This window comes from Streptomyces sp. NBC_01264 (assembly GCF_026340675.1).
In the GTDB taxonomy this organism is placed as follows: domain Bacteria; phylum Actinomycetota; class Actinomycetes; order Streptomycetales; family Streptomycetaceae; genus Streptomyces.
Genome location: NZ_JAPEOX010000001.1, coordinates 2,794,943 through 2,906,662 on the forward strand (window position 1 = coordinate 2,794,943; position 111,720 = coordinate 2,906,662).

The 111,720-nt window shown below is 72.1% G+C and carries 106 protein-coding genes and 2 tRNA genes (2 of these 108 only partly in view); 47 read left to right on the forward strand and 61 right to left on the reverse strand.

The genetic code is table 11. The features are described from left to right. Nucleotides 1-51: the beginning of a DEAD/DEAH box helicase gene (locus OG435_RS12775; protein WP_266876939.1), read on the reverse strand. 2,871 nt of this gene lie to the left of the window's left edge; the window shows 51 of its 2,922 coding nt (coding positions 1-51); its start codon is at nt 49-51; its stop codon lies beyond the left edge, outside the window. Between the two features lie 477 nt (nt 52-528). Continuing rightward, nucleotides 529-1,869 carry a helix-turn-helix domain-containing protein gene (locus OG435_RS12780; protein WP_266876940.1) on the reverse strand — a complete coding sequence of 447 codons (1,341 nt, stop codon included), beginning with the start codon at nt 1,867-1,869 and terminating at the stop codon, nt 529-531. Between the two features lie 171 nt (nt 1,870-2,040). Here OG435_RS12780 and OG435_RS12785 point away from each other — a divergent pair, with 171 nt between their 5' ends. Both OG435_RS12785 and OG435_RS12790 read left to right on the forward strand, forming a co-directional pair. Continuing rightward, entirely contained in the window at nt 2,041-2,661 is a 621-nt protein-coding gene (locus OG435_RS12785) for a hypothetical protein (protein ID WP_266876941.1), read from the forward strand. An 80-nt stretch (nt 2,662-2,741) separates the two neighbouring features. Next, nucleotides 2,742-2,999 (forward strand): DUF6343 family protein, encoded by a 258-nt coding sequence (locus tag OG435_RS12790; protein WP_266881686.1) that lies wholly within the window; start codon nt 2,742-2,744, stop codon nt 2,997-2,999. A 36-nt stretch (nt 3,000-3,035) separates the two neighbouring features. Here the strand turns inward: OG435_RS12790 and OG435_RS12795 are convergent, their stop codons facing one another. From OG435_RS12795 to rpsA, 5 genes are all read right to left on the reverse strand, one after another. Next, nucleotides 3,036-3,431, reverse strand: coding sequence for a tetratricopeptide repeat protein (locus tag OG435_RS12795; protein ID WP_266876942.1), 396 nt, complete (start codon nt 3,429-3,431; stop codon nt 3,036-3,038). A 71-nt stretch (nt 3,432-3,502) separates the two neighbouring features. Further along, the gene (locus tag OG435_RS12800; protein ID WP_266876943.1) at nt 3,503-4,438 is read right to left on the reverse strand and encodes an alpha/beta hydrolase; all 936 of its coding nucleotides are present in this window, start codon (nt 4,436-4,438) and stop codon (nt 3,503-3,505) included. 212 nt (nt 4,439-4,650) lie between these two features. Next, nucleotides 4,651-5,262, reverse strand: a complete 612-nt coding sequence (gene coaE, locus OG435_RS12805; RefSeq protein ID WP_266876944.1) for a dephospho-CoA kinase — start codon at nt 5,260-5,262, stop codon at nt 4,651-4,653. Between the two features lie 61 nt (nt 5,263-5,323). Continuing rightward, complete coding sequence (locus OG435_RS12810; protein WP_266876945.1) at nt 5,324-6,262, reverse strand: PAC2 family protein; 939 nt, start codon at nt 6,260-6,262, stop codon at nt 5,324-5,326. A gap of 182 nt (nt 6,263-6,444) precedes the next feature. Further along, complete coding sequence (gene rpsA, locus OG435_RS12815) at nt 6,445-7,962, reverse strand: 30S ribosomal protein S1 (protein ID WP_266876946.1); 1,518 nt, start codon at nt 7,960-7,962, stop codon at nt 6,445-6,447. Between the two features lie 358 nt (nt 7,963-8,320). Here rpsA and OG435_RS12820 point away from each other — a divergent pair, with 358 nt between their 5' ends. Both OG435_RS12820 and OG435_RS12825 read left to right on the forward strand, forming a co-directional pair. After that, nucleotides 8,321-9,169, forward strand: a complete 849-nt coding sequence (locus tag OG435_RS12820) for a class I SAM-dependent methyltransferase (RefSeq protein ID WP_266876947.1) — start codon at nt 8,321-8,323, stop codon at nt 9,167-9,169. A 4-nt stretch (nt 9,170-9,173) separates the two neighbouring features. Beyond that, nucleotides 9,174-11,846, forward strand: a complete 2,673-nt coding sequence (locus OG435_RS12825) for an ATP-dependent RNA helicase (RefSeq protein ID WP_266876948.1) — start codon at nt 9,174-9,176, stop codon at nt 11,844-11,846. Here the strand turns inward: OG435_RS12825 and OG435_RS12830 are convergent. The 3 genes from OG435_RS12830 to OG435_RS12840 all read right to left on the reverse strand — a co-directional run bounded on the left by OG435_RS12830 (nt 11,836) and on the right by OG435_RS12840 (nt 14,499). Further along, nucleotides 11,836-12,813, reverse strand: coding sequence for a DUF3068 domain-containing protein (locus OG435_RS12830; RefSeq protein ID WP_266876949.1), 978 nt, complete (start codon nt 12,811-12,813; stop codon nt 11,836-11,838). The two genes, OG435_RS12825 and OG435_RS12830, sit on opposite strands and share 11 nt — an antisense overlap. 14 nt (nt 12,814-12,827) lie before the next feature. After that, on the reverse strand, nt 12,828-12,968 hold the full coding sequence (locus tag OG435_RS12835; RefSeq protein WP_254383742.1) for an SPW_0924 family protein: 141 nt from the start codon (nt 12,966-12,968) through the stop codon (nt 12,828-12,830). A 181-nt stretch (nt 12,969-13,149) separates the two neighbouring features. After that, a complete protein-coding gene (locus OG435_RS12840) occupies nt 13,150-14,499 on the reverse strand; it encodes a lytic transglycosylase domain-containing protein (protein ID WP_430625623.1) in 1,350 nt (449 codons plus the stop codon). Between the two features lie 194 nt (nt 14,500-14,693). Between OG435_RS12840 and OG435_RS12845 the strand changes: the two genes are divergently transcribed. Next, nucleotides 14,694-15,584, forward strand: a complete 891-nt coding sequence (locus tag OG435_RS12845) for a DUF4184 family protein (protein ID WP_266876950.1) — start codon at nt 14,694-14,696, stop codon at nt 15,582-15,584. Between the two features lie 46 nt (nt 15,585-15,630). Here OG435_RS12845 and polA read toward each other — a convergent pair whose 3' ends face one another. Then, entirely contained in the window at nt 15,631-18,354 is a 2,724-nt protein-coding gene (gene polA / locus OG435_RS12850; RefSeq protein ID WP_266876951.1) for a DNA polymerase I, read from the reverse strand. 146 nt (nt 18,355-18,500) lie between these two features. Here polA and OG435_RS12855 point away from each other — a divergent pair, with 146 nt between their 5' ends. The 8 genes from OG435_RS12855 (at nt 18,501) to OG435_RS12890 (ending at nt 28,111) form a co-directional block, all read left to right on the forward strand. Beyond that, nucleotides 18,501-20,771, forward strand: a complete 2,271-nt coding sequence (locus tag OG435_RS12855) for an FdhF/YdeP family oxidoreductase (protein ID WP_266876952.1) — start codon at nt 18,501-18,503, stop codon at nt 20,769-20,771. Nucleotides 20,772-20,825: 54 nt separating this feature from the next. After that, on the forward strand, nt 20,826-21,299 hold the full coding sequence (locus OG435_RS12860; protein WP_266876953.1) for a PaaI family thioesterase: 474 nt from the start codon (nt 20,826-20,828) through the stop codon (nt 21,297-21,299). A gap of 235 nt (nt 21,300-21,534) precedes the next feature. Then, on the forward strand, nt 21,535-21,933 hold the full coding sequence (locus OG435_RS12865) for a hypothetical protein (RefSeq protein ID WP_266876954.1): 399 nt from the start codon (nt 21,535-21,537) through the stop codon (nt 21,931-21,933). Between the two features lie 542 nt (nt 21,934-22,475). Beyond that, the gene (locus OG435_RS12870; protein WP_266876955.1) at nt 22,476-23,714 is read left to right on the forward strand and encodes a branched-chain amino acid ABC transporter substrate-binding protein; all 1,239 of its coding nucleotides are present in this window, start codon (nt 22,476-22,478) and stop codon (nt 23,712-23,714) included. A 122-nt stretch (nt 23,715-23,836) separates the two neighbouring features. Next, entirely contained in the window at nt 23,837-24,769 is a 933-nt protein-coding gene (locus tag OG435_RS12875) for a branched-chain amino acid ABC transporter permease (RefSeq protein WP_266876956.1), read from the forward strand. A 5-nt stretch (nt 24,770-24,774) separates the two neighbouring features. Next, nucleotides 24,775-26,499, forward strand: a complete 1,725-nt coding sequence (locus tag OG435_RS12880; protein ID WP_266876957.1) for a branched-chain amino acid ABC transporter permease — start codon at nt 24,775-24,777, stop codon at nt 26,497-26,499. Between the two features lie 5 nt (nt 26,500-26,504). Further along, entirely contained in the window at nt 26,505-27,398 is an 894-nt protein-coding gene (locus tag OG435_RS12885) for an ABC transporter ATP-binding protein (protein WP_266881690.1), read from the forward strand. Then, nucleotides 27,395-28,111, forward strand: coding sequence for an ABC transporter ATP-binding protein (locus OG435_RS12890; RefSeq protein WP_266876958.1), 717 nt, complete (start codon nt 27,395-27,397; stop codon nt 28,109-28,111). The genes OG435_RS12885 and OG435_RS12890 overlap by 4 nt, the downstream gene beginning before the upstream one ends. An 82-nt stretch (nt 28,112-28,193) precedes the next feature. Here OG435_RS12890 and OG435_RS12895 read toward each other — a convergent pair whose 3' ends face one another. Further along, the gene (locus tag OG435_RS12895) at nt 28,194-28,853 is read right to left on the reverse strand and encodes an ANTAR domain-containing response regulator (RefSeq protein ID WP_250744985.1); all 660 of its coding nucleotides are present in this window, start codon (nt 28,851-28,853) and stop codon (nt 28,194-28,196) included. Between the two features lie 100 nt (nt 28,854-28,953). Between OG435_RS12895 and OG435_RS12900 the strand changes: the two genes are divergently transcribed. Beyond that, nucleotides 28,954-29,026, forward strand: a tRNA-Leu gene (locus OG435_RS12900). A 152-nt stretch (nt 29,027-29,178) separates the two neighbouring features. Continuing rightward, nucleotides 29,179-29,901 (forward strand): helix-turn-helix domain-containing protein, encoded by a 723-nt coding sequence (locus OG435_RS12905; RefSeq protein WP_266881692.1) that lies wholly within the window; start codon nt 29,179-29,181, stop codon nt 29,899-29,901. Here the strand turns inward: OG435_RS12905 and OG435_RS12910 are convergent. Together OG435_RS12910 and OG435_RS12915 are read right to left on the reverse strand one after the other, a co-directional pair. Beyond that, nucleotides 29,898-30,356, reverse strand: coding sequence for a MarR family transcriptional regulator (locus OG435_RS12910; protein WP_266876959.1), 459 nt, complete (start codon nt 30,354-30,356; stop codon nt 29,898-29,900). The two genes, OG435_RS12905 and OG435_RS12910, sit on opposite strands and share 4 nt — an antisense overlap. 39 nt (nt 30,357-30,395) lie before the next feature. After that, complete coding sequence (locus tag OG435_RS12915; protein WP_266876960.1) at nt 30,396-31,013, reverse strand: TetR/AcrR family transcriptional regulator; 618 nt, start codon at nt 31,011-31,013, stop codon at nt 30,396-30,398. 76 nt (nt 31,014-31,089) lie between these two features. On the opposite strand from OG435_RS12915, the gene OG435_RS12920 reads away from it, so the two are divergent. Next, on the forward strand, nt 31,090-31,650 hold the full coding sequence (locus OG435_RS12920; RefSeq protein ID WP_266876961.1) for a hypothetical protein: 561 nt from the start codon (nt 31,090-31,092) through the stop codon (nt 31,648-31,650). A gap of 25 nt (nt 31,651-31,675) precedes the next feature. On the opposite strand, the gene pyk is transcribed toward OG435_RS12920, so the two are convergent. Together pyk and OG435_RS12930 are read right to left on the reverse strand one after the other, a co-directional pair. Continuing rightward, nucleotides 31,676-33,103, reverse strand: coding sequence for a pyruvate kinase (pyk, locus tag OG435_RS12925; RefSeq protein ID WP_266876962.1), 1,428 nt, complete (start codon nt 33,101-33,103; stop codon nt 31,676-31,678). A gap of 146 nt (nt 33,104-33,249) precedes the next feature. Next, entirely contained in the window at nt 33,250-33,951 is a 702-nt protein-coding gene (locus tag OG435_RS12930; RefSeq protein ID WP_266876963.1) for an SIMPL domain-containing protein, read from the reverse strand. 140 nt (nt 33,952-34,091) lie between these two features. Between OG435_RS12930 and OG435_RS12935 the strand changes: the two genes are divergently transcribed. Next, nucleotides 34,092-35,903, forward strand: a complete 1,812-nt coding sequence (locus tag OG435_RS12935; protein WP_266876964.1) for a bifunctional metallophosphatase/5'-nucleotidase — start codon at nt 34,092-34,094, stop codon at nt 35,901-35,903. Between the two features lie 25 nt (nt 35,904-35,928). On the opposite strand, the gene OG435_RS12940 is transcribed toward OG435_RS12935, so the two are convergent. The 9 genes from OG435_RS12940 to OG435_RS12980 all read right to left on the reverse strand — a co-directional run bounded on the left by OG435_RS12940 (nt 35,929) and on the right by OG435_RS12980 (nt 47,236). Beyond that, nucleotides 35,929-37,338, reverse strand: a complete 1,410-nt coding sequence (locus OG435_RS12940) for a lysine N(6)-hydroxylase/L-ornithine N(5)-oxygenase family protein (protein ID WP_266876965.1) — start codon at nt 37,336-37,338, stop codon at nt 35,929-35,931. After that, nucleotides 37,335-38,735 carry a pyridoxal phosphate-dependent decarboxylase family protein gene (locus OG435_RS12945; RefSeq protein ID WP_266876966.1) on the reverse strand — a complete coding sequence of 467 codons (1,401 nt, stop codon included), beginning with the start codon at nt 38,733-38,735 and terminating at the stop codon, nt 37,335-37,337. The genes OG435_RS12940 and OG435_RS12945 overlap by 4 nt, the downstream gene beginning before the upstream one ends. 854 nt (nt 38,736-39,589) lie before the next feature. Beyond that, entirely contained in the window at nt 39,590-42,121 is a 2,532-nt protein-coding gene (gene pepN / locus OG435_RS12950; protein WP_266876967.1) for an aminopeptidase N, read from the reverse strand. A 40-nt stretch (nt 42,122-42,161) separates the two neighbouring features. Continuing rightward, complete coding sequence (locus OG435_RS12955) at nt 42,162-42,503, reverse strand: chorismate mutase (protein WP_266876968.1); 342 nt, start codon at nt 42,501-42,503, stop codon at nt 42,162-42,164. A gap of 75 nt (nt 42,504-42,578) precedes the next feature. After that, nucleotides 42,579-42,815: a helix-turn-helix domain-containing protein gene (locus OG435_RS12960; RefSeq protein ID WP_266876969.1), complete on the reverse strand. Its 237-nt coding sequence runs from the start codon at nt 42,813-42,815 to the stop codon at nt 42,579-42,581. Further along, nucleotides 42,816-43,400, reverse strand: coding sequence for a DUF2975 domain-containing protein (locus tag OG435_RS12965; protein WP_266876970.1), 585 nt, complete (start codon nt 43,398-43,400; stop codon nt 42,816-42,818). A gap of 78 nt (nt 43,401-43,478) precedes the next feature. After that, nucleotides 43,479-44,636, reverse strand: coding sequence for a sensor histidine kinase (locus tag OG435_RS12970; RefSeq protein ID WP_323187821.1), 1,158 nt, complete (start codon nt 44,634-44,636; stop codon nt 43,479-43,481). Nucleotides 44,637-45,534: 898 nt separating this feature from the next. After that, nucleotides 45,535-46,194: a response regulator gene (locus tag OG435_RS12975; RefSeq protein ID WP_266876971.1), complete on the reverse strand. Its 660-nt coding sequence runs from the start codon at nt 46,192-46,194 to the stop codon at nt 45,535-45,537. A gap of 259 nt (nt 46,195-46,453) precedes the next feature. Next, nucleotides 46,454-47,236, reverse strand: coding sequence for a serine protease (locus OG435_RS12980; RefSeq protein ID WP_430625624.1), 783 nt, complete (start codon nt 47,234-47,236; stop codon nt 46,454-46,456). A gap of 143 nt (nt 47,237-47,379) precedes the next feature. On the opposite strand from OG435_RS12980, the gene OG435_RS12985 reads away from it, so the two are divergent. Then, a complete protein-coding gene (locus tag OG435_RS12985; RefSeq protein ID WP_266876972.1) occupies nt 47,380-48,273 on the forward strand; it encodes a hypothetical protein in 894 nt (297 codons plus the stop codon). A 124-nt stretch (nt 48,274-48,397) separates the two neighbouring features. Then, complete coding sequence (locus tag OG435_RS12990; protein WP_266876973.1) at nt 48,398-49,057, forward strand: HAD family acid phosphatase; 660 nt, start codon at nt 48,398-48,400, stop codon at nt 49,055-49,057. 5 nt (nt 49,058-49,062) lie between these two features. On the opposite strand, the gene OG435_RS12995 is transcribed toward OG435_RS12990, so the two are convergent. From OG435_RS12995 to hsaA, 5 genes are all read right to left on the reverse strand, one after another. Then, entirely contained in the window at nt 49,063-50,802 is a 1,740-nt protein-coding gene (locus OG435_RS12995; protein WP_266876974.1) for an FAD-dependent oxidoreductase, read from the reverse strand. Next, nucleotides 50,799-51,347 carry a flavin reductase family protein gene (locus tag OG435_RS13000; protein ID WP_266876975.1) on the reverse strand — a complete coding sequence of 183 codons (549 nt, stop codon included), beginning with the start codon at nt 51,345-51,347 and terminating at the stop codon, nt 50,799-50,801. The genes OG435_RS12995 and OG435_RS13000 overlap by 4 nt, the downstream gene beginning before the upstream one ends. Next, the gene (locus OG435_RS13005) at nt 51,335-52,240 is read right to left on the reverse strand and encodes a VOC family protein (RefSeq protein ID WP_266876976.1); all 906 of its coding nucleotides are present in this window, start codon (nt 52,238-52,240) and stop codon (nt 51,335-51,337) included. The genes OG435_RS13000 and OG435_RS13005 overlap by 13 nt, the downstream gene beginning before the upstream one ends. Nucleotides 52,241-52,308: 68 nt before the next feature. Continuing rightward, nucleotides 52,309-53,169: a 4,5:9,10-diseco-3-hydroxy-5,9,17-trioxoandrosta-1(10),2-diene-4-oate hydrolase gene (gene hsaD / locus OG435_RS13010; protein ID WP_266876977.1), complete on the reverse strand. Its 861-nt coding sequence runs from the start codon at nt 53,167-53,169 to the stop codon at nt 52,309-52,311. Next, complete coding sequence (gene hsaA / locus OG435_RS13015; RefSeq protein ID WP_266876978.1) at nt 53,166-54,335, reverse strand: 3-hydroxy-9,10-secoandrosta-1,3,5(10)-triene-9,17-dione monooxygenase oxygenase subunit; 1,170 nt, start codon at nt 54,333-54,335, stop codon at nt 53,166-53,168. The genes hsaD and hsaA overlap by 4 nt, the downstream gene beginning before the upstream one ends. Before the next feature lie 256 nt (nt 54,336-54,591). Here hsaA and OG435_RS13020 point away from each other — a divergent pair, with 256 nt between their 5' ends. Next, nucleotides 54,592-55,473 (forward strand): IclR family transcriptional regulator, encoded by an 882-nt coding sequence (locus OG435_RS13020; RefSeq protein WP_266876979.1) that lies wholly within the window; start codon nt 54,592-54,594, stop codon nt 55,471-55,473. A 107-nt stretch (nt 55,474-55,580) separates the two neighbouring features. Here OG435_RS13020 and OG435_RS13025 read toward each other — a convergent pair whose 3' ends face one another. The 7 genes from OG435_RS13025 to OG435_RS13055 all read right to left on the reverse strand — a co-directional run bounded on the left by OG435_RS13025 (nt 55,581) and on the right by OG435_RS13055 (nt 61,315). Continuing rightward, nucleotides 55,581-56,753: a ferredoxin--NADP reductase gene (locus tag OG435_RS13025; protein ID WP_266876980.1), complete on the reverse strand. Its 1,173-nt coding sequence runs from the start codon at nt 56,751-56,753 to the stop codon at nt 55,581-55,583. Next, entirely contained in the window at nt 56,746-56,976 is a 231-nt protein-coding gene (locus tag OG435_RS13030; RefSeq protein WP_266876981.1) for a hypothetical protein, read from the reverse strand. The genes OG435_RS13025 and OG435_RS13030 overlap by 8 nt, the downstream gene beginning before the upstream one ends. Continuing rightward, nucleotides 56,976-58,154: a Rieske 2Fe-2S domain-containing protein gene (locus OG435_RS13035; RefSeq protein ID WP_266876982.1), complete on the reverse strand. Its 1,179-nt coding sequence runs from the start codon at nt 58,152-58,154 to the stop codon at nt 56,976-56,978. Before OG435_RS13035 ends, OG435_RS13030 begins: the two co-directional genes overlap by 1 nt. A 131-nt stretch (nt 58,155-58,285) precedes the next feature. Next, nucleotides 58,286-59,320, reverse strand: coding sequence for a 4-hydroxy-2-oxovalerate aldolase (gene dmpG, locus OG435_RS13040; protein WP_266876983.1), 1,035 nt, complete (start codon nt 59,318-59,320; stop codon nt 58,286-58,288). Continuing rightward, nucleotides 59,317-60,219, reverse strand: a complete 903-nt coding sequence (locus OG435_RS13045) for an acetaldehyde dehydrogenase (acetylating) (RefSeq protein ID WP_266876984.1) — start codon at nt 60,217-60,219, stop codon at nt 59,317-59,319. The genes dmpG and OG435_RS13045 overlap by 4 nt, the downstream gene beginning before the upstream one ends. A gap of 15 nt (nt 60,220-60,234) precedes the next feature. Next, nucleotides 60,235-61,017: a 2-keto-4-pentenoate hydratase gene (locus OG435_RS13050; protein ID WP_266876985.1), complete on the reverse strand. Its 783-nt coding sequence runs from the start codon at nt 61,015-61,017 to the stop codon at nt 60,235-60,237. A gap of 136 nt (nt 61,018-61,153) precedes the next feature. Continuing rightward, nucleotides 61,154-61,315, reverse strand: coding sequence for a hypothetical protein (locus OG435_RS13055; RefSeq protein ID WP_266876986.1), 162 nt, complete (start codon nt 61,313-61,315; stop codon nt 61,154-61,156). Between the two features lie 264 nt (nt 61,316-61,579). Between OG435_RS13055 and OG435_RS13060 the strand changes: the two genes are divergently transcribed. Further along, nucleotides 61,580-62,698: a hypothetical protein gene (locus tag OG435_RS13060; RefSeq protein WP_266876987.1), complete on the forward strand. Its 1,119-nt coding sequence runs from the start codon at nt 61,580-61,582 to the stop codon at nt 62,696-62,698. Nucleotides 62,699-62,727: 29 nt separating this feature from the next. On the opposite strand, the gene OG435_RS13065 is transcribed toward OG435_RS13060, so the two are convergent. Both OG435_RS13065 and OG435_RS13070 read right to left on the reverse strand, forming a co-directional pair. After that, a complete protein-coding gene (locus OG435_RS13065) occupies nt 62,728-63,636 on the reverse strand; it encodes an SDR family oxidoreductase (RefSeq protein ID WP_266876988.1) in 909 nt (302 codons plus the stop codon). A 1-nt stretch (nt 63,637) separates the two neighbouring features. Beyond that, a complete protein-coding gene (locus tag OG435_RS13070; RefSeq protein WP_266876989.1) occupies nt 63,638-64,402 on the reverse strand; it encodes an SDR family oxidoreductase in 765 nt (254 codons plus the stop codon). Between the two features lie 56 nt (nt 64,403-64,458). Here OG435_RS13070 and OG435_RS13075 point away from each other — a divergent pair, with 56 nt between their 5' ends. Genes OG435_RS13075 through OG435_RS13095 form a run of 5 tightly spaced genes read left to right on the forward strand, consistent with a single transcriptional unit; the run spans nt 64,459 to nt 68,901 of the window. Beyond that, nucleotides 64,459-65,229, forward strand: a complete 771-nt coding sequence (locus OG435_RS13075) for an enoyl-CoA hydratase family protein (protein ID WP_266876990.1) — start codon at nt 64,459-64,461, stop codon at nt 65,227-65,229. After that, on the forward strand, nt 65,226-66,077 hold the full coding sequence (locus tag OG435_RS13080; protein WP_266876991.1) for a CoA transferase subunit A: 852 nt from the start codon (nt 65,226-65,228) through the stop codon (nt 66,075-66,077). Before OG435_RS13075 ends, OG435_RS13080 begins: the two co-directional genes overlap by 4 nt. Continuing rightward, nucleotides 66,074-66,826 carry a CoA-transferase subunit beta gene (locus OG435_RS13085; RefSeq protein WP_266876992.1) on the forward strand — a complete coding sequence of 251 codons (753 nt, stop codon included), beginning with the start codon at nt 66,074-66,076 and terminating at the stop codon, nt 66,824-66,826. The genes OG435_RS13080 and OG435_RS13085 overlap by 4 nt, the downstream gene beginning before the upstream one ends. A gap of 4 nt (nt 66,827-66,830) precedes the next feature. Beyond that, on the forward strand, nt 66,831-67,937 hold the full coding sequence (locus tag OG435_RS13090; protein ID WP_266876993.1) for an NAD(P)H-dependent flavin oxidoreductase: 1,107 nt from the start codon (nt 66,831-66,833) through the stop codon (nt 67,935-67,937). 31 nt (nt 67,938-67,968) lie between these two features. Then, nucleotides 67,969-68,901 carry a tyrosine-protein phosphatase gene (locus OG435_RS13095; protein ID WP_266876994.1) on the forward strand — a complete coding sequence of 311 codons (933 nt, stop codon included), beginning with the start codon at nt 67,969-67,971 and terminating at the stop codon, nt 68,899-68,901. A gap of 71 nt (nt 68,902-68,972) precedes the next feature. On the opposite strand, the gene OG435_RS13100 is transcribed toward OG435_RS13095, so the two are convergent. From OG435_RS13100 to OG435_RS13115, 4 genes are all read right to left on the reverse strand, one after another. Further along, nucleotides 68,973-70,664, reverse strand: a complete 1,692-nt coding sequence (locus OG435_RS13100) for a DEAD/DEAH box helicase (protein ID WP_266876995.1) — start codon at nt 70,662-70,664, stop codon at nt 68,973-68,975. A gap of 120 nt (nt 70,665-70,784) precedes the next feature. Then, on the reverse strand, nt 70,785-70,988 hold the full coding sequence (locus OG435_RS13105) for a cold-shock protein (RefSeq protein WP_112447913.1): 204 nt from the start codon (nt 70,986-70,988) through the stop codon (nt 70,785-70,787). Between the two features lie 127 nt (nt 70,989-71,115). Continuing rightward, nucleotides 71,116-72,321: a sensor histidine kinase gene (locus OG435_RS13110; RefSeq protein ID WP_266876996.1), complete on the reverse strand. Its 1,206-nt coding sequence runs from the start codon at nt 72,319-72,321 to the stop codon at nt 71,116-71,118. 140 nt (nt 72,322-72,461) lie between these two features. Next, entirely contained in the window at nt 72,462-73,586 is a 1,125-nt protein-coding gene (locus OG435_RS13115) for a peptidoglycan DD-metalloendopeptidase family protein (protein WP_266876997.1), read from the reverse strand. Between the two features lie 238 nt (nt 73,587-73,824). Here OG435_RS13115 and OG435_RS13120 point away from each other — a divergent pair, with 238 nt between their 5' ends. Genes OG435_RS13120 through OG435_RS13130 form a run of 3 tightly spaced genes read left to right on the forward strand, consistent with a single transcriptional unit; the run spans nt 73,825 to nt 75,755 of the window. Continuing rightward, entirely contained in the window at nt 73,825-74,478 is a 654-nt protein-coding gene (locus OG435_RS13120; protein ID WP_266876998.1) for a response regulator transcription factor, read from the forward strand. Nucleotides 74,479-74,531: 53 nt separating this feature from the next. Next, a complete protein-coding gene (locus tag OG435_RS13125) occupies nt 74,532-75,326 on the forward strand; it encodes a class I SAM-dependent methyltransferase (protein WP_266876999.1) in 795 nt (264 codons plus the stop codon). A 54-nt stretch (nt 75,327-75,380) separates the two neighbouring features. Beyond that, the gene (locus OG435_RS13130; protein ID WP_266877000.1) at nt 75,381-75,755 is read left to right on the forward strand and encodes a YrdB family protein; all 375 of its coding nucleotides are present in this window, start codon (nt 75,381-75,383) and stop codon (nt 75,753-75,755) included. Here the strand turns inward: OG435_RS13130 and OG435_RS13135 are convergent. From OG435_RS13135 to OG435_RS13145, 3 genes are read right to left on the reverse strand one after another with little or no spacing between them, the layout of a single operon-like run. Further along, entirely contained in the window at nt 75,737-76,720 is a 984-nt protein-coding gene (locus OG435_RS13135; RefSeq protein ID WP_266877001.1) for an acyl-CoA dehydrogenase family protein, read from the reverse strand. The genes OG435_RS13130 and OG435_RS13135 overlap by 19 nt on opposite strands. Next, a complete protein-coding gene (locus tag OG435_RS13140; protein WP_266877002.1) occupies nt 76,720-77,865 on the reverse strand; it encodes an acyl-CoA dehydrogenase family protein in 1,146 nt (381 codons plus the stop codon). Before OG435_RS13140 ends, OG435_RS13135 begins: the two co-directional genes overlap by 1 nt. Next, entirely contained in the window at nt 77,865-78,722 is an 858-nt protein-coding gene (locus OG435_RS13145) for an enoyl-CoA hydratase (protein WP_430625753.1), read from the reverse strand. Before OG435_RS13145 ends, OG435_RS13140 begins: the two co-directional genes overlap by 1 nt. Nucleotides 78,723-78,774: 52 nt before the next feature. Between OG435_RS13145 and OG435_RS13150 the strand changes: the two genes are divergently transcribed. From OG435_RS13150 to OG435_RS13165, 4 genes are read left to right on the forward strand one after another with little or no spacing between them, the layout of a single operon-like run. Continuing rightward, the gene (locus tag OG435_RS13150) at nt 78,775-79,923 is read left to right on the forward strand and encodes an acyl-CoA dehydrogenase family protein (RefSeq protein WP_266877004.1); all 1,149 of its coding nucleotides are present in this window, start codon (nt 78,775-78,777) and stop codon (nt 79,921-79,923) included. Continuing rightward, nucleotides 79,920-80,714 (forward strand): SDR family oxidoreductase, encoded by a 795-nt coding sequence (locus OG435_RS13155; protein WP_266877005.1) that lies wholly within the window; start codon nt 79,920-79,922, stop codon nt 80,712-80,714. The genes OG435_RS13150 and OG435_RS13155 overlap by 4 nt, the downstream gene beginning before the upstream one ends. 25 nt (nt 80,715-80,739) lie before the next feature. Further along, nucleotides 80,740-81,375, forward strand: coding sequence for a TetR/AcrR family transcriptional regulator (locus OG435_RS13160; RefSeq protein WP_266877006.1), 636 nt, complete (start codon nt 80,740-80,742; stop codon nt 81,373-81,375). Nucleotides 81,376-81,390: 15 nt separating this feature from the next. Next, nucleotides 81,391-82,548, forward strand: a complete 1,158-nt coding sequence (locus tag OG435_RS13165; RefSeq protein WP_266877007.1) for an acetyl-CoA C-acetyltransferase — start codon at nt 81,391-81,393, stop codon at nt 82,546-82,548. Between the two features lie 205 nt (nt 82,549-82,753). Here OG435_RS13165 and OG435_RS13170 read toward each other — a convergent pair whose 3' ends face one another. Next, complete coding sequence (locus tag OG435_RS13170) at nt 82,754-83,083, reverse strand: hypothetical protein (protein ID WP_266877008.1); 330 nt, start codon at nt 83,081-83,083, stop codon at nt 82,754-82,756. A 68-nt stretch (nt 83,084-83,151) separates the two neighbouring features. On the opposite strand from OG435_RS13170, the gene OG435_RS13175 reads away from it, so the two are divergent. Continuing rightward, a tRNA-Ala gene (locus tag OG435_RS13175) sits at nt 83,152-83,224 on the forward strand. Nucleotides 83,225-83,236: 12 nt separating this feature from the next. On the opposite strand, the gene OG435_RS13180 is transcribed toward OG435_RS13175, so the two are convergent. The 3 genes from OG435_RS13180 to OG435_RS13190 are packed head-to-tail and all read right to left on the reverse strand — an operon-like array spanning nt 83,237 to nt 85,992. Then, nucleotides 83,237-84,130: an alpha/beta hydrolase gene (locus OG435_RS13180; protein ID WP_266877009.1), complete on the reverse strand. Its 894-nt coding sequence runs from the start codon at nt 84,128-84,130 to the stop codon at nt 83,237-83,239. After that, nucleotides 84,127-84,858 (reverse strand): SDR family NAD(P)-dependent oxidoreductase, encoded by a 732-nt coding sequence (locus OG435_RS13185; protein ID WP_266877010.1) that lies wholly within the window; start codon nt 84,856-84,858, stop codon nt 84,127-84,129. The genes OG435_RS13180 and OG435_RS13185 overlap by 4 nt, the downstream gene beginning before the upstream one ends. Before the next feature lie 3 nt (nt 84,859-84,861). Next, the gene (locus OG435_RS13190) at nt 84,862-85,992 is read right to left on the reverse strand and encodes an LLM class flavin-dependent oxidoreductase (RefSeq protein ID WP_266877011.1); all 1,131 of its coding nucleotides are present in this window, start codon (nt 85,990-85,992) and stop codon (nt 84,862-84,864) included. A 128-nt stretch (nt 85,993-86,120) separates the two neighbouring features. On the opposite strand from OG435_RS13190, the gene OG435_RS13195 reads away from it, so the two are divergent. Next, complete coding sequence (locus tag OG435_RS13195; protein WP_430625754.1) at nt 86,121-86,756, forward strand: PadR family transcriptional regulator; 636 nt, start codon at nt 86,121-86,123, stop codon at nt 86,754-86,756. On the opposite strand, the gene OG435_RS13200 is transcribed toward OG435_RS13195, so the two are convergent. Further along, nucleotides 86,648-87,202: a flavin reductase family protein gene (locus tag OG435_RS13200; protein ID WP_266877013.1), complete on the reverse strand. Its 555-nt coding sequence runs from the start codon at nt 87,200-87,202 to the stop codon at nt 86,648-86,650. The genes OG435_RS13195 and OG435_RS13200 overlap by 109 nt on opposite strands. Nucleotides 87,203-87,315: 113 nt before the next feature. Here OG435_RS13200 and OG435_RS13205 point away from each other — a divergent pair, with 113 nt between their 5' ends. Genes OG435_RS13205 through OG435_RS13220 form a run of 4 tightly spaced genes read left to right on the forward strand, consistent with a single transcriptional unit; the run spans nt 87,316 to nt 91,431 of the window. Continuing rightward, entirely contained in the window at nt 87,316-88,917 is a 1,602-nt protein-coding gene (locus OG435_RS13205) for a FadD3 family acyl-CoA ligase (protein ID WP_266877014.1), read from the forward strand. After that, complete coding sequence (locus OG435_RS13210; protein ID WP_323187823.1) at nt 88,914-90,092, forward strand: acyl-CoA dehydrogenase family protein; 1,179 nt, start codon at nt 88,914-88,916, stop codon at nt 90,090-90,092. Before OG435_RS13205 ends, OG435_RS13210 begins: the two co-directional genes overlap by 4 nt. A gap of 52 nt (nt 90,093-90,144) precedes the next feature. Further along, entirely contained in the window at nt 90,145-90,873 is a 729-nt protein-coding gene (locus OG435_RS13215; protein WP_266877015.1) for a VWA domain-containing protein, read from the forward strand. Between the two features lie 36 nt (nt 90,874-90,909). After that, nucleotides 90,910-91,431: a pyridoxamine 5'-phosphate oxidase family protein gene (locus OG435_RS13220; protein ID WP_266877016.1), complete on the forward strand. Its 522-nt coding sequence runs from the start codon at nt 90,910-90,912 to the stop codon at nt 91,429-91,431. Between the two features lie 7 nt (nt 91,432-91,438). Here the strand turns inward: OG435_RS13220 and OG435_RS13225 are convergent, their stop codons facing one another. Together OG435_RS13225 and OG435_RS13230 are read right to left on the reverse strand one after the other, a co-directional pair. Then, nucleotides 91,439-92,890, reverse strand: coding sequence for a DUF1906 domain-containing protein (locus tag OG435_RS13225; RefSeq protein ID WP_266877017.1), 1,452 nt, complete (start codon nt 92,888-92,890; stop codon nt 91,439-91,441). 109 nt (nt 92,891-92,999) lie between these two features. Beyond that, nucleotides 93,000-93,494 (reverse strand): MarR family winged helix-turn-helix transcriptional regulator, encoded by a 495-nt coding sequence (locus OG435_RS13230; RefSeq protein ID WP_266877018.1) that lies wholly within the window; start codon nt 93,492-93,494, stop codon nt 93,000-93,002. A 96-nt stretch (nt 93,495-93,590) separates the two neighbouring features. Here OG435_RS13230 and OG435_RS13235 point away from each other — a divergent pair, with 96 nt between their 5' ends. The 3 genes from OG435_RS13235 to OG435_RS13245 are packed head-to-tail and all read left to right on the forward strand — an operon-like array spanning nt 93,591 to nt 95,592. Then, entirely contained in the window at nt 93,591-94,058 is a 468-nt protein-coding gene (locus OG435_RS13235; protein ID WP_266877019.1) for an SgcJ/EcaC family oxidoreductase, read from the forward strand. A 56-nt stretch (nt 94,059-94,114) separates the two neighbouring features. Continuing rightward, nucleotides 94,115-94,810 carry an SgcJ/EcaC family oxidoreductase gene (locus OG435_RS13240; protein ID WP_266877020.1) on the forward strand — a complete coding sequence of 232 codons (696 nt, stop codon included), beginning with the start codon at nt 94,115-94,117 and terminating at the stop codon, nt 94,808-94,810. Continuing rightward, nucleotides 94,807-95,592 (forward strand): SDR family NAD(P)-dependent oxidoreductase, encoded by a 786-nt coding sequence (locus OG435_RS13245; RefSeq protein WP_266877021.1) that lies wholly within the window; start codon nt 94,807-94,809, stop codon nt 95,590-95,592. The genes OG435_RS13240 and OG435_RS13245 overlap by 4 nt, the downstream gene beginning before the upstream one ends. Before the next feature lie 22 nt (nt 95,593-95,614). Here OG435_RS13245 and OG435_RS13250 read toward each other — a convergent pair whose 3' ends face one another. From OG435_RS13250 to OG435_RS13260, 3 genes are all read right to left on the reverse strand, one after another. Then, on the reverse strand, nt 95,615-96,703 hold the full coding sequence (locus OG435_RS13250; RefSeq protein ID WP_266877022.1) for a hypothetical protein: 1,089 nt from the start codon (nt 96,701-96,703) through the stop codon (nt 95,615-95,617). Beyond that, nucleotides 96,700-96,906 (reverse strand): hypothetical protein, encoded by a 207-nt coding sequence (locus OG435_RS13255; RefSeq protein WP_266877023.1) that lies wholly within the window; start codon nt 96,904-96,906, stop codon nt 96,700-96,702. The genes OG435_RS13250 and OG435_RS13255 overlap by 4 nt, the downstream gene beginning before the upstream one ends. Before the next feature lie 118 nt (nt 96,907-97,024). After that, entirely contained in the window at nt 97,025-97,942 is a 918-nt protein-coding gene (locus OG435_RS13260) for an NAD-dependent epimerase/dehydratase family protein (protein WP_266877024.1), read from the reverse strand. A gap of 111 nt (nt 97,943-98,053) precedes the next feature. Here OG435_RS13260 and OG435_RS13265 point away from each other — a divergent pair, with 111 nt between their 5' ends. Continuing rightward, the gene (locus OG435_RS13265) at nt 98,054-99,124 is read left to right on the forward strand and encodes a GlxA family transcriptional regulator (protein ID WP_266877025.1); all 1,071 of its coding nucleotides are present in this window, start codon (nt 98,054-98,056) and stop codon (nt 99,122-99,124) included. Here the strand turns inward: OG435_RS13265 and OG435_RS13270 are convergent. Together OG435_RS13270 and OG435_RS13275 are read right to left on the reverse strand one after the other, a co-directional pair. Next, nucleotides 99,052-100,011 carry an FAD binding domain-containing protein gene (locus OG435_RS13270; protein WP_266877026.1) on the reverse strand — a complete coding sequence of 320 codons (960 nt, stop codon included), beginning with the start codon at nt 100,009-100,011 and terminating at the stop codon, nt 99,052-99,054. The two genes, OG435_RS13265 and OG435_RS13270, sit on opposite strands and share 73 nt — an antisense overlap. Then, entirely contained in the window at nt 100,008-102,569 is a 2,562-nt protein-coding gene (locus OG435_RS13275; RefSeq protein ID WP_266877027.1) for a molybdopterin-dependent oxidoreductase, read from the reverse strand. The genes OG435_RS13270 and OG435_RS13275 overlap by 4 nt, the downstream gene beginning before the upstream one ends. Before the next feature lie 244 nt (nt 102,570-102,813). Between OG435_RS13275 and OG435_RS13280 the strand changes: the two genes are divergently transcribed. Continuing rightward, a complete protein-coding gene (locus tag OG435_RS13280) occupies nt 102,814-103,155 on the forward strand; it encodes a DUF1330 domain-containing protein (RefSeq protein WP_266877028.1) in 342 nt (113 codons plus the stop codon). Between the two features lie 88 nt (nt 103,156-103,243). Here OG435_RS13280 and OG435_RS13285 read toward each other — a convergent pair whose 3' ends face one another. Beyond that, complete coding sequence (locus OG435_RS13285) at nt 103,244-103,633, reverse strand: ATP-binding protein (RefSeq protein ID WP_266877029.1); 390 nt, start codon at nt 103,631-103,633, stop codon at nt 103,244-103,246. Between the two features lie 148 nt (nt 103,634-103,781). On the opposite strand from OG435_RS13285, the gene OG435_RS13290 reads away from it, so the two are divergent. The 3 genes from OG435_RS13290 to OG435_RS13300 all read left to right on the forward strand — a co-directional run bounded on the left by OG435_RS13290 (nt 103,782) and on the right by OG435_RS13300 (nt 106,578). After that, on the forward strand, nt 103,782-104,330 hold the full coding sequence (locus OG435_RS13290; RefSeq protein ID WP_266877030.1) for a GntR family transcriptional regulator: 549 nt from the start codon (nt 103,782-103,784) through the stop codon (nt 104,328-104,330). Beyond that, nucleotides 104,327-105,109: a GntR family transcriptional regulator gene (locus tag OG435_RS13295; RefSeq protein WP_266877031.1), complete on the forward strand. Its 783-nt coding sequence runs from the start codon at nt 104,327-104,329 to the stop codon at nt 105,107-105,109. Before OG435_RS13290 ends, OG435_RS13295 begins: the two co-directional genes overlap by 4 nt. Nucleotides 105,110-105,351: 242 nt before the next feature. Next, nucleotides 105,352-106,578: an IS110 family transposase gene (locus OG435_RS13300; protein ID WP_266875563.1), complete on the forward strand. Its 1,227-nt coding sequence runs from the start codon at nt 105,352-105,354 to the stop codon at nt 106,576-106,578. A gap of 353 nt (nt 106,579-106,931) precedes the next feature. Here OG435_RS13300 and OG435_RS13305 read toward each other — a convergent pair whose 3' ends face one another. Further along, the gene (locus OG435_RS13305; protein ID WP_266877032.1) at nt 106,932-108,392 is read right to left on the reverse strand and encodes a glutamate synthase subunit beta; all 1,461 of its coding nucleotides are present in this window, start codon (nt 108,390-108,392) and stop codon (nt 106,932-106,934) included. Next, nucleotides 108,385-111,720: the 3' portion of a glutamate synthase large subunit gene (gltB, locus tag OG435_RS13310; protein ID WP_266881700.1), read on the reverse strand. 1,206 nt of this gene lie beyond the right edge of the window; only the last 3,336 of its 4,542 coding nucleotides appear in the window; its start codon lies off the right edge, out of view — the gene reads right to left on this strand; the stop codon is at nt 108,385-108,387. Before gltB ends, OG435_RS13305 begins: the two co-directional genes overlap by 8 nt.

A 111,720-nucleotide genomic window follows, 5' to 3' on the forward strand; every position in this document is an offset into this window, starting at 1 on the left:
CCCGGCGTCGGCGCCGGCCGGCTGCCCCGGCGCGCGCGACGTCGTCGGCATGCCCATCCCGTTCCCGCCACCTTCACAGCCGCCGAATCCCCTCTGCCCCGAGTCTAGGCGGCCCCACTGACAATCCCGCTGAGCTGCACGTTTCCCGAGGCTCGGGAGCTCCGCGGCTCCGGCTGGGCGGTGGCCCGGCGGCGCGGTGGTCGGGTGCGGGTGGCCGGCCCTGCGGGGCGGAGTCCCCTACCCACACTTCCACCGTTCCCCGGGCGCTGCCCGGATCCCCTGGGGCTCCGCCCCCTACCCCGCTCCTCAAACGCCGGAGGGGCTGGGTGTATCCAGCCCCTCCGGCGTTTGAGGAGCGGGGTAGGGGGGGCTGGCCCCCGGCAACGGGTCCGGGCGGAGCCCGGGGAACGGGCGAAGGGCGGGTAGGGGACCTCGCCCCGCAGGGCCGAACCACCCGCACCGGGACGGCGGTGGCGGCAGCCCCGCCCCGCCACCGGCGGTCGGAGTCCGGTGGCCCGGCGGAGCCGTTCAGCGGCTCCAGCGGCCCCGCTCGTGGGCATAGCCGTAGACCGGACGGTCCGAGGAGACCGCGGAGACCCGCCACGGCCGCCCGCCCTCGTCGAGCCGCAGGGTGCCGGACCCCTTGGGTCCGCTCCAGCGAAGGTCCAGGTACCAGTCGCAGTCGCAGCCGGTGCTGCTCGCCACCACCCGCAGGACGGCCGGTTCCGCGGCCGAGACCCGGAGCGGGAAGGCGGGCGCCTCGATCTTCTCCCCCTCGTCGTTCCCGGCCACCGGCCGGGCCAGTGGGCGGGGCGCGTCCAGGTTGACCGTGAATCCGGCCGGGGTGAGCCCTCCCCCGCAGCCCTGCGACATCTGGTAGACGTTCCACGGCAGCGGGGCCCGTCGCCCGGCCACCCGTACCTCCAGGTCCTCCAGGACCACCGGGTCCGGCCCCGTCCCCAGCAGGGTCACCTCCACGATCTGCGTCCCCGCGTGGACGGCCCTGCGGCCCGCCGCCCACGCCGGGGCGTCCGCCTCCACCGGTGGCGGGGGCACCGCCGCGGGTGCGGTCTCGGCGAGGTAGGCATGGTCACAGCCCGCCGCCCACACGTGCGACCGTACGGCCGCCCGCAGGGGTGGGACCGCGGGCGAGGGGCCGCCCGTCGCCGAGGGCGGTCCGGTCGACGCTCCCGTCGCGCCGGTCGACGCACCCGCCGCCGGGCCGGTCCCCGACGGTGGTGGCGGCCCGGTCGCTCCCGGCTCCGTGGGCGCGGCCTCCGACGCCGGCGGCGCCGTGGCCGTCCCGCTCCCCGTGGCCCCCGCCGGACCCGCATCCGTACCCGAAACGGCCCCCGTCGGTCCCGCCTGCGGTGCCCGGCGGTCCGCACCCGCGGGCGGAAGCCATCCGACGCCCACGGCGAGGGCCACGACCGCGGCCGCAGCCACCCCGGCCAGCAACAGGCTGCGGCGTCTGGGCCTACGCGCCACCGGTACCGGCACCGCCGCCGTCCCCGGCACTGCCGCCTCAGGAGGCGGATCCGCCTCCGCCCGCTCCCCCTCGCCCGCGGGCTCCGCCTCCACCACCACCACCGTGACCGCCCGCCGCCGCGCATCCGCCAGCAGCCAGGCCCGGTGCAGTTCCAGCAGATCCGCCGGCGTCGCCTCGCAGGCCCGCGCGAAGCGGTCGACCACCACGAACTCCGCGGGCAGCGCCTCACCGCTGCAGTACCTGTGCAGGGTCGACGTGCTCGTGTGGAGGACGCGTGCCAGAGCCCCGAAGCTCCGACCGCTGCGCTCCTTCAGTTCCCTCATCGACCGCGCGAACGCCTGCGCCTCGGCCGATCTCCCCGTCCCGGAGTTCCGTTCCATGTCAAGGATGTTCCCGCAGCTGAGGGTGCGTACGGCCGTTCCATTGTCCCGAGTTCGTCCCGAACCGTAGGCCCGGGCCCGGGCCGGGGTACAGCCTTCATCAGAAGCACCACCGCACCAACACGAGCCTCACGAACTCACGACCTCACGACCTCACGGGGAGAACCGACCATGTTCCGACGCACCGCCCGGGCCACCGCCGTCCTCGCGGCCACCGCGGCCGCCGCCACCGCCCTCGTCCTCACCGCCTCCACCACCTCCTCGGCCGCCGTCACCGCGCCCGGGTTCCTGTCCGGCACCGACCTGCCCCCTCACCCCGGCTCCGCCTGGTACGCCGGGAAGGTCACCAAGGGGCTGCCCGAGTTCGCTCCGCTCTGCCTGGACGGCGTGCTCCCCGCCACCGGAAGCTGGCACCGCAACTTCAGCACCGAGTTCGACACGGGCGCGGTGCAGCTGTCCGTGCGTACGTCCTCCAGCGCCGCGGCCGTCAAGCTGGCGGCGGCCCTGGAGCGCAAGGTGGCGGCCTGCGCCGCCGACTGGCTGCGCGAGACCCCGGGCGGTACGGCCTCCTGGCAGGACTACGGGAAGGTCAGCGTCGAGGAGGGCGCGCACGTCTACGGGGTGCACACCTCCATCCCGGAGTCCGAGCCCGGCGTGCACCTGTACGGCATCGGGCGCGACGGCTCCACCGTGACGGTCGTGCAGTGGGGGCAGATGGGCAACCTGAGCCACGCCCCCGTCCCGGCCTTCAAGAAGACGACCGTCAAGGCGGTGAACAAGCTCAACCCCTGACGCGTCACGCCCCCGGTGGGACCATGGAAGTGACGGAGAAGCCGGGGAGGGTGGGCAACGGCGTGGAGGCGGCGATGGCCATGCGCACCGGAAACGAACCGGTGACCGCCCGCAGTGCGCTGCGGCTGCGGTTCTGGCTGAGTCTGTGGGGGATGATCTGGTCCGGCGCCGGGGCGGCGGCGTTCGCGCTCGCCGCCCGGCCCGGATGGGCGGCGGCCTGCGCCGCCGTCACCGTCCTCGCGGCCGTGGACCTGGCCGTGGTGCTCCGCCGCATCCACCAGGGCCCGCACTACCAGCCGGGCCGCGACGTCCCGCCGTACGAGCCCCCTGGCCACTAGACGTCCGGCCCCCGGCTGCCCGCCCCGGTCATCCGGCTACTTCTCGAAGCGGGCCGCCGCCAGGTAGTCCGGCTGGGGGTCGAGGGCAGCCGCGAGGCGGAAGTGCTTGCGGGCCTGCTCCGGCCGGCCCGCGCGCTCGTGGGTCCGGGCCAGTGCGAAGTGGGCGAACGCGTTGTCCGGCTCCCGCTCCAGCACGATCTCGAACTCCAGCTCCGCCGGCCGCAATTGGGCGGCGGCGAAGAAGGCCCGGGCACGGAGCAGCCGGGCCGCCGTGTTCTCCGGGTGCGCGGCTATGACCGAGTCGAGCAGCTTCACCGCACCGCGCGGGTCGCGCGCGGCGAGGAGCTGCTCGGCGGCCCGGTAGTCGATGACGTGCGTCTCGGGCGACGAGGACCGAGGGGGCGGCGGGAGCTGCGGCGTGGTGTCGGACACGGTCTGTTCCTTCCCTCTACAGGCGCCTTCAACGCCCCTCGCACCGCCCACTATTCCGTCAGCCTGTTCCGTCAGCCGAGTCGCTCCTCGAGTCGGGCGTACAGCTCGGTGACGGCGGCGTCGGCGGCCGGGGAGACGGGGAAGAGGTTGAGGAAGGCGTGGACCAGCCCGTCGTAGGTACGGGCGAAGACGTCCACACCGGCGTCGGTGAGGGCTGCGGCGTAGGCCTTGCCCTCGTCGCGCAGCGGGTCGTACTGGGCGGTGCCGATGACCGCGGGGGCGAGGCCGGTGAAGTTCCCGGCGCGCAGCGGGGAGACCTGGAAGGAGCCGCGGACGGCGGGGTCGTCTCCCGCGTAGAGATGCTGGAAATCCAGGACGTCCTGGGTTCCCAGACCGTATCCGGTGGCGTTCTCGGTACGTGAGGGGTGGTCGCCGACGAAGTCGGTGGCGGGGTAGACCAGCAGTTGCGCGGCGAGCGGCCGGCCTTCGTCGCGGAAGGTCAGGGCGACGGCGGCGGCCAGATTGCCTCCGGCGCTGTCACCGGCGACGGCGAGGCGGTCGCGGCGGCCGCCGTATTCGTCGATGCGGTCGGCCACGTGGTGGGCGGCGGCGAGGCAGTCGTCGTAGGCGGCGGGGAAGGGGTGCTCGGGGGCCAGGCGGTAGTCGACGGCCACGACCACGGCGTTCACGTCGCGGCACATCCGCCGGGTGACGTCGTCATGGGTGTCGAGGTCGCCGGAGAGCCAGCCGCCGCCGTGGAAGAAGACCACCGTGGGAACGGGCCCTGCGCGTTCGGGCCGGTAGACGCGGAGGGGGATCCGCCCGGCAGGCCCGGGGACGGCGGTGTCCTGGACCGAGCCGACCTCGATCGGCTCCGGCAGTGCCAGGACGGCGCCCATCTTGCGGTTCCCCGCGCGCAGCACCTCGGGATCGGTGTCGATGATCCGGGGGGCGGGTCCGGCGTTGACCTGGTCGAGCAGGGCGGCGAGGGACGGGTCGACGGGCATGCACGGCGCCTTTCTCCGGTAGGACGCACCCGGGGCACACGGCAGAGCGGCGGCACGGGTCCGTGTCTCGCATCGTGCGGTCGATGTGCGGATGCCGCTACCGGAGACGCCCGCGCGGGACCCGAAGCGGCCGATCAGCGCCCCACGGCACCCCCCGCGCGCGCCACCCGTCGTGCCCCGCCGCGGCACCCCTCACGCCCCGCGCGGCTCCCTCATGCCCCGCCGACGCCCGCCGCCCGCGCCGTGAGCTCTTCCCACACCTTGCGTACCTGGGGCTCCAGCGCCTCCAGTGGCCCGTCGTTGTCGATCACGAGCGTGGCCACGGCCAGCCGCTGTTCCCGCGTGGCCTGCGCGGCCATCCGGGCCCGGGCCTCCGACTCCTCCATGCCCCGCAGCCCCGTGAGCCGGGACAGCTGCGTGGCGGGCGCCGCGTCCACGACGACGACCAGGTCGTACAGCGGCGCGAGCCCGTTCTCCGCGAGCAGCGGTACGTCGTGCACCACGATCGCCTCGGGCCCCGCAGCGGCTTCCAGCTCGGCGGACCGGGCCCCGACCAGCGGGTGCACGATCCCGTTGAGGGTGCGCAGCTTCTCGGGGTCCGCGAACACGATCGACCCCAGTTTCGGCCGGTCCAGCGCGCCCTCGGGAGTCAGTACGGACTCCCCGAAGGCGGCCACCACCGCCGCGAGCCCGGACGTACCCGCCTCCACGACCTCCCGCGCGATCCGGTCGGCGTCCACGACGACCGCCCCGTACCCCGCCAGCAGCCGCGAGACCTCGCTCTTGCCGGCGCCGATTCCGCCTGTCAGACCAACTTTCAGCATGCCCGGCAGACTAACCCCCGCGCCCTGGGATCCGTACAGCCCCCCGAGCACGGAGGGAGCCTCAGCCCTCGCCCTCGCGCTCCGCCAGGAACCGCTCGAATTCGAGGCCGATCTCGTCCGCCGACGGGATCTCCGCGGGCTCCGCGATCATGTTGCCCCGCGTCTCGGCGCCGGCCGCCGCGTCGTACTGGTGCTCCAGCCCCTGCACGAGACTGACCAGCTCCTCGTCGCCCTCCCGGATCTGCCGGTCGATCTCCGTCTGCGTGCGGTGCGCCTCGGTGCGCAGCGCGTGCGCGACCGACGGCAGGACCAGGCCCGTGGCGGCGGTGATCGCCTCGAGGGCGGTCAGCGCGGCATCGGGGTACGGGGAGCGCGCCACGTAGTGCGGTACGTGGGCGGCGACGCCCAGGACGTCGTGCCCGGCCTGACCGAGGCGGAACTCGACCAGCGACTCGGCGCTGCCGGGGACCTGGGCCTCGTCGAAGGGGCTGCGGTGTCCGGGCATCAGGTCGGTCCGGTTGCCGTGCGGGGTGATGCCGACGGGCCGGGTGTGCGGGACGCCCATGGGGATGCCGTGGAAGTTGACGGAGAGCCGCACGCCCAGGCGCTCGACGATCTGCCGGACGGCGACGGAGAAGCGCTCCCACTCCACGTCCGGCTCGGGGCCGGAGAGCAGCAGGAAGGGCGCGCCCGTGGCGTCCTGGACGAGGCGCACTTCCAGCAGGGGCTCCTCGAACTCCGTCCAGTGGTCGCGCTGGAAGGTCAGGAGCGGACGGCGTGCCCGGTAGTCCACCAGGCGGTCCGCGTCGAACCGGGCCACGACCTGGTGGGGCAGCGTGCCGAGCAGCCGCTCGACGATCTGCTCGCCGGTCTCGCCCGCGTCTATGTACCCCTCGAAGTGGTAGAGCATGACCAGCCCGGCCGAGTCCTGGGCGAGCGCCAGGTCGGCCACCGCCAGGCCCTTGGCGTCCCATTCGTACAAACCCTGTGGATCAAGCACTGCCACCACTCCTCCTCCGCCGCGTTCTCTGGCAAGAACGTCCAAGGAGCCGTGACCATTCCCCAGTTGGCGCGGCGTTCACAGAACATGCGGCTCCGCCCCACAACGCGGTAAGGCCCGCCCCCCTGAGGGGACGGGCCTTACCGGTGAAGATCAGCTCGGCTCACACCGTGCTGCTGCGATCAGCTCTGGCCGCCGGCCAGCTTCTCGCGGAGCGCGGCGAGGGCCTCGTCGGACGCCAGGGCGCCAGAGGTCTCGTCAGCACCCTCGGAGGAGTACGAACCACCCGAGATGCCCGCACCGGCGCTGCTGCTGCTGCCCGCGGCCGGAGCGGCCGCACCCTCGGCAGCGGCGGCCTCGTCGGCCTCGCGGCTCTTGATGACCTGGGCCTGGTGCTGCTCGAAGCGCTGCTGCGCCTCGGCGTACTGGCCCTCCCAGGCTTCGCGCTGCTTGTCGAAGCCCTCGAGCCAGTCGTTGGTCTCGGGGTCGAAGCCCTCGGGGTAGATGTAGTTCCCCTGGTCGTCGTAAGACGCGGCCATGCCGTACAGGGTCGGGTCGAACTCGACCGACGCCGGGTCGGCACCGAAGGACTCGTTGGCCTGCTTCAGGGACAGCGAGATCCGGCGACGCTCGAGGTCGATGTCGATGACCTTGACGAAGATCTCGTCGTTGACCTGGACGACCTGCTCCGGGATCTCCACGTGGCGCTCGGCCAGCTCGGAGATGTGGACCAGACCCTCGATGCCCTCGTCCACGCGGACGAACGCACCGAACGGAACCAGCTTGGTGACCTTACCCGGGACGACCTGACCGATCTGGTGCGTCCGGGCGAACTGCTGCCACGGGTCTTCCTGCGTCGCCTTCAGCGACAGGGAGACACGCTCGCGGTCCATGTCGACGTCGAGGACCTCGACGGTGACTTCCTGGCCGACCTCGACAACCTCGGACGGGTGGTCGATGTGCTTCCAGGACAGCTCGGAGACGTGGACGAGACCGTCGACGCCACCCAGGTCCACGAAGGCACCGAAGTTGACGATCGAGGAAACGACGCCGGAGCGGACCTGACCCTTCTGCAGGGTGGTGAGGAACGTCTGGCGAACCTCGGACTGGGTCTGCTCGAGCCAGGCGCGGCGGGACAGGACCACGTTATTGCGGTTCTTGTCCAGCTCGATGATCTTCGCCTCGAGCTCCTTGCCCACGTAGGGCTGGAGGTCGCGGACGCGACGCATCTCGACGAGGGAGGCCGGCAGGAAGCCGCGGAGGCCGATGTCGAGGATGAGTCCACCCTTGACGACCTCGATGACGGTACCGGTGACGATGCCGTCTTCTTCCTTGATCTTCTCGATCGTGCCCCAGGCGCGCTCGTACTGCGCACGCTTCTTGGACAGGATCAGACGGCCTTCCTTGTCCTCCTTCTGGAGAACCAGGGCCTCGATCTCGTCGCCGACCTTGACGACCTCGTTCGGGTCGACATCGTGCTTGATCGAGAGTTCGCGGCTCGGAATGACGCCCTCGGTCTTGTAACCGATGTCGAGGAGAACCTCGTCACGGTCGACCTTCACGATGACGCCGTCGACGATGTCGCCGTCGTTGAAGTACTTGATCGTCTCGTCGATCGCGGCGAGGAACGCTGCCTCGTCACCGATGTCGTTGACCGCAACCTGCGGGGTGGTGGCGGTGGTCTCGGTGCTGCTCGTCATGTGGGTAAGGGCTCCGGTTACGGACAGAAAGTCGTAGGTACTGCTACGCCGGGAGCCCTTATCGGCATCTGCCGAAGAAGCCGGACAGCCAAGGAAGCCCCAGTTCCGCGAAGTGCGGGGCGGGGGCCTCGAAAACCGAGGGGTCATCAACAGATACAAGCGCAGCCTGCTAGGTCTGAGGAGCACAGGCTCGCAGCGCAACTTGTAGCATACGGGGGCAGCCGGACAGGGTCAATGCGCGAAGGCGCACACCCCGGGCAGATCACCGCACAACCGGCACAATTAGCAGGCAGGCAGGCGCCGATGGCCCTTCCGGCCCGCTTTCCCCAGACATTCGCAGACTACGACGACGGGCACCATGAGCCAAGAGGACTGCGCCCCCGAAGAGGCGTACGAAGCCGGATCGGCCGCCGAGGACGATTCCGAGGCCACACGGCGTGACGCCGGGGAAGCGGAGAGCAGCCGGGCCAGCCGTGGCTGGTGGGACCGCAACGCCGACGACTACCAGAGCGAGCACGGAGCGTTCCTGGGCGACGACCGCTTCGTCTGGGGCCCCGAGGGCCTGGACGAGGCGGAGGCCGCCCTGCTCGGGCCCGCCGCCTCCCTCAAGGGCAAGGACGTCCTGGAGATCGGCGCCGGCGCCGCCCAGTGCTCGCGCTGGCTGGCCGCCCAGGGCGCCCGCCCCGTCGCCCTGGACCTCTCCCACCGCCAGCTCCAGCACGCCCTGCGCATCGGCGAGGACGTTCCGCTGGTCGAGGCCGACGCCGGGCGCCTGCCCTTCCGCGACGGCTCCTTCGACCTCGCCTGCTCCGCCTACGGGGCCGTCCCCTTCGTCGCCGACCCCGTCAACGTCATGCGCGAGGTGCGCCGCGTCCTGCGCCCCGGCGGCCGCTGGGTCTTCTCCGTCACCCATCCCGTCCGCTGGGCCTTCCCCGACGAGCCGGGCCCCGAGGGGCTGTCCGTCGCGGCCTCCTACTTCGACCGCACCCCGTACGTCGAGCAGGACGAGCAGGGCCGCGCCGTATATGTGGAGCACCACCGCACGATCGGCGACCGGGTACGCGACGTGGTCGCGGGCGGTTTCCGCCTCGTCGACCTGGTCGAGCCGGAATGGCCCGCGTGGAACAGCCAGGAGTGGGGCGGCTGGTCCCCGCTGCGCGGCAACCTCATCCCCGGTACGGCGATCTTCGTCTGCGAGCGGGACTGAGCCGGTGACGGGACAGCGCGCGATCCGCACGGCCGACCTCGACGCCCTTCCCGTACGGGAAGCCCTGCCCGCGCTCGTCTCGGCGCTCGACGCCCACGGCGCCGCCGTGCTCTGCGCCCCACCGGGCACCGGCAAGACCACGCTGGTGCCCCTGGTGCTCGCGGGGCTGGTGGGGAACGGCCCGCGCCGCCGGGTCGTGGTCGCCGAACCCCGCCGGATCGCCGCCCGCGCGGCGGCCCGGCGGATGGCCTGGCTGCTCGGCGAGCAGGTCGGCGCCTCCGTCGGCTTCACCGTGCGCGGGGAGCGGGTGGTCGGGCCGTCCACCGTGGTCGAGGTGGTCACCACCGGGGTGCTGCTCCAGCGGCTCCAGCGGGACCAGGAACTCTCCGGGACCGACCTGGTGATCCTGGACGAGTGCCACGAGCGGCACCTGGACGCCGACGCGGTCGCCGCCTTCCTCCTGGACGTACGGGAAACCCTGCGCCCGGAGCTGCGGCTCCTCGCTGCCTCGGCGACCACCGACGCCGCGGGCTGGGCCCGCCTCCTGGGGGACGCCCCCGTCGTGGAGGCAGCCGGGGTCTCCTACCCGGTGGAGACCGTGTGGGCCCCGCCGGCCCGCCCGGTGCGGCCGCCGCACGGGATGCGGGTGGATCCGGCGCAGCTGACGCACGTGGCCTCGGTGGTGCGGCGGGCGCTGGCGGAACGTTCCGGCGACCTACTGTGCTTCCTGCCCGGCGTCGGTGAGATCGCCCGGGTCGCCGGGCAGCTCGGCGGCCTCGACGCGGAGCTCCTCCAGATACACGGCCGCGCTCCGGCCTCCGTCCAGGACGCGGCGCTCTCCCCCGCGCCGCACCGCCGGGTCATCCTGTCCACCGCCGTCGCGGAGTCCAGCCTCACCGTGCCCGGCGTACGGATCGTCGTGGACTCGGGGCTGGCCCGCGAACCCCGGGTCGACCACGCCCGGGGCCTGGGAGCGCTGGCCACCGTACGGGCGTCCCGCGCGGCCGGCCGCCAGCGCGCGGGCCGCGCCGGGCGCGAGGCCCCGGGCACGGTGTACCGCTGCTGGGCCGAGGCGGAGGACGGGCGGCTGTCCGCGTACCCCTCCCCCGAGATCCGGATCGCGGACCTCGCGCAGTTCGCCCTCCAGGCCGCCTGCTGGGGCGACCCGGACGCGACCGGCCTGGCCCTGCTGGATCCACCGCCGGCCGGGGCCATGGCCGCGGCACGCGAGGTGCTGCTCGCGGTGGGAGCGGTGTCCCCGGCGGGCCGGCCGACCCCGCGGGGGCTGCGGATGGCCCGGCTGGGCCTGCACCCGCGCCTCGCCCGGGCCCTCCTCGACGGCTCCGCTGCCCTGGGCCCCCGGCGGGCGGCGGAACTGGTGGCCCTGCTGAGCGAGGAGCCGCCCCGGGAGTACGGGGACGACCTGGCCGCGTCCTGGCGCCGGGCCCGTGCGGGCGGCGACCCGTACGCATCGCGCTGGCGCGCGGAGGCCCGCCGCCTGGAGCGCGCCGCGGCCGGAGGGGACCCTGCGGGGCCATCCCCCACCCCGCCCCTTCCCGCTGTGCCGGACGACGCGGCTCCGCCGCGGGGCGGGGCCGCGCCCCGGACCCCTTCGGGCGGCATCAGCCGAAATCCAGCCCCTCCGGCGTTTGAGGAGCGGGGTCCGGGGCGGAGCCCCGGCAGCGGCGCTGCACCCGACGACGCCGCCGCCGGGCTCGTGGCCGCGCTGGCCTTCCCCGAGCGGGTCGCCAGGGCCAAGGGCCAGGGAGCCTTCCTCATGGCCTCCGGGACCGGGGCCGAACTCGGCGAAGGGTCAGGGCTGCGCAGCGCGCCCTGGCTGGCCGTCGCAGTCGCCGACAGGCCCCCTCACTCCGCGTCCGCCCGCGTCCGGCTCGGAGCCCTCATCGACGAGGAGACCGCCCGCGCCGCCGCAGGCCACCTGTTCCGCTCCGGTGAGGAGGTCCACTGGGAGGACGGCGACCTCGTCGCGCGCTCCGTGGAACGACTCGGCGCCATCGAGCTCGCCGAGCGCCCCCTGCGCAACCCCGACCGCGCCCTCGTCCGGGCCGCGCTGCTCGACGGGCTCCGGACCGAGGGGCTCGGCCTGCTGCGCTGGAGCCCGGACTCGCAGGCGCTGCGGGCCCGGCTCGGATTCCTGCACCGCACGCTCGGCCCGCCCTGGCCCGACGTGGCGGACGACGGGGACCTGCTGGAGCGTGCCGACGACTGGCTGGAGCCGGAGCTGTCGCGGGCCCGCCGCCGCGGCGACCTCGCGCGGATCGACGCGGGGCAGGCGCTGAACCGGCTGCTGCCCTGGGCCACGGGTGAGGCCGCCCGGCTCGACGAGCTGGCCCCGGAGCGGATCGAGGTGCCGAGCGGCTCCCGGATCCGCGTCGACTACGCCGCCGAGCACGGTCAGCCCGTGCTGGCGGTCAAGCTCCAGGAACTGTTCGGGCTGGCCGAGACCCCCCGGGTCGCGGGGGTTCCCGTACTCGTCCATCTCCTGTCGCCCGCCGGCCGGCCCGCCGCGGTCACCGCCGATCTGGCGTCCTTCTGGCAGGGCGGCTACCGCGCCGTCCGCGCCGAGCTCCGCGGCCGCTACCCCAAGCACCCGTGGCCCGAGGACCCGGCGACCGCCGAGCCCACCCGGCACACCAACGCCCGGCTCAAGCGCTGAGCGGCCCCTCCCGCTCGGGGCGCCGGCCGCGCGCCTCCAGCAGCAGGGCGAACCCGAGGAGCGCGAGCCCGCCGGCCGCCAGCCCGATCGGGGCATACGTGTGCAGCGCGAGGACCATGACCCGGTTCGACTTGACCAGGTCGACGGTGTAGTCGCTGTAGTCCTCGCGGATCTTCACGTGCCCGGCGAAGACGGTGAGCTTCCCGTCGGGCGCGCTGCCCGCGATGCTCCCGCCGCGCATCTCCTGCCGGATCTCCTGCTCGGCGTTGACGGGCGCCCCGGTCACCGGGTCGACCCAGAACATCGCCTTGGTCGTGTACCAGAGGCTGGTCCCGGTGTCCTGCTCGAACGTCGCCGGGTTGATGCCTTCGATCGGCATCTTCTTCGGCAGCCCGACCTTCGTCCACGGCACGGTCTGCTCGAAGTAGTAGACGTCCAGGCCCTTGAACTTGCGCGGACCCACGTAGTGGATCGGTGAGGAGCTGCGGGTCTGCGCGTCGAAGTAGAGGTAGTCGCGCGGCTCGGTGAAGAACGGCCACTTGAACTCGATGCCCTCGCGCTTGACCGCGTCCCCGTCCACGGCCTCGCCGGTGGCGTGCACCGGGTCTTGGCTGTGGGCGTCGAAGATGTAGCGCTCGGGGATCTGGGAGACCATCTTCCCGTCCGGATCCATGATGTGGGTCAAGGTGTCCCAGACTACGACGTCCTTGCCGGCGCTGGCCTCGATCTCCTTCGACGCCTCGACGTTGCCCTTGAGGGTCTGGACGATGGTGACCTTGTCGACCTTCTTCGGCTGCAGGGTGGAGTAGTCGACGAGGGTCGCGTCCTTCGCCTCCAGCACCATCTCCTGGTACTGGTTCGGCGGGATCTTCGCGAGCCTGGGGTACGCGTACCAGCGCAGCAGCGGCGCGAGGGCTGCACAGAACACGGCTACGGCTAGCAGGACGAGGCTTGCTCTGCGTCGCATGGCCGGGCCCTCCTCTACTTTCCGGGCGCGGCGGGCGCGGTGGTGAGCAGGGGCTTCGGTGAGGTCTTGCCTTCCGGCGCCCCGGTCGCCGTGATGGCGAAGACGAGGAGCACCGCGAGGACGAGACCGCTGGCGGCGGCGACGATTGCGCGCATGCCGGGGCCTCCGGAATCTGATGGGGTGTCAGGGCGGTGGCACCGTAGCAATGCGGATGACAGATGAGAACCGTTTGCGCCACTGCTAGCGCGGGGACCTCGCGGCGACCCGGGCACCGGAGCGGTGTACGGGGACATGCCGCGGCCCGCCCCCTGGTCAGGGAGCGGGCCGCGGTGGGTGTCAGGGGGTCTTCGTGGGCGCCGGAGTGCCGGCGGACGCGGAAGGCGAGGGCTTCGGCGACGGGGAGACCGACGCGGTGGGCTTCGGGGTGGGCTTCGGCGACGGAGCCGGGGTGGGCTTCGGACTCGGCGTGGGGCTCGGGGCCGGAGTCGGCGTGGGCTTGGGTGAAGGCGTCGGGCTCGGAGTTGGCGTGGGAGTCGGCGTCGGGCTCGGGCTCGGCGTGGGCGTCGGACTCGGGGTGGGCGTCGGACTCGGAGTCGGCGTCGGCGTCGGCGTCGGCGTCGGCGTCGGGCTCGGGGTGGGCGTCGGGCTCGGGGTGGGCGTGGGCGTCGGCTTCGGCGAAGGCGTGGGACTCGGGGTCGGCTTCGGCGAAGGCGTCGGCTTCGGCGTAGGGCTCGGGCTCGGCTTCGGGGGCGTGGCCCCCTGATTGCCCCCGGTACCGGTACCGGTACCGGTACCGGCGCCACCACCGCTGCCGCCGCCCCGCCCGTCCGGGACTTCCCGTACGCCCTTCAGGTAGTACGTGAACCACGACCGCACCGTCCGCAGGTACGCGGAGGACTGGTTGTACGACAGCACGGCCCGGTCCAGATCCGCGTCCACCCGCAGGTCACGCGTACCGGCGCAGAGGTAACGCCCCGCCGCGAGCGCGGCATCGTGCACGTTGTGGGGGTCGCGGCGGCCGTCGCCGTTGGCGTCCTGGCCCCACGAGGCCCAGGTGGACGGGATGAACTGCATCGGCCCGATCGCGCGGTCGTAGCGCGAATCCCCGTCGTAGGCCCCGCCGTCGGTGTCCGAGATGTTCGCGAAGCCGTTGCCGTCGAGCACCGGCCCCAGGATCGGCCGCAGCGTCCTGCCCGTGGTGTCGACCTGGCCGCCGCGCGCCTGCCCGGATTCGACCTTGCCGATCGCCGCGAGGAGCTGCCAGCGCAGCCCGCATCCGGGGTCGCTCCCGCCGACCACCCGCTCCGCGCCCCGGTACGCGGCGAGCACGCTCGCCGGTATGCCCTGTGCGCCCTCGGCCCCGCCCGCAGCGGCGGACCCGCTGCCCGGACCCGGATCCACGGCGGCCGGCACCACGGTCGGCGCCGGGGTCGGAGCCGCCCCGCCCTCGGGCAGCAGCACGGCCGGCGGCTCGGGGCTCACCAGGGGTGGCAGGGCGGTGAAGTAGGAGCCGTCCCCCGCGGAGCCGTCGGGTACCGGTGCGGGCTCCGCGACCGTCGACACCTCGGTGACGGCCGCGACCGGCCCCTGAGAGGCGGTCAGCGCGGCGGCCACGAAGGCGGAGACGACCACGGCGGCCCCGCCCTTGCGCGCCACCCGGCCGAACCGGGTCGATATCCCCCACACCGCGGACCCGCGTCCTGGTATCCGTGTCCGATCCGTCATGAGCCGGACCCCCCTCCCCCTCGACGTCCGCGTGACCCTACGTCAACTCGCTGGATAGGGCACGCATCGCGAGCCGGAATTCACGATTTCCTCATGAGTTCCGCAGGCCACCCATACTGGTCGCATCAACGAGTCGACCCCCGGAGACAGCTCCCATGCCGTTCACCCTCAGCCATGCGGCCGCCGTGCTTCCGGCCGTCCGCCGCTCCGGTCGTGCGCGCGGCCCCCTCGTCGGTTCGGCCCTGATTCTCGGGTCGTTCGCTCCGGACAGCTTCTACTTCGCCGACACGGTCGTCTCGGGTCTCAGGCCGTACGGCACCTTCACGCACTCGCTGCCCGGCGTCCTGACCGCCGACGCTGTCCTGACCGCCGTCCTCGCGGCGTGCTGGCTGCTGCTGCGCGAGCCGCTGATCGCGCTGCTGCCCCGCGGCCGGCAGGGCAGGGTGCACTCCTTCGTCCGGGGCGAGGAGTGGCGAGGACGCCGACTGCCCGCGCTGGCCCTCTGGTTCTACCTCTCGGCGGTCATCGGCTCCCTCACCCACGTGGTGTGGGACGCCTTCACGCACGTCGACCGCTTCGGGACGCGCACCCTGCCGGAGCTGGGCGAGCCGCTCGCCTTCGGTCTGCCCCTCTACTCGTACCTGCAGTACGGGACTTCGGCGCTCTCGGCCTGCTTCCTGGTCTGGTTCACGGCGACCGCGCTGCGCCGGCTGGCGGACTCGCCGGCCCCCGCGTCCGTCCCGGTGCTCGGCCGGGCCGAGGTGTGGGGAGCGCTCGCGCTGGTCCTCGTCTGCGTGGCGGTCGGGGTCACCCTGCGCGTGCTGCGCTTCTTCACCTTCTTCGACCGGATCCGCACCCCGCTCGACATCATCCCGACCATCTGCTTCGGCGCCGGCGGCGGTCTCGCCGTGGGGCTGCTGCTGTACGGGGCCCTCGTGCGGCTGCGCCACCGTGGACTCCGTGACCGCCCGGCCGCCGACGCGGACGCCGGGCCGAGGGCGTCGGACGAGGACGAGAACACAAAAGCGCCCGTCCCCACCGCGTAGGCGGGGACGGGCGCCGTCCGGACCACGGACCACGGATCCGGGGTGATCAGTGCGCGGCGGACTCCCAGTCGGGGCCGACGCCCACGGACACGTCCAGCGGGGCCCGCAGGTCGACGGCGGCGGCCATCTCGCGGCGCACCAGCTCCTCCACCTGCTTGCGCTCCCCGGGCGCGATCTCCAGCACGATTTCGTCGTGGACCTGGAGCAGCATCCGCGACTTCAGCCCCGCCCCGGTGATCGCCTTGTCCACGCGCAGCATCGCGACCTTGACGATGTCGGCGGCGGTGCCCTGGATCGGGGCGTTCAGCGCCATCCGCTCGGCGGCCTCGCGGCGCTGGCGGTTGTCGCTGTTGAGGTCCGGGAGGTAGCGGCGGCGGCCGAAGACGGTGGCCGTGTAGCCGGTGGCGCGGGCCTCCTCGACGACGCGGCCCAGGTAGTCCCGGACCCCGCCGAAGCGCTCGAAGAAGGTCTCCATCAGGCCGCGGGCCTCGCCGGGCTCGATGTTCAGCTGCTGGGCGAGGCCGAACGCGGAGAGCCCGTACGCCAGACCGTAGGACATGGCCTTGATCTTGCGCCGCATCTCGGCGTCGACCTCGGAGCGCTCGACGCCGAACACCTGGGAGGCGACGGTGGTGTGCAGGTCCTCGCCCGACTGGAAGGCCTCGAGCAGGCCCTCGTCCTCCGAGAGGTGGGCCATGACGCGCAGCTCGATCTGGCTGTAGTCGGCGGTCATGAGGGATTCGTAGCCCTCGCCGACGACGAAGCCGCGGCGGATGGCCCGGCCCTCGTCGGTGCGCACCGGCACGTTCTGCAGGTTGGGGTCGGTGGAGGACAGCCGGCCGGTCGCGGCGACGGTCTGGCTGAAGCTGGTGTGCACCCGGCCGTCGGCGGCGATCATCTTGACCAGGCCCTCGACGGTGACGCGCAGCTTGGCCTGCTCCCGGTGGCGGAGCATGAGCACGGGCAGTTCGTGGTCGGTCTGGGTGGCCAGCCAGGCGAGCGCGTCGGCGTCCGTGGTGTAGCCGGTCTTGGTCTTCTTCGTCTTCGGCAGGTCCAGCTCGCCGAAGAACACCTCCTGGAGCTGCTTGGGCGAGCCGAGGTTGAACTCGTGGCCCACCGCCGCGTGCGCCTCCTTCACCGCCTGCTGCACGGCCGCGGCGAACTGCTGCTCCATCGCCTCGAGGTGGCTCTGGTCGACGGCGATGCCCGCCCGCTCCAGGCGGGCCAGCAGCTCGGAGGTGGGCAGCTCCATGTCGTGGAGCAGCTCGGCGGCGCCCACCTCGGGGAGCTTGACCGCGAAGGCGTCGCCGAGGTCCAGGACGGCACGGGCCTGCGCCATCAGGGCCTCGGCCTCGGCGGTGTCGTCGGCGCCGAAGGCGAGCTGCCCGTCGGCGGCGGCGGGCGCCAGCTCCCGGTGCAGGTACTCCTGGGAGAGCACGTCCAGCGCGAAGGAGCGGCGGCCGGGCTTGACCAGGTAGGCCGCGAGCGCGGTGTCCATGGCGACCCCGGCCAGGGTCCAGCCGTGCTCGGGGAAGACCCGCATCAGGGCCTTGGCGTTGTGCACGGCCTTCGGCTTGGCGGCGTCGGCGGCCCAGGCGGCGAAGGCGCGCTCATCGGCCTCGTCCAGCGCGGACGGCTCGAACCAGGCGGCCGCTCCCCCGGCCGAGGCCAGCGCGATCTCGGAGACGTTGCCGGTGCCCAGCGCCCAGGTGTCGACGGTGGAGATGCCGAGCGGGGCGCCCGCGTGGCTCTCCAGCCACGGCGCGAGCTCGCCGGCGCCGAGGACCGAGCCGTCCAGCTCCACCGCGGCGGCCGCCGGGGCCGGGGCCTCCTGCTCGGCGGCGCCCGGGTCGACGGCGAGCAGCCGCTCGCGCAGGGAGGCGTTGCGGATCTCCAGTACGTCCAGGACTCCGGTGACGGCCGTCCGGTCGTAGGGGGCGCGGGCCAGGTCGGCGGGGGTCTTGGGCAGGGCGACGTCCTTGACCATCTCGGTCAGGACCCGGTTGAGCTTCACGGCGTCCAGGTGGTCGCGGAAGTTCTGCCCGGCCTTGCCCTTGACCTCCTCGGCGCGCTCGACGAGCTCCGCGAACGACCCGAACTGGGTGATCCACTTGGCGGCGGTCTTCTCGCCGACGCCCGGGATGCCGGGGAGGTTGTCGGACGGGTCGCCGCGCAGCGCCGCGAAGTCCGGGTACTGCTGGGGGGTGAGCCCGTACTTCTCCTCGACCTTCTCGGGGGTGAAGCGGGTCAGCTCGGAGACGCCCTTGGTCGGGTAGAGCACGGTGGTGTGCTCGGAGACGAGCTGGAAGGAGTCCCGGTCACCGGTGACGATCAGCACGTCGAAGCCGAGGGCCTCGGCCTGCGTGGCGAGCGTCGCGATCACGTCGTCGGCCTCGAAGCCGTCGACCGCGAAGCGCGGCACGCTCATCGCGTCGAGGAGCTCGCCGATCAGCTCCACCTGCCCCTTGAACTCGTCGGGGGTCTTGGAGCGGTTCGCCTTGTACTCGGGGAACTCCGCCGAGCGCCACGTCTTGCGGGACACGTCGAACGCCACCGCGAAGTGCGTGGGCGCCTCGTCGCGCAGCGTGTTCGCCAGCATCGACGCGAACCCGTAGATGGCGTTGGTCGGCTGCCCCGTCTCGGTGGTGAAGTTCTCCGCGGGCAGCGCGAAGAACGCCCTGTACGCCAGGGAGTGCCCGTCCATGAGCATCAGGCGGGGGCGGTCCGCTGCGGTCGGCTGGTCGGTCTTCTTCGATGCTGAATCTGCCACGCCCCCGATCCTAGGCGCCGCCACTGACAAATCCGGACGGGCTGCGCGGCGGGGCAGGAAGGCCCGGGTGAATCCGGAGTCGGCGCCGCCGACGGAGCGTGACAGGATCGGATGTGTACGCAGCAGACTGCTCAAAGGGGAGCGACATGGCCACCAAGCCGCCCACAGGTGATCCCGTACAGGACGCACCGCAGGTGACGCCCCCCAAGCACGCGGCCGCCGGCCTGCCCGCGATCGGGCACACCCTGAGGATCGCGCAGGAGCAGATGGGCCTCGCCCGTACCGCCCGCACCCTCCTCAAGGTCAACCAGAAGAACGGCTTCGACTGTCCCGGCTGCGCCTGGCCCGAGGGCGACAAGCGGCACACCGCCGAGTTCTGCGAGAACGGCGCCAAGGCCGTCGCGGAGGAAGCCACCCTGCGCCGGGTCACCCCCGCGTTCTTCGCCGAGCACCCCCTGGCCGACCTGGAGACCCGGTCCGGCTACTGGCTGGGCCAGCAGGGCCGGATCACCCAGCCGATGCTCATGGAGGCCGGCGGCGACCGCTACGAGCCGGTCACCTGGGAGCGGGCCTTCGCGGTGATCGCGGAGGAACTGCGCGCCCTCGACTCCCCCGACGAGGCCCTCTTCTACACCTCGGGCCGCACCAGCAACGAAGCGGCCTTCCTCTTCCAGCTGTTCGTCCGCGAGTTCGGCACCAACAACCTCCCCGACTGCTCCAACATGTGCCACGAGTCCTCGGGCTCCGCACTGAACGAGACGATCGGCATCGGCAAGGGCAGCGTCTCTCTCGAAGACCTCCACCAGGCCGACCTGATCATCGTCGCGGGGCAGAACCCCGGCACCAACCACCCGCGCATGCTCTCCGCCCTGGAGAAGGCCAAGTCCGCCGGCGCGAAGATCATCTCGGTGAATCCGCTGCCCGAGGCCGGCCTGGAGCGGTTCAAGAACCCGCAGACCCCCCTCGGCATGTTCAAGGGCGTCGCCCTGAACGACCTGTTCCTCCAGATCCGCATCGGCGGCGACCAGGCCCTCTTCCGCCTGCTCAACAAGCTCGTCATCGAGGCGGGCGGCGCCACCGACGAGGAGTTCATCCGCGAGCACACCCACGGCTACGAGGAGTTCGCGGCCACCGCCGAGGACACCGACTGGGACGCCACCCTCACCGCCACCGGCCTGACCCGCCCCGACATCGAGCGCGCCCTGGCCATGATCCTGGCCTCGAAGCGCACCATCGTCTGCTGGGCCATGGGCCTCACCCAGCACAAGCACTCCGTCGCCACCATCCGCGAGGTCGTCAACCTGCTCCTGCTGCGCGGCAACATCGGACGCCCCGGCGCCGGCGTCTGCCCCGTCCGCGGCCACTCCAACGTCCAGGGCGACCGCACCATGGGGATCTTCGAGCGCCCCGCGCCGGCCTTCCTCGACGCCCTCGACCGCGAATTCCAGATCACCTCGCCCCGCGAGCACGGCTTCGACGTGGTCCGCTCCATCCAGGCCCTGCGCGACGGCGAGGCCAAGGTCCTCTTCGCCATGGGCGGCAACTTCGTCGGCGCCACCCCCGACACCGAGGTCACCGAGGCCGCGATCCGCCGCGCCTCCCTGACCGTGCACGTCTCCACCAAGCTCAACCGCTCCCACGCCGTCACCGGCCGGCGCGCCCTGATCCTGCCCACCCTCGGCCGCACCGACAAGGACGTCCAGGCGGCAGGCAAGCAGTTCGTGACCGTCGAGGACTCCATGGGCATGGTCCACTCCTCCCGCGGCAACCTCGCCCCCGCCTCCCCGCACCTGCTCTCCGAGCCCGCGATCGTGGCCCGCATGGCCCGCGCCGTCCTCGGCGAGACCTCCCGGACCCCCTGGGAGGAGTTCGAGCAGGACTACGCGGCCATCCGCGACCGGATCTCCCGCGTCGTCCCAGGCTTCGAGGACTTCAACACCCGCATCGCCCGCCCCGGCGGCTTCCAGCTCCCGCACGCCCCCCGCGACGAGCGCCGCTTCCCCACGAAGACCGGAAAGGCGAACTTCACCGCCGCACCCGTGGAGTACCCGCACCTCCCGCCGGGACGCCTGCTCCTGCAGACCCTGCGCAGCCACGACCAGTACAACACCACCATCTACGGCCTCGACGACCGCTACCGCGGGATCACCGGCGGCCGCCGCGTGGTCATGGTCAACCCCGAGGACGCCGCCGAGCTCGGGCTCGCCGAAGGCTCGTACACCGACCTCGTCGGCGAATGGCGCGACGGCGTGGAACGCCGCGCCCCCGGCTTCCGCGTCGTGCACTACCCGACCGCCCGCGGCTGCGCCGCCGCCTACTACCCCGAGACCAACGTGCTCGTGCCCCTCGACTCCACCGCGGACACCAGCAATACCCCGGCGAGCAAGTCCGTCGTCGTGCGCTTCGAGCCGTCCTGATAGAACGCTCCCAGGACAAGATGGTTAACGAACGTTGACGAACGGAGTAGGCCCATGGGTGAGCAGCAGCACGCGGTGAAGTTCCCGCAGGAGGTCCTCGACGAGTACACGGCCCTGGGCATCGACCTGCCCGCGCTGTTCTCGGCGGGCGACCTCGGCAAGCGGATGGACATCCGCATCCTCGAAGCCTCCGCCGAGCGCGTCGTCGCCACCATGCCCGTCGAGGGCAACACCCAGCCCTACGGACTCCTCCACGGCGGAGCCTCCGCCGTCCTCGCGGAGACCATCGGCTCGGTCGGCGCGATGATGCACGGCGGCATCACCAAGGTCGCCGTCGGCGTCGACCTGAACTGCACCCACCACCGCGGCGCCCGCTCCGGCCTGGTCACCGGCGTCGCGACCCCCGTGCACCGGGGCCGCTCCACCGCCACCTACGAGGTGGTCATCACCGACGAGCAGGACCGCCGGGTCTGCACCGCCCGCCTGACCTGCCTGCTGCGCGACGTCGAGGCGGCCCCCGGGGCCTGAACCCGACGAGGCACGGCCACGTCCGCCCGGCCCCGGTCCCCGCGAGGGGCCGGGCCCGTGTCGCGCCCACGGCGTCGGGGCCGCCCCCACCGGGCCGGCACCACGCACGGCACGCACCGCGCGCACGGCGCCCCCGACACCCCCGACCCACCGCCACCCGCCCGGAATCCGCCAGTCCGCGCACGCCCCGCCACGGGCTGTTGTGTCACCGATGGTGACGGCCTACCGTCCCCCCATGGGGACCACGCCGCGCTCCGCCCTCCCGTACGCCGCCGCCGCCCTCGCGGCGCTGCTCCTGCCCGGATGCTCCAACTCCGCCCCGCACACCGCCCCGACCTCGTCCGCCGCCGAGCCCAGCCCCTCCTCACCTGCCCAGATCTGCACCGCCCTGGTCTCGTACTGGGCGAAGGAGACCCTCAAGGGCAGCAAGTGGTCCGGGCTGGACTGGGAGCAGAAGGGCCTGTCCAACGATCAGTACGCGATCCACGAGGAAGCCGTCGAGGCCGGCCGGGCCGAGGCGCGAACCCATGGGCAGGACAAGGGACTTGAGCTCATCGACCGGCTCGTGGCGCAGCGCTGCGCCGAGCGGAACGGAGCCACCTGGAGCTCAGAGAACTGGCGCCCTCCCCAGTGAGCCGGATGACCGGAATAGGGCGTGCCATGTCCGCCTTCCGGTCACCTGTCGGCGTACGGCCCCTTCGCAGGTCGAGAGGCTTTTCGCCGCCCAGCGCAAGATCGTCGGGCCAAAATGGATCACGCCATTCCATTACCCTGCGTCATGACCATACCTTGCAGAATCAGGCCTTTACGCTCCTGAATGCCACCCGATGGATTGTTTCGGCCACACGCTGCAACATTCGGCACGTTTTGATCTATGACAGGACCATGAGCCCCTCAAGCCCCTTAGGGGAACAGGGATTTCTCAGCATGTGGTCAATCCCCGAGGTCGCTAAACGCCCGATCTGTCCGCACTCCCGCCGCACATTCTTGGCCTTGGCATAACAAGAGCGTCACATCCTCCTTTCCCGGCTCCCCGCATTCGCCACCTCGGGCCTAGAGTCACGGCCAGTCACCGCGCCGAAAGGTGCGACTCAGCACGGCCGTGGACCTCCCAGTGCGGCCCGGCGAACATTCGGCACCTCACCAGAGGCGGCCGCGCCAGGGAAAGGAAGAAACGTGCGACACCGTTCTTTGCTCGTCCTCACCACCGTCCTCACCACGGGTGCACTGACCCTCACCGCCTGCGGATCCCGCGACGAGGGCAAGACCACGGACAAGTCCGACGGAGCCAAGACCGTCGTCGTCATCGGTGTGGACGCCCCGCTCACCGGCTCGCTCTCCGCGCTCGGCCAGGGCATCAAGAACTCTGTCGACCTCGCGGCCAAGACGGCCAACAAGAACAACGAGGTCCCGGGCATCGAGTTCAAGGTCGAGGCCCTCGACGACCAGGCGGTCCCCGCCTCCGGTCAGGCCAACGCCACCAAGCTCGTCGGCAACAAGGAGGTCATCGGTGTCGTCGGCCCGCTGAACTCCGGCGTCGCCCAGCAGATGCAGGGCGTCTTCGCCTCCGCGAACCTGGCGCAGGTCTCGCCCGCCAACACCAACCCCTCGCTCAGCCAGGGCGACAACTGGGGCAAGGGCGAGTTCAAGCGCCCCTTCAAGACCTACTTCCGTACCGCCGCCACCGACGTGGTCCAGGGCAAGTTCGCCGCCCAGTACCTCTTCAAGGACGCCGGCAAGAAGAAGGTCTTCGTCGTCGACGACAAGCAGACCTACGGCGCCGGTCTCGCCACGATCTTCTCCGACGAGTTCAAGAAGCTCGGCGGCGAGGTCATCGGCACCGACCACGTCACCGTGAAGGAGACCGACTTCTCCTCCACCGCCGACAAGGTCAAGTCCTCCGGCGCCGACTCCGTCTACTTCGGCGGCCAGTACCCCGAGGGCGGCCTGCTCGCCGACCAGATCAAGAAGGCCGGCGCCTCCATCCCGCTCATGGGCGGCGACGGAATCCAGGACCCCGCCTTCATCACCGCTTCCGGTGAGGCCAACGAGGGCGACCTGTCCACCTCCATCGGCTACCCGGTCGAGAAGCTGGACACCGCCAAGAAGTTCATCGCCGACTACGCGGCCGGCGGCTACAAGGACCCCTACGCGGCCTACGGCGGTTACTCCTACGACGCCGGCTGGTCCATCGTCCAGGCCGTCAAGGCCGTCGTCGCCGCCAACAACGGCAAGCTCCCCGCCGACGGTGGCCGCGCCGCCGTCGTCGAGGCCCTCGGCAAGGTCTCCTTCGAAGGCGTGACCGGCAAGGTCGCCTTCGACGAGTACGGCGACACCACCAACAAGCAGCTCACGGTCTACAAGGTCGAGGGCGGCAAGTGGGTCGACGTCAAGAGCGCCACCTTCAACCAGTAAGCCCGTAGCACCGGGCCCGGTCCGTCCGACCAGGCCCACCCTCAGCACAGAACCAGCCGCGCGAGGGCGCAACAGCGCCCTCGCGCGGAGTCTTATCCGACACGCTCATCGGAGGCCCTGCGGTGCACGAACTGCCGCAACAGCTGGCCAACGGCCTGGCCCTCGGTGCTCTCTATGGCCTCATCGCCATCGGGTACACCATGGTCTACGGCATCGTCCAGCTCATCAACTTCGCCCACGGCGAGATATTCATGATCGGCGGCTTCGGCGCACTCACCGCCTACACCGCACTCCCGACCGGCACCTCCCTGCTGATCGCGATACCCGTCATGATCGTCGGAGGCGCACTCGCCTCCGTCGCCGTGGCCACCGCAGCCGAACGCTTCGCGTACCGTCCCCTGCGCAGCGCACCCCGGCTCGCCCCGCTCATCACCGCAATCGGCCTCTCGATCGCGCTCCAGCAGCTCGTCTGGCAGTTCTACCCGGACGCCAAGAAGGCAGTCAGCTTCCCCGAGTTCAAGGGCGCGGCCTTCAAGATCACCGACAGCCTCTCCATCCAGCGCGCGGACCTCTTCGTCCTCATCCTCGCCCCGGCATGCATGCTCGCCCTCGGCATCTTCGTCTCGAAGAGCCGCAGCGGCCGCGCCATGCAGGCCACCGCGCAGGACCCCGACACCGCCAAGCTGATGGGCATCAACACCGACCGCATCATCGTCATGGCCTTCGCCATCGGTGCCGCGTTCGCCGCCGTCGCAGCCGTCGCCTACGGTCTCGACAAGGGCCAGATCAACTTCGAGATGGGCTTCATCCTCGGACTGAAGGCCTTCACCGCAGCCGTCCTCGGCGGCATCGGCAACATCTACGGCGCCATGGTCGGCGGCGTGGTCCTCGGCCTCGCCGAAGCCCTCTCGATCGCATACATCGAAGAGATCCCCGGCATGCAGCAGCTCGGCGGTGGAGCCTGGTCCAACGTCTGGGCCTTCGTACTCCTCATCGTCGTCCTCCTCGTGCGGCCACAAGGCCTGCTCGGTGAGCGCGTCGCGGATCGGGCGTGAGAACCATGACCACCAACACCACCCCGCAGACCGCCCCGGCCAAGCAGGGCCCCGCCCCCGCCGCACTGCTCTACGCGGTCATCGCCGGCAGCCTCGTCACCATCGTCAGCGCCTTCCTGGCCTGGACATGGACCCCCGAATTCCCCGGTGACCTGACCTACTACGGCAGCCCCGCCAGCCTCCAGTACGTCACCCTCGTCGGAGCGGCCCTCACCCTCGCCTTCGCGCTCTCCGCGCTCGGCGTCAAGGGCCTCCGCTGGCTGACCCCGGCCGGCTCCCACAAGGCCGTCCGGTTCCTGGCCCTCGGAAACTTCGCGGCCACCGGATTCACGGTCGTCTCCATCGTCGTCGTCCTCGGCAAGATCGCCGACCTCGACCCCGGCGCCTACGTGGCCTTCGTCGGCTCCCTCATCGCGGCCCTCGCCGCGTTCAAGCTCCCCGACGACAGCCACAAGGCGGCCCCCGCCAAGAAGCTGCCCTCCTGGGCCGAGATCCTCATCATCACCGGCGCCTTCGCCCTCGGCCTCTACGTCGTCACCTTCGGCATCGACACCGACGACAAGGAACCGCAGCTCTTCGTCGCCTACCTGATCACCGTCGGCTTCGCCGCCTCCGGACTGCTCAAGTCAGGCCTGCTGGACCGGTTCAGCACCATCACGGCCAACAACCGCCAGGTCACCCTCCTCGGGACCGCGGCCGCCGCGATCGCCTTCCCCTTCATCCAGCAGAGCGGCGACACCTACACGCTCATCGCGGTCAACATCCTGATCTTCGCGACCGTCGCCCTCGGCCTCAACGTCGTCGTCGGCCTCGCCGGCCTCCTCGACCTCGGCTACGTCGCCTTCCTCGGCGTCGGCGCCTACGCCGCCGCCCTGGTCTCCGGATCCACCGCCTCCGCCTTCGGCATCCAGCTGCCCTTCTGGGCAGCTGTCATCGTCGGCGCCCTCGCCTCCCTCATCTTCGGCGTGGTCATCGGCGCACCGACCCTGCGACTGCGCGGCGACTACCTCGCCATCGTCACCCTCGGCTTCGGAGAAATCTTCCGCATCGCCATGGGCAACCTCGACGGCCAGTCCGGCCCCGACATCACCAACGGCCCCAACGGCATCCCCAACATCCCCCACCTCGAACTCTTCGGGTGGAACTTCGGGGAGTCCCACGACGTCGGCGGCATCGTCCTCGGCGCCTACGCCAACTACTACTTCCTGATGCTGCTCGTGATGGCCCTGGTCATCGTGATCTTCGCCCGCGCCGGCAACAGCCGCATCGGCCGCGCCTGGGTCGCCATCCGCGAGGACGAGACCGCCGCCGAAGCCATGGGCATCAACGGCTTCAAGGTCAAGCTCATCGCCTTCGCCCTCGGCGCCACCCTCGCCGGCCTCGCCGGCACCGTCCAGGCACACGTCAACAGCACGGTCGTCCCCGAGAACTACGTCTTCGCCGGGCCCGTCCCGCCGAACTCCGCGTTCCTCCTCGCCGCCGTCATCCTCGGCGGCATGGGCACCATCCGCGGCCCCATCCTCGGCGCCGCACTGCTCTTCCTGATCCCGGCGAAGCTGGCCTTCCTCCAGGACTACCAGCTCCTCGCCTTCGGCATCGCCCTCATCCTGCTCATGCGCTTCCGCCCCGAAGGCCTCATCGCCAACAAGCGCGCGAAGCTCGAGTTCCACGACGACGAGACGACTGACCAGGCCCCCACGGACCTGGCCACCGCCAAGGCGGGGGCGTGAACGACATGACCACCACGGACACCACCACGAAGACCACGGTCCTCGAAGCCAGCGGCGTCACCATGCGCTTCGGCGGCCTCACCGCCGTCAAGGGCGTCGACCTCAAGGTCAACGCCGGCGAGATCGTCGGCCTGATCGGCCCCAACGGCGCCGGCAAGACCACCTTCTTCAACTGCCTCACCGGGCTGTACGTCCCCACCGAGGGCACCGTCAGCTACAAGGGCACCGTCCTGCCGCCCACGCCCCACAAGGTCACCGCAGCAGGCGTCGCCCGCACCTTCCAGAACATCCGGCTCTTCCACAACATGACCGTGCTGGAGAACGTCCTCGTCGGACGCCACACCCGCACCAAGGAAGGCCTCTGGTCCGCCCTCCTGCGCGGCCCCGGCTTCAAGAAGGCCGAAGCCGCCAGCGAAGCGCGCGCCATGGAACTCCTGGAGTTCATCGGCCTCCAGCACAAGGCCGGACACCTCGCCAAGAACCTCCCCTACGGCGAACAGCGCAAGCTGGAAATCGCCCGCGCGCTCGCCAGCGACCCCGGCCTCATCCTCCTGGACGAGCCCACCGCCGGCATGAACCCGCAGGAGACCCGCGCCGCCGAAGAACTGATCTTCGCGATCCGGGACATGGGCATCGCCGTCCTCGTCATCGAGCACGACATGCGCTTCATCTTCAACCTCTGCGACCGCGTGGCCTGCCTCGTCCAGGGCGAGAAGCTCATCGAAGGCACCGCCTCCGAAGTGCAGGGCGACGAACGCGTCATCGCCGCCTACCTCGGCGAACCCTTCGAAGGCGCCCCCGGCGAGGAAGAGGTGGCCGAAGTCGAGGCCGCCGAAGCCGCCGCCCCCGCCGCCGCCGACAGCACCACCAGCACGGACACGGAAGGAGAGGCCAAGTGACCGCACTGCTCAAGGTCGAAGACCTCAAGGTCGCCTACGGCAAGATCGAAGCCGTCAAGGGCATCTCCTTCGAAGTCAACGAAGGCGAAATCGTCTGCCTCGTCGGCACCAACGGCGCCGGCAAGACGACCACCCTGCGCACCCTCTCCGGGCTCCTCAAGCCCACCGCGGGCAGCATCACCTTCGACGGCAAGCCCCTGGCCGGCGTACCCGCCCACAAGATCGTCTCCATGAAGCTGGCGCACTCCCCCGAGGGACGCCACATCTTCCCCCGGCTGACGATCACCGAGAACCTCCAGCTCGGCGCCTTCCTCCGCACGGACAAAGAAGGCATCGAGAAGGACATCCAGCGCGCCTACGACCTCTTCCCCATCCTGGGAGAGCGCCGCAAGCAGGCCGCCGGAACCCTCTCGGGCGGCGAGCAGCAGATGCTCGCCATGGGCCGCGCCCTCATGTGCCAGCCCAAGCTGCTCATGCTGGACGAGCCCTCCATGGGCCTCTCCCCGCTGATGATGCAGAAGATCATGGCCACCATCGCCGAACTCAAGGCGACCGGCACCACGATCCTCCTGGTGGAGCAGAACGCCCAGGCCGCCCTCTCGCTGGCCGACACGGCCCACGTGATGGAGATCGGCAAGATCGTCCTCTCCGGCACCGGCCAGGAGCTCCTCCACAACGAGGACGTCCGCAAGGCGTACCTCGGCGAGGACTGAGCCCCACCCCTTCCATACGAGTGAGGCCCGCCTCCGGATCCAGGATCCGGAGGCGGGCCTCACTCCTTGCGTACGGGGGCTGCTACTCGCCCTTGCCCGCGGCGGCCTTCTTCTCCTCGGCGTCCTCGATGACGGCCTCGGCGACCTGCTGCATGGACATCCGGCGGTCCATGGAAGTCTTCTGGATCCACCGGAAGGCGGCCGGCTCGGAGAGCCCGTACTGCGTCTGCAGGATGCTCTTGGCGCGGTCCACGAGCTTGCGGGTCTCCAGGCGGAGGGAAAGGTCGGCGACCTCCTTCTCCAGCGCACGGAGCTCGGCGAAGCGCGACACGGCCATCTCGATGGCGGGGACGACGTCGCTCTTGCTGAAGGGCTTCACGAGATAAGCCATGGCGCCGGCGTCCCGCGCCCGCTCCACGAGATCCCGCTGCGAGAACGCGGTGAGCATCAGCACGGGGGCGATGGACTCCTCCGCGATCTTCTCGGCGGCGGAGATGCCGTCCAGGACGGGCATCTTCACATCAAGAATGACCAGGTCGGGACGGTGCTCCCGGGCCAGCTCAACGGCGGTCTGCCCGTCTCCGGCCTCACCGACGACGGCGTAGCCTTCCTCTTCGAGCATTTCCTTGAGGTCGAGACGGATGAGCGCCTCGTCCTCGGCGATGACGACGCGCGTCGTCAGCGGCGGAACGTGCGACTGGTCGGCGTCGGGCGTGGGCGTCGACTCGTGCTCGGCGGTCACGGGGGGCTCCTTGGTGCAAGGCGATTCAGCTGCCCCGAGCCTACCTAGCTCCTGTATGTTTGTGACACGGAGGGTATTAGGTATCCTTCGTTTCAAAGGGGCCCCGGTAGCCCAGCGGTAGAGGCAATGGATTCAAAACCCATTCAGCGTCGGTTCGAATCCGACTCGGGGCACTTCTCCTTCATTTCCAAGGTCGCCAAGCGATTTCAGGATCTTCACTCGTCACAGTGAACGCAGCTTCGAATTGCGACCAACTGGACGAACAGCGACGAAGCTGCCACGCGTGGAGCACAATCCTTCGATACGCGAAGAAGCAGTCCTACTGATGCGCCGGGGCGTGACCAATCGGGCGGTCGCCGAACATCTGGGCATACCCCGCGGCACCATCGGCTGGTGGCGGTCCGAAGACCGAAGACACCGCGGCGAGGCGTACGTCCGCCCGACGGACTGCCCGAGATGCACCGGCCGCGAAGTCGACCAGGCCGCGTACGCCTATCTCCTGGGGCTTTACCTCGGCGACGGCCACGTCATCTCCAAGCACAAACAGCACCACCTGTCCGTCTACTGCGACGCCTCCTGGCCCGGCCTCATCGACGCCGCCGAAGCAGCTATGCCCCTCGTCATGGCCTTGCCCACAGTGGGACGGGTCCAGCGGCAGGGCTGCGTGGAGGTCAAGTCCTATACCCACCACTGGACGTGCCTGTTCCCGCAGCACGGGCCTGGCAAGAAACATGATCGGCGCATCGTCCTCGAAGGCTGGCAGCAGGCCATCGTCGACGCCCACCCGTGGGAGTTCGTCCGGGGGCTGATCCACTCCGACGGGTGCCGGGTCACCAACTGGACCGTCCGCAACGGCAAGCGCTACGAGTACCCCCGGTACTTCTTCACCAACAAGTCCGACGACATCCGGAAGCTCTGCACGGACACCATCGCCAAGGTCGGCGTCCAGTGGACGATCCTGACCCGGGGCAGCGACCCCTTCAACGTGTCCATCGCGAGGAAGGCGTCCGTCGCGCTGATGGACGAGCACATCGGGCCGAAGTACTAGCCCGGCAGGTCGCCGCTGCCACCCAGGTTGGCGACCATGCGGCGCAGGCCGTCGACGGTCGCCGCGTAGGCGGCATCGTCCACACCCTCCCTCAGTCGCGCGTGCACCTTCGCGTTGCGGTCGCGCGCGCGGATCCGGCCGGCCTCGCCCGCTTCTGTGAGGGTCAGGGCCCCGTCCGTCTGTGTGAGCCAACCCCGTGCCGCCAGGTCGTCGTAGACCGCGTCGAAGTCGGTGTCCTGGTCGTCGTACGGCGTGAGCTTCTCCGTGAGGTTCGCCCGCTTCCAGTGGGCCGGGGCGGCGGCCACGTGGTTGAGGGTCCACCAGTGGGGCTGGGTGAGGTTCTCCTCGGCGAGGGCGGCCCGGAGGCCGCCGATGACGAGGTTGCCGGCCTCGCGGGCCCAGTAGCCGATGGGCTGGGCCGCGAGCTGGTCCTGGGAGTACTCCTTGATCGTCATGCTGCGAGCATATGACCTCAAGTCAGCTTGAGGTCAAGGCTACTTGGCACCGGAGAGGCCGTGCAGGACGGTCGCCACATGAGCCTCCGCATCGGCGGGGTCGAGGAGTGCGTGGGCGGTGAGGAGCCGGTACCAGAACGGGCCGAAGACCAAGTCGACCGCATGGTCGAGGTCCGTGGTGTCGGGGAGTTCCTCCCGGGTGACCGCCCTCGTCAGCAAGGTGACTACGACCTCCCGGCGGCCGGCGACCCAGGCGCGGAAGGGTTCGGCGAAGGCGGGGTCGAGCTGGGCTTCGGCCATGAGGCCCGTGAGGGCTTTGGCGCGGACGGGGTCGCGGCCGGTGCCGTAGAGGTCGGTGACGAAGGCGGCGAGGTCGCCGGCGAGGGTGCCGGTGTCCGGTTCGGGGGCGCGGGTGGCGGTTTCGTGGGCGTAGGCGTCCACGACGAGGGCGGGCTTGGACTTCCACCAGCGGTAGACGGTGCTCTTGGCGACGTTGGCGCGCTTGGCGACGCCTTCGATGGTGAGGGCGCCGTAGCCGTTCTCGACGAGGAGTGCGGCGGTGGCTTCGAGGACGGAGTGGTGGGCGTCTTCGTTGCGGAGGCGGCCGCCGGTGCGGGGCGGGTTGCTCGAAGAAGTGCTCGAAGGAGTGATTGACACGGCTTCAAGATAAGCCCTACCGTTTTATCGAAACGCTACGTAGCGTTTCGATTGATGGAGCGACGGGGGCGGAGCCATGGGCGGGATCGTGATCGAGCACGGGCACGGGCACGGGATGGGCGCCGGAGAGCACTGGTACGAGGCCACGGGTGAGGAGTTCGCGGCCGAGGGGCATGAGGTGCGGATTCCGAACTTCCCCGAGCCCTTCGCCCCGGACGCCGATGGGTGGCTGAGGGAGCTGGAGGAGTTGGACATGGAGACGGCGGGGGCTCCGGCCGGTGAGGCCCTCCCGCGCCTGTGGTTGCGGCTGCTTCAGGGGCGCGGCACGGGGGCCGAGGGGGCGTTCTCGGGGGTGGCGCCCTTGGCGTCCGGCGAGGTGGGGTCTGGCGCGTTGGCGCCGATCTTCTCGCCGGAGTTCGACTGGCAGCGGAATCGCAGGGCTGCGCGGGAGCTCCGTGTGCTGCGGGCGGCGGGTGCCCCGGTGAGCGGGGAGCCGGTGGGCGAGCACGTGGTGCGGTGTGTGCGGGGGCTGGGCGCGGGGGCGCGGGTGACCGCGTCGGGCGGGCCTGTCCCGAGTACGGGTGGGAGCCGTTTGGTGTTGCCCGACGCGGTGCGTCTTATAGGTGAGGTGCTGTAGTCGCTGCAGTTGCCTGCGGGCGGTGTCAGCGGACTGCGTCGCCGATGTGGTGGATGCGGACGAGGTTGGTGGATCCGCTGACGCCGGGGGGTGAGCCGGCGGTGATGACGACGACGTCGCCGGGTACACAGCGGCCGATGCGCAGGAGTTCTTCTTCGACCTGGGCGACCATGGCGTCGGTGGAGTCGACGTGGGGGCCGAGGAAGGTTTCGACGCCCCAGGTGAGGTTGAGCTGGGAGCGGGTGGCGGGGTCGGGGGTGAAGGCGAGGAGGGGGATGGGTGAGCGGTAGCGGGAGAGCCGGCGGACGGTGTCTCCGCTCTGGGTGAAGGCGACGAGGAATTTGGCGCCGAGGAAGTCGCCCATTTCGGCGGCGGCGCGGGCGACTGCTCCGCCTTGGGTGCGGGGCTTGTTGCGCTCGGTGAGCGGGGGGAGGCCCTTGGCGAGGATGTCTTCTTCGGCGGCTTCGACGATGCGGGCCATGGTGCGGACGGTTTCGATGGCGTACTTACCGACGCTGGTTTCGCCGGAGAGCATGACGGCGTCGGTGCCGTCGATGACGGCGTTGGCGACGTCGGATGCTTCGGCGCGGGTGGGCCGGGAGTTGTCGATCATCGAGTCGAGCATCTGGGTGGCGACGATGACGGGCTTGGCGTTGCGCTTGGCGAGCTTGACGGCTCGCTTCTGGACGATGGGGACCTGTTCCAGGGGCATTTCGACGCCGAGGTCTCCGCGGGCGACCATGATGCCGTCGAAGGCGGCGACGATGTCGTCGATGTTTTCGACTGCCTGGGGCTTTTCGACCTTGGCGATGACGGGGAGGCGTCGGCCTTCTTCGTCCATGATGCGGTGGACGTCTTCGATGTCGCTGCCGCTGCGGACGAAGGAGAGGGCGATGATGTCGGCGCCGATGCGCAGGGCCCAGCGGAGGTCGTCGATGTCTTTTTCGGAGAGTGCGGGTACGGAGACTGCGACGCCGGGGAGGTTGAGTCCCTTGTTGTCGGAGACCATGCCGCCTTCGATGACGCGGGTGTGGACGCGGGGGCCGTCGACGGCGGTGACTTCGAGGGTGACGCGGCCGTCGTCTACGAGGATGCGTTCGCCGGTGGTGACGTCTCCGGCGAGGCCTTTGTAGGTGGTGCCGCAGGTGTGGCGGTCGCCTTCGTGGTCTTCGACGGTGATGGTGAATTCGTCGCCGCGTTCAAGGAGTACGGGGCCTTCGCGGAAGCGGCCCAGGCGGATCTTCGGGCCTTGAAGGTCCGCGAGGATGCCGACGCTGCGGCCGGTTTCGTCGGCAGCCTTGCGGACGCGCTGGTAGCGGTCCTCGTGTTCGGCGTAGGTGCCGTGGCTGAGGTTGAAGCGGGCGATGTCCATTCCGGCTTCGACCAGGGCTTTGATCTGGTCGTATGAGTCGGTGGCGGGGCCCAGGGTACATACGATTTTCGCTCGGCGCATGAGGCGAGCGTATGCCCCTACCAGGGAGTAGGAAATTGGTTCCGGGTGTCCACTCAACAACCTTTGAGCAAAAGCTTGTTGACAATTGTTGAATGTGCATGGGGGTGCTCTGATGAGCACCCCCGGGGCATCGGTGGTGTGTGTTTTCAGAGGCGGGGAGGGGTCATTGTGAAGCGTGCGTTCACCTGTGCGTAGACGGTCTGGCGCTGGGGTTCGAGGTCGAGGGCGGGGGCGCCGGCGTCTTCGGAGGCGCTGAAGGCCATGGTGCGCATGGCGCCGCCGGCGGCCTGGAAGGGGGTGGGGGCGTTCTCGGCTCCGAGGTCGGCGAGTTCGACGAGGGCGGCGAGTTCGGCTCCGAGGGCGGCGGCGTATTCGCGGGCGCGTTGGACGGCTTCGAGTACGGCTTGGCGGCGGGCTTCGCCGTGGGCGGGTGAGGCGGGGCGCAGGGCCCACCAGGGTCCGTCGACCTGGGTGAGTTCGAGGTCGGCGAGGCGGGTGGTGAGTTCGCCGAGGGTGGTGAAGTCGTTGAGTTCTGCGGTGAGGTGGACGCGTCCGTGGTAGGCGCGGATGCGTTCGCCGCGGCCGTGGCGGGTGAGTTCGGGGGTGATGGAGAAGGCGCCGGTCTCGAGTTTTTCGACGGGGTCGCCGTAGCTTTTGACGAGGTCGAGGACGGCGTTGTTGCGGCGGGTGAGGTCTTCGAGGGCGGTGCGCCGGTCGGTGCCGCGGGCGCTGACGGTGATGCCGATGCGGGCGATTTCGGGGTCGACTTCGAGGGTGGCTTCGCCGCGGACTGCGACGCGGGGGACTTCGGGGGTTCCGTAGGGCTGGTGCGATGCGTCCTGGGTCATGGATTCACTGTCGCACTGCTGCTCGTACGGGGGTGGTCATCGGATTGAAACCTGTTGGGGGTGTTGCGGCTTGTTACTGCTGGGTCAGAATCTACGCGCGTTGCCTGTCTGTACACACGTACCTCACAAGGGGAGATGGCATGGCGTTGGACCGTAGGACATTTCTGGGCACTTCGGCTGCTACGGGTGCGGCTGTGGCGTTGGCGGGGGCCACGAGCACCCCGGCCGCCGCGGCCGGGCCGGCGGCCGGCGGCGCTTCGGCCGCGGGGCCGAGGACGTACGCGTTCACGGTGATGGGGACGACGGACCTGCACGGGAACGTTTTCAACTGGGACTACTTCACGGACAAGGAGTTCGACGACAAGGCGCACAACGACGTCGGTCTGGCAAAGATCTCGACGCTGGTGAACCAGGTGCGGGCGGAGAAGGGGCGGCGCAACACGCTGCTGATCGATGCCGGGGACACCATTCAGGGGACGCAGCTTTCGTACTACTACGCGAAGGTGGATCCGATCACGGCGCGGCGTGGTCCGGTGCATCCGATGGCGCAGGCGATGAACGCGATCGGTTATGACGCGGCGGCGCTGGGGAACCACGAGTTCAATTACGGCATTCCGGTGCTGCGGAAGTTCGAGGAGCAGTGCGATTTCCCGCTGCTGGGGGCGAACGCGCTGGATGCGAAGACGCTGCGGCCTGCGTTCCCGCCGTACAGCATGCACCGGCTGCGGACGCCGTGCGGGCGGGATGTGAAGGTGGCGGTGCTGGGTCTGACGAATCCGGGGATCGCGATCTGGGACAAGGCGAACGTGCAGGGGAAGATGACGTTCCCGGGTCTTGAGGAGCAGGCTGCGAAGTACGTGCCGCGGCTGCGGTCGCTGGGTGCGGATGTGGTGATCGTGTCGGCGCATTCGGGTTCGAGCGGTACGTCGAGTTACGGGGACCAGCTGCCGCACATCGAGAACGCGGCGGGTCTGGTGGCGGAGCAGGTGCCGGGGATCGACGCGATCCTGGTGGGGCACGCGCACACGGAGATCCCGGAGTACCGGGTGCGGAACAAGGCGACGGGCAAGGACGTGGTGCTGTCCGAGCCGCTGAAGTGGGGGCAGCGGCTGACGCTGTTCGACTTCGAGCTGACGTGGGCGAAGGGCTGCTGGTCGGTGTCGAAGGTGTCGGCCCGGGTGCTGAATTCGAATACGGCGGTGGAGGACCCGAAGATCGTCGGGCTGCTGTCGGACGAGCACCGCAAGGTCGTGGCGTATGTGAACCAGGTGATCGGAACGTCGACGCAGGCGATGTCCTCGGCGGACGGTCCGGTCAAGGACGTGGCGATCATCGATCTGATCAACCACGTGCAGGCGGAGACGGTGAAGGGCGCGCTGGCGGGTACGGAGTGGGCCGCGCTGCCGGTGCTGTCGCAGGCTTCGTGTTTCTCACGGACGGCGGCGATTCCGGCCGGGCAGGTGACGATCCGGGATGCGGCGGGTCTGTATCCGTTCGAGAACACGCTGGAGGCGCGGCTGCTGACGGGTGCGCAGGTCAAGGACTATCTGGAGTATTCGGCGCGGTATTACGTGCGGACGGCTCCGGGTGAGGTGGTGGATCCGGCGAAGCTGACGAACGCGGAGGGCATTCCGGACTACAACTACGACGCGGTGTACGGGCTGACGTACGACATCGATGTGTCCGAGCCGGTGGGTTCGCGGATCTCGGGGCTGTCGTTCCAGGGGAAGCCGGTGGATCCGGCGGCGCAGTTCGTGCTGGCGGTGAACAACTACCGGGCTTCGGGCGGCGGGAACTTCCCGCACGTGCCGCAGTCGAAGCAGTTGTGGGCGAACTCGGATGAAATACGCAACACGATCATCCAGTGGGTGAAGGCGAAGGGGACGGTGGACCCGGCGCAGTTCGCGTCCGTGGACTGGCGGCTGACCCGAGCCGGGGCACCTGTCTTCTAGCCGATGGTGTTCTGAACGTTTCTCCTTACAGGTGCTCGACCAGCGGGAGCAGTTCGCCGGCGGGTTGGGGGCGGGTGTGCTCCCGCTGTTCGAGGCCGAAGGTGGTGAAGGCCGTGCGGTTGGGCTGGGGGTAGGGCTCTTTGCCCGTGAGGGTGTTCAGGATGGCAGCGCTGCGCCAGGCGGCGAGGCCGAGGTCGGGGGCTCCGACGCCGTGGGTGTGGCGTTCGCCGTTCTGGACGAAGACGCTGCCGGTGACGGCGGGGTCGGTGATCATCCGGTAGCGGTCGTCGATGCGGGGGCGGCTGGAGGAGTCCTTGCGCAGGTAGGGGTCGAGTCCGGCGAGGAGGCGGGCGAGGGGGCGTTCGCGGTAGCCGGTGGCGAGGACGACGGCGTCGGTGGTGAGGCGGGAGCGGGCGCCCTGGTCGGCGTGTTCGAGGTGGAGTTCGACCTTGGTGGTGGCGACGCGGCCGGCGGTGCGGACGCTGACTCCGGGGGTGAGGACGGCGTCGGGCCAGCCTCCGTCGAGGGTGCGCCGGTAGAGCTCCTCGTGGATGGCGGCGATGGTGGCGGCGTCGATGCCCTTGTGGAGTTGCCATTGGGCGGGGACGAGGCGGTCGCGGACCGGTTCGGGGAGGGAGTGGAAGTAGCGGGTGTAGTCGGGGGTGAAGTGTTCCAGGCCGAGCTTGGAGTACTCCATGGGGGCGAAGGAGGGGGTGCGGGCGAGCCAGGTGAGGCGTTCGCGGGAGGCGGGGCGGGAGCGGAGCAGGTCGAGGAAGACCTCGGCTCCGGACTGGCCCGATCCGATGACGGTGACGTGTTCGGCGCCGAGGATGCGCTGCCGGTTGTCGAGGTACTCGGAGGAGTGGATCACCGGGACGGTGGGGGCTTCTGCGAGGGGGCGCAGGGGTTCGGGGACGTAGGGGGCGGTGCCGATGCCCAGGGCGAGGTTGCGGGTGTAGGTGCGGCCGAGGGCTTCGGCTTCTCCGTCGGCGTCGACTTGGGTGAAGTCGACTTCGAAGAGGTCGCGTTCGGGGTTCCAGCGGACGGCGTCGACCTGGTGGCCGAAGTGGAGTCCGGGGAGGCGTCCGGCGACCCAGCGGCAGTAGGCGTCGTATTCGGCGCGCTGGATGTGGAAGCTCTCGGCGAAGTAGAAGGGGAAGAGGCGTTCCTTGTGCTTGAGGTAGCTGAGGAACGACCAGGGGCTGGTGGGGTCGGCGAGGGTGACGAGGTCGGCGAGGAAGGGGACTTGGAGGGTGGCTCCGTCGATGAGGAGTCCGGGGTGCCAGCGGAAGTCGCGGCGCTGGTCGTAGAAGGCGGTGGCGAGTTCTGGGGCGCCTTGTTGGGGCAGGCCGTGGGCGAGGGCGGCGAGGGAGAGGTTGAAGGGGCCGATGCCGATTCCGACGAGGTCGTGGGGTGCATCGAGCTGGGCGGTCATCGGTGGGTGCTGCCTTCCAGGAGGTTCACGAGGGCGTCCAGGTCCCCCGCCGTGGTGTGGGGGTTGAGCAGGGTGGCCTTGAGCCACAGGCGGCCGTCGGCGGTGGCCCGGCCCAGTACGGCGGTGCCGCCCTGGAGGAGGGTGCGGCGCAGGGTGGCCAGTGCGGTGTCGTCGGCGTGGGTGGGCCGGAACAGGACGGTGCTGATGGTGGGCGCCGCGTGGAGTTCGAAGGCGGGGTGTGCTTCGAGGAGCCGGGCGAGTCGGTTGGCGCGGGCGCAGGTGCGGTCGATGAGGTGGGTGAGGCCGTCTCGGCCGAGGGAGCGCAGGGTGGCGGCGATCTTGAGGGCGTCTGCGCGGCGGGTGGTGCGCAGGGAGCGGCCGAGGAGGTCGGGGAGCCCGGCGTGGGTGTCGTCGGGGGCGTTGAGGTAGGCGGCCTGGTGGGCGAGGGGGGCGAGCAGGGTGGTGTCGGGGACGGTGAGGAGTCCGGCGGCGATGGGTTGCCAGCCGAGTTTGTGCAGGTCGAGGGTGATGGACCGGGCGCGGTGGAGGCCGGCGAGTTTGGGGCGGTGGCGGGGGCTGAGGTGGAGGAGTCCGCCGTAGGCGGCGTCGATGTGGAGGTCGGCGCCGTGGTGGTCGCAGAGGTCGGCGAGGGCGTCGAGGGGGTCGATGAGGCCGGCGTCGGTGGTTCCGGCGGTGGCGGTGACGAGGACGGGGCCGGTGGTGGCGGCGAGGGCCTCGGCGAGGGTGGCGGGGGTGAGGGTGCCGGTGGGGGTGGGGAGGCTGCGGGCGGGGGGCAGGCCCAGGAGCCAGGCGGCGCGCGGGATGGAGTGGTGGGCGTTGGCGCCGTGCAGGACGGTGAGGTGGGGGCCGTGGCGTTCGCGGGCGAGGAGGAGGGCGAGGTGGTTGGCCTCGGTGCCGCCGGTGGTGAGGACGGCGTCGGGGTGGGGGGTGTCGTGGAACTCGGCGGCGAGGGTGCGGGTGAGGAGGGTTTCGAGGGCGGAGGCGGCGGGGGCCTGGTCCCAGGAGTCGAGGGAGGCGTTGAGGGCGCTGGCGGCGAGGTCTGCGGCGGCCGCGACGGCGAGGGGCGGGCAGTGCAGGTGGGCTGCGCAGAGGGGGTCGGCGGGGTCGGCCGCTCCTGCGGTGAGGGTGTGGACGAGGGTCCGTAGTGCTTCGTGGTCGCCGTGTCCGTGGTCGGGGAACACCTCGCCGAGTGCGGCGGTGACGCGTGCGGTGACGGCCTCGGGTCCGCCGACGGGGAGCGGTCCGCCGCGGGCCCGGGCTCCGGTGCGCATGGCGTCGAGGACGGTGGCGAGGAGTGGCTGCAGGGCGTCGGGGCCGTGGGGTCCGCCGGCGAGCGGGGCGGTGCGCCGTCTGCCTGTACCGGGGGGCGCTGTCATGCGGTTGTCCTCACGGGAACGGTTCGGCGGCGGGTGGTGCCGCTCGCTGGGTCGGGGACCCGGGGGGTACAACGATCCGACCCGAATGGGGTAACCGCCCGGGTTTATGGGTGGTTGATTTCAAGCCGCCGGGTGGCCGGGAGAGGGGAGTCCGCGTGCTGCCGCTGCCTCCGGCCGGGGAGGTGTGGATCCTTCGGCGCGATGCTTGCGCGCTGCGGTGCGGTGTGCTCTCGTGTCTCGCGCTGCTGATCGGCGCGTTGGTCGACGCTGCGGCGTTCTGGTGGATTGCGCGGCGCCCTCGGGGCGGGGGCGGTGGCCGGTGGGCGAGTGCGGCTGGTCCGGCCCTGCGGGGCTAGGTCCCCTAACCGCCCTTCCCCCGTTCCCCGGGGCTCCGCCCCGGACCCGTAGCCGGGGCGGAGCCCCGGGGACCAGTCCGGGGCGGAGCCCCAGGAAGGGTCCGGGCTGAGCCCGGGGAACGGGCGAAGGGTGGGTAGGGGACTTCCGCCCCGCAGGGCCAACCCAGCCGCCCCCGCCCACGGGGCCCACGAACAGGCGGCCGTGGCCGCACCGCTCGCGAGTGGCACGTCAAGCGGGCGGGCTCACGCAAAGGCCAGCTAGGCAGGCCAGGGAGGCGGGGCGGGGCGGGGCGGGGCAGGGCGGGGCAGGCAAGCCGGAGCGGCGGGTGGGGCAGGCCGCGGCGGGACCACCCCATCCGGGCGTTCGCAGCCCGAGGCCGGGCGGCCGGGAGCCGGGGGCCCGGGAGCCGGGCAGGCGGGAGCCAGGGGTCAGGGAGCCGGGCAGGCGGGAGCCGGCCCTGGGCGGGTTGGGGGCCGGGGGTTTGGTGGGGCCGGGGGTTAGCCGCGGGCTTGTTGGGCTCGGGTCAGGTCGGCGAGGTGGTCTGTGAGTTTGCGGTGGAGGAGGGGGGTGATGTCGGGGGAGGTCAGGGCGGCGCGGCCGGCCTGGAGGTTGGCTTCGGTGATTTCGTGGCCGGGGAGGGCCCAGCGGCCCGCGGCGTCGGCGATGGCGGGGCCTCGGCGGGCTGCGAGGGTGACGGCTTCGGGGTAGGCGCGGGGGACATAGTCCCGTACCAGGTCGGCCTGTTCGGGCTGCCAGAAGCCTTGGGCGGTGGACGTGAAGAGGTAGTTGGACAGGGAGTCGTCGTGGAAGAGGCGCGCCCAGGCGGCGGCCTTGGCTTCGGCCGTCGGGAGGGCGGCCCGGCAGTGGGCGGCGCCTTCCTGGCCGGTGGCGCTGGGGTCGGCGGCGAGGGCTGCGTCGATCTCGGGTTCGCCGGCCGCGCCGAGGACACAGAGGCGGGCGAGGATGCGCCAGCGCAGTTCGGGGTCGAGTTGCGGGCCGCCGGGGACGGTGCCGTCGGCGAGCCAGCCCGCGATGGTGTCGGGCTGGGTGGCGCTGTCGACGAGGAAGCGGACGGCGACGAGCCGCAGGCCGGGGTCGGAGCCGTCCTCGGTGCGTCGCAGCAGGTCGCGGGCGATGGTGGTGAGGGTGGTGAGGGCGTCGCCGCGGCGGTCGGGGGTGATGTAGCGGTCGGCGATCTGGGCGCGGGTGAAGGACAGGACGCCCTGGACGATCGCGAGGTCGGTTTCGTCGGGGATGTGGGCTTCGGCGGTGGCCAGGTAGTCGGCGGCGGCCAGTTCGCCGTCGCGGACCATGTCGCGCAGGGAGTTCCAGACGACGGCGCGGGTGAGCGGGTCGGGGATGCGGGAGATGCCCCGCAGGGCGGTTTCGAGTGAGGTCTCGTCGAGGCGGACCTTGGCGTAGGTGAGGTCGCCGTCGTTGAGGACGAGGAGGGCGGGGCGCGGGCCGCTCACGGAGAGGACTTCGTCGGAGGGGACGTCGAGGGCGAGGACGTCGCGGGGTTCGATGACTCCGTCGGGGGCGCGGTCGTAGAGGCCGGCGGCGATGTGGTGGGGGCGGTTGCCGGTGCGGTCGACGGTGAGGGTCCAGCCTCCGTGGCTCTCTTCGAGGCGGGGGGTGAGGGTGTCGACGCCGGTGGTGCGCAGCCAGGTCTCGGCCCAGGTGTGGACGTCGCGGTCGGTGTGGGCGGCGAGGGAGTCGACGAAGTCGGCGAGGGAGGCGTTGGCGAACTTGTGGCGGGTGAAGTGGGTGTTGATGCCGGCCAGGAAGTCCTTCTCGCCGAGCCAGGCGACGAGTTGGCGCAGGGCGGAGGCGCCCTTGGCGTAGGAGATGCCGTCGAAGTTGAGGAGGGCGGAGGCGGTGTCGGGGACGGCGGCCGCGTCGGGGGCGACGGGGTGGGTGGAGGGGCGCTGGTCGGCGTCGTAGCCCCAGGGTTTGCGTTCCATGCCGAAGCCGGTCCAGGTCTCGGTGAAGCGGGTGGCTTCGATGAGGGTCTGGTAGCCCATGAATTCGGCGAAGGACTCGTTCAGCCAGATGTCGTCCCACCAGCTGAGGGTGACGAGGTCGCCGAACCACATGTGGGCCATCTCGTGGGCGATGGTGACGGCGCGGCGCTGGCGTTCGGCGTCGGTGACGGCGGAGCGGAAGACGTATTCGTCGCGGAAGGTGACCAGTCCCGGGTTCTCCATGGCGCCGGCGTTGAACTCGGGTACGAAGGCCTGGTCGTAGGAGTCGAAGGGGTAGGGCTCGGTGAACTTCTCGTGGAAGCGGTCGTAGCAGGCGGTGGTGAGGTCGAGGATCTCCTGCGCGTCGGCGTCGAGGTGGGGGGCGAGGGAGCGGCGGCAGTGGATGCCGAAGGGGAGCCCCGCGTGTTCGGTGCGGACGCTGTGCCAGGGGCCGGCGGCTACGGCGGCGAGGTAGGTGGAGATGACGGGGGTGGGTGCGGAGGCCCAGATGCCGGCCTCGGAGGCCGAGCCGTCGCCCGAGCCGCCACCGCCGTCGCCGAGGCGTTCGCCGATGCGGGTGGTGACGCCGTTGGCGAGGACGGTCCAGTGCGGCGGGGCGGTGACGGTGAACTCGAACACGGCCTTGAGGTCGGGCTGGTCGAAGGCCGGGAAGACGCGCTGGACGTCGTCGAGGAACATCTGGGTGTAGACGTACGTCTCGCCGTCCGCGGGGTCGGTGAAGCGGTGCAGGCCTTCGCCGGTGCGGGAGTAGCGCATGCGGGCGGCGATGCTGAGTTCGTGGGGGCCTTCGGTGAGGCCGGTGAGGGGGAGGCGGCCGTCGGTGAGGGCGGCCGGGTCCAGGGGGTGTCCGTCGAGGGCGGCGGAGCGCAGTTCGTCCGGTTTCAGCTCGACGAAGGTGTCGCCGGCGGCGCGGGCGGAGAACCGGATGACGGTGCGGGACTCGAAGGTCTCGTCGCCGGTGGTGAGGTCGAGGGCGACCTCGTAGTGCCGGACGTCGATGAGCCGGGCTCGGAGCTGCGCTTCGCTGCGCGTCAGTGCGGACATGGGGCCCATGCTGCCGGATGGCGGCGCCGGGCCCCAGTTCCTATTCCGCGCCCGCGCTGCCGCCGTCGGTGTCGCCCTCGCCGGCGGCGATCGTCTCGTGGTGGCGGATGACCTCGGCGATGATGAAGTTGAGGAGCTTCTCGGCGAAGGCCGGGTCGAGTTTGGCGTTCTCGGCGAGCTGGCGCAGCCGGGCGATCTGGCTGGCCTCGCGGCCCGGGTCGGCCGGGGGCAGCTGGTGGCGGGCCTTGAGGTGGCCGACCTGCTGGGTGCACTTGAAGCGCTCGGCGAGCATGTGGACCACGGCCGCGTCGATGTTGTCGATGCTGTCCCTGAGCCGGGCCAGCTCGGCGGTGACGTTCTCGTCGATGTCCCTGGTGTTCATGGTCACAGAGAATACGTGGCGCGCGGCGCCGGTTCCTCGGCCGATCGACCACTGAGACGGCGCGACCCGCCCGGCTCAGGCCGGCTCGGCGGCCGGGTCGTGGGTGATCAGGTCGCCCGGCTGGCACTGGAGGACGTCGCAGATCCGGGACAGCGTGGAGAAGCGGATGGCCTTGGCCCGGCCGTTCTTGAGCACGGACAGGTTGACGACGGTGATGCCCACCTGTGCGGACAGTTCGGTGAGGGTCATGCCGCGCTCGGCGAGGACCCGGTCGAGGTGGATCCGGATCGCGTGGAGCTCCTCTTCGGGCATTCAGATGGTCCCTTCGAGGTCCTCTCGCATGCGCACGCCCTGGCGCATGATCTTCCCCATGATGACGGCGGCGAGGCCCGCGAGGATGAGCACCTGCGGCTCGGAGATCGCGGGTCCGGCGTCGAGCATGGGCGCCATGCTGGCGGCGAGCCAGGACTGCGACCACCCTACGACGAGGCCCGCGACCGGTGTGCCGACCGTGACGAACCAGCCGAGGACGGTGAGCCGTCGCGCCATCTCGTCGGTGAACGGCCCTTCCGATACGACGGCGTCCAGCACGCGGGAGAAGAGCACCAGGGCGACGGAGGCGAACAGCATCCAGGGCAGCCGTCCCCCGAGGTCCGCGGCGCGTTGCGCCGCCGAGGGATCGTTCTGGCAGAACCGTGCTTCGCTGCTGGACGCGTCCACCCCCTCGCCGACCGGCAGGCCGCCTTCCAGCGTGGCGTTGGCCCAGAAGCCGGTTTGTACGCAGACCGCCCCGTCGTCGGTCAGGTGCGAGACGGCCGTGCCGATGAAGGTGAGCCCCCAGAGCATGGCCAGGCCGAAGGTGAGTGTGGCCAGGATTTTCGTGAATCGCGTGTTCACCGCGTTCCCCCCTATCGATTTTCGATATGCCGGAGACTAGCGGACCATATCGATAATCGACAAGTGAGGCGGACGGACTCAGAGCGGGAGGAGCGCCGTGACCAGCCAGCCTCCCTCGGGAGCGGGGCCGGCGGTGAGGGAGCCGCCGAGGGCTTCGGCTCGTTCGGCCATGCCGACCAGGCCGTAACCGCCGCCGCGGGCGTTCTCGGAGAGTTTCGCGGGGCGGCCGCCGTCGTCGGCGATCCGGACTTCCAGGCCCGCGGGGACGGTGCGCAGGCCGACGCGGACGGCGGTGGCGGTGGCGGCGTGCTTGCCGATGTTGGTGAGGGCTTCGAGGACGATGCGGTGCGCGGTGGCGGCGACGTCGGCGGGGAGCCGGGCCTCCAGGCCCTCCTCCACGTAGAGGACGACGGGCGGGCCGGTGGCGGCGAACCGTTCCGTCAGCTCGCGGATCTCGCGGAGGCCGGCGACGGGGGCCGTACCGGCGGAGCCGTCGGCGCCCTCGGCGCCCTCGCGGAGGATCTTGACCAGGCGGCGCATGGAGCCGAGCGCCTCGTCCCCGGCGGCCTCGATGCGGCCGAAGATCTCGCCGGCGCGTTCGGCGGAGACCTTGGTGTAGCGGGCGGCGCGCGCCTCGACGACGATCCCCGTCACGTGGTGGGCGACGAGGTCGTGCAGCTCCCGGGCCAGTTCCAGGCGCTCGGCGCTGCGTACGGCGCGCAGCTCGCGGACGCGCTGGACGGACTGCAGGCGCAGGAGCAGGGAGTACGCGGTGACGACGACGGCGAGCACGGAGAAGAGCAGCGTGAAGCGGCCCGGGTCCGCGTCGCGGACGGGCGCCGCCATGGAGCCGAGGGCGAGCAGGGGGCCGAGGACGGCGGCGGTCCGGGCGGGGGCCCGGAGCAGGACCTGGGTGAGGAGGACGAGCAAGGCGACGGCCTCGCCGCCGCCCCAGACGACGAGGGGGAGGTTGCTGAAGAGCAGGGAGAGGGTGACGGTCCAGGTGACGGCGGCGGCGAACCAGGCGCGGGTGAGGAGCGGGATGCGCGGCCAGGGCGCTGCGCTGAGGCAGACGAGGATGCCGGACACCCAGACGGCGGCGTGCGGGGTGCTGGGCTGGCGGGCGAGGACGACGCCCTCGAAGGTGACGAGGGAGAGGAGGGTGACGGAGAGGAGGATCCGGATCCAGTCCGCGGCGTAGGGGTGACGGCGGGCCCACGGCCCCAGGGGGCTCACACCGGGCCCTGTCGGGTGGCTCGGCCGGTCGTACGGGGCTCCGCGCGGGTGGCTCCGCCGGTTGTACGGGGCTCCGTGCGGGGGGCTCCGCCGGTTGTACGGGGCTCCGTGCGGGGGGCTCCGCCGGTGACGGGGGCGGCTCCGGTGGAGGTCCGGGGGCTTCGCCGCAGGCGGGGGCGGCGGTTCGGCGGGCTGCTGCCCGCACCCGCGGGGGCTGCACCTGTGGGGGACGCACCCATGGGGGCCGCACCCGTGGGGGGCACACCCGTGCAGGCCGCACCCATGCAGGCCGCACCCATGTCGGCCGAGGTCGCGCAGGCCGCACCCCTGCGGGCCGGGGTCCTCGGGAACGGCGTGCGCCGGCTTCCTGGGGCGCCGCCCCAGACCCCGCGCCTCGAACGCCGGCGAGGCTGATTTTGCCCGGCGGTGCGTGGACGCTGACGGGGCCGACTTTCGCGGGCGGCGCCCGACCGGCGAAGGGGGTTCCGCCCGGCTACCCCCGAACGCCGGCACGGCGGATTCTGCACCGCAGTCCCCGAACGCCGACACGGCAGGCCCTGCTCCGGCGCGCCCAGACGGCGACTCGGGTGGCTCTCCCCCGCAGCCCTCCAACACCCAGACTTCGGCTTCCGCCCCGCTATAGCCGAACGCCGGCACGGCGGATTCTGCCCCGCGGCGCCCCAACGCCGGCACGGCGGCTTGCGCCCCGCCACGCCCGAACACCGACACGACGGAGTCCGCCCCGCCACGCCCGACCGCCGGCACGGTGGATTCTGCCCCGCGGCGCCCCGGCATCCGCGCCGCAGCCCTCGCCCCGTGGCGTCCGACCGGCCGCCTCGTGGCCTCCGCCTCGCGGCGGGCTCATGGCGGGTGGGTTTCGGCAGGGGGTGGGGGTGGGTCACGCCGGGGTGCCTGCCAGGCCGCTTTCCCAGGCCCAGGCGGCGATTTCCACGCGGTTGCGGGCGTCCAGTTTGGCCTGGACATTGGCCAGGTGGGTTTTGACCGTGGAGAGGGAGACGAAGAGTTCCCCGGCGATCTCGGCGTTGGTCAGCCCGCGCGCGAGGCAGCGTACGACCTCGCGCTCCCGGTCCGTCAGGGGCTCCGCCGGGCGGCGCGCGGCCGCGGCGGCGGCCGGGGTGCGGTGGGCCATTTCACGCAGCAACCGGACGGTGATGGCGGGTGAGACGAGGGAGTCTCCGACGGCTGCCGCCCTCACCGCTTCAACCAGCATGGCCGGGCTCGCGTCCTTGAGGAGGAAGCCGGACGCTCCGCCCTGGATCGCCGCGTGGACGTACTCGTCGAGGTCGAAGGTGGTGACGATGACGATGCGGGGGGTCTCGCGGCCGGCGAGTCGGCGGGTGACTTCGAGCCCGTCGAGTTTGGGCATGCGGATGTCGAGGAGCAGGACGTCGGGCCGGTGTTCGGCGACGGCGGCGAGGGCCGCTTCGCCGTCGACGACGTCGGCGACCACCTCGATGTCCGGCTGGCTTTCGAGGATCATCCGGAAGCCGGTCCTGACCATCTCCTGGTCGTCCGCGATGATCACTCTGATCGCCATGCGCCGCCTGCCCCACTGTCGCCCGTTGCCTGTGCCGTCCCGGTTGCCCCGGCGTTCCCACGCGGTGGGATCTCTCCATGGGACCTGCGGGCGCCTCGGCCCGCAACCGCACAGCAGACCGCCGGGGGCATGCCGCAAGGCCGGAACGGCGTCGTTCCGGCCTTACGGGACTGCGGTCGACCTTACGGATATGTGGGGCATCCCGCCTCATCCTTCCGGCCGGTTTCAGCAGGAGGACTGCGGCGGGGACCAGGAGCGGTCAGAGCGTGGCGGCCGCGCTCTTGATCGCCGCCGCGAAGGTGGAGACCTCCGTGTAGACGCCGGGGAAGTCGGGGCGGGCGCAGCCCTCGCCCCAGCTGACTATGCCGACCTGGATCCAGGCGTTCGCGTTGTCGCGGCGGAACATGGGGCCGCCGGAGTCGCCCTGGCAGGTGTCGACGCCGCCCGCGTCGAATCCGGCGCAGATCTCCTCGGCGGGCACGAGGTCGCTGCCGTAGGAGGCCTGGCAGGAGGCGTCGGAGACGAAGGGGACGGTGGCCTTGCGCAGGTAGCGCTGCTGGCCTCCGCCCTCGGTGGCGGCGCCCCAGCCGGCGACGGTGAAGGTGCCGTTGTCGTAGGCCTTGGTGTCGGCGATCTTGAGGGTGGGCAGGTTGATGGGCTGCGCGAGCTTGATCAGGGCCCAGTCCTTGCCCTTGCCGTTGTAGCCGGGGGCCCGGAGCACCTTGGTGGACTTGACCTTGATGGCGCTGGAGCTGTTGAGGTCGACGACTCCGGCGGTGGCGGTGATGGAGGTGTTGTTGCCGGAGCCGTTCACACAGTGGGCGGCGGTGAGCACGATCTGCTGGGTGTAGAGGGCGCCGCCGCAGCCCATGGAGAGGCGGACCATGAAGGGGAATTCCCCTTGGGCGGCGCGGGTTCCGCCGACCACGGGCGCCGTGCCGGCGGTTGCGGTGCCGGGCTGGAGGCTGACGGCCGCGAGGGCCACGGTTCCGACGGCGAGGGCGCGCTTGAGGGTGGTGACGAGGCTGGACACAGTCGACACACTGCCTTTCGTGGGGGGTTGGGCCGTGCGCGTCGCCCCAGGACGGGCGGGTTGGACCGCCTGGGTGACGGGGACATGACACACCACCCCCACGGGGGCCATCAAGAACGCGTTTTCGGACAACTTCCGGCCGGAGGGACCTCATGACGCACAACGGGCGGCGCGACAGCCCCGTCGAGCACGGATTTCCTCATCTGGAGACGGTCCGCGAGGCCGTCACCGCACTGTTCCGGCGGCTGTCCGCCGACGGGATCCGCGCCTACGACACCCCCTTCGCCCCCGCCGACGCGGCCTTCCCCGCCTCCGAGGACCTGTACCCGGGCGCCCACCGGGTGGCTTCCGCGATGGTCCGCGCCCTGCGACTGCCGAACGCGCGCCTGATCGTGGGCTTCCGGCCGATGGAGGAGGCGGCGACCGTGGAGCTGACCGCCGGGCCCGAGTACTTCGTCGAGGTCAACGACCGTTTCCGCGTCCACCGCCGCGATCTGGCGGCCGCCCTCGCCCACGAGGTCACGCACGTGCTGCTGCACCGCCTGGACCTGCGCTTTCCCACCACCGCCGCCAACGAGATCCTCACCGACACGGCCGCCGCCTACCTCGGCGCCGGCTGGCTGCTGCTCGACGCCTACCGGGAGGACGAGCTCACCCACCAGAAGCTCGGCTACCTCACCCCGGAGGAGTTCGGCTACGTCCTCGCCCGACGCGGCCGGTTCCTCGGCGGCGAGGACCTCTCGGCGTGGTTCACCAGCCCGCAGGCCTACGAGGCGTACGTGCGCGGCCGCGCCCTGGCCGACCGGGACCTACGCCGGGCCCCCCTCGCGGCCGCGGGCCGCCGGGAACGGCTGCGATACGCGGCGGCCCGCCTGACCGGAGCCGCCGCGCCCGGAGCCCCGTACGGCTTCGAGGAACACCCGGGCGGGCTGCGGGTGGGCTTCCCGTGCCCGGTCTGCGGACAGCGGCTGCGGCTGCCCGCACACGGCGGGCCGGTCCGGGCGCGCTGCGGACTGTGCCGCACGGTCCTGGACTGCGACACGTAGCGACAGGCGTGACGGAGGTTCACCGATCGGTCATGAAAAGTTACTTACCAGCCAGTAGACATGGGGGCGGACGATCTCCAGCCTGGTCACGTACATGCCAACACGTGATCGAGGAGCGTCCCCCATGCGCAGCACCCGCACCCGTACCACGGCCGCCGCGGTGGCCGCGGCCGCAGCCGCCGTACTGGCCCTGGTTCCCGCCACCGCCGCCCAGGCGGCCCCCGCGAAGCCGTCCCCCGCGGCCGTCACCGCCTCCGCGCCCGGCGGCAACGCGGTGTTCCTCGGCATCGACTACGCCACCTGGCAGCGCGACGTCTCCGCCGTCCTCGCCGCGGCCCGCCCGGGGATCGAGCAGCGCATCGCCGCCTCGCCGGCCGGTGAGAAGCCGGCGATCGTCCTCGACATCGACAACTCCTCGCTGGAGACGGACTTCCACTGGTTCTGGACCTTCCCGACCCCCGCGATCGCCCAGGTCCGCGACCTGACCCGGTACGCGAACGACCGCGGGGTCGCGATCTTCTTCGTCACCGCCCGCCCCGGGATCGTGTACTCCCTCACCGAGCGCAACCTCAAGGCGGTCGGCTACCCGGTCTCGGGCCTCTACGTCCGCGATCTGCCCGCCCTGTTCGGCGAGGTCAGCGCCTACAAGACGGCCAAGCGGGCGGAGATCGAGGCACGCGGCTACACGATCATCGCCAACATCGGCAACAACCAGAGCGACCTGGTCGGCGGCCACGCCGAGCGCACCGTCAAGCTGCCGGACTACGACGGCAAGCTCTCCTAGGCGAGCTAGGCGAGTTGGGCGGCGATCGCGTTGACCGCCGCCCAGCTGAAGGCCATCGCGGGGCCGATCGTCGCGCCCGGCCCCGGGTAGGTCTCCCCCATCACCGCCGCCGAGCAGTTGCCGGAGGCGTAGAGGCCGGGGATCGGCGTGGAGTCCTCGCGGAGCACCCGGCCGTCGGTGTCCGTGACGAGGCCGCCCTTGGTGCCGATGTCCCCGGGGTGGACGGGGACCGCGTAGAAGGGGCCCTTCCCGATCGGCGCCAGGTTGGGGTTGGGCAGGGTCGGGTCGCCGTAGTAGCGGTCGTAGACGCTGTCGCCGCGCCCGTAGTCCTTGTCGGTGCCCACCTCCGCGAAGGAGTTGAAGCGGTCGATCGCGGCGGGCAGGCCGGGGGCGGAGATCCGCCGGGCCAGTTCCTCGATGGTGTCGGCCTTCTTCAGGAAGCCGCTCTCCAGCCACTTCTTGGGGAAGGGCTGCCCGGGGAAGAGGCCGGCGAAGATGTACCGGGCCTTGGAGCGAGCGTCCAGGATCAGCCAGGACGGCACGGTCGACGCCCCGGGCCGGTCGGCGGCGTACATCCGGTCCACGAACGCGTGGTACGGCAGGGCCTCGTTTGCGTAGCGCTCCCCCGCCTCGTTGACGATGACCATGCCGGGGATGCCCCGGTCGGCGACGAGGAAGAAGGGCTTCTCCCCCGGCGGGCACACCGACGGCGCGCCCCAGACCTTGTCCAGGAGATCGGTGGCGGCCCCCAGTTCCTCACCGAGCTTGAGGGCGTCTCCGGTCTGGCCCTCCGAGGCGTGCGTCCAGGCCGTGGAGGTGGGCGCGGGCAGGTGCTTCTCGCGCAGTGCCTGATCGTGCGAGAACCCGCCCGAGGCCAGCACCACCCCGCCCCGCGCCGCTACGGTCACCTCGCGCCCGGCGCGCAGGACGCGTACGCCCGTCACCCGGCCGGCCGGGTCCGTGACCAGGCCGGTCAGGGGCGCCGACAGCCACAGTTCGCCGCCGAGCGCGTCCAGGGACAGCCGCATGCGGGCGATGAGCGCCTCGCCGAGGGAGAGCAGCTTGCGGCCGGTCGCCAGGGCCTTGACCGCGCGCAGGCCGACCTTGACGGAGGTCCTCCTGCCCGCCCAGGTCCGGCTGACCATGTTCAGGAAGCGGAAGTCGTACGAGGTCATGGTCAGCCCGTACGTGGGCAGTCCGGCCCGGCGCATGGAGGCGCCGAGCGCGCCGAGCCGCTTGAAGTCGACGATGCACGGTTCGACGGAGCGGCCCTGCGCCATGCCGCCCTGGGCCTCGGGGAAGTAGTCCGAGTAGCCGGGGGTGTACATGAAGCGGATCTCGGTGCGGTCGTGGAACTCCCTGACCATGCGCGGCCCGTGGCTGAGGTACGCCTCCTTGCGTGCGGCCGGGACCCGGTCGCCGACGGTGGCGTCGAGGTAGGCGCGGGCCTTCTCGCGGGTGTCGGCGAGGCCGGCCCGGTCGAGGTGGAAGGTGCCGGGGACCCAGATCGCGCCGCCGGACAGGGCGGTGGAGCCGCCGTAGGTGTCGGTCTTCTCCACGACCAGGACGCTCAGGCCGCGCAGTCGGGCGGTGACGGCGGCGGCGAATCCGGCGGCGCCGGAGCCGACGACCACCACGTCGTAGGCGTACCGGGTGGCGGAATCGGTCGCGGGCCCGGTGGCGGAATCGGTGGCGGAATCGGTGGCGGAATCGGTGGCGGGCTCGGTGGCGGGCTCGGGTGTCATCCGAAGGCTCCCGTGGCGTAGTCGCTGCGGTAGTAGAGAAGGGGTGATCCGCCGTCGCGGGCGCTCAGTTCGAGGACCCGGGCGGTGACGAGGTAGTGGTCGCCCGCCTCGTGGACCTCTTCGAGGGCGCAGTCGACGGTGGCGAGGGCGCCCCTCACGCGGACCGCTCCGTGGACGGAGCGTTCCCAGTCGACGTCCGTGAACTTGTCCTCTCCGCGGCGGCCCAGGGCCTCGCACACGGCGCGCTGCTCCTCGGCGAGGATGCTGACGCCGAAGCGGCCCGCGGCCCGGACCTTGGGCCAGCTGGAGGAGCCCTTGCCCACGCAGAGCAGGACCAGCGGCGGGTCGAGGGAGAGGGAGGCGAAGGACTGGCAGGCCAGCCCGGCCGGGCGGCCGTCGTCCGCGAGGGCCGCGACGACGGTGATGCCGGAGGCGAAGGCGCCGAGGACCTCGCGGAACAGGGCCGGGTCGACCGCGTCGGCTCCGGGGGCGGCGGGGGCTCCGGGGGCGGCGGGGGCTCCGGGGGCGGCGGTCAGCCGTTCCACTGGTGGCCCCAGAAGCTGTCCGCGGTGATCTCCTTCGCGGTCCAGGTGGCGGGGTCGACGAGCAGGCCGTCCCAGCCGTACTCGACCTGGAAGCCGCCGGGGGCCTGAGCGTAGAAGGAGACCATGTGGTCGTTGGAGTGCCGGCCGAGGGTGGAGGCGATGGGGATGCCCGCCTTGTTCATGCGGTCGAGGCAGTAGCCGACGTCGTCGAGGGTCTCCAGCTCGACCATGAAGTGCACGATGCCGGGCGGCAGCGCGCCGGGGTAGAGCCCGAGGCTGTGGTGGCGTCGGTTGGGGCTGAGGAAGTGCATCCAGTAGAAGTCCTGGCCGGGCTTTCCGGTGGGGACGGCGACCGGGGGAAGCCGCATGGAGTCGCGCAGCTGGAAGCCGAGAAGGTTCTCGTAGAAGTCGAGGGTGGCCTCGGTGTCGGCGGCGGGCAGGACGACGTGGCCGAGGCCGAGGCTCCCCTCGCGGCCGCCGGTGACGAACCGGTTGCCGTACCGGGCCGCGAGCGGGGTGTGGTCCTGGGCCTGGCCCCAGTAGATCTCCAGGGGGTTGCCGCTGGGGTCCTCGCAGTGGATGAGGCCCTGGACGCGGCGGTCGGCGAGCGTCTCGGCGTCGCCCTGTTTGACGGGGTGCCCGGCGCTTTCGAGTTCGGCGGCGGCGTCTTCCAGGGCGCGGGCGTTGGCGACCTCGAAGCCGGCGGCGAGCAGCCGGTCCTGGTCGCCGGCGACGAACTGGAAGCGGTGCGCGCGGTCGTCGATGCGGATGCCCAGACGGGTGTCCGTGGTGCCTTCGGCTTCGGCCATGCCGAGGATGTCGAGGACGTAGGTGCGCCAGGCGGCGAGGTCTGCGGTCTCGATGCGGAGGTAGCCGAGTGCGCGGATGTCCATGCGGGAACTCCTCGGTGGAATCGGTGCGGGGATCGGAGCGGGGGCCGGTACGGGGACCGGTGCGGGAATCAGTGGAGGAAGAAGTCGGTGGCGAGGCGGTTGAACTCGTCGGCGGCCTCGGTCTGTGCCCAGTGCCCGCAGTGCGGGAAGACGTGCAGACGGGCGTCGGGGATGGTCTTCAGCGCGAGGAAGGCGCCGTCGACCGGGTTGACGCGGTCCTCGCGGCCCCAGGTCAGCAGGACGGGGCGGCTGATGCGGTGCGCTTCGCGCCAGAGCATGGCGGCCTCGGGCCACTTGGCGAAGGAGGCGCCCATGCGGGCGTTGCCGAGCCTGGCTTCGGGGTCGGTGGCCTGGGCGTAGCGCTCCTCGACGAGGGCGTCGGTGACGATGGCCGGGTCGTGGGCGAGGGTGGTGAGGAAGGTCCGCATCTGCTCGCGGGTGGGCTCGGGGTCGAGGCTGAACTCGAAGAGCCGCTTGATGCCTTCGGTGGGGTCGGCGGAGAAGAGGTTGAGCGAGATTCCGCCGGGGCCCATGAGCAGGAGCTTGCCGACCCGTTCGGGGTGGTCCAGGACGAGCCGGGTGGCGGTGCCGCCGCCGAGGGAGTTGCCGATGAAGTGGGCCCGCTCGATGCCGAGCTCGTCCATGAGGGCGAGGACGGCGTTCGCGCTGAAGCCGAAGTAGTCGCGGTCGGGTTCCGGCTTGTCGGAGCGGCCGTAGCAGGGCTGGTCGACGAGCAGGGTGCGGAAGTGCTCGGCGAAGTGGGGCAGGTTGCCGCCGAAGTTGGACCAGCCGGAGGCTCCGGGGCCGCCGCCGTGCAGCATGATCACGACGGGTGCGCCGGGCGGGCCGGCCTCGTGGTAGTGCAGGGTCACCCCGCCGGCCTGGGCGGTGCGGGAGGTGTTCTCGTACGTGAATCCCTGCGCGCTCACAGCATGGTGTCCTGGATGTCGAGGCCGAGTGCGCCCTGCCCGAACAGGACGAGGGCCCGCTCCGGGTCGTTGGCGGCATGGCCGCGGCCGGTGTGGACGTTGCGCCAGGCGCGCTGGACGGGGTTCGGGCCGGTGCGCATGGCGCTGCCGCCCGCGTTCTCCATGAGCAGGTCGACGGCGGCGACGCAGCGCTCGGTGGCGAGGACCTGGTCGCGGCGGGCCCGGGTGCGCAGCGGTGTGGGGAGTTCCTCGCCGCGTTCGGCGAGGGCGTAGAGGTCGGAGATGTTGCGCTGGAGCTGGAGCCAGGAGGCGTCGATGTCGCTGGCGGCGCGGGCGATGCGGACCTGGGCGAAGGGGTCCTCGGCGACCTGCTGGCCGTAGGAGATGCGGAAGCGTTCGCGGGTCGCCGAGACGTAGTCCTCGTAGGCGCCTTCGGCGATGCCGACGATGGGGGTGGAGATGGTGGTGGTGAAGACGGAGGCGTACGGGAGCCGGTAGAGCGGCTCGGGGTTGAGGCGGTGGCCGGGTACCTGGAGGGCGGTGACGGGGCCGAAGCTCAGCGCGCGGTGTTCGGGGACGAACACCTCCTCGACGACGATGTCGTTGGATCCGGAGCCGCGCAGGCCGACGGTGTCCCAGACCTCGTCGATGCGGTACCGGGAGCGCGGGACGAGGAAGGTCCGCATGTCGACGGGGCGGCCTTCGGCGTCGGTGACGAGTCCGCCGAGCAGGGCCCAGTCGGCGTGGTCGCAGCCGGAGGAGAAGTGCCAGCGGCCGCTGAGGGTGAAGCCGCCGTCGACGGGGGTGACCTTGCCGGTGGGGGCGTAGGAGGAGCAGATGCGGGTGTCCTGGTCCTGGCCCCAGACCTCCTCCTGGGCGCGGGGGTCGTAGAGGGCGACGTGCCAGGGGTGGACGCCGACGACGGAGGCGACCCAGCCGGTGGAGCCGCAGGCCTTGGCGATGTCCTTGACGGCGGCGTAGAAGAGGGCGGGGTCGGCGGCGTACCCGCCGTGGGCCTTGGGCTGGAGCAGCCGGAAGAAGCCGGTGGCGGCGAGTTCCTTGATGCTCGCCTCGGGGACCTTGCGCAGGCTTTCGGCCTCGGCGCTGCGCTCGCGCAGGGCCGGGGCGAGGGCGCGGACCGCTGCGAGGACCTCTTCGTCACTCATGGTGTCCCCTTCTCAGATCAAGGATCTTCGGGTGGTCGGGATCCATTTCCGGTTCGATGGCGAGGAACGTACGCCGGGTGGTGCGGGCGCGGAACGAGCTCTTCCCGCTGAGCGGGAAGCCCGGCCGAACTCCTCGGAACTCCCCGGAAGCGACTACTTGAAGTATTACTGAATGAAATAACCCCCTCCGGGTGCTTCCCTCCGGCCGGGGGCGCGTGGCAGGGTCGCCCCAACGCCTCACGCAGGGGGTTTTCTCGTGCTTGACCAGGCCATGGAGCAGGTCGTGGAGACCGAGCTCGCACCGCTTTCGCTGCTGGAGAAGGCCGCGAAGGTGCTGGGCGCCTTCGAAGGTCCCCAGCCGCGGCTGTCGCTCACCGAGGTCGTGCGCCGCTCCGGAATCCCACGTTCTTCCGCCCACCGGATCCTCGACCAGCTGGTGCAGTTGCGCTGGCTGGACCGCGAGGGCCGGGACTACCGCATGGGCATGCGCATGCTGGAGCTGGGCGCGCTCGCCTCCCACCACAACCGGCTGCGCCGGGCCGCGCTGCCGCTGCTGCACGCGCTGCACGAGCAGACGGGCCGGGTGGTGCACCTGTCGGTGCTCGACGGGGCCGAGGTGGTGTGCCTGGAGCGGATCGGCGGCTCGGAGGCCACCACGGTGCCCTCGCGGGTCGGCGGCCGGATGCCCGCGTACTGCACGGCCGCGGGCAAGGCGATCCTCGCCTTCAGTGATCCCGCCGCGGTGGAACACGTCCTCGCGCAGGGGCTGCGCCCGCGCACCGCGCGCACCCTGATCCGGCCGCTCGCGCTGCGTTCCGAGCTGGCGGCGGTCCGCGAGCGCGGGGTGGCGTACGACCGGGAGGAGAGCTTCCGGGGCATCTCCTGCGTGGCCGCACCGCTGCGGGGTGCCGGGCGGGCGGTGGCCGCCGTGTCGGTGTCCTCCTGCCGGGGCGACCGGGAGCAGGCCCGCCTCGCGCCGACGGTACTGGCCTGCGCGCGGTCGGTGTGGCGGGAGCTGTACGGGCCGGGCCGGCCGGGGCGGGCCGCTTCCGCGCCGGTGCGGGACCTGGAGCCGGCGGTCTCCGCGCAGGCGATGGACAACATGATGGGATGGCTGCGGTTCAGCGAGTGGATGTAGTGGGTAGTGGTACCCCAACGCACGAGTGAACGATTCCGGGCCCGACCCCTCGCCAGGGGGCCGGGCCCGCGGTCGTCCGGCGGAGCCGTCTCGTCCAGCGGCGCCGCTCAGCCGTCGTAGCTGATGCGGATGCGGTCGCCGAGCGGCAGGGCCTGGCAGGCCAGGACGTAGCCCTCGGCCAGGTCCTCGGGGGCCAGGACCTCGTTGCGGACCATCGTGACCTCGCCCTCCAGCACCCGGCAGCAGCAGGCGCTGCAGGCGCCTTCGCGGCAGGAGTACGGGGCGGGGAAACCTTCGGCGAGCAGGACGTCGAGCAGCGGGGTCCCCACGGGCCAGTCCACGGTGTGCACGCTCCCCTCGAACTCCACCTCGGCGGTGGCGCCGTCCCCCGCGGCCGGGGCGGCGGCGGAGGCGGGAGCCGGACCGGAGGCGGGAGCCTGCCCCGAGGCGGGAGCCGGGCCCGACGCCGGAGCCTGACCCGAGGCCGGAGCCGGGCCGGTGAAGACGTCGCTGCTCAGCGAGAAGTACCGCTCGCGGTGGATCGCCCGCCCCCGTCCGCCCGCGGAGCGAATCGCCGCCTCCGCCGCGTCCATCAGCGGAGCGGGCCCGCACAGGTAGGACTCGCGGCCCGCGTACGGGGCCACGAGCGGGCCCAGCTGCGCAGCGGTCGGCAGTCCCTGGAGGGTCTCCAGCCAGTGCACGACGGTGAGCCGCCCGGGGTGTTCCTCGGCGAGCCCCCACAGCTCGTCGCGGAAGATCACCGAGCCGGAGTCGCGGTTGGCGTACACCAGCGCGACGTGGCCCGCGCCGGCCAGGAGCGCGGACTTCGCGAGGGAGAGCACCGGGGTGATCCCGCTGCCACCCGCCACCAGCAGCAGGTTTCGGTCCAGGTCGGGCGGGGTGAAGGTGCCTGCGGGGGGCAGGATCTCCAGCTCGTCGCCGATGCGCACGTCCTGGCACAGCCAGCCGGAGCCGACGCCGCCGGGGACCCGTTTGACGGTGATGCGCAGCGGGTCCCCGGCGTGCGGGGACCCGGCCAGGGAGTAGCAGCGGGCCGCGCCTCCCGCCCCTGTCGAGGAGGGAAGCCGGACGGTGAGGAACTGCCCCGGGCGGTACGGGAGTTCCGCGTCGAGTACGAGGGAGACCGCCTCGGGGGTCTCCTGGATCCGGTCCGTGACGCGGACCAGCAGCCTGCCGCCGGCTCCGCCCCGGGCGGCGGCCGGGGCCGGGCTCCGGACCTCCGCGGCGCGGGACTTCGTACGGCCGTCGGTGTCAGACATCGGCCGGCACCTCCAGGCGGCCCGCCAGGACCGCGGCCTCGATGCCCGCGCGCAGGGCCCCGCAGGAGCGCACGCGGGCGCTGGGGCGGCCCGCCGCGACCTCGGCGGCGATGCGCGGGCAGACCTCTCCAGCCTCCTGCGTCCACTGGACCTGGGTGTGGGCGGGGCTGAACTTCTCGCACAGCACCACCGCGGCGCATTCCCCACACGTCACGGGGGTCATCACGGGGTCCCGGCCGCGCGGCGGGCGAGGTTCTCGGCGACCTCGGCCCTCCAGGCGGCGGTGGCGCGGGCGGTGTCGATCTCGAACTCGAAGCGGCGGACCATCTCGTCCTTGACGTCGGCGGCGTCCACGTAGAACTGCTCGTACCAGCGGCGGAGCTGGTAGACGGGGCCGTCCTCCTCGGTGAGGAGGGGGTTGTCGATGCGCGCCTTGTTCTTCCAGATCTCGACGTCCTGCTCGAAGCCGACGGCGAGGCCCTCGGAGGTGAGGCGGGCGGCCTCGGCGGCCTGTTCGTCGCTCATGCCGGGGAGCTTCTTGACGATGGTCCCGTACATGAGCATGAAGCTGTTCTCGTCGATCGGGTAATGGCAGTTGATGAGGACCGATTCGAGTTCGACGCCGCCGCCGATGTCGCTCCACAGCTTGTCGATCATGTAGGAGGGGCCGTGGTACGAGGCGTCCGAGCGCAGGCCGCCGCCGGTGGAGAGGGTGCCGAGGTCCACGTCGCCGCGCGGGGTGGACTCCATGTACTGGGTGGCGACGTGGCCGTCGAAGACGTTCTTGAAGTAGTGCGGGAAGGCGTAGTGCACGTAGTAGAAGTGCGCCATGTCGACGACGTTGTCGACGATCTCGCGGCAGTTGGAGTTCTCCACGCGCAGGAAGTTCCAGCTCCAGTCGCTCCATTCGGGGTCGCCGACGCCCTCGATGACGGGGATCGTGACCTCGGGCCGCGGCGGGTTGCCCTCCGGGTCGTGCCAGACGTAGAGCTGGCCGTTCCGCTCCAGGCTGGTCCAGGCGCGGGTCCTGGCGCGCGGCGGGACGCGGCGGGCGTAGGGGATGGCGGCGCAGCGGCCGTCCCCGGACCAGCGCCAGTCGTGGAAGGGGCAGGCGACGGTGTCGCCCTTGACGGTGCCGTGGGCGAGGTTGCCGCCCATGTGGGGGCAGTGGGCGTTCAGGACGCTCAGCTCGCCGCCCTTGCGCTCGCCGCTGGTGCCTTCCGTCCCGGACCGGCCTTGGAACACGACCAGCTTGGTCCCGAAGGCCTCCACTTCGTGCGGGGCACCGTCCTTGAAGGCGGCGGCGAGGCCGAGGCAGTGCCAGCCGCGGGCGAACCGCACGGGCACGGGGGCGGCTTCGATGAGGCGGGGTCCTGCGTCGGATTCGGTCGGTGCGGCCATGGGGCCCTCCACTACGTTGGGGTGAGCGGTGTGGTGGTGCGGGTGCTCAGTTCGGCTGTGGCGCCGCCGCACGGGTCGGCGGGGCAGGACGTGCCGGCGGGTGCTGCCGAAGTCGGCCGGGGCAGCGCGCGCTAGCGCTGCGCGGCGAGTTCGACGGCGATGTCGATGAGCTGGTCCTCCTGGCCGCCGACGAGGCGGCGCTCGCCCGCGCGCAGGAGGATCTGCGCGCCGGAGACCCCGTAGCGCTCGGCCTGCCGGTAGGCGTGCTTGAGGAAGCTGGAGTAGACGCCGGCGTGGCCCATGAGCAGGGCCATGCGGTCGAGGGTGCACTCGTCTTCCATGACGGGGCGGACCACGTCCTCGGCCGCGTCGATGATCTTCAGGACGTCGATGCCGGTGCGGATGCCCATCTTCCGGCAGACGGCGGCGAAGGCCTCTACGGGCGTGTTCCCGGCTCCCGCGCCGAGGCGCCGGGTGGAGCCGTCGATCTGGAGCGCGCCGGCGCGGACGGCGGCGACCGAATTGCCCACGCCCAGGCCGAGGTTCTCGTGGCCGTGGAAGCCGACCTGGGCGTCGGTGCCGAGCTCGGCGACGAGCGCGGCGACCCGGTCGGTGACCTCGTCCATGACCATGGCGCCGGCCGAGTCGACCACATACACGCACTGGCAGCCGGCGTCGGCCATGATCCGGGCCTGGCGGGCCAGGTTCTCGGGGGTGGTGGAGTGGGCCATCATCAGGAACCCGACGGTCTCCAGGCCCATGTCGCGGGCGAGGCCGAAGTGCTGGACGGAGATGTCGGCCTCGGTGCAGTGGGTGGCGATCCGGCAGATCTGCCCGCCGTTGCCGTGGGCGGCGCGGATGTCGTCCTTGACGCCGAGCCCCGGGAGCATCAGGAAGGCGATCTTCGCGTGGCGCGCCGTGTCGGCGGCGATCTTGATGAGTTCCTGCTCGGGGGTCTTCGAGAAGCCGTAGGTGAAGGAGGACCCGCCGAGTCCGTCGCCGTGCGTGACCTCGATGACGGGGACCCCCGCGCCGTCGAGGGCGGAGACGATCGACCGTACGTCCTCGCCCGTGAACTGGTGGCGCTTGGCGTGCGACCCGTCGCGCAGGGAGGAGTCGGTGATGCGGATGTCGAGACTGGCCGAGTAGCTCGGGTAGGTGGTCACTTCTGCGGTCCCTTCGCGAACTCCTCGCCGACCTTGGTGGCGGCGGCGGTCATGATGTCGAGGTTTCCGGCGTAGGGCGGCAGGTAGTCGCCGGCGCCCTCCACCTCCAGGAAGATCGCGACCCGGGCCATGCCCCCGTTGAGCGGGGAGGGGTCGTCGAACTGCGGCTCGGTGCGCAGCCGGTAGCCCGGTACGTACGAGGCCACGTCCTCGGCGACCTGTTTGACGGAGGCCGCGATGGCCGCGCGGTCGGCGTCGGCCGGGATCGCGCAGAAGACGGTGTCGCGCATCATGACGGGAGGGTCGGCGGGGTTGAGGATGATGATGGCCTTGCCGCGGGCGGCGCCGCCGATCTCCTCGATGCCCCGGGAGGTGGTACGGGTGAACTCGTCGATGTTGGCGCGGGTGCCGGGGCCGGCCGAGACGGAGGCCACCGAGGCGACGATCTCGGCGTAGGCGACGGGCACCACGCGGGAGACGGCGTACACCATGGGGATGGTGGCCTGGCCGCCGCAGGTGATCATGTTGACGTTGGCCCGGTCGAGGTGGGCTGTCAGGTTCGCGGGCGGGACCACGGCGGGGCCGACGGCGGCGGGGGTCAGGTCGACGGCCTTGATGCCGAGTTCGGCGTAGCGCGGGGCGTTGGAGCGGTGCACGGAGGCGGAGGTGGCCTCGAAGACCAGGTCCGGCAGCTCGCCCCGGGCGAGCAGCCAGTCCACGCCCGCGTGGGAGGCCTCGAGTCCGGCGCGGCGGGCGCGGGCCAGTCCCTCGCTGCCGGGGTCCACGCCGATCATCCAGCGGGGTTCTACGTGCGGGGAGCGCAGGAGCTTGTAGAGCAGGTCGGTCCCGATGTTCCCGGAGCCGACGATGGCGGCGGTCGCTTTCGGCGTGTTCGTCATGGCACCTCAGACGGATCAGATGAAGGAGAGGGACACCGGGCCGAGCCCGGTGAAGTCGGCGGTGTACGTCCGCCCGGCGGCCACGTCCACGGCGCGGGTGCAGGACCCGGGCAGGATGAGGTGGCCCTTGCGGAGCCGGACCCCGAAGCGGGCGACGGTGCGGGCCAGCCAGGCGACGGAGGCGGCCGGATCGCCGAGCACGGCGTCGCTGCGGCCGCTCGCCAGGGTGTCGGATCCGCGGGTCAAGGTGGCGTCGACGGCCTTCAGGTCCAGCTCGCGGGGGGCCCGGCCCTCGCCGATGACGTATCCGGCGGAAGAGGCGTTGTCGGCGATGGTGTCGGCGATGGTGATCCGCCAGTCGGCGATCCGGCTGTCGATGAGCTCCAGGGCCGGGACGACCCGCTCGGTGGCGGCCAGGACGTCTGCGACGGTGCAGCCCTCGCCGGGGAGGTCGGCGCCGAGGACGAAGCCGATCTCGACCTCGACGCGCGGCGCGCAGTAGGCGGCCGTGGGGACCGGGGTGTCCTCGTACAGCTCCATGGAGTGCAGCAGGTGCCCGTAGTCGGGTTCCTCGACGCCCATCATGGCCTGCATGACGGGGGACGACAGCCCGACCTTGTGCCCGGTGACGCGGTCGCCGGCCGCGAGGCGGTGGCGGATGTTGAGGAGCTGGATCTCGTAGGCGTCCTCGGTGTCGATCCCCGCGAACAGCCCGGCCAGCGGCGATACGGGCGCCCGGCGCAGCTCCGCCCCGCGCAGCAGTTCGGCGGCCTCGCGCCGGAGGGGGTCGTTCAGCATGGGGCCTCCCGGCTGAGGTGGTGTGTGGTGCGGCAGACGGTAGGCCGGGGCCGGGTGTGCGCGGGAGGCCCCGTTCCCGCTGAGCGGGAAGGGATCCGGGCCGGGACCCTTTCGGGTCCCGGCCCGCCGGGAGGGGCTAACGGGGGTACCAGGCCACTCCCGCGAAGGTCCCCCCGAGCGTGGTGAGCACGGTGAGGAGGCGGTACGGGATCCGTTCGACGGTCAGGTGAAAACCCCGGACCCGGATCTCCAGGAACGGAGGTGCCTCGCGGTCGGCTGTGCGTAGGGTTCGCGACATGGTGGTGTTCTCCTTCTTCCCGGCCCCGTGGCGGGCCGCTGGGCCAAGGGAACGTCCCGGACATCGTGTTGGCGACGCCGCAAGGCGGTCTTGCTCGACCGGCCGCAACATGCGCGTCCCGCAAGAGGGAGAAGGTGCATGTCAGAGCTGCCCGTGAGCATCCGCGGGACACAACCCCCGCAGCGGTTAGGCCCTTTGTCGGGGCTGAGCGAGGAGGAGGCCGCGTTCGCCCAGCACTTGCGAGATCTTCGGGAGGACCTGGGGATGTCCTCCTCGGACATCGTGAAGTGGCTCAAGGAGGCCGAGCCCGGAGCCGCGGTCGACGCCAGCAGGCTCTCCCGCTTCCTGAGCGGCGCCGACCTGCCGAGGCCCTCGCTGCTCCCGGCCCTGTACCGGCTCCTGGCCACCCGGCAGGCCGTGGACCCGGACAGGGTGGCGCAGGGGTGGAACCTGCTCTACACCGCGGCCCGGACCAAGGGTCCGCTGGTGGCGCGCGAGTACAAGGAGGAGGCCTCCCGGATCGCGCTGGAGGAGTACCGCGTGCAGACCGCACAGGACCTGGCCGCCCTGCGCGAGCAGCTCGAACGGGGGCGCGAGCACCGCGACCAGCTCGAAGGGAGCCTCGCGGACGCGTTCGCCCGGGCGGAGGGCAATCACCAGCAGGTGCAGGAGCTGGAGGAGCAGCTGGGCCGGGTCGGGCACCGCCTCGACGAGCTGGAGGACCTGGTGCGGCAGCACGAGTCCGAGCTGCGCCTCCTCCAGTGGGATGCCGAGCGTGGTGCGCGGGCCCAGCGGGAGACCAGCGCGGAGATCGACGTGTGGCGCGGCACCGCACCGATCCCCTGGACGGGTGACCCGCCGGCGGTGGCGCGAGCCGTTTCCGCGCTCCGGGACGAAGGTGCGGAAGAGCAGGCCGACCAGCTGCTCGCGCTCGCGGCGAGGGACCTGCCCGTGTCGCTCCTGCCTGAGCTGTACGACGCCTTCGAGGAGATCGGCCGTCTGCTGGAGCGCGCCCGGCTGAGCCGCTTCATCGCGGCGCAGCGCAGGGCGAAGGAGATCCTCGGGCTCACGAAGCCCACCCGGACGGTCGGACTTTCGCAGCCCCTCTCCGTCGATGTCCTGCCGGACTGGGGGTCACAGGTCCTCGTCGAGACGGGTGCGCGGGCAGCGGTGCGCGAGCTCGTCCTGCTGGTGAAACTCCTTGAGGAGACCGGACGGACCGAGCATCGGATCCATCTGGTCAGAGGGCTGCGGCAGCGCCGCACGGACCTGGCGGAGATCGCCGCTTCCGGCGTGTTCAACGAGCGGGAGGTGCCCGCGGCCGGGGGCATCTCGTGGAATCCCGCGCTCTCGGCTCCCCGGCGGCGCTGGTTCCGCTTCTGACCCCGCGGCCGCGGACGGCCGGTCCGCGGCTACCGCGCCCCGTACACCGGTTGCGGCGGCTGCGACGCCGCGAGGAGCTTGACCGTCGCCTCCCCCGCGTCCGACGGGGTCCACCGTGACCCGCAGTCGGCCGTGGGGCCGGGCCGCCAGCCCTCCATCACCGTGATCCGGCCGCCCTCCGCCTCGAAGACGCGGCCCGTGACCCCCGCCGAGGCGTCGGAGCCCAGCCACACCACCAGCGGGGACACGTTCTCCGGGGCCATCGCGTCGAAGGCTCCGGCTTCCGGGGCGGCCATGGTGTCCGCGAAGGTCTGCTCCGTCATTCGGGTGCGCGCCGCGGGGGCGATCGCGTTGACCTGGACGCCGTAGCGGCCCATCTCGGCGGCCGACACCAGGGTCAGCCCCAGGATCCCGGCCTTGGCCGCGCTGTAGTTGCCCTGGCCCACGGAGCCGAGGAGTCCCGCCCCCGAGGAGGTGTTCACGACCCGCGCGGCGACCTGCCGGCCTTCCTTCGCCTCGGCCCGCCAGTACGCCGCCGCGTGCTTGAGCGGCAGGAAGTGCCCCTTCAGGTGGACCCGCATCACGGCGTCCCAGTCGTCCTCGTCGAGGTTCACGAGCATCCGGTCGCGCAGGAACCCCGCGTTGTTGACCAGGGTGTCCAGCCGCCCGAAGGCCGAGACGGCCGTCTCGACCAATGACGCCGCGCCGTGCGCCGTGGCGATGTCACCGCCGTGCGCCACGGCCTGTCCGCCCATGGCCCGGATCTCGGCGACGACCAGCGCCGCCGGGCTCTCCGGTCCCGGCAGCCCGTCCAGGCCGACGCCGAGGTCGTTGACCACGACCCGCGCCCCCTCCTCGGCGAAGGCCAGCGCGTGGGCGCGGCCCAGCCCCCGTCCGGCGCCCGTCACGATGACCACACGGCCTTCGGCAAGTCCCATGTCAGCTCTCCTTGTTCGCAGTTGCCGCATCCAAAAACGCCGGCCGTTCGCCGCCCCCGTGCACGAGCAGGCTCGCCCCGCTCACGTACGCCGCCCGGCCGGAGGCCAGGAAGACGGCCGCCTCGCCCACGTCCGAGGGCTCCGCCAGCCGTCCCAGCGGTACGGTCGCGCCGACGGCGGCGATCCCGCTCTCGTCGCCGTAGTGCAGGTGCGACAGCTCGGTCCGCACCATGCCCAGGACCAGCGAGTTGACCCGCACCTCGGGGGCCCACTCCACGGCCATGGAGCGGGCCAGGTTCTCCATGCCCGCCTTCGCGGCCCCGTAGGCCGCCGTGCCCGGCGAGGGCCGGGTCCCGCTGACGCTGCCGATCATCACGATCGAGCCCCGGGTCTCCCGGAGCCAGGGGTACGCGGCGACCGAGGCGGTCATCGGGGCGATCAGGTTGAGTGCGACGACCCGTGCGTGGCGCTCGGCCTCGCCCTCCCCCAGCAGCCGGTACGGGGTCCCGCCGGCGTTGTTCACCAGGCAGTCGAGCCGCCCGTGGCGCGCGGCGACCGATCCGAAGAAATCCTGTACGGCGGCCGGATCGCGCAGGTCCAGGGCGGCGAAGAGCGCCGTACGGCCCTGCGCCTCGACCGGTTCCTCCGGCGGCCGGCGCGCGCAGACGACGACCTCGGCCCCCGCCGCGAGGAACGACCGCGCGATCCCGGCGCCGACGCCCCGGGTTCCGCCGGTGACGACGACAACCCTCCCGTTGAGCTCCATCGGCTGCTACCTTCCTCACCTAACAAATGTTTGGTGGAAAGGTAGCTGATCCGCTCATGGGTGTCTCCACCTCAAGCCCCGACAAGGGCATCGCACTCGTCACAGTCGACTTCCCGCCCGTCAACGCACTGCCCGTGCAGGGCTGGTACGACCTGGCCGACGCCCTGCGCGCGGCCGGCCGCGACCCGGAGGTCCGCTGCGTGGTCCTGGCCGCCGAGGGCCGCGGCTTCAACGCCGGCGTCGACATCAAGGAGATGCAGCGCGACACCGGCCACGCCTCGCTCATCGGCGCCAACCGGGGCTGCTACGAGGCCTTCGCCGCCGTCTACGAGTGCGAGGTCCCGGTCGTGGCGGCCGTGAACGGCTTCTGCCTCGGCGGCGGGATCGGCCTGGTCGGCAACGCCGACGCCATCGTCGCCTCCGAGGACGCGACCTTCGGACTGCCGGAGCTGGACCGCGGCGCCCTCGGGGCCGCCACCCACCTGGCCCGGCTCGTCCCGCAGCACATGATGCGCACCCTCTACTACACCTCGCGCACCGCCACCGCCGCCGAACTGCACGCGCACGGCTCGGTGTGGAAGGTGGTCCCCCGCGAGGAACTGCGGGCGGCCGCCCTGGAGCTGGCCGCCGAGATCGCGAAAAAGGACGGCTACCTCATCCGGCTCGCCAAGGCCGCCATCAACGGCATCGACCCCGTGGACGTGCGCCGCAGCTACCGCTTCGAGCAGGGCTTCACCTTCGAGGCCAACCTCAGCGGCGTGGCCGACCGGGTCCGCGACACCTTCGGCAGCAGCGAGAAGAGCGACGCAAAGGCGGAATCGGCATGACCGACAAGACCATGACCCCCGACGAGGTGGTCGGGCGGCTGAGCAGCGGGATGACGGTGGGCATCGGCGGCTGGGGCTCGCGGCGCAAGCCCATGGCCCTGGTGCGCGCACTGCTCCGCTCCGAGATCACCGATCTCACCGTGATCTCGTACGGCGGTCCCGACGTCGGCCTGCTGGCCGCCGCCGGCCGGATCCGCAAGCTGGTCACCCCCTTCGTCACCCTCGACTCCATCCCGCTGGAGCCCCACTACCGGGCCGCCCGCGAGAGCCGGGCCTTCGCCCTCACCGAGCTCGACGAGGCCATGTTCATGTGGGGCCTGCACGCGGCCGCCAACCGGATGCCCTTCCTCCCGGTCCGCGCCGGCCTCGGCTCCGACGTCATGCGCGTCAACCCCGAGCTGCGCACCGTCACCTCCCCGTACGCCGACGGGGAGGAGTTCGTCGCGGTCCCGGCCCTGCGCATGGACGCCGCGCTGGTCCACCTCAACCGCGCCGACCGGCTCGGCAACGCCCAGTACCTGGGCCCCGACCCGTACTTCGACGACCTCTTCTGCGAGGCCGCCGACGCCGCCTACGTCTCCTGCGAGCAGATCGTGGAGACCGCGGAGCTCTCCAAGTCCGGGCCGCCGCAGTCCCTGCTCGTCAGCCGGCACTCGGTCACCGGGGTCGTGGAGACTCCGAACGGCGCGCACTTCACCTCCTGCGCCCCCGACTACGGCCGCGACGAGGCCTTCCAGAAGCTGTACGCGACCACCCCCTGGCCCGAGTTCGCCGAGCGCTTCCTGTCCGGCGGCAGCGAGCACGCCTACCAGTCCGCCGTCCAGGCCTGGCACGAGGAGCAGAAGTGAGCACGCCCTCCACGACGACCGCGGCCGCGGTCACCCGCGCCGAGTACTGCGTGATCGCCTGCGCCGAGGCCTGGCGGGACAACGGCGAGGTGCTGGCCAGCCCGATGGGGCTGGTGCCCTCCTTCGGGGCCCGGCTGGCGAAGCGGACCTTCTCCCCCGACCTGCTGCTGACCGACGGCGAAGCCATGCTGGTCGGGCTGGACGGTTCGGCCGAGGGCTGGCTCCCGTACCGCCGTCACCTGACGATGGTCACCGGCGGGCGCCGGCACGTGATGATGGGCGCCAGCCAGATCGACCGGTTCGGCAACCAGAACATCTCCTGCATCGGGGACTGGGAACAGCCGGCCCGCCAGCTCCTCGGCGTGCGCGGTGCCCCGGTGAACACCCTGAACAATCCGGTGAGCTACTGGATCCCCAAGCACTCCACCCGGGTGTTCGTCGAGCGCGTCGACATGGTCAGCGGTGTGGGCTACGACCGTGCGGAGGCGGCCGGGGTGACCCGCTTCCACCGGCTCCCCCGGGTGGTCAGCGACCTCGGCGTCTTCGACTTCGGCGGCCCGGACCACGCCATGCGCCTGGCCTCCCTGCACCCCGGGGTCACGGTGGAGCAGGTCCGGGCGGCGACCGGCTTCGAGCTGGCGATCGCCGACGACGTCCCGTACACGCGGGAGCCGACGGCGCAGGAGCTGCGGCTGATCCGCGAGGTCATCGACCCCAAGGGCCTGCGCGACCGCGAAGTGCGGGTCTGAGCCGATGGAGACGGCATTCACCAAGCTGGTCGGGGTCGAGCATCCGATCGTGCAGACGGGCATGGGCTGGGTGGCCGGTCCTCGCCTGGTGTCGGGGGCCGCCAACGCGGGCGCGCTCGGCATCCTGGCCTCGGCCACCATGACGATGGAGCAGCTGCGGGCGGCGGTGCACGAGGTCAAGTCCCGTACGGACGCCCCCTTCGGGGTCAACCTGCGCGCGGACGCCGGGGACGCGGCCGAGCGCGCGCAGCTCATCATCGACGAGGGCGTCCGGGTGGCCTCCTTCGCGCTGGCCCCGTCCAAGGAGCTGATCGCTCGGCTGAAGGACGCGGGCGTGGTCGTGATCCCCTCGATCGGGGCCCGCCGGCACGCCGAGAAGGTCGCGGCGTGGGGCGCCGACGCGGTGATCGTGCAGGGCGGCGAGGGCGGCGGGCACACCGGCGACGTGGCCACGACGGTGCTGCTGCCGCAGGTGGTCGACGCGGTGGACATCCCGGTCGTCGCGGCCGGTGGTTTCAGCGACGGCCGCGGCCTGGTGGCGGCGCTGGGCTACGGGGCCGCGGGCATCGCCATGGGCACCCGGTTCCTGCTGACCTCCGACTCGACGGTCCCGGACGCGGTGAAGGCCGAGTACCTGAAGGCGACCGTGAAGGACGTCACCGTCACCACGGCCGTGGACGGGCTCCCGCACCGGATGCTGCGCAGCGAGCTGGTCGCTTCCCTGGAGCGGGCCGGGCGGGCGAAGGCACTGGCCAAGGCGGTGCGGCACGCGGCCGGCTTCAAGAAGCTCTCGGGCCTGACCTGGGCGGAGATGGTCCGGGACGGCCTCGCGATGAAACACGGCAAGGACCTGTCCTGGAGCCAGGTGCTGCTCGCCGCGAACACCCCCATGCTCCTCAAGGCGTCCATGGTCGAGGGCCGTACGGACCTCGGCGTCATGGCATCGGGCCAGGTCGCGGGCGTGATCGAGGATCTGCCGTCCTGTGCGGAGCTCGTCACCCGCGTCATGGCCGAGGCGTACGCCGTGCTGGAACGGCTGAACGGCCTCACTCCCCCACAGCTTCTCCCCCTCCCCCCGCACCCGCTCGGCACCCTGCCACCACCAGGGTGATTCCCCTTCTCCGTTACAGGAGTTGCCCCAGATGAGCCGTGCTCGAATCCGCCTGGCGACCGCGGTGCTCGCCTCCGCCCTCGCCATCGGAACCCTGCCCGCCGCCGCGTACGCCGCGCCGGCCGGCAGCGGCGCCACCTCGCGTCACCACTGGCACACGCAGTCGGCGGAAACGATCCGCCAGATCCCCCTCCAGGGCGCGGTCAACGTCCGCGACCTCGGTGGCTACCGCACATGGACGGGAGGCCAGGTTCGTCAGGGACTGGTCTACCGCGCCGACGCACTGGGCAAGCTGACCGCCCCGGACATCACCACCGTGGGCGGTCTGGGCCTCAAGAAGGTCCTCGATTTCCGCATCCCGATGGAGGTCCAGTACGACGGGGCCGACAAGCTGCCCGCCGGTCTGACCTCCACCGCCCGCCCGGTCAACGACAACGGCCTGTACGGGCTGCTGCTGTCCGCGATCGGCAGCGGTGACCCGGTGAAGCAGGAGCAGATGCTCGGCGGCGGCCGCGCCGAGGCGTACATGCGCGACGTCTACCGTGCGTTCGTGACCAATCCCGGGAACCGGGCGCAGTTCGCGGCCACCCTCCGCGAGATCGCCGACGGCAACCAGGGCCCGCTGCTGTACCACTGCACCTCGGGCAAGGACCGTACCGGCTGGATGAGCTACATCCTGCTGACCGCGCTGGCCGTCCCACAAGGCACCGCCGAGCGCGACTACCTGGCCTCGAACACCTTCCGCGGGGCGTACGACGCCCAGGTGCGGGCGGGGCTGAAGGCATCCGGCCGGATGCAGAACCCCGATCTGCTGATCCCGCTCCAGGAGGTCCGCCAGGACTACCTGGACGCCGCGACCACGCAGATGGAGGCCGACTACGGCAGCTTCTACGGCTACCTCACCGACGGCCTCGGCCTGGACCTGCGGACCCTGGCGAAGCTCCAGGCGAAGCTGGTCCGCTAGACAGCGAAAACACCCCTGCTCCGGGCGGCATGTGCCGCCCGGATCAGGGGTTCGTTACGCGTCCGAGCCGATCAGGCGGAGCGGCGACGGCCCTGGCCGGCGCCACCCACGCGGCTGCGGGCCGAAGCGGCGGCAGCGCCACCGGCGGGGGCCCCGCCGGTACGCCGGCCGCGCTCGCCGGAACCGCCCGTGGAGCCGCCCTGTCCGCCCTGGCCACGGCGGGCCTGGCCGGAGCCGGAGGCCGGAGCCTGCCCGGCGGCGCCGCCACCGGTGCGACGGCCGCGGCCGCCGCCCGCGGCCGGAGCCGCACCCGTGCCGGAGCCCGTACGCGGTCCGCCCGAGCGGCGGCGCGCGCCGGAGCCCGAGCCCCCGCCGGCCTGGCCGGTGGAACGCTGACGCGGCGGGGTGGCCTGCGGCACCTCCATGACGACCGGGATGCCCGAGGGCTCCTTGGCGCCGGTGATGCGGGCGAGCTCCTCGTCGGAGGACTTGATCTGCGCCGTGCGCGGGGAGATCCCGGCGTCCGACATCAGACGGGTCATGTCGCGCTTCTGGTCGGGCAGGACCAGGGTGACGACGCTGCCGGACTCACCGGCGCGGGCGGTACGGCCGCCGCGGTGCAGGTAGTCCTTGTGGTCGGTCGGCGGGTCCACGTTGACGACCAGGTCGAGGTCGTCGATGTGGATGCCTCGCGCGGCCACGTTGGTGGCGACCAGCGCGGTGACCTCGCCCGTCTTGAACCAGTCGAGGGTCCGGTTGCGCTGCGGCTGCGAGCGGCCGCCGTGCAGGCCGGAGGCGCGGACGCCGTCGGCGAGGAGCTTCTTGACCATGCGGTCGACCCCGCGCTTGGTGTCGACGAACATGATCACCCGGCCGTCACGAGCGGCTATGCGCGTGGCCACGGCCTTCTTGTCGGTCTCGTCCATGACGTACAGGACGTGGTGCTCCATCGTGCTGACCGCACCGGCGGACGGGTCGACCGAGAAGGCGACCGGGTCGGTGAGGAACATCTTGACGAGCTTGTCGATGTTCTTGTCGAGGGTCGCCGAGAAGAGCATGGTCTGGCCCTCCGGCCGGACCTGCTTCAGCAGGGCGGTGACCTGCGGCATGAAGCCCATGTCGGTCATCTGGTCGGCCTCGTCGAGGACCGTGATGGAGACCTGCGAGAGGTCCGCGTCACCGCGGTCGATGAGGTCCTTCAGGCGGCCGGGGGTGGCGACGAGCACCTCGGCGCCGCGGCGCAGGGCGCCGGACTGGCGGTTGATCGACATGCCGCCGACGACGGTCGTGATGCGCAGGTTGACGGCCGTGGCGTACGGGGCCATGGCGTCGGTCACCTGCTGCGCGAGCTCACGGGTCGGTACGAGGACCAGTGCGAGCGGCTGCTTCGGCTGGGCGCGGCGGCCGGCGGTGCGGGCCAGCAGGGCCAGGCCGAAGGCCAGCGTCTTGCCGGAGCCGGTACGGCCGCGGCCGAGCAGGTCACGGCCGACGAGGGAGTTCGGCAGGGTCGCGGCCTGGATCGGGAACGGCTCGGTGACGCCCTGGGCGGCGAGGGTCTTCAGCAGCGCCTCGGGCATGTCCATGTCGCCGAACGCGTCCACCGGCGGCAGGGCCGGGGTCAGCGGTTCGGGCATGGTGAATTCTTGGGGCCTGGCTACGGGGGCGGACTTCTGCCGTCCCGCGCCAGCCTTCGGACGTCCCTGGGCCGCACCTCGACCCCGGGTGGGGCGGCGGCTGGGTCGTGCGGAGCTGGAGCTGGTCATGCGGAAAAGCCCTCCTGAAACCGGCAGGTACTACAAAGGCACTGCACATCAAATGGTGCGAAACAGCAGACAAGCCGGGGCCCGCACCTACTCGGTGCGGACCCCGGCGTGCTGACTGCCTTAGGCGGGGAGGATGTTCTCCGCCTGGGGGCCCTTCTGGCCCTGGGTGACGTCGAAGGACACGCGCTGGCCCTCGTTGAGCTCACGGAAGCCCTGGGTGGCGATGTTCGAGTAGTGGGCGAAGACGTCCGGGCCGCCACCGTCCTGCTCGATGAAGCCGAAGCCCTTTTCCGAGTTGAACCACTTCACGGTGCCAAGTGCCATTTTTGAATCTCCTGAATAGGCGGCAAAGGGCCCCATCCGGAGATTCCGGCAAAACAATAAAAGCGCCTGTCGGAGCATTCCCGTCAGGCGCACATAAAGTTCATGGGTACCACAACTGCAACGAGCTCTAAGCTAGCACACGTCGGTCGGGGAGTGTCGCCGAGAGCATGTGACCTCCGTCCCGGGTGGACCCGACGCGCAGCTTCCCGCCCACCTCCGTGAGGGCGAGCCGGAGCCCCGGAATGCCCATGCCACCGGAGTCGAGGACGATCCGCTCCCCCTCCGGGGCGGTGTTGACCACGTCCAGGCGGACCTCCCCGTCGTCGGCGTAGAGATTCATCCGAACGACGGAGCCGGGGGCGTACTTCGCCGCGTTGGTGAGCCCCTCGCGGGCTATCCGCAGCAGCAGCCGCCCGTCGGCCGCCGGGAAGGGCCCCAGGCCGGGCTGGGTGTGGTGGGTGATCTCCATGCCGGTGGCCCGCATGTTCCGGGCCAGGGAGCCGAGGAAGCGGCCCACGTCCACGGGGGAGGTGTACGCACGGCTGCCCGCGGGGTCGGTCAGCATGTCCAGCACCTCCCTGACCTCGGCCATCGCGGCCCGCGCCGATTCCTCCACGGCTCCGGCGGCCTCCCGGACCCGGGGGTCGGCCCCGGCGTCCAGGCGCAGGGCGGCGGCCTGCAGGGTGAGGGCGGTGAGCCGGTGGCCGAGCCCGTCGTGGGTGCGCTGGGCCAAACGGGTGCGTTCCTGGACGACGGCCAGGTCCGCCGCCTGGTCCACGGCGGCGTGGGCCTGGCGGGCCCGCTCGCGCAGCGCGGTCATGACGTGCCGGTTGCGCCGCACGGTCTCCCCGTACAGGGCGGGCACGAGGATGGAGCCGAGGACGAAGGAGGCGGGGTCGCGCCCCGCGTACCCGAGCGGCAGGAACACGTCGCGGGTGGCGGCGTAGACGACGGCCATCAGCAGGACCCCGCCCCAGCGGTGGGTACGGCCGTACGCGGCCAGGGCGTAGGCGGCGAAGACGAGGGGTCCGCGGTCGTCGGAGACGAGGGTGGCGGCGGTGGCCGCGAGGGCCGGGATCCAGGGGTGGGAGCGGCGCCAGAGCAGGGAGAGCGCCGCGAGCCAGCCGGCGGCCAGGCTCGTGGGGTAGTCGGTGACGAGGCCGAAGCGGTGGACGTCGTGGAGGTTGAGGGTGGTGAGCAGCCCACAGACCAGGGCGAGCCAGATGTCGGTGCGGCGGGCGCGCACCGGGTCGGGCGCCCCGCCGCTCTCCCCGGTCAGGGTGCGCAGACCCCGTTCCAGCAGCTGTCCGGCGCGACCGGGCACGGCCTGCATGACTCCACCACCCCCCATCGGCGCACAGAAGTGAGCAGAACATGGCAAAACGTCCCCCCAGGTTGCCCTTCTTCCGCCGAAGGGGCATCCCCGGGGGACGGGTACGGGGTGGACCGGGCCTTGGCGGCCCCGCACATTCCTTAGAGGGAGACGCCGTGGTTGTTCAGCCAGGTGACCGGGTTGACGTCGGCGCCGTAGCTGTTGCTGGAGCGGACCTCGAAGTGGAGGTGCGGGCCGGTGGAGTTGCCGGTGTTGCCGGAGCGGCCGATCCGCTCGCCGGCAAAGACGCGCTCGCCTTCGGAGGCGGTCGCCGAGGAGAGGTGGGCGGAGAGGGTGTAGCGGCCGTCGTCGTGCTTGATGACCACGGCGTTGCCGTACGCGCCCTGCCAGCCGGAGGACACGACGGTGCCCGCGGCCGCGGCCCGGACCGGGGTGCCGGTGGACACCGCGAAGTCGATGCCGGTGTGGTAGCCGGCGGCCCAGCCGCCCGCCTGGTGGTAGCGCGCGGAGATGCTGCCGCCCGAGACGGGCAGGACGCCCTCGGCGCCGCTGCTGGAGCGGCTCCCCGAGGAGTCGGAGGACTTCGAGGAACTGGACGAGCCGGCGGGCTTCGGCGCGGCCGGGGTGCTGCTCCCGGAGTCGGAGGAGCCGCCGGAGCCGGAGCCGTAAGCGAGGCGCTGGCCCGGGAAGATCACGTCCGGGTCGGACCCGATCACCGAGCGGTTCTCGGAGTAGAGGGCCTGCCAGCTGACGCCCAGTTCGGAACCGATGGTGCCGAGGGTGTCGCCGCTGACGACGGTGTAGCTGTTGGCGCCCTGGGCGCGCTTCGGAGCGGCCGGGGTGTCGCTGTTCTTGTCGGCGGTCGAGGTGCCCGTGCCCTTGGCGGGGGCCTCGGGTGCCTCGGGGGCCGGGCCGCCGCGCTGGAGGCCGGCGAGCTTGCCGCAGGAGGGCCAGGCGCCGGGGCCCTGGGTCGCCAGGACCTTCTCGGCGACGGCTATCTGCTGCGCCTTGGTGGCCTGGTCGGCCTGGGGCGCGTACTGCCGGCCGCCGAACTCCGCCCAGCTGCTGGAGGAGAACTGCAGGCCGCCGTAGTAGCCGTTGCCGGTGCTGATGCTCCAGTCGTTGGTGGACTCGCACTGGGCGACCTCGTCCCACGTGCCGACCGACGCGGCGGACGCGGGCTGTGCCACGAGACCCACGGCGGCGGGTGCGGCGATACCGGCGACAACGAGACCGGCGAGGGTACGAGCAGACGGGAAAGACATGCGGAGTTCCTGACTTCGGGGACATTGCGGAGGCCGGAGCACCGGGTGAAGCGGTGGTGCGCTCTGCCTCGGTCACCACCGTCCGGGAGGACGGGGGGTGCCCGAAGTCGCTGAAAGAGGACAAGCGGGGCAGCAAAAGGGGACTGGGGAGGGAGGGTTGGGCGGACTTAAGTCCCGGTATGGCGGTAATGTCCGTAATAAGACGGGGAATCAGGGACATCAGGGGGAGGTGGGTCACATGACGATCCGCGTGATGGTGGTCGACGACCAGAGCCTCATACGGTCGGGACTGGTGACCCTGCTCGCGAGCGCTCCCGACATCGAGGTCGTCGCGGAGGCCGCCGACGGGGCCGAGGCCGTACCACTGGCCCGTACGTACCGGCCGGACGTCGTGCTGATGGACCTGGTCATGCCGAAGGTCGACGGCATGGAGGCCACCTTGCAGCTGCTGCGGCTGCCGGATCCGCCGCGCGTGCTCGTCCTCACCGGCTACACGGCGGACGACCTGGTCCTGGACGCGCTACGGGCCGGAGCGGCCGGGTTCCTGCTGAAGGACCTGCGCCCCGAGGAGCTCTTCGCCGGGATCCGCACGGTCGCGGCCGGCGGCAGCGCCCTGGCGCCCGGGGTGATGCGGGTGCTGCTGGAACGGGCGGACACCCGCACCGAGGCCCCCGACCACGCGGAGCAGCTCTCCACCCTGTCCCCCGGTGAGCGGGACGTCCTCGCACTGGTCGGCGAGGGCCGGACCAACCTCCAGATAGCGCAGGCGCTGCACCTGTCCCCGGCGAGCGTGAAGACGTACGTCTCGCGGATCCTGACGCAGCTCGACCTCTCGAACCGGACCCAGGCCGCGATCCTCGCCTACGAGGCGGGGCTGGTCCGCGCCGCCTGACCGCTGCCCCGGAAGGGCTGGCCGGGACGGGCGTGATCGAAAACAATGACGCCATGACGATCACTCCCCGCTCCCGGGCCCGGTCCTTCGACGGCGCCGCCGCCCTCTACGGGAAGCACCGGCCGGGCTACCCCGAGACCCTGTACGACGCCGTCGAGGAGCTGGCCGGCCGCCGGTTCGCCGGGGCCCGGGTCGCCGACGTGGGCGCGGGGACCGGGATCGGGACGGCGCCGATGCGCGCCCGGGGGGCCGAGGTGGTGGCGGTGGAGCCCGGGGACGGGATGGCCGCGGAGTTCCGGCGGACCCGGCCGGGGATCCCGATCGTGCGCGGGGACGGGAACCGGCTGCCACTGGCCGGGGCCGCCTTCGATTTCCTGACGTACGCGCAGGCCTGGCACTGGACGGATCCGGCGCGCTCCGTGCCCGAGGCCCGCCGGGTGCTGAAGCCCGGCGGGGCGCTCGCGATCTGGTGGAACGACCTGGACGAGTCGGCCGGCTGGATCGCGGCGCAGGGCGAGCGGATCCGTGCCTTCTTCGGGGCCGACGGCCCGGGCGGCGCGGTCGCGGGCGGGGCCGGCGCCGTGGGCGGGAGCGCCGAGACCCTGGGCTTCCGTACGCTCCCGCGCGGCCTCGACTCCGGCTTCACCACGCGGACCGTCCCGTGGTCCCGGCGGATCCCGCTGGAGGCGCACCTGGCGAACCTGGCCAGTCACTCGGCGTTCCTGCTGCTGGGCGAGGCGGGGACGCGGGAGTTCCTGGACGCCGAGCGGGAGCTCCTGAACCCGCTCTTTCCGGACGGAACGGTGGAGGAGCCCTACGTGGTGAGCATCAGCGTGGCCGTCATCTGAGACGGCCCGGTGTGGAGTGGCGCCTTCCGCCCGGGCGGCACGAGGCTGACCGCCATGGCTTCCTCTTCCGACCTGCCCCCTGCCGTCAAGGTGTTCTTCCTCGCCAACGAGGGTCTGGCCTTCCTGCTGGAGCTGCTGGCCCTGGGCCTGCTGGCCTGGTGGGGCTGGACCCGTGACATCGGGCGGGCGGGCTCCGTCGCCCTGGCGGTGGCCGCGCCGCTCGCCGCCGCCGTGCTCTGGGGGATGTTCGCCGCGCCGAAGGCCCGGTACGCCGTCCCGCTCGCCGCTCAGCTCGGGGTGAAGGCGGTGGTGTTCGGCTCCGCCGCCCTGGCGCTGCTCGCGCTGGGGCAGCGGCTGCCGTCCCTCTGGTTCACGGTGGTCATCGTGGTGAACACCGCCCTGGCCACGTACTACCGCAGCCGCTCCTGAAGCACCGCCGCCCGGCACTGCGAGGGGCTCCCCCAGGCATCGCGCAGCGGGCGGGCCTTGCGCAGCCACAGGGAGAGGTCGAGTTCCTCGGTGTAGCCGACGGCGCCGTGCAGCTGGAGCGCGGTCATCGCGGCCGCGTACGCCGCTTCGCCCGCGGTCAGCTTCGCCGCCGCGACCTCCCCGGGGTCCAGCGAGAGCGCGGCCGCCCACAGCAGCGGCCGGGCGAACTCCAGCCCGATCAGGGTGTCGGCGAGCCGGTGCTTCACCGCCTGGAAGCCGCCGATCGCCGTGCCGAACTGCGTGCGCTGCTTCGCGTACCCCACCGTGCGCGCGAGGAGGGCCTCGCCGGTGCCGAGGCACTGGGCGGCGGTGAGCAGCCGGGCCCAGTCCGCGGCGTCCCGGGCCGCCGCGGTGACCGCCGGGCCGGCGGCGAGGAGCTCGCCGCCGCCGTCCGGGAGGGCGAGGCGGCGGGCGGGGTCGGTGGAGGTGCGCAGCGGTCCGGCGCCGGGGGCCAGGCGGAGCTCCCCGGCCGGGGACACCGTGAAGAGGTGGGTGGCCGCGTCGGCGTCCAGGGCGTACGGGCCTGCGCCGGGCAGGGTGAGGGTGGCGGAGGTCTCCCCCGCCGCCAGTCCGGGGAGGAACCGCTTGGCCAGTGCCTCGTCGCCGAGCCGGGTCAGGAGCACGGCGGCGGCGGCCGTCTCCACGACCGGGCCGGGGACCCCGGCGCGGCCCAGCTCCACGAAGCCGGTGGCCAGTTCCAGGGGCAGCAGGCCCATGCCCTCGTGGGCCTCGTCGGCCGCGAGGGCGAACAGTCCGGTGGCGGCGAGCCGCGCCCACAGCGCCCTGCCGGGAGCGTGGTCGCCCGCGCCCCAGGCCCGTACCGCTGCCGGGACCTCGGACGCGGCGAGCAGACCGCGCAGGGTGCGGGCGAAGTCCGACTGTTCCTCGGACGGCAGGAAGCGCATCAGCGGCGGCCCTTCGGGAGGCCGAGCAGCCGCTCGGCGATGATGTCGCGCTGGATCTCGTTGGTCCCCGCGTAGATGGGACCGGCGAGGGAGAAGATCCACGGCTCGGCCCATTCCCCGTCGGCGAGTTCCGCGTCGGGGCCCAGCAGGTCGAGGGCGCTCTCGTGCAGGGCTATGTCGTACCGGGACCAGAACACCTTGTTCAGGCTGGACTCGGCGCCGATCGTCTCCCCGGCGGCGAAGCGGGAGGCGTTGGCCCAGGTGAACAGCTGGTAGGCGCGGGCTCCGACGACCGCGTCGGCGACCCGGTCGCGCAGGGCGGTGTCGGCCGGGTCCCCGAGGTCGTGCCACAGGTCCACGAGGCGGTCGGCCGCGGCGAGGAAGCGGCCGGGGGCGCGCAGGGTGAGTCCGCGCTCGTTGCCGGTGGTGGACATGGCGATCCGCCAGCCCTGTCCGGGCTCCCCGATGACGTCCGCGTCGGGGACGAAGACCTCGTCGAGGAAGAGTTCCGCGAAGGCGGGCTTGCCGTCGAGGCGGCCGATGGGCCGCACGGTGACCCCGGGGGCCCGCAGGTCGAACATCAGGTAGGTGAGGCCCTGGTGGGGTTTGGGGGTGTCGGGGTCGGTGCGGAAGATGCCGAAGGCCCGGTCGGCGAAGGCGGCCCGCGAGGACCAGGTCTTCTGCCCGGTGAGCAGCCAGCCGCCTTCGGTGCGCACCGCCCGGGAGGTGAGGGAGGCGAGGTCGGAGCCGGATTCGGGCTCGGACCAGGCCTGGGCCCAGATCGTCTCGCCACTGGCCATGGAGGGCAGGACGCGGGCGCGCTGTTCGTCCGTGGCGTGGTCGAAGAGGGTGGGGGCGAGCAGGTTGATGCCGTTCTGCGAGACCCGGCCGGGTGCGCCGGCGGCCCAGTACTCCTCCTCGAAGACCAGCCAGTGCTCGATGTCGACGCCGCGGCCTCCGTACTCCTCGGGCCAGGACACCACCGCCCAGCGGGCGGCGTGCAGGAGCGCCTCCCATTCCCGGTGGGCGGCGAAGCCCTCGCGGGTCTCCAGCGAGGGCAGGGGGGTGGCGGGCACGTGGGCGGCGAGCCAGTCGCGCGCCTCGGCCCGGAAGGCCTCCACGTCCGCCGAGTGGTTCAGGTCCATCAGCTGTTCGCCTCCTTCATGGCGGCTTCCTTCATCGCAGACAGGTTCATGCCGCCGAGCGAGTCCGCCGCGGTCTCGGCGTTGTGGGCGTGCGCGAGGTGGTGCAGGCCGAAGACGGAGTCCATGCCGGTGTGCAGGCCCTGGAGGTCCTCGGCCTGGTTGACGGCCCGCTTGGTGAGGGCGAGTCCGAAGGAGGGCATCTCGGCGATCCGCAGGGCGAGCCGGTCGGTGGCCTCTGCCAGTTCGGCCCGCTCGACGACGCGGTTGACCATGCCGATCTCGTAGGCCCGGCGGGCGGGCATCCGGTCGCCGGTGTAGAGGAATTCCTTGGCGATGCGCGGGGGCATGGCCCACGGGTGGGCGAAGTACTCGACGCCGGGGATGCCCATGCGGACGACGGGATCGGCGAAGAAGGCGTCCTCGCTGGCCACGATCAGGTCGCAGACCCAGGCGAGCATCAGCCCGCCGGCCACGCACGCGCCGTGGACGGAGGCGATGACGGGCTTGGGCAGTTCGCGCCAGCGCCGGCACATGCCGAGGTAGACCTCGGATTCTCGGGCGAAGCGGGATTCGGCGCCGGAGCGCTGGGAGTGGTCCCACCACAGGCCTGCCCGGCGTTCGAAGGGCAGGTGCGCGTCGCGCTCGGGCGTGCCGATGTCGTGGCCGGCGGAGAAGTGCTCGCCGGCCCCGGCCAGGACGAGGACCTTGACCGCGGGATCGTCGGCGGCCCGGTAGAAGGCGTCGTCGAGGGCGTAGGTCATCGCGCTGTTCTGGGCGTTGCGGTACCGGGGGCGGTTCATGGTCACGTACGCGACCGGTCCGCGGCGCTCGTAGAGCACGGGGCTGTCATCGGGCATCGGCATCCCAGGATCCTTCCCTAACAAGTGTTTGGTAGGTTAACGTACGGCCATGAGCAGCGTCGAGGAGTTCCGCACCGAGGTTCGGAGTTGGCTACGGACCCACCTCACCGGCGAGTTCGCCGCCCTCAAGGGCCGCGGCGGACCGGGCCGGGAGCACGAGGCCTTCGCCGAACGCCTCACCTGGGAGCGGCACATGGCGGCGCACGGCTGGACCTGCGTGGGCTGGCCCGTCGAGTACGGCGGCCGCGGCGCGAGCACCGAGCAGCAGATCGCCTTCCACGAGGAGTACGCGCTGGCCGACGCGCCCGCGCGCGTGAACCACATAGGGGAGCAGCTCCTCGGCCCCACCCTCATCGCGCACGGCACCGAGGAGCAGCGGCGGCGCTTCCTGCCGCCCATCCGGGCCGTGGAGGAGCTGTGGTGCCAGGGCTACAGCGAGCCCGACGCCGGCTCGGACCTGGCGAACATCCGCACCCGGGCCGCCCTGGCGGACGGCGCGTGGGTGGTGGACGGCCAGAAGATCTGGACCTCCCTGGCCCACGAGGCGCAGTGGTGCTTCGTCGTCGCCCGCACCGAGCCGGGCTCCCGCCGGCACGCGGGGCTCTCCTACCTCCTGGTCCCGATGGACCAGCCCGGGGTGGAGGTCCGGCCCATCGTGCAGCTGACCGGGACCTCGGAGTTCAACGAGGTCTTCTTCGACGGGGCGCGGACCGACGCCGCCCACGTGGTCGGCGCGCCCGGTGAGGGCTGGGCCGTGGCCATGGCCACCCTCGGCTTCGAGCGCGGGGTCTCCACCCTCGGCCAGCAGGTCGGCTTCCGCCGCGAGCTCGAAGACCTGGCCGCGCTGGCGAGGCGCAACGGCGCGATGGCCGATCCGCTGATCCGCGACCGGCTCGTCCGGGCCTGGATCGGCCTGGAGACCATGCGCGCCTCCGCGCTGCTGCCCGGGGTCGCCCCGTCCACGGCCAAGCTGTACTGGGCCCGCTGGCACCGGGACCTCGGCGAGCTCGCCATGGACGTCTGCGGAGCCGCCTCGCTCCTCGCGGCGGGGGCGCACGGGGACCCGTACGACCTCGACGACTGGCAGCGGCTCTTCCTCTTCTCCCGCTCCGACACCCTCTACGCGGGCTCCGACGAGATCCAGCGCACCATCGTCGCCGAGCGCATCCTCGGCCTTCCCAAGGAGGTACGGGCATGAACGCGCTCGGCAACGCACCCGAGTACGTGACGGGCCACGGGCTGCTCAAGGGCCGGACGGCCGTGATCACCGCGGCCGCCGGGGCCGGCATCGGCGGGGCCACCGCCCGGCGGTTCCTGGAGGAGGGGGCCCGCGTCCTCATCGGCGACGCGCACGCCCGCCGGCTCAAGGAGAGCGAGGAGGCACTGGCCGTGGAGTTCGGCGCGGACCGGGTCGCCTCCCTGCCCTGCGACGTCACCGACGAGGAGCAGGTGGGCGCCTTCTTCGCGCTCGCCGAACGGCTCCACGGCCGCCTCGACCTCGTCGTCAACAACGCCGGGCTCGGCGGCACGGCGAACCTCGTCGACATGACCGACGAGCAGTGGTCCCGCGTCCTCGACGTCACGCTGAACGGCACCTTCCGCTGCACCCGCGCCGCGATGCGCTCCATGCGGGCCTCCGGAACGGGCGGGGTGATCGTCAACAACGCCTCCGTCATCGGCTGGCGCGCCCAGACCGGGCAGGCCCACTACGCCGCCGCCAAGGCCGGGGTGATGGCGCTGACCCGCTGCGCGGCGCTGGAGGCGGCGGAGTTCGGCGTACGGATCAACGCGGTCGCCCCGAGCCTGGCCATGCACCCGCACCTGGTGAAGGTCACCAGCGAGGAACTGCTCACCGAACTCACCGCCCGCGAGGCCTTCGGCCGCTACGCCGAGCCCTGGGAGGTGGCCAACGTCATCGTGTTCCTGGCCAGCGGCTACTCGTCGTACATGACGGGCGAGACCGTGTCGGTCAGCAGTCAGCACGCGTAGGGCGACCTATGACGAGAATGGCCGGGTGCCAACGAACAAGCCGATCGCATCGACGGCCAAGAAGAAGCCCCAGGTGACGGCGTCGCCCGAACGCCGCCGCGAACTCCTCGACACCGCCGCCGAGGTCTTCGCCGCGCAGGGCTACAACGCCACCACCGTCCGCAAGATCGCCGACGCCGCCGGCATGCTCGCCGGCAGCCTCTACTACCACTTCGATTCCAAGGAATCGATGCTCGACGAGATCCTCTCCGCCTTCCTGACCGAGCTGTGGGAGGGGTACGACACCGTGCTCGCCGCCGGTCTCGGGCCCAGGGAGACCATCGAGGCCCTCGTCACCGAATCGTTCCGGGAGATCGACCGGCACCGCGCCGCGGTCGCCATCTACCAGAAGGAGTCCCGGACCCTGTCGGTCCAGCCCCGCTTCCACTACCTCTCCGACTCGCAGGTCAAGTTCGAGAAGGCGTGGCTGGGGACGCTGGAGCGCGGGGTCGCGGACGGGGTCTTCCGCGCCGACCTGGACATCCGCCTCACCTACCGCTTCGTGCGCGACACGGTGTGGGTGGCGGCGTCCTGGTACCGGCCGGGCGGCCAGCACAGCCCCGAGGAGATCGCCCGCCAGTACCTGTCGATGGTCCTGGACGGCATCGCCACACGCACGTAACCCTGAGGAGTTCTGATGCCCGAGGCCTACATAGTCGAAGCGGTACGCACCCCCGTGGGGCGGCGCAAGGGAGGCCTGTCCGAGGTCCACCCGGCCGACCTGGGGGCGCACGTCCTCAAGGCGCTCGTCGAACGGTCCGGGATCGACCCGTCGGCCGTGGAGGACGTGGTCTTCGGCTGCCTCGACACGGTGGGGCCGCAGGCCGGCGACATCGCCCGGACCGCCTGGCTGGCGGCGGGGCTCCCCGAGGAGGTCCCGGGCGTCACCATCGACCGCCAGTGCGGATCCTCGCAGCAGGCCGTGCACTTCGCCGCGCAGGGCGTCATGTCCGGCACCCAGGACCTGGTCGTCGCGGGCGGCACCCAGAACATGTCGATGATCCCGATCGCCTTCGCCTCGCGGCAGGCGGCGGAGCCGCTCGGCTTCACCGAGGGCCCGTACCTGGGCTCGGCGGGATGGCGGGCCCGGTACGGGGACTCCCCCGTCAACCAGTTCTACGGGGCCCAGCTGATCGCCGAGAAGTGGGGCATCTCCCGCCTCGACATGGAGGAGTTCGCCCTGCGCTCCCACCAGCGGGCGCTGCGCGCGATCGACGAGGGCCGCTTCGAGCGGGAGATCGTGCCGTACGGGTCGGTGTCGGTGGACGAGGGCCCGCGCCGCGACACGACGCTGGAGAAGATGGCGGGGCTCAAGCCGGTCATGGAGGGCGGCACGATCACGGCGGCGGTCTCCTCCCAGGTCTCGGACGGCGCGGCGGCGATGCTGCTGGCCTCCGAGCGGGCGGTACGGGAACACGGGCTGCGCCCGCGGGCCCGCATCCACCACCTGTCGGTGCGCGGCGAGGACCCGATCCGCATGCTGTCGGCGCCGATCCCGGCGACGGCGTACGCCCTGAAGAAGACGGGCATGTCCCTGGCGGACATCGACCTGGTCGAGATCAACGAGGCCTTCGCCCCGGTGGCCCTGGCCTGGCTGAAGGAGACGGGCGCGGACCCGGAGCGGGTCAACGTCAACGGCGGCGCGATCGCCCTGGGGCACCCCCTGGGCGCGACGGGCGTCAAGCTGATGACCACCCTCCTGCACGAACTGGAGCGCACGGGCGGCCGCTTCGGCCTCCAGACCATGTGCGAGGGCGGCGGCCAGGCCAACGTCACGATCATCGAGCGGCTGTAGCCCCCGCCGGAGCCCGGCTGTCCCCCGGGGACCGGCCCCCGGACCCAGCGCACGCGGAGCGAAATCCAGCCTCGCCGGCGTTTGAGGCGCGGGGTCTGGGGCGGAGCCCCAGGGGGTCCGGGCGCAGCCCGGGGAACGGGCGAAGGGCGGGGAGGGGACATCGCCCCGCGCGGCGGCACATCCGCAGCCGGGCCGGCCGGTCGGCTCAAGGGGCGGGCAGACGCCGCGAGAGACGGGTCAGAGACACCGTCTGGGCCAAGACCAGACCGCCGGTCAGGATCTGCCAGAGCAGCGGGTCGGGTGCGTCCCAGGCGCGGGCAGCGCACAGCGCGATCGCCACCGCGCCCAGCGCCAGCCCGATCCGGTGGAGGAAGCCCGCGTCGGTGCCGTGCGGCAGTCCGGACACGAGGGCGACCAGCCCCAGCATGACCGGCAGCCAGTGCGGCTGGGAGCCGCGCATCAGCAGGACCGCGGCGAACTCCGCTGCGAAGGCGAGGGAGTTGCGCGCCAGGGCCCCCGGGACCGATATCGACATGCACACATCATGCCGGGGATATTCGTGTGCGCGTCCGGCGGGGCCGGGCCTAGGATCCCGGGCAAGGGCTGGGTCGTAGCACAGAGGTAGTGCGCCTACACAGCATGGAGGAGGACGCCGGTTCGAATCCGGCCGCCCAGACCCCCTCCCCTCCTACTTCACGGCCGTCGCCGCCACCCACGCCCCCGCCGCCCCGATCGCCGCGGCCGCGGCGGGGAGCGGCAGGCCGAGGAAGCCGTGGAAGACCCCGGGGGCCAGGTGGATCCCGCAGTCGACTCCCGCTTCGCCCAGCCGGCGCCCGTAGGCCAGGCCCTCGTCCCGCAGGACGTCGCAGTCGGCCAGCACCAGCAGCGTGCGCGGCAGCCCCGAGAGGTCGGGGGCCCGCAGCGGGGAGACGTGGGGGTGGTCCGGGTCGCCGCCGTACTGGTCCCAGTACCAGGCCATGTGCGCGGCCGTATGGAAGTGGCCCCGCGCGAACTCGGCCACGGAGGGGTGCGCCATCGAGGCGTCCAGCGGCGGGTAGAACAGCAGCTGGCCGGCGACCAGTTCGGGGGTCCGCAGAGCGGTCACGGCCGCGAGGTTGCCTCCGCTGGAGTCCCCGGCGACGACCAGCCGCGCGGGGTCGCAGCCCAGGGCGGCCGCCCGGGCCCGGGCCCACAGCAGCACCGTCAGCGCGTCGTCGGGCGCGGCCGGCCAGGGGTGTTCGGGTGCGAGGCGGTAGTCCGCGGAGACCACCACGGCGCCCGAGGCCACGGCCAGGGCCCGGCACAGCGCGTCGTGGGTGTCCAGGCCGCACATCACCCAGCCCCCGCCGTGGAAGAACGCCACCAGGGGGCGGCCTTCGCCGCCGCCGGGCTCCGGGTCGTAGATCCGGACGGGGACGCCGTCCGCGTCCGCGTCCCGTGCGGAGGCCACTTCCGGGCCGCCGCCCGGGGAGCCGGAGGCGGCCGCCCGCAGGGCGTCCGGGTCCCCCGGGCCGGGGAAGACCGCCGCCATCGCGTCGCAGAGCCGGCGGGCCGCCGGGGACAGCCGGTCGGTACCGCTCATCGCGCCGTCATCCCGCCGTCGACCGTGAACTCCGCGCCCGTGATGTACGAGGACCCCTCCGAGCAGAGGAAGACGACCAGCTCCCCGACCTCCTCCGGCCGCCCGATCCGCCCCAGCGGCAGGTGCGACCAGTCCCGTCCCGCGACGGCCCCGCTGACCATCGGGGTGTCGATCGCCCCCGGGTGCACGGAGTTGATCCTGATCTCGTCCCCCGCCAGGTCCAGCGCGGCCGACTTCGTCAGCCCGCGCAGGGCGAACTTGCTGGAGCCGTACGCCGCGTGGCCCGGGATGCCGACCAGTCCGGCGGTGGAGGAGACGTTGACGATCGAGCCGCCCCCACCGGCGCGCAGCACCGGGGCCACCGCCTGGATGCCGAGGAACGGTCCGAGCAGGTTGACCCGGAGCAGGGCTTCGAAGTCCTCCAGGCCCTGGCGCTCCACGTGGGCCGTGCGCCACAGCGCGGCGTTGTTGACCAGGGCGGAGACCGTGCCGAAGGCGCGTACGGCCTCGCGGACCACCTCCGCCCAGCTGTCGGCGTCGGCCACGTCGTGGCGCACGTAGAGCGCCTGGTCGCCGAGGGAGGCGGCGACCTCGCGGCCCTCTTCCTCCCGGATGTCGGTGACGACGACGCGCGCTCCGGCCTCCGCGCACAGCCGGGCCTCGGCCGCGCCCTGGCCGCGTCCGGCGCCGGTGATGACGACGACCTTGCCGTCGAGCGAGGGGGTCACGGGTCAGCCCTCCAGGGCGCGGAAGTGCGGGATGACGACCTCGCCCCACTGGCGGATGGTCTCCATGCAGGCCTCCTGGGGGACGGTGCCCATCTGGATCAGGCACATGACCTCGTCGACGCCGATCTCGCGCAGCTGCTCGACGTAGGCGATGGCCGTCCGGGCGTCGCCGTAGGCATGCTCGGCGTTGTAGGTGCCGGTGTCTACGGGGCGTGCCGGGATGTTGGCCTCGTGGAGCTTGGCGACCAGCTCCTCGCGGCCCCTGCCCAGCGCGGCCACGTGCTCCTCGGCGGTCTCGTCCTCGGAGTAGCCGGTCGGCTCGGGGGCGTTGCCGTACCAGTGGGCGATGGACTCGGCGAAGAAGCGCTGGCCGCGGGTGCCCAGGCGCAGCGCGCGCTCGGCGTCGTCGAGGACGATGGTGGGGCAGAGCGCGGAGAGGTGGTCGTTGACCTCGGTGGAGACGAAGCGGTCCCCGGTGCGGGTGGCGATGGCCTCGTCGTAGACCTTGCGCATGGCGCGCACGTCGTCGGCGCCGGCGAAGCCCATCACGAGGGCTCCGATGCCCAGTTCTGCGGCGAGCTTGAGGGTGTCGTGCTTGGAGCAGGCCATGAAGAGCGGCGGGTGCGGGTCCTGGACCGGGCGGGGCAGGATCGCGCCGGGGCCGATGTCGATGGAGCCGTGCCACTCGAACTTCTCCTCGCGCCAGGCGGAGGAGAAGATCCGCAGCGCCTCTTCCATCTGCGGGTAGGTGTCCTCGGGGCGGACCCCGTACATGGACATCTCCTGGCGGGTGGCGCCGCGGCCGGCGCCGATGTCCACGCGGCCGCCGGAGAGCACGTCGAGCATGGCGGCGCGTTCGGCCACGCGCACGGGGTGCTGGTAGCCGAAGGGCATGGTGACGACTCCGTGGCCGATGCGGATCTTCTCGGTCCGGGCGGCGACCCAGGTCAGGAAGATCTCGGAGGCGCTCATGTGGGCGTACTGGGTGAGGGCGTGGTGTTCCACGGCCCAGATCCGGTCGAAGCCCATCTCCTCGGCGAACACGGCCTGTTCGACGCAGTCGCGGATGACCTGGCGCTCGCGTTCGGGCGTCGGGTCGACGAGCTGCGCCTCGAAGATCATCGAGAACTTCACGGGGGAACCTCCCAGCCGTGCGCTGCGCACGGCACGTCGGTGATGCATTTCGAATAGGAATACTTCTAGCAGTCATACCGGGCCGGGGGAAGAGCCGCCACCAAGACCGGCCGCGGACCGGTCGTAGACTGCGCTGCGTGACCAACGAGGCGGCAGAAGACACGAACGGACGCACGCTCCCCGCGACCAGCTGGGCGGTGCTCGGGCTGCTCTCCTTCGGGGAGGAGCTCTCCGGTTACGACCTGAAGAAGTGGTCGGACTGGTCGCTGCGCTTCTTCTACTGGAGCCCGTCCTTCAGCCAGATCTACAGCGAGCTCAAGCGGCTGGAGAAGGCCGGCTACGCCTCTTCGCGGATGGTCGCGCAGGAGACCGGCACCCGTGACAAGCGGGTGTACCGGATCACGGACGAGGGCATGACGGCCGTACGGCGCTGGGCGCGCGAGGCACCCGTCGACCCGCCCGTGCTCAAGCACGGACCGATGCTGCGACTGTGGCTCGGCCACCTGCTGGAGCCGGAGCAGATGCGCGAAGTCCTCGTACAGCACCAGGAGTTCACGGAGAAGATGCGGCGGCGCGCGGTGGCCGACGCGGACGGGGCCCGGGAAGAAGCCTCGTGGGCGTACCCGACGCTCACCCTCAAGTGGGCCGAGCGGTACTACGCCTCCGAGCGGGACCTGGCGGCGGCCATGCTCGACGACATCGCGGAGCTGGAGAGGGTGCGCGGCGCGGCTCCGGCTCCCGGCGAGCCCGGCAAGCGCCCGTAGGTGCGCCGGAAGTAGAGCAGCGGCGCGCCCTCGCGGTGTGCCGTCAGGGCGGTGACCCTCCCCAGCGCGATGGCGTGGTCGCCGCCGTCCAGGACCGCCTCCACATCGCACTCGACGGTGGCGAGGACCCCGTCCAGCAGGGGCGACCCGTTGCCACCGGCCCGCCAGGGGACTCCGGCGAACTTGTCGCCCCCGGTGACGGCGAAGCGGCGGCACAGCTCCCGCTGGTCGGCGGCGAGGATGTTGACGGCGAAGGCTCCCGCCGCCTGGATCCGGGGCCAGGTGCTGGACGTGCGCGCGGGGCAGAAGCAGACCAGCGGCGGATCCAGGGACACGGACGAGAAGGACTGGACGGCCATCCCCACGGGACGGCCGTCGGCTCCGCGCGCCGTGATGACGGCGACGCCGGTGCAGAAGCTGGACAGGACCGACTTCATGTCGGACATGACTGCCTCCCTCATGAGAACCTCCCTGATTATTCCTACTAGGTATATGCCTAACCGAAACACCTGTGATTGGATACCGCCCACGCTCGCTCGTCAAGTAGGGAGGGTCCCCGATGCCACCGCCCCCGCCTCAGCCGCCCGCCACGCTCGCCCGGCTCCCCGAGTACGCCGCCTCCGCGTACGGGGAGCGCGAGGCGCTCGCCGACGGGGAGGTCCGCTGGACCTTCGCCCGCCTCGCCGCCGAGATCTCCGCGGCCGCCCGCGCCGCCATCGCCCACGGCATCCGCCCCGGCGACCGGGTCGCGATCTGGGCTCCCAACAGCCGCCGCTGGATCACCGCCGCCCTGGGCGCGGTCGGCGCCGGAGCGGTCCTCGTACCGGTCAACACCCGCTACAAGCCCGCCGAGGCCGCCGACATCGTCCGGCGCAGCGGGGCCCGCGTCCTGTTCACCGAGCGCGGGTTCCTCGGTACCGACTACGTCCGTGACCTGCACGCCTCCGGCGAGGACCTCGGGGCGCTCGCCTCGACGGTGATCCTGCGCGACGGGCGCGCAGAAGGTGATGACGGCGCGGGTGTCTCCTGGGAGGCCTACCTGCGCGCCGGCCAGGCCGTCCCGGACGCCGAGCGGGCCGCGCGCGCGGCCGCCGTGCGCCCCGGGGACCTCAGCGACATCCTCTACACCTCCGGCACCACCGGCCGTTCCAAGGGCGTCATGACCACCCACGGCCAGACGGTCCGGCTCTACGCCTCCTGGTCCGGCCTCGTCAGCCTGCGCCCCGGCGACCGGTACCTGCTGGTGAACCCCTTCTTCCACACCTTCGGCTACAAGGCCGGGGTGCTCGCCTGCCTGCTGCGCGGGGTCACCATGCTCCCCGAGGCGGTCTACGACACCGACCGCATCCTGCACCGCATGGCCGCCGAGCGCGTCACCTGCCTGATGGGTCCGCCGACCGTCTTCCACGGCCTGATCCGCCACCCGGAGCGGGCCGCCCACGACCTGTCCGCGCTGCGTCTGGCCGGCACCGGGGCCGCCTCGGTGCCCACCTCGCTCGTCGAGGAGATCCGCGGCGAGCTGGGGGCGCCCGACGTGTTCACCGCGTACGGGCTCACCGAGTCCGGCGGGGTCGTGTCCGTCTGCCCCACCGACGCCGACGCCTGGACCCTCGCCCACACGGTCGGCCTGCCGCTGCCGGACACCGAGGTACGGATCACCGACCCGCTCGGCGCGGTGCTGCCCGCCGGGGAGCCGGGCGAGGTGCAGGTCCGCGGCTACCACGTCACCCCCGGCTATCTGGACGACCCGGCGAGCACCGCCGAGGCCGTCCTGCCCGGCGGCTGGCTGCGGACCGGGGACATCGGCGTGCTCGACGCACGGGGCTACCTCGCCATCACCGACCGGCTGAAGGACATGTACGTGGTCGGCGGTTTCAACGCCTACCCGGCGGAGGTGGAGAACGTGCTGCTGACCCACCCCGCCATCACCGACGCGGCGGTCGTCGGCGCCCCCGACGAGCGGCTCGGCGAGGTGGGCGTGGCCTACGTGGTCACCACCGGGCCCGTCACCTCCGAGGAGCTGACCGCCTGGACCCGGGAACGGCTGGCCAACTTCAAGGTGCCGCGGCGGTTCACCCGGCTCGAGGAGCTCCCGCGCAACGCGGGCGGCAAGCTGCTGAAGACAGAGCTGCGCCGCACGGCGCGAGGGGAGTCGGCATGAGGCCGCTGGAACCGACCGGGGAGCAGGAGGAGCTCCGGGACGCCGTACGGGCCGTCCTGGCGCGCCACCCCGGCCACACGGCCTGGGCTCCGCTGACGGCCCAGATCGGCGCGGCCGCGCTGGCGGTCCCCGAGGAGTACGGCGGGCTGGGCTGCGGGCCGGCCGAGGTCGGGGTGGTCATGGCGGAACTGGGGCGCGCGCTGAGCCCCGTACCGTACCTGGGTTCGGCGGTGCTGACGGTGGGGGCCCTGCTCGCGTCCGGCGACCGTCAGGCCTGCGCGAAGCACCTGCCGCACCTGGCGGAGGGCACGGTCGTGGGCGCGCTGGCCTGGGCGGAGGCTCCGCCCGGGCAGCCGGGCGCCGCGGGCCACGGCCCGGACACGTACGGCCCGCCCGCCCCCGGTGGTGGCTGGGAGGCGGGCGACCTGTCGGCCCGGGCCGAGCCGGCCGGGGCGGACTGGCTGCTCACCGGCTCCAAGCGGTACGTCCTGGCCGGCCCCGCCGAGCCGTCCCTGCTGCTCGCGTTCGCCCGGATGGATCCGCCTCCGCGCCCGGCCACCGTGCCCGGCGCCCCCGTCCCGCCCGGCCAGGACCTGCGCCGGCTCGGGCTGTTCGAACTCCTCGCCGCACCGGCGGCCTTCACCGTACGGTCCACGATGGACCGCACCCGGCCCCTCGCGGAGCTCGCCCTGGACCGGACCCCGGCCCGGCTGCTCTCGGCCGACGGCGCCGGGGTCCTGGCCCGGGTCCGGGACCTGGGCTGCACGGCGCTCGCCGCCGAGCAGGCGGGGGCGGCGGCCCGAGCGCTGGAGGTGACGGTCCGGTACGCGAAGGAGCGGGTGCAGTTCGGGCGGCCCATCGGCTCCTTCCAGGCGGTCAAGCACCGGCTCGCGGACCTGCACACCGCGGTGGAGGGCGCCCGCTCGCTCGCCCTCGCGGCGGCCGCCTCCGACGCGGCCCCGGACCTGGCGGCCGCCGCCAAGTCGGCCTGCTCGGAGGCGTACGCGTACGTGGCGGGCGAGATGATCCAGCTGCACGGCGGCATCGGCATCACGTGGGAGCACGAGGCGCACGAGTACTTCAAGCGGGCCCACGGCTCGGCGTTGCTCTTCGGTTCCCCCGCCGCGCACCGTGAACGGCTGGCGGCCCGGCTGGGGTTCCGCCCGGCCGGGTGACGCGCCGCCGACCGCGACCGCGGGGGCGGCGGGCTGTCGTACGCTCGGCCGCATGACGGGCAGCGCGATAGACCTCCGGAAGATCGAAGAGCGCGCTCCGGCGCTGGTGAACCTCTACAAGAGCGCCGGGACCTCGCTCCGCAAGCACGGCCTGGAGGGCGGGCGGGCCGCCGTCTACCTGGTGCTCGACTACTCGGGCTCCATGCGCCCGTACTACGAGGACGGCAGCGTGCAGGCCCTCGCCGACCGGGTGCTGGGACTCTCCGCGCACCTGGACGACGATGCCCGCGTGCCGGTCGTGTTCTTCTCCACCGAGGTCGACGCGGTCGAGGAGATCTCCCTGGCCGGACACGAGGGGCGGGTCACCGCGATCGCCGCCGGACTCGGCCACATGGGCAAGACCTCGTATCACGCGGCGATGGACGCGGTGATCGACCACTACCTGGACTCGGGGACCGCCCTCCCCGCACTCGTGGTCTTCCAGACCGACGGCGGTCCGATCAACAAGCTCGCCGCCGAGAAGTACCTGTGCAAGGCGGCCCGGCTGCCGCTCTTCTGGCAGTTCGTCGGCTTCGGCAACACCCGCAGCTCGCAGTTCGACTTCCTGCGGCGGCTGGACGAACTGCCCGTCCCCCAGAAGCGGATGGTGGACAACGCGGGCTACTTCCACGCCGGACCGGACCCGCGCGCCGTCGCCGACGCGGAGCTGTACGACCGGCTGGTCTCGGAGTTCCCGGCCTGGCTGGCGGCGGCCCGTGCGGCGGGCATCGTGCGCGCCTGAGCGGCGGGCGGCGGTACCCCGCGCTTTGATGGACGTATGACGACGAACAACTGGGCCGTATTCGAAAAGGCGGAACCGGACTTCGCGGCGGCCGTCCAGGCCCGCTTCGCACAGTTCCCGCACCACGTCCTGGCGACCCTGCGCAAGGACGGCTCCCCGCGCGCGACCGGACTGAACGTCGAGATCCGCGGCGGCGAGCTGTGGCTGGGCATGATGCCGGGCTCGATGAAGGGGAAGGACCTGCGGCGCGATCCCCGCTTCGCCCTGCACACCAACCCGGGCGCGGACGAGGCGATGCCCGACGGGGACGTGCGGATCGCCGGACGCGCGGTGGAGATCGTGGAACAGCCCGAGCTCCACCGGTACGCGGAGGAGGCCGAGGAGAACGACACCCCGCACCCCTTCGACCTGTTCCGCGCCGAGCTGACCGAGGTGGTGCACGTCGGGGTCGAGGGGGACGACCTGGTGGTCCGCTCGTGGACCCCGGAGCACGGACTGCGCACCCTGCGCCGGGGCAATGACGACGAGCCGGCCCGCGAGGAGCCCGCGGCGGGCTGAGCGGGAACTAGATCCTGGCCGGGGTCCTCGCCGGGACGACCGCGGGCGTCTTGGCGGGCGTCTTCGCCGGGACCTTGGCCGGGGACTTCGCCGCGGAGTTCGCCGGGGACTTGCCCGGGGACTTGACGGGAGCCTTCTTGGCCTTGCCCGGTGTCTTGGGGGTCTTCGGGGCCTTCGCGGCACCGGCCGGGGTCGGGGCGGCGATGTCCAGCCAGCTCCGGTCGATGTTCAGGGTCACGTCTCCGTACGTGGCGTCGTGGTCCCCGCGGAACTGGTGGGCGCGGCGGCCCCCCGTCCACTGGCCGGTCCCGGCGGGGAGTCCCAGGTCGGCGTCGGTGACCGAGGCCGCGCGGTTCCAGCGGGCCACCCACAGCACGTCGGGCATGGCGTCGGGGGCCTGGGCGAAGTGGGCGCTCAGCGCCTTGGCCCCGGAGCTCGCGGAGACGTAGGCGGCGCCCCCGTAGCCCAGTTCGTGCAGCCGGACCGTCCAGGCCGTGAGGTAGGCGACGACCGGGGCGTCCCAGGTGGCCCGGTCCGTGTAGTTCTCCAGGTCGTTGTAGAGCACCGTGCCCGGGGCCATGCCCAGGGCCGCGGCCGCGTGGGCCGCGCCCTCGGCCTCGGCCCGGCCCTGTTCGTTGGCCTCGGAAGAGTCGGTGGAGAGCCCCGTGGAGGAGCTGTTCCAGGGCTGGGGGCCGACCCAGATCGGCATGAGGTGCCAGCCCGCGGCGGCCTGCCGGCTCACCCATCCGGCGGTGAGCTGCGGCTGGGCGCAGGCGCGGGCCCGGCCGCCGATGTAGACGCCGACGGCGCCGAAGGGCGAGTCGGCCCGCCAGGCGTCCATGGTGCGCTGGGTCGGGGCCGTGCAGGCGTCGAAGCCCTCGCCGGTGAAGGGCGGCTGGACGGCGGTACGCGAACCCCCGCCGATGACGCCGACCGGGTCGACGGGGACCGGGCCGGGGGCGGCCGGGGGTGTCAGGGCGCGGGCCCCGGTGAGGACGGAGCGGACGGCCTCGGGGGTGGACGCGTAGGAGACGGTGGCCATCACCCCGGCGCGGCGCAGGGCGTAGCGGATCTCGTTGCTGTCGCCCCGGACCTTGACCAGGGGGTCGCCCTCGTCGCCTCCGACCGTGGGGATGTCGGCGCGCGGCGGGGCCCCGTCGAGCGGCTCCAGGTGCAGGGTGTCGGAGCGGGGTGCCGCGGCGCGGGCGGCTCCGCATTCGCCCTGGGCGCCGGCGTGCCCGAGGTAGAGGGTGGGCAGGTCCAGGCGCAGGCAGGCGTCGGGGTTGCGGTCGAGGTCGACGACCCGCCAGTCGGTGGGGACGGTGAGGCGCAGCCCGCGGTAGTCGACGGTGCGGCCGTCGGCGCCGGTGCCCGTGGTGCCGTCGGCGGCCCCGAGCGGGACGGGGGCGAGCAGCGCGGCGCCCAGGAGGCAGCTCAACATCATGTGGGAGGGGAGCATGTGACCCACTGTTACCAGAAGGCCCGGGGGTTGACGCAGAGGCACGAGAGCACGCGCTCACGTGTTGACGGGACGGCCGCACCGCACCGCGGATGCCCCCCTCGCTCCCCTACTCCGCCGCCGGGCGGCCCTTGCTCCGGCGGGGTCCGGCCGCGGCGCGGATCTCCTCCGTGGCCGCGCGGAACGCGGGCGCGGCGCGGGCGAAGTAGTCGAAGAGCAGGGCCTGCTGCTCCGGGGTGTAGGAGCCGATCACTGCCGCGACGTGCCGGCGGGCCGGTCCGACCACGTCCTCGATGCGGTCCAGCGCGTCCGGTACGGGTTCCACGATGACCCGGCGCCGGTCCCCCGGATCGGCGGCCCTCCGGGCGTAACCGGCCCGTTCGAGGCGGTCGATGAGCCGGGTCGTCGCGCCCGTCGTCAAGCCGGTGCGGGTGGCGAGCTCGCCGGAGGACAGGCCCCCTTCCAGGGTGATGAGACTGAGCGCGTACCACTCGGAGGTGTGCAGTCCGGCCGCCTCGGCGCTGGCCAGGCCCTGGAGCCCGACGGCGTCCAGGTACTGCCGGAAGTTCGTGTGCGCGTCCGGGCCGCCGCCGCCTGTTGCCATTCTCGGGATCGCCTCCTACCTTTATATCTGCACACATGCAGATACTGCATTCAGTAAGTATCTGCGCCAGTCTAATCACATGGGGAGTGGTCCGTCATGCAGCAGCCCACCGGCGAGTCCGCAACCGCCGTCTCCACCGCCGTCCGGACCGTGCTCGACCGGCTCGTCTCCGCCTGGGAGCGCCACGACGCCGAGGCGTACGGCGAGCTGTTCACCGAGGACGCCACGTACATCACCTACGTCGGCACCTTCTACCGGGGCCGCCGCGACATCGTGGACAGCCACCGCGCCCTCTTCTCCGGCTTCCTCAAGGGCACCCGGCTGGCGGACGAGATCCTCGACGTCCGCTTCTACGGGCCGGACACGGCGGTGGTCAACGGCCGCGGGGACACCTACAAGGGCAAGCGCCCGGCGAAGCTCACCAAGATCCAGACGTACACCCTCGTCCGTGACGCGGACGGGTCATGGCGGATCGCCGCCTTCCAGAACACCAAGCGCAAGCCCCTGATGGAGGCCGTGTCCTACCGGTTCGCCCCGGACCTCGTCCCGGCCGCCGAGCGCTGACCGTGCGCAGCGCCTCCTCGCCCGCCCCCACCCCGACGACCTTACGGAGAGCCCGCATGGCCACCGCCCGTACCGACGACCGCGCCACCACGCCGAGCACCGACCCGGACTCCGCCCCGGGCACCGACCCGGCGGCCCCGCCCGCGCCCCGCTCCCGCAGGCGCACGCTCAAGCGCGCCCTGATCGGCGCCGCGCTCGCCCTCGGCCTCACGGCCGGCGGCGGCTACCTGTGGCTCGACGCCACCTCGGAGGTCAGGGTCACCGGCTCCGCCGCCTGCACGGCCGTCACCGCCACCGGCACCGCGGGTGTTACGGGCGACCGCGACGCCGTCTGCGGTGTGCTGGCCTCGCTCGCCGGGGCCTGGGGCGCCGGCGACGCCGACGCGTACGGAGCCCTCTTCACGCCGGACGCCACGTACACGACGTACGTCGGCACCCACTACCAGGGCCGCGGCGACATCACCGAGGCCCACCGGGCCCTCTTCGGCGGCTTCGTCAAAGGCACGGAGCTGGCCGACTCGATCCTGGGCATCCGCTTCCTCGGCCCCGACGCGGCCGTGGTCACCAGCCGCGGCGACACCTACGAGGGCGGGCGGCCGACGGAGCTGTCGAAGGTCCAGACGTACACGCTGACCCGCGAGAGCGACGGACGGTGGCGGATCGCCGCGTTCCAGAACACCCAGCGGCAGCCGGTCATGGAGCGCGCGTCCTTCCTCCTGTCGCCCGGCACGGTGCCCGGAGCCGAGAAATGACGCCGCGCACCGCCCTGATCACCGGGGCCAGTTCGGGCATCGGCCGGGCCTTCGCCCGCGAACTCGCCGCGGCCGGCTGGACCGTGACCCTCGTGGCCCGGGGCGAGGACCGGCTGCGCGCCCTCGCGGAGGAGCTCGGACCCGGTCACCGCCTACTGGCCGCCGACCTGTCCATCCCCGAGGGACAGGCACTGGTCGCCGCCGAGCTGCGCCGGCGCCCCGTCAACCTGCTGGTCAACAGCGCCGGCGCCGCCCACCACGGGCCCTTCGCGGAGTCCGACCCCCTGGACGCCCTCGCCGCCACGCGCCTGGGCTGCGACGCCCTCGTCACGCTGGCGCACGCCTTCCTCTCCGGGGCCCGGCGCGGGGACGCCCTCGTCAACGTCTCCTCCACCCTCGGCAGCACCCCGACCCCCGGCCTCGCCGTCTACAGCGCCGGCAAGGCCTTCGTGACCGCCTTCTCCGAAGCCCTCTGGCACGAGCAACGCCCCCTCGGCGTCCACGTCATGGCCCTCTGCCCCGGCCCCACCGCCGCGGAACCGGAGCCGGAGCCGGAGCCGACGTCCCCGGCCCCGATCCCGCCCGCATCCCCGCCCCGGCGGCACCAGGATGCCCCCGCCGCCCTGGTCCGGAGCCCGGAGGCCGTGGTGCGCGCCGCCCTGCGTGCCCTGGAGCGCCGCAGCACCCGCCCGACCGTCGTCCCCGGACGCGCGAACGCCCTCTTCGTCCTCGCCGCACGCACGCTCCCGCGCCGCGCACTGCTGGCCCTGCTCAGCCGCTAGCGCCTGGCGTCTCGAGGACTCGCTACTCCTCCTGCTCCTGGAAGGCCGGCAGGGCGAAGATCCGCTCCTTCCCGGCCTCCTCCATGAGCTCGACGAGCGGCAGCACCAGCTCCCACAGGTCCTGCTTGTCCACCTCCCGTACGAGCCCTTCGAGCTCCTCGTCGCCCAGCCCGGCGGCGGCATCGGCCACCACCTTGCGGGCCTCCTCGGGCAGTACGCCGACCAGCGGCAGGAAGGCGCCCCAGAGCGCGGTCGCCACGACGGCCCGTACCACTCCGGCCAGTACGAGCGGGTCCCGCAGGGACTCCAGCCGGGCCACCGCGAGCCGGTCCTCCTCGCCGAGCAGCGCCACGAGCGGGAGCAGGGACTCCCACAGGCCCTCGGCGTGCGTCACCCGTACGAGCGAGTCGAGTTCGGCGGCGTCGAGACGCGCGGTGAGCTCGGCGATCCGCAGCCGCTGGTCGCCGCCGACCATCGCGGCGACGCCGAGGGCCTCCTCCCAGAGCCCCTCGGCGGCAGCGGCCCGTACGACCGCGCCGAGGCGGCCGTCGCCCATGAGCTCCAGGATCCGGGGCAGCCGCTCGGGCAGGTCCACGTAGAAGCCGGCGCGCAGCACCGCCGCGTCGTCCACCTGGTCGAGGATCCGGCGGAGCACCTGGTCCCGCATGTGGCCGACGAACCGGCCCATGGTGAGGTGGTCGCGGTTCTCGGCGAGGGTGGTGGCGATGCGTACGACGAGACCCTCGTCGAGCCGGTCGACGATCCCGGAGATCTTCCGGGGGTCCAGGTGTCCGCAGGCCTCGGCCGTGAAGGAGACGGGCAGCTTCTCGATGATGGCGGCGGCCCGCCCCGATTCCAGGCGGCCGGCCACGCCCGCGGCCAGCCGGGGTCCGAGCGCCCTCTGCGAGATGGCGGCCGCGACCCCGGCCGGCACCAGCTTGGTCGCGGCGGCGATCCGGTCGAGCATCTCGGGTGCGCCGTCGTTCAGTACGCCGCTGACCTGCTCGCGGAACGCCCGTACGTCCTCGTCCGGCAGCCCGCGCAGGAAGCCGAGCTCCCCGGCGTCCGCGCCGACCAGGCGGGCGATCTTCTCCACTTCGGCGCGGCTCACCGGAACAGCACCTTGCGCACGGCCCCGCGTGCGAGGGCCGGGACCAGTCCCAGCGCCTCCTCCGCGGCCTGGTTCAGGCCTTCGGCCTGGCGTGCCCGCTCCGCTTTGAGCGCCTCGGCGAGCCGCGCGAGCTCCCCGGCGTCCAGCTCCGCGAACGACGCGGGAGGCCGGGCGCCCCCCAACTCCCCTGCCAAACGGCCCATTTCCTCATCTGTACGCACGGGACGACCTCCCACACCAGAGACGACACGACGGCTCGCGTCGAGCGTGGGCCTGAATTGACTAATAGTCAATACTCGCGGGTAGGGCCGGCCGGCGACATCAGCTCCCGCCCTCCACCAGCTCCTTGAGGACGAGGTCCAGCGCGGTGGCCCGTACGCCGAGCACGGTCTCGGTCTCGGAGGCGTCGAGGCGCAGCGCCCGGTCGTACAGGTACGCCATCTCCGGGACCTCGGCCATCAGCGCGTCCCGGGCGACCAGCTCCGCCAGCTCCCCGGGCGTCATGCGGCGCAGCTTCGGGTCCGGCGCACCCGCGGCTTGGGCCAGCCGGCCGGCCAGTGCCCGGATGGACAGCTCCGAGGTGGACGGCACGTGCCAGGCGCGGCCCCAGCCGTCCTCCCGGCCGCCGACGGCGACGAGGGTACGAGCCACATCGCCCACGTAGGACCAGGCGTGCGCCTCCTCCAGGCCGACGGGGAAGACCGCCTCCGTGCCCGCGAGCACGGCCGGGACGGCCGTCCAGGTGAACAGGGAGAGCGCCCCCGCACCGAGGAAGTCACTGGCCCGGACCTCGGCGGCGCGCACGCGCCCGGCCTCGTGGGCGGCCAGGGCCTCCTCCCAGATGGCGGCGCGCACCCGCCCCTTGTCCGAGGTCGGCCGCAGGGGCAGGCCGGGTGTGAGGGGCTGCGGCGCGGATCCGTACCCGTAGAGGTTCCCCAGCATCACGTAGTCCGTGCCGGTCCGCTCGGCGGCGGTGAGGAGGGAGGCCGCCAGCGGGGGGAAGGCGGTGCGCCAGTCCTGGTAGGCGGGCGCGGCCGCGTTGTAGAGGGTGCGGGCGCCCCGGAGCAGTCCGGTGAGGCGGTCGGTGTCGGTGATGTCGGCGGCGACCCTCTCGACGAGCGGATGCTCGGGCCCGCCGCCGCTTCGGGTGATGACACGGACCCGCTCGCCGGACGCGGCGAGCAGGCGGGCGGTGGCGGTGCCGATCGGGCCGGCGCCGGTGACGACGTGCACGGACATGGCCGTACTCCCTTGCTGGAGGCTGGAGTTGAAGAGGTCGTGGATCAACTCTCACGCCCGGCGGCCCCGTACAGTAGTGGCCCGAATGCCAGCCTTCCGGAGATTCGAGCCATGACGACCCCGCATGTGCCTGCTTCCACCAGCCGCCGTCCGCACCGGGTGGTGGTCGTCGCGGTTCCCCCGGTGACCACCTTCGACCTGTCGATCCCGGAGGTGGTCTTCGGTGCGACGCGCGTCGGGGAAGACCCGGCCTACGAGGTGACCATCTGCACGCCCACCCCCGGCGTCGTCGAGGCGGCGATCGGCATCGACATCGTCGTGCGCCACGGCCTGGAGGCGATCGAGCGGGCCGACACGGTGATCGTGACGGGGACGGGCGCCCGGGTCAGCGGCGATCCGCGGGTACTGGACGCCCTGCGGGCGGCCGCCGCGCGGGGCGGGCGGATCGCGTCGATCTGCACGGGCGCCTTCGTCCTCGCGCAGGCCGGTCTGCTCGACTCACGGCGCGCCACCACCTTCTGGAGCATGTCGCAGGAGTTCGAGGAGCGCTTCCCCGCGGTCGACCTCGTGCCGGGCGTGCTGTTCGTCGAGGACGACGGGGTGCTGACCTCGGCGGGACTCTCGGCCGGCATCGACCTGTGCCTGCACATGGTGCGCGGCGACTACGGCGCCGCCGTCGCGAACGCCACCGCCCGCCTGGTGGTCGCGGCCCCCGTACGGCCGGGCGGCCAGGCCCAGTTCATCGAGACCCCGCTCCCGGCCGACCGCGGCACCTCCCTCGCCGCGACCCGCGGCTGGGCCCTGGCCCGTCTGCACGAGCCGACGGCTCTGGCCGACCTGGCCCGGCACGCGGGCCTGAGCGTACGGACCCTGACCCGCCGCTTCCGCTCCGAGACCGGTCTCAGCCCCCTCCAGTGGCTCCTGCACCAGCGCCTCCACCGCGCCCGCGAGATCCTGGAGACGACCGCCCTCCCCGTGGACCAGGTGGCCGCCCGGAGCGGCCTCGGCACGGCCGACTCCCTGCGCACCCACCTGGTCCGCTCCACGGGCCTCACCCCGACCGCCTACCGGGCCGCGTCGCGAGGCAGACGGGAATGCGGCGACAGGCCCTACGAACCGGTGGGGGCGGCGGCCCGCTCCAGCACCTCCAGCACCGTGTCGCGGAACAGGGTGGCCTTGTAGCCGGTCTGCGGGAGCGGCCGGCAGCGGGCCAGCACCGTCTCGGCCGCCGCCGCGAGGAGCTCGGGGGTGGCCTCCCGGCCGATCAGGACGGTCTCCACCTCCGGCAGCCGCAGCGGTACCCGCGCCACGCCGCCCGCCGCTACGGCGGCGTGCGTGACGGTGGCGCCGTCCAGCGCGAGCCGGGCGGTGGCCTCCACCAGGGGCCATTCGCCGTGGGCCCGGCTGGTGGCCCGGTGGTAGGCGGCGCGCTCGCCGGGCAGGGGCGGCGGCAGCAGGACCGCGGTGAGGACGCGGTCGGGTGCCAGTAGGTGGTCGGCCCGGTGGAGCCCGTCGCCGTCCCCGTACAACTCGGCCACCGTGCGCGGCGATTCGCCGTGGACCTCGACCCCGGCGTCGTAGGTGAGCAGGGCCGCCGCGAGGGTCGACGGGTGCGGGGCGACGCACGGGCCGTCGCCGCTGACCACGCCGAAGTGGTGGTCGCCCTCGCGCGCGGGGCAGCCGGAGCCGCCCTTCTGCAGGCAGCTGAAGTGCGGATTGCGGTAGTACCAGCAGCGGTTGCGCTGGAGCAGGTTGCCGCCCAGGGTGCCGGCGGCGCGGATCTGCGGGGTCGCCGCGCTCCCGGCCGACACCGCCAGGCCCGGCCAGCCGGAGCGCACCCGCGGATCGGTCGCCAGCTCGGTGAGCGTGGTCAGGGCGCCGATCCGCAAGCCCCCGCCGGGCAGCGGCGTACAGCCGCGCAGGCTGCTGGCGCCGTCGAGGTCGGTGAACGGGCCCGGGGCGATGCCCGCGCGGTGCCGGGCGGTGGTGTCGGTACCGCCGGCGCGCAGCTCCCCGCCGTGCGCCAGGACGGAGGCCGAGAGGTCGGTGAGGGTGGGCTCGGTGCTCACGTACCCAGTCCTTCCAGGAGCCGGTCGGGTCGGATGGGCATGTCGTACGGGCGCCAGCCGGTCGCGTCGTGGACGGCGTTGGCCAGGGCTGCCGCGGTGGGCAGGGTGGAGATCTCCCCGAGGCCGACTCCGCCGCCGGGGACGTGCTCGAAGCCCTCCTGGTGGAAGTGGACGGTGATCTCGGGGGTGTCCCCGATGCCGGGGATGCGGTAGTCCTCCAGGTTGTCGGTCAGCACCCGTCCCGTGGCCGGGTCGGTGCGCCGCTCCTCGAACAGGGCGTAGCCGACGCCCTGGACGACGGCGCCCTCGCACTGGCTGCGGGCGAGCCGTTCCTCGTGGATGCGGCCCGCGGCGATGCCGCTCCACACGCGCAGCGGGCGGATCCGGCCGAGCCGGGTGTCCACCTCCACCTCGGCGACCTGCACCGATCCGGTGAAGCCGCGGCCGATCGCGATGCCGCCCATGGTCAGGTTGAGGGGGGTCACGAAGCCCCGGTGGTCGCGGGGGCGCCGGCCGGTGACCCGTACGCCGTTCGCGAGCCCCAGCCGGGAGGCCACGTCGCCGTCGTCGGCGCCGAGCGCGGCGCGCAGCCGTTCGGCGGCGTCCATGGCGGCGGGCACGACGGACGGCGTGGTGCGGCTGCCGCCGGAGGTGGGCCCGTGCACGGTGTCGCTGTGCCCGACCTCGGCGCGCACCTTCTCCTCCGGCACGCCGAGCCCTTCGGCGACGGCCCGGCGCAGTACGGTGCGCGAGCCGGTGCCCATGTCCTGCACGGCGCAGCGGGCGACCACGGTCCCGTCCTCGACGGTGAGCTCCACCTCGGTGACGGGGTCGAGGAAGTACAGCCAGTTGGCCGCGGCCACGCCGACGCCCCGGCGGAACCGTCCGGTGCCGCCCCGGGTCGCCGACCAGGCCGGGAGCGCCGCGGCCAGGTCGTACAGCGCGTGGCGCTTCGGGTTGCCGTCCCAGCGGCGGCGCAGGGCGATCGGATGCTCTCCCAGCCGGTGGGCCATCTCGTCGACGGCCTGTTCCAGGCCCCAGCACATCGTGGGCCCGCCGGGACCGCGGAAGGGGGCGCCCGGCGGCCGGTGGGTGACGGTGTCGAAGTCCCGTAGCCGGCGCGGGGCCTTGCCGTACATGAACCGGGCCAGCGCCGCGACGGTGCCGCCCACCGAGACCCCGCCGTCGGTGTCCACGTCCATGGCCAGTGCGCTCAGCCCGCCCGCGGCGTCCGCGGCCATCGCCAGCCGGATCCGGGTCCCGGGGCGGTAGCCGCCGTCGGTGAGCTCCTCGTCGCGGTCCAGCACCACCCGTACCGGGGCGCCGTGCAGCCGGGCCAGCTCCACCGCGGCGACCACGTCGGAGGTCAGCCCCATCTTGCAGCCGAAGCCGCCGCCCACGTGGACGGCCCGCGCCACCACCCGTTCGAGGGGCACCCCGAAACGCTCGGCGGCGAGTACGGCCACCTGTTTGACGGACTGCGTGGACACCTCCAGGTGGAGGGTGCCTTCGTCCCAACGGGCCAGGCAGGCGTGCGGTTCGAGCGGGGTGTGCGTCTGTGCGGCCGTGGTGAAGAGCCCCTCGACCACCCGCTCGGGGCTGCGCTCCCGTGCCTGGATGATCCGGCGCACCGCGGTGGCGGCCCGCTTGTTCATGGCGGAGGGCCCCCGCCGGTTGCCGCGCCAGCGGGCGGGCGTCAGCTGCGGGGCCTCACCGGATCCGGGCGCCAGCTTCCGCGCCGCCTTGTCCTCGTAGACCAGCGGCCCCTCACCGGCCCGGGACCGGTCCACGTCGAGGGCGGCCGGCAGCACCTCGTACTCCACCTTGACCCGCTCGGCGGCCGCCCGGGCCGCGTCCCGGTCCGCGGCGGCGACCGCCGCCACGGGCTGCCCGACGTACCGCACCACGCCGTCGGGCGGAAGCAGCGGCACCACCGCGACGTCCCCGGCCTCCAGGGACCGTACGTGCGCATGCGCGTGCGGCGACCGGATGATCACCCCCTCCAGCAGCCCCTCGGGCCGATGATCGGTGGTGTACCGGGCCGACCCGTCGACCTTCTGGGGAGCCTCGGCGCGCGCAGCGGCGGCCGCCTCTCCGTCGTACTCACCCGCACAGGCCGCCGCCACGGCACTGAAGATCCCCTCGTACGCCCCGCACCGGCACAGATGCCCCGCCAGCGCCTCCGCGATCTCCTCCCGCCCCGGCCTGCTCCTTCCGTGCGCGGCCCGCCACCGCTCGAAGAACGCGGCCGCCTCGACCACGAATCCAGGGGTGCAGTAACCGCACTGCAGAGCGTCCTCACCGGCGAAGGCACGCCCGACCGGGTGACCGGCCAGCCCCTCCACGGTCGTCACCCGCCGCCCGCCCAGCCGCGCCGCCGGCGTCAGGCACGCCACCCGCGGCTCCCCGTCGACCTGGATCGTGCACGCCCCGCACACCCCGCCGGAGCAGACCAGCTTGGTCCCGGTCAGCCCCAACCGCTCCCGCACCACCTCGACGGCAGCCGGATCACCGTCCACGTCCACGGCACACGGGACGCCATTGACCTCGAACTCCACGAGACGCACTCCTCAACCGTGGGGGGCGACGACCCCCACACCACCGGGCTCGCCTTCACCCCCTTGATAACCCGCCCCCACCCTCGCCGCAGCCCGGCACACCCACTCAGCGGGATCGCTCACCGGGGCGCCTGACCGCCGTTCCTCGACCTCGCCGCCATTACCTCTGCGGTCATCGCACCGCCCGACCGGCCTCGGCTACGTTCGCGGTCATCGCCCACCCCCGGAACGAAGGAGCCCCGTGGTGCCCGCTTACGGCTTCGCCCATCTCCGCAGCCGCCGGAATCACTCCGACGTCATCGAGTACCTGGAGCGCATCCAGGCGACCCTCGACCCCTTCGCAGGCCACTTCGTCATCCACGGTCCGCCGACCGAAATCGTCGAGGGCAGTTGGCCCGGCAGTATGGTTCTGATCGAGTTCCCCGGCCTTGCCGAAGCCCGTGCCTGGTACGACTCTCCGGCCTACCGGGCCATCCTGCGCCTGCGCACCGACCACATCGAAGGCGACCTCCTGCTGATCGAAGGCGTCGGCCCGAACTACGACCCGGCCGAACGAGCCCGCAAGCTGCGAGCAGCCGCCGACTGAGCGAGCCGGTCCGACCACCCCGGAACGCCACAACGCCCGCCACCCCTGGTCGGGGACGTGGCGGGCGTCGTATCAACCGTCACTCACCTCAGGCCGAAGCCAGCTTGAACCCGGCCCAGACCGCCTTGCCCACCCGCTCGTCACGGATCTGGAACTCGTCCGCGAGCTCAGCCACCAACCAGAGCCCCCGGCCGCTCCGGGCACCACGGTCGGGCTGCTGCACGACGGGGGAACCCGGGCCGCTGTCGCGCACTTCGATCATCACGATCCCGCCCTCCCGCTCCAGACGCACGGAGAACTCCCGCCCCAGCGGGACCCCGTGCAGTACGGCATTCGTGGCGAGCTCGGACACGCAGAGCCGTATGTCGTCGCGCCGCTCGGACACACCCCAATCGCCAAGCGTGTCACCTACAAACTGACGGGCCGCGCACACCGAGGCACGGGCCCGAGGGAACCGCTGCTGCCGGGACAAGGACATAGCACCCCACCGCCTTAACGCTGAGCTTCCAAGGCCTCACAGAACGTATCGCTATTCGCGAAAAGCGGCAAGGTTTGCAGGCTGGGATAGCGCAGAAGTGTCGCTTAACGTGGGCACCGGCAGAGAGCGACGGACACCAGGAGGCACCGTGAGTGGCAGCGGATGGACCAGCACGTCGATGCCGTACCTGACCCCTCGCGCCGACGGGGACTCCGACGCCTGGACCGCCGAGGCCGCCGCCTCGGGCCGTCGCGGCGCGCAGCGCATCCTGCACGCCGGCGAGGTCCGCGCCCCGACCGAAGTCGCCCGGATGCTCGGCCTACCGACCGGGGAGAACGTCGTCGTCCGCCGCCGGATCATCGAACTCGACGGCGAGCCGACCGAATTGACCGACACCTATTACCCTGCCGACATCGCCGCGGGCACCCCTCTGGCCGGAACGGCGAAGATCCGGGGTGGCGCCGTGACTCTGATGGCCGGGCTCGGACACATCGGCGCACGAGCCGTCGAAAATGTGACAGCGCGGATGCCCGGTCCCGAGGAGCGGGAGCACCTACGCCTCGGGCCGGTCGATCCGGTCCTCCAACTCGCCCGTACGACTTACAACTCGGCGGGCCGACCGATCCAGGCCGACGTGATGATCATGCCCGCCGGACGCCAGCAGTTGCGGTACGAGATCGACATCGAGGTCGCATGACCCTGTCCAGTTCCGCAGCCGCGGGCCCCGACCCCCGTCCGCTCCACGCCCGCATCGCCGCCGACCTGCGGGACGAGATCATGAGCGGCGACCTCGCACCGGGATCGAAGCTGCCTTCGACCTCGCGGATGAAATCCCGGTTCGACGCCTCCAACGCAACGATCCAGAAGGCCGTCCAGCTCCTCAAGGACGAGGGGCTCGTCCTTGGCCGTGCGGGCGCGGCAGTGACCGTACGGGACACCCGGCAGCGGACCGTTCGCCCGGCAGGCTCCCTCGCACCGGCCGTGGACGGGGCGGCCTACCCGTGGCTCGCCGAAGCATCGGAACCGGCCCGCGCAGCTCACAGCACCCTGCTGGCGGTGGAAGAGGTGCCCGCCGCCGGTGATGTCGCTGCCGCGCTCGGCCTCCCGGAGGGCAGCCCGGCCGTGTGCAGGCGCCAGCTGATCACCATCGAGGACGAACCCGCCGAGCTGGTGAGCTCGTACTACCCGCCGGCCCTCGCACGCGGCACGGCGCTCGCGGAGACCCGCCGGATCCGGGGCGGCACTCCGACCCTGCTGACGGAACTCGGGTTCGCGCCCCGCCGGAGCGTGGACCGGCTCTCCGCCCGGGTCGCGACGCAGGAGCAGTACACCGCCCTACGGCTGCCCGGCGACCTGCCCGTCCTGCGGACCCTCCGTACGGTGTACGGCGAGGACGGGCGACCGATCGAAGTCACCGTGATGGTGAAGGCAGGCCATCTGTACGAGCTCCAGTACGAGTTCACACCCGAAGCCTAATGGGACGTATCGGGTCGTAGAGACTTGATGTTGTAGCCGCCAGCAGGTGAGCACTTCCGATGCCGGAGCCGTTCGAGTTCTGTGGTCAGACCGTGCCCCTGCTGGTCGGCCGGGAGGCCATGACCGCTGATGGGATGGCGTGCCCGCCCACGGGCGTGAGCACTGGATCCATTAGGCCGCGTGCCGTGCCTTCCGCAGGCTGCTGTGCAACTGAACGAACGGATACGAGCGGGAGAGAACTGTTGCTGCTGATCGGTGACGACTGGGCCGAAGACCATCACGATGTCGAGGTCCAGGACGGGACGGGCCGCAAGCTGGCCGTCGCGACCCTGCCCGAGGGGGTGGAGGGCATCGCGAAACTGCACGCGCTCATCGCGAAGTACGGTGGCGCGGATGTGGACTCCGCCGAGGTGGTGGTGGGGATCGAGACCGATCGCGGCCCGTGGGTGCAGGCCCTGATCGCCTCCGGCTACCAGGTGTTCGCGATCAACCCGAGGCAGGTCAACCGGTTCAAGGAACGCTACGGAACCTCCGGCGCCAAGAGCGATAAAGGCGATGCGCACGCGCTGGCAGACATGGTCCGTATCGACCGTGACCAGTTGCGGCCCGTCGCTGGAGACAGCGAGCAGGCCCAGGCCGTGAAGGTCGTCGCCCGTGCCCACCAGACACTGATCTGGGAACGCACCCGCACCTTCCAGCGGCTGCGCAATACGCTGCGCGAGTACTTCCCCGCGGCCCTGGACGCCTACGCCGACTTGGCGCTGACCAGCACGGACGCACTGGAGCTGCTGATCAAGGCGCCCACGCCCGCCACCGCGGCGAAGCTGACGCGCCCCCAGATCACCGCGGTCCTGACCCGCCACCGCCGGCACAACCGGCCCCAGAAAGCCGCCACGATCCAGACCGCGCTGCGAGAAGAACACCTCGGTCTGCCCGAACCGGTGACCGCCGCCTACGCGGCCGCCGCGACAGCCCACGCGCGCCTGCTGATCAGTCTGAACGAGCAGATAGCCGAGCTCGAAAGGCAGGTGAAGGCACATTTTCTTGAGCACCCGGACGCTGAGATCTACCTCTCGATGCCCGGCATCGCGGAGATCACCGGCGCCCGGGTGCTCGCCGAGTTCGGGGACGACCCCACCCGCTACGACAACGCGAAGGCCCGCAAGAACTACGCCGGGACCAGCCCTATCACCCGGGCCTCCGGCAAGAGCCACACCGTCCAGGCCCGCTACGTCCGCAACAACCGCCTCGCCTCGGCCCTGCAACTCCAGGCGTTCTCCGCGCTGAACACCTCACCCGGCGCCCGCCGCTACTACGACAAGCAGCGCGCCCGCGACGCCGGCTACAACCCTGCCCTCCGCCAGGTCGGAAACCGCCTCGTCGGCATCCTCCACGGATGCCTCAAAACCCGCACCCACTACGACGAAGCAACCGCCTGGTCACACCACGCCCAGCTCTATCCCTCTTGACATGAAACGGCATGGGATGTCTGACCACCCCGGAACGCCACAACGCCCGCCACCCCTGGTCGGGGACGTGGCGGGCGCTGTGTCGGAGTGCCGCACTTCGTTGTGCGGACCGAATGAGGGGTCCCGGCCGAAGCCGGGGGTACTGCGAAACCTCAAGCCACCACCCGACGGCCGGAGGCCGGCGCAGCCGGGCGAAGCCCGGGAGGCCGCCTGCGGCCGAGCGGTACGCGAGCACGGCGTCCAGAAGGAGTCGTGGCGGGCGCTGTGTCGGAGTGCCGCACTTCGTTGTGCGGACCGAATGAGGGGTCCCGGCCGAAGCCGGGGGTACTGCGGGTCAGGCAGGGTGCTGCAGGTCAGACGGTGATCGAGCGGTCCGTCGGCTTGACCGGGTACGGGAGGGCGCTGGTGCCGGTCAGGAAGCGGTCCACGCCGCGGGCGGCCGAGCGGCCTTCCGCGATGGCCCAGACGATCAACGACTGGCCGCGGCCGGCGTCGCCGGCGACGAAGACGCCGTCCACGTTGGTCGCGTAGGAGGCGTCGCGCTCGATGTTGCCGCGGGCGTCCATCGCCAGGCCGAACTGCGCCGTCAGGCCGTTCTCCTGGTCGGTGCCGGTGAAGCCCATCGCCAGGGTGACCAGCTGCGCGGGGAGGACGCGCTCGGTGCCGGGCTTCTGGACGAGCTTGCCGTCCTCGAAGGCGACCTCGACCAGGTGGAGGGCCTGGACGTTGCCGTCCTCGTCGCCCTCGAAGTGGGTGGTGGAGACGGAGTAGATCCGCTCGCCGCCCTCCTCGTGAGCAGAGGTGACCTTGTACAGCATGGGGAAGGTCGGCCAGGGCTGGCCGGCCGGCCGGTCCTCGGAGGGACGCGGCATGATCTCCAGCTGCGTGACCGAGGCCGCGCCCTGGCGGTGGGCGGTGCCCACGCAGTCCGCGCCGGTGTCGCCGCCGCCGATGACGACCACGTGCTTGCCCTCGGCCGTGATGGGGGGCGCCATGAAGTCGCCCTCCTGGACCTTGTTCGCGAGGGGGAGGTACTCCATCGCGAAGTGGATGCCGTTCAGGTCGCGTCCCGGGACCGGGAGGTCGCGGGAGATCGTCGCGCCCGCCGCGATGACGACCGCGTCGAACCGCTTGCGCAGGTCGGTGGCGGTGATGTCACGGCCGACCTCGATGCCGGTACGGAACTTGGTGCCCTCCGCGCGCATCTGCTCGATGCGGCGGTTGATGTGCACCTTCTCCATCTTGAACTCGGGGATGCCGTAGCGCAGCAGCCCGCCGATGCGGTCGGCGCGCTCGTACACCACCACGGTGTGGCCGGCCCGGGTCAGCTGCTGGGCCGCGGCGAGACCCGCCGGGCCGGAGCCGATGACCGCGGCGGTCTTGCCCGACAGGCGCTCGGGCGCCTGCGGGGTGACGTCGCCGTTGTCCCACGCCTTGTCGATGATCGAGACTTCGACGTTCTTGATGGTGACGGCCGGCTGGTTGATGCCGAGCACGCACGCCGACTCGCAGGGAGCCGGGCACAGCCGCCCGGTGAACTCCGGGAAGTTGTTCGTCGCGTGCAGACGCTCGGAAGCCGCGGTCCAGTCCTCGCGGTACGCGAAGTCGTTCCACTCGGGGATCAGGTTCCCGAGCGGGCAGCCGTTGTGGCAGAACGGGATGCCGCAGTCCATGCAGCGGCCGGCCTGCTTGCTGATGATCGGCAGCAGCGAGCCCGGAACGTAGACCTCGTTCCAGTCCCCCAGGCGCTCGGCCACAGGACGGGTGCAGGCGGTCTCGCGCGGGGTGGTGAGGAAGCCCTTCGGGTCAGCCATTGGTCGCCGTCTCCATCATCTTCTCCGTGGTCTCGGACTCGGAGAGTCCGGCGAGCTCAGCGGCGTCCTTGGCGGCGAGCACTGCCTTGTACGTGGTCGGGATGATCTTGCTGAAGCGAGCCGCCGAGGCGGTCCAGTCAGCCAGGAGCTTCGCGGCCACGGTCGAGCCGGTCTCCTCCTCGTGGCGGCGCACCACATCGTGCAGCCACTGGGAGTCGGTGTCGGTGAGGGCCTCGACCGCGCCCGTGTTGCCGACGTTGACGTTGTCCGGGTCGAGGTCGATGACGTACGCGACGCCGCCCGACATGCCCGCCGCGAAGTTGCGGCCCGTCTCGCCGAGGACGACCGCGGTGCCGCCGGTCATGTACTCGCAGCCGTGGTCGCCCACGCCTTCCGAGACGACCAGGGCGCCGGAGTTGCGGACGCAGAAGCGCTCGCCGGTGCGGCCGCGCAGGAACAGCTCGCCGCCGGTGGCGCCGTAGCCGATCGTGTTGCCCGCGATGGTCGAGTACTCGGCCAGGTGCTCGGCGCCGCGGTCGGGACGGACCACGACACGGCCGCCGGAGAGGCCCTTGCCGACGTAGTCGTTGGCGTCGCCCTCGAGGCGCAGCGTCACACCGCGCGGGAGGAAGGCGCCGAAGGACTGGCCGGCGGAGCCGGTGAAGGTCAGGTCGATGGTGTTGTCGGGCAGGCCCGCGCCACCGAACTTCTTCGTGACCTCGTGGCCGAGCATGGTGCCGACCGTGCGGTTGATGTTGCGGATCGCGACCTGGGCGCGGACCGGCTGCGCGATCTCGGCCGAGTCGGCGTTCAGCGCGTCCGAGGCGAGGCGGATGAGCTCGTTGTCGAGCGCCTTCTCCAGACCGTGGTCCTGCTCGATCAGGGCGTGGCGGACCGCACCCTCGGGCAGCTCCGGCACGTAGAAGAGCGGCTCCAGGTCGAGACCCTGCGCCTTCCAGTGCGTGACGGCCTTGCTGGTGTCGAGGAGCTCGGCGTGGCCGACGGCCTCCTCGATGGTGCGGAAGCCCAGCTCGGCGAGGAGCTCGCGCACCTCCTCCGCGATGAACTCGAAGAAGTTGACGACGAACTCAGGCTTGCCGGAGAAACGGTCGCGCAGGACCGGGTTCTGGGTGGCGATGCCGACCGGGCAGGTGTCCAGGTGGCAGACGCGCATCATGACGCAGCCGGAGACGACGAGCGGCGCGGTCGCGAAACCGAACTCCTCGGCGCCGAGCAGCGCGGCGATGATGACGTCGCGGCCGGTCTTGAGCTGGCCGTCCGTCTGGACCACGATGCGGTCGCGCAGCCCGTTGAGCAGCAGGGTCTGCTGGGTCTCGGCGAGGCCGAGCTCCCAGGGACCGCCCGCGTGCTTCAGGGACGTCAGAGGAGACGCGCCCGTACCGCCGTCGTGGCCGGAGATGAGGACGACGTCCGCGTGGGCCTTGGAGACACCGGCCGCGACCGTACCCACGCCGACCTCGGAGACCAGCTTCACGTGGATGCGGGCGACCGGGTTGGCGTTCTTGAGGTCGTGGATCAGCTGAGCCAGGTCCTCGATGGAGTAGATGTCGTGGTGCGGCGGCGGGGAGATCAGGCCGACACCCGGGGTGGAGTGCCGGGTCTTGGCAACCCACGGGTAGACCTTGTGGCCGGGCAGCTGGCCGCCCTCGCCGGGCTTGGCACCCTGCGCCATCTTGATCTGGATGTCGTCCGCGTTGACCAGGTACTCGCTCGTGACACCGAAGCGGCCGGAGGCGACCTGCTTGATGGAGGAGCGGCGCGCCGGGTCGTACAGGCGGTCCGGGTCCTCGCCGCCCTCACCGGTGTTGGACTTGGCGCCCAACTGGTTCATGGCGATGGCGAGGGTCTCGTGCGCCTCCTTGGAGATGGAGCCGTACGACATGGCGCCGGTGGAGAAGCGCTTGACGATGTCGGCGACCGACTCGACCTCGTCGATGGAGATCGGCTGACGGTCCTCGCTCTTGAACCCGAAGAGCCCGCGGAGCGTCATCAGGCGCTCGGACTGCTCGTTCACCCGGTCCGTGTACTGCTTGAAGATGTCGTACCGGCGGTTGCGCGTGGCGTGCTGCAGGCGGAAGACCGTGTCCGGGTCGAACAGGTGCGGCTCGCCCTCGCGGCGCCACTGGTACTCGCCGCCGATCTCCAGCGCGCGGTGCGTGGCCGCGATGCCGGAGGCCGGGTACGCCTTGGTGTGGCGCGCGGCCACCTCCTTGGCGATGACGTCCAGGCCGGCGCCGCCGATCTTGGTGGCGGTGCCCGCGAAGTACGCCGCGACGAACTCCTCGTTCAGGCCGACGGCCTCGAAGACCTGCGCGCCGCGGTAGGAGGCGACGGTGGAGATGCCCATCTTGGACATGACCTTCAGGACGCCCTTGCCGAGCGCGTAGATCAGGTTCTTGATGGCCTGCTCCGGCTCCAGGCCGGTCAGGAAGGTACCGGCGCGCAGGAGGTCCTCGACGGACTCCATGGCGAGGTACGGGTTGACCGCGGCGGCGCCGTAGCCGATGAGCAGCGCGACGTGGTGGACCTCGCGGACGTCGCCGGCCTCGATCAGCAGACCCACCTGGGTGCGCTGCTTGGTGGCGATGAGGTGGTGGTGCACGGCGGAGGTGAGCAGCAGCGACGGGATCGGCGCGTGCTCGGCGTCGGAGTGACGGTCCGAGAGGACGATCAGGTGCGCGCCGTTCTCGATGGCCGCGTCGACCTCGCCGCGGATCTCCTCGATGCGGGCGGCCAGCGCCTCGCCGCCGCCCGAGACCCGGTAGAGGCCCGAGAGGGTGGCGGCCTTCATGCCCGGCATGTCGCCGTCGGCGTTGACGTGGATGAGCTTGGCCAGCTCGTCGTTGTCGATCACCGGGAACGGCAGCGTGACGCTGCGGCAGGACGCGGCGGTCGGCTCCAGCAGGTTGCCCTGCGGGCCGAGCGAGGACAGCAGCGAGGTGACGAGCTCCTCGCGGATGGCGTCCAGCGGCGGGTTGGTGACCTGCGCGAAGAGCTGGGTGAAGTAGTCGAAGAGCAGCCGGGGGCGCTCGGACAGGGCCGCGATCGGGGAGTCCGTACCCATGGAGCCGAGCGGCTCGCCGGCGGTACGGGCCATCGGCGCGAGGATGACGCGGAGCTCTTCCTCGGTGTAGCCGAAGGTCTGCTGGCGGCGGGTGACCGAGGCGTGGGTGTGCACGATGTGCTCACGCTCGGGCAGGTCCGTCAGCTCGATCTCGCCCGTCTCCAGCCATTCGGCGTACGGGTGCTCGGCGGCCAGCGCGTCCTTGATCTCGTCGTCTTCGATGATCCGCTTCTGGGCGGTGTC

Excerpts from the sequence above, each read along its gene's own strand:
- OG435_RS12780 (WP_266876940.1), bottom strand. The coding sequence starts at position 1,869 with ATGGAACGGAACTCCGGGACGGGGAGATCGGCCGAGGCGCAGGCGTTC.
- OG435_RS12785 (WP_266876941.1), top strand. The coding sequence starts at position 2,041 with ATGTTCCGACGCACCGCCCGGGCCACCGCCGTCCTCGCGGCCACCGCG.
- OG435_RS12790 (WP_266881686.1), top strand. The coding sequence starts at position 2,742 with ATGCGCACCGGAAACGAACCGGTGACCGCCCGCAGTGCGCTGCGGCTG.
- OG435_RS12800 (WP_266876943.1), bottom strand. The coding sequence starts at position 4,438 with ATGCCCGTCGACCCGTCCCTCGCCGCCCTGCTCGACCAGGTCAACGCC.
- coaE (WP_266876944.1), bottom strand. The coding sequence starts at position 5,262 with ATGCTGAAAGTTGGTCTGACAGGCGGAATCGGCGCCGGCAAGAGCGAG.
- rpsA (WP_266876946.1), bottom strand. The coding sequence starts at position 7,962 with ATGACGAGCAGCACCGAGACCACCGCCACCACCCCGCAGGTTGCGGTC.
- OG435_RS12820 (WP_266876947.1), top strand. The coding sequence starts at position 8,321 with ATGAGCCAAGAGGACTGCGCCCCCGAAGAGGCGTACGAAGCCGGATCG.
- OG435_RS12830 (WP_266876949.1), bottom strand. The coding sequence starts at position 12,813 with ATGCGACGCAGAGCAAGCCTCGTCCTGCTAGCCGTAGCCGTGTTCTGT.
- OG435_RS12835 (WP_254383742.1), bottom strand. The coding sequence starts at position 12,968 with ATGCGCGCAATCGTCGCCGCCGCCAGCGGTCTCGTCCTCGCGGTGCTC.
- OG435_RS12845 (WP_266876950.1), top strand. The coding sequence starts at position 14,694 with ATGCCGTTCACCCTCAGCCATGCGGCCGCCGTGCTTCCGGCCGTCCGC.
- OG435_RS12855 (WP_266876952.1), top strand. The coding sequence starts at position 18,501 with ATGGCCACCAAGCCGCCCACAGGTGATCCCGTACAGGACGCACCGCAG.
- OG435_RS12860 (WP_266876953.1), top strand. The coding sequence starts at position 20,826 with ATGGGTGAGCAGCAGCACGCGGTGAAGTTCCCGCAGGAGGTCCTCGAC.
- OG435_RS12865 (WP_266876954.1), top strand. The coding sequence starts at position 21,535 with ATGGGGACCACGCCGCGCTCCGCCCTCCCGTACGCCGCCGCCGCCCTC.
- OG435_RS12880 (WP_266876957.1), top strand. The coding sequence starts at position 24,775 with ATGACCACCAACACCACCCCGCAGACCGCCCCGGCCAAGCAGGGCCCC.
- OG435_RS12885 (WP_266881690.1), top strand. The coding sequence starts at position 26,505 with ATGACCACCACGGACACCACCACGAAGACCACGGTCCTCGAAGCCAGC.
- OG435_RS12905 (WP_266881692.1), top strand. The coding sequence starts at position 29,179 with ATGCGCCGGGGCGTGACCAATCGGGCGGTCGCCGAACATCTGGGCATA.
- OG435_RS12910 (WP_266876959.1), bottom strand. The coding sequence starts at position 30,356 with ATGACGATCAAGGAGTACTCCCAGGACCAGCTCGCGGCCCAGCCCATC.
- OG435_RS12920 (WP_266876961.1), top strand. The coding sequence starts at position 31,090 with ATGGGCGGGATCGTGATCGAGCACGGGCACGGGCACGGGATGGGCGCC.
- pyk (WP_266876962.1), bottom strand. The coding sequence starts at position 33,103 with ATGCGCCGAGCGAAAATCGTATGTACCCTGGGCCCCGCCACCGACTCA.
- OG435_RS12930 (WP_266876963.1), bottom strand. The coding sequence starts at position 33,951 with ATGACCCAGGACGCATCGCACCAGCCCTACGGAACCCCCGAAGTCCCC.
- OG435_RS12935 (WP_266876964.1), top strand. The coding sequence starts at position 34,092 with ATGGCGTTGGACCGTAGGACATTTCTGGGCACTTCGGCTGCTACGGGT.
- OG435_RS12940 (WP_266876965.1), bottom strand. The coding sequence starts at position 37,338 with ATGACCGCCCAGCTCGATGCACCCCACGACCTCGTCGGAATCGGCATC.
- OG435_RS12945 (WP_266876966.1), bottom strand. The coding sequence starts at position 38,735 with ATGACAGCGCCCCCCGGTACAGGCAGACGGCGCACCGCCCCGCTCGCC.
- pepN (WP_266876967.1), bottom strand. The coding sequence starts at position 42,121 with ATGTCCGCACTGACGCGCAGCGAAGCGCAGCTCCGAGCCCGGCTCATC.
- OG435_RS12955 (WP_266876968.1), bottom strand. The coding sequence starts at position 42,503 with ATGAACACCAGGGACATCGACGAGAACGTCACCGCCGAGCTGGCCCGG.
- OG435_RS12960 (WP_266876969.1), bottom strand. The coding sequence starts at position 42,815 with ATGCCCGAAGAGGAGCTCCACGCGATCCGGATCCACCTCGACCGGGTC.
- OG435_RS12975 (WP_266876971.1), bottom strand. The coding sequence starts at position 46,194 with ATGGCGATCAGAGTGATCATCGCGGACGACCAGGAGATGGTCAGGACC.
- OG435_RS12985 (WP_266876972.1), top strand. The coding sequence starts at position 47,380 with ATGACGCACAACGGGCGGCGCGACAGCCCCGTCGAGCACGGATTTCCT.
- OG435_RS12990 (WP_266876973.1), top strand. The coding sequence starts at position 48,398 with ATGCGCAGCACCCGCACCCGTACCACGGCCGCCGCGGTGGCCGCGGCC.
- OG435_RS12995 (WP_266876974.1), bottom strand. The coding sequence starts at position 50,802 with ATGACACCCGAGCCCGCCACCGAGCCCGCCACCGATTCCGCCACCGAT.
- OG435_RS13005 (WP_266876976.1), bottom strand. The coding sequence starts at position 52,240 with ATGGACATCCGCGCACTCGGCTACCTCCGCATCGAGACCGCAGACCTC.
- hsaA (WP_266876978.1), bottom strand. The coding sequence starts at position 54,335 with ATGAGTGACGAAGAGGTCCTCGCAGCGGTCCGCGCCCTCGCCCCGGCC.
- OG435_RS13025 (WP_266876980.1), bottom strand. The coding sequence starts at position 56,753 with ATGTCTGACACCGACGGCCGTACGAAGTCCCGCGCCGCGGAGGTCCGG.
- OG435_RS13030 (WP_266876981.1), bottom strand. The coding sequence starts at position 56,976 with ATGACCCCCGTGACGTGTGGGGAATGCGCCGCGGTGGTGCTGTGCGAG.
- OG435_RS13035 (WP_266876982.1), bottom strand. The coding sequence starts at position 58,154 with ATGGCCGCACCGACCGAATCCGACGCAGGACCCCGCCTCATCGAAGCC.
- OG435_RS13045 (WP_266876984.1), bottom strand. The coding sequence starts at position 60,219 with ATGACGAACACGCCGAAAGCGACCGCCGCCATCGTCGGCTCCGGGAAC.
- OG435_RS13050 (WP_266876985.1), bottom strand. The coding sequence starts at position 61,017 with ATGCTGAACGACCCCCTCCGGCGCGAGGCCGCCGAACTGCTGCGCGGG.
- OG435_RS13055 (WP_266876986.1), bottom strand. The coding sequence starts at position 61,315 with ATGTCGCGAACCCTACGCACAGCCGACCGCGAGGCACCTCCGTTCCTG.
- OG435_RS13060 (WP_266876987.1), top strand. The coding sequence starts at position 61,580 with ATGTCCTCCTCGGACATCGTGAAGTGGCTCAAGGAGGCCGAGCCCGGA.
- OG435_RS13065 (WP_266876988.1), bottom strand. The coding sequence starts at position 63,636 with ATGGGACTTGCCGAAGGCCGTGTGGTCATCGTGACGGGCGCCGGACGG.
- OG435_RS13070 (WP_266876989.1), bottom strand. The coding sequence starts at position 64,402 with ATGGAGCTCAACGGGAGGGTTGTCGTCGTCACCGGCGGAACCCGGGGC.
- OG435_RS13075 (WP_266876990.1), top strand. The coding sequence starts at position 64,459 with ATGGGTGTCTCCACCTCAAGCCCCGACAAGGGCATCGCACTCGTCACA.
- OG435_RS13080 (WP_266876991.1), top strand. The coding sequence starts at position 65,226 with ATGACCGACAAGACCATGACCCCCGACGAGGTGGTCGGGCGGCTGAGC.
- OG435_RS13090 (WP_266876993.1), top strand. The coding sequence starts at position 66,831 with ATGGAGACGGCATTCACCAAGCTGGTCGGGGTCGAGCATCCGATCGTG.
- OG435_RS13095 (WP_266876994.1), top strand. The coding sequence starts at position 67,969 with ATGAGCCGTGCTCGAATCCGCCTGGCGACCGCGGTGCTCGCCTCCGCC.
- OG435_RS13100 (WP_266876995.1), bottom strand. The coding sequence starts at position 70,664 with ATGACCAGCTCCAGCTCCGCACGACCCAGCCGCCGCCCCACCCGGGGT.
- OG435_RS13105 (WP_112447913.1), bottom strand. The coding sequence starts at position 70,988 with ATGGCACTTGGCACCGTGAAGTGGTTCAACTCGGAAAAGGGCTTCGGC.
- OG435_RS13110 (WP_266876996.1), bottom strand. The coding sequence starts at position 72,321 with ATGCAGGCCGTGCCCGGTCGCGCCGGACAGCTGCTGGAACGGGGTCTG.
- OG435_RS13115 (WP_266876997.1), bottom strand. The coding sequence starts at position 73,586 with ATGTCTTTCCCGTCTGCTCGTACCCTCGCCGGTCTCGTTGTCGCCGGT.
- OG435_RS13120 (WP_266876998.1), top strand. The coding sequence starts at position 73,825 with ATGACGATCCGCGTGATGGTGGTCGACGACCAGAGCCTCATACGGTCG.
- OG435_RS13125 (WP_266876999.1), top strand. The coding sequence starts at position 74,532 with ATGACGATCACTCCCCGCTCCCGGGCCCGGTCCTTCGACGGCGCCGCC.
- OG435_RS13130 (WP_266877000.1), top strand. The coding sequence starts at position 75,381 with ATGGCTTCCTCTTCCGACCTGCCCCCTGCCGTCAAGGTGTTCTTCCTC.
- OG435_RS13135 (WP_266877001.1), bottom strand. The coding sequence starts at position 76,720 with ATGCGCTTCCTGCCGTCCGAGGAACAGTCGGACTTCGCCCGCACCCTG.
- OG435_RS13140 (WP_266877002.1), bottom strand. The coding sequence starts at position 77,865 with ATGGACCTGAACCACTCGGCGGACGTGGAGGCCTTCCGGGCCGAGGCG.
- OG435_RS13145 (WP_430625753.1), bottom strand. The coding sequence starts at position 78,722 with ATGCCCGATGACAGCCCCGTGCTCTACGAGCGCCGCGGACCGGTCGCG.
- OG435_RS13150 (WP_266877004.1), top strand. The coding sequence starts at position 78,775 with ATGAGCAGCGTCGAGGAGTTCCGCACCGAGGTTCGGAGTTGGCTACGG.
- OG435_RS13155 (WP_266877005.1), top strand. The coding sequence starts at position 79,920 with ATGAACGCGCTCGGCAACGCACCCGAGTACGTGACGGGCCACGGGCTG.
- OG435_RS13165 (WP_266877007.1), top strand. The coding sequence starts at position 81,391 with ATGCCCGAGGCCTACATAGTCGAAGCGGTACGCACCCCCGTGGGGCGG.
- OG435_RS13170 (WP_266877008.1), bottom strand. The coding sequence starts at position 83,083 with ATGTCGATATCGGTCCCGGGGGCCCTGGCGCGCAACTCCCTCGCCTTC.
- OG435_RS13180 (WP_266877009.1), bottom strand. The coding sequence starts at position 84,130 with ATGAGCGGTACCGACCGGCTGTCCCCGGCGGCCCGCCGGCTCTGCGAC.
- OG435_RS13200 (WP_266877013.1), bottom strand. The coding sequence starts at position 87,202 with ATGTCCGACATGAAGTCGGTCCTGTCCAGCTTCTGCACCGGCGTCGCC.
- OG435_RS13205 (WP_266877014.1), top strand. The coding sequence starts at position 87,316 with ATGCCACCGCCCCCGCCTCAGCCGCCCGCCACGCTCGCCCGGCTCCCC.
- OG435_RS13210 (WP_323187823.1), top strand. The coding sequence starts at position 88,914 with ATGAGGCCGCTGGAACCGACCGGGGAGCAGGAGGAGCTCCGGGACGCC.
- OG435_RS13215 (WP_266877015.1), top strand. The coding sequence starts at position 90,145 with ATGACGGGCAGCGCGATAGACCTCCGGAAGATCGAAGAGCGCGCTCCG.
- OG435_RS13220 (WP_266877016.1), top strand. The coding sequence starts at position 90,910 with ATGACGACGAACAACTGGGCCGTATTCGAAAAGGCGGAACCGGACTTC.
- OG435_RS13225 (WP_266877017.1), bottom strand. The coding sequence starts at position 92,890 with ATGCTCCCCTCCCACATGATGTTGAGCTGCCTCCTGGGCGCCGCGCTG.
- OG435_RS13230 (WP_266877018.1), bottom strand. The coding sequence starts at position 93,494 with ATGGCAACAGGCGGCGGCGGCCCGGACGCGCACACGAACTTCCGGCAG.
- OG435_RS13235 (WP_266877019.1), top strand. The coding sequence starts at position 93,591 with ATGCAGCAGCCCACCGGCGAGTCCGCAACCGCCGTCTCCACCGCCGTC.
- OG435_RS13240 (WP_266877020.1), top strand. The coding sequence starts at position 94,115 with ATGGCCACCGCCCGTACCGACGACCGCGCCACCACGCCGAGCACCGAC.
- OG435_RS13245 (WP_266877021.1), top strand. The coding sequence starts at position 94,807 with ATGACGCCGCGCACCGCCCTGATCACCGGGGCCAGTTCGGGCATCGGC.
- OG435_RS13255 (WP_266877023.1), bottom strand. The coding sequence starts at position 96,906 with ATGGGCCGTTTGGCAGGGGAGTTGGGGGGCGCCCGGCCTCCCGCGTCG.
- OG435_RS13260 (WP_266877024.1), bottom strand. The coding sequence starts at position 97,942 with ATGTCCGTGCACGTCGTCACCGGCGCCGGCCCGATCGGCACCGCCACC.
- OG435_RS13265 (WP_266877025.1), top strand. The coding sequence starts at position 98,054 with ATGACGACCCCGCATGTGCCTGCTTCCACCAGCCGCCGTCCGCACCGG.
- OG435_RS13285 (WP_266877029.1), bottom strand. The coding sequence starts at position 103,633 with ATGTCCTTGTCCCGGCAGCAGCGGTTCCCTCGGGCCCGTGCCTCGGTG.
- OG435_RS13295 (WP_266877031.1), top strand. The coding sequence starts at position 104,327 with ATGACCCTGTCCAGTTCCGCAGCCGCGGGCCCCGACCCCCGTCCGCTC.
- OG435_RS13305 (WP_266877032.1), bottom strand. The coding sequence starts at position 108,392 with ATGGCTGACCCGAAGGGCTTCCTCACCACCCCGCGCGAGACCGCCTGC.